88 protein-coding genes and 6 pseudogenes (1 of these 94 only partly in view) are annotated in these 105,437 nt (G+C 69.9%); 38 read left to right on the plus strand and 56 right to left on the minus strand.

Translation table 11 applies throughout. The annotated features are described in order from the left end of the window. A protein-coding gene (locus ACIA8D_RS08645) for a C45 family autoproteolytic acyltransferase/hydolase (RefSeq protein WP_399230027.1) crosses the window boundary here: on the minus strand, positions 1–504 show its start. 558 nt of this gene lie to the left of the window's left edge; 504 of the gene's 1,062 nt are visible here — the first part of the coding sequence; it begins with the start codon at positions 502–504; its stop codon lies beyond the left edge, outside the window. A gap of 138 nt (positions 505–642) precedes the next feature. Here ACIA8D_RS08645 and ACIA8D_RS08650 point away from each other — a divergent pair, with 138 nt between their 5' ends. Both ACIA8D_RS08650 and ACIA8D_RS08655 read left to right on the plus strand, forming a co-directional pair. Further along, the gene (locus tag ACIA8D_RS08650) at positions 643–1,665 is read left to right on the plus strand and encodes a LacI family DNA-binding transcriptional regulator (RefSeq protein ID WP_399230028.1); all 1,023 of its coding nucleotides are present in this window, start codon (positions 643–645) and stop codon (positions 1,663–1,665) included. Positions 1,666–1,780: 115 nt separating this feature from the next. Further along, positions 1,781–2,353, plus strand: coding sequence for a dihydrofolate reductase family protein (locus tag ACIA8D_RS08655; RefSeq protein WP_399230029.1), 573 nt, complete (start codon positions 1,781–1,783; stop codon positions 2,351–2,353). Between the two features lie 21 nt (positions 2,354–2,374). Here ACIA8D_RS08655 and ACIA8D_RS08660 read toward each other — a convergent pair whose 3' ends face one another. Continuing rightward, positions 2,375–3,208, minus strand: a complete 834-nt coding sequence (locus ACIA8D_RS08660) for an oxidoreductase (RefSeq protein WP_399230030.1) — start codon at positions 3,206–3,208, stop codon at positions 2,375–2,377. A gap of 102 nt (positions 3,209–3,310) precedes the next feature. On the opposite strand from ACIA8D_RS08660, the gene ACIA8D_RS08665 reads away from it, so the two are divergent. Continuing rightward, positions 3,311–4,231 (plus strand): LysR substrate-binding domain-containing protein, encoded by a 921-nt coding sequence (locus tag ACIA8D_RS08665; protein ID WP_399230031.1) that lies wholly within the window; start codon positions 3,311–3,313, stop codon positions 4,229–4,231. Between the two features lie 57 nt (positions 4,232–4,288). Here ACIA8D_RS08665 and ACIA8D_RS08670 read toward each other — a convergent pair whose 3' ends face one another. After that, entirely contained in the window at positions 4,289–5,437 is a 1,149-nt protein-coding gene (locus ACIA8D_RS08670; protein WP_399230033.1) for an LCP family protein, read from the minus strand. 200 nt (positions 5,438–5,637) lie between these two features. Here ACIA8D_RS08670 and ACIA8D_RS08675 point away from each other — a divergent pair, with 200 nt between their 5' ends. Next, entirely contained in the window at positions 5,638–6,174 is a 537-nt protein-coding gene (locus ACIA8D_RS08675) for a putative immunity protein (RefSeq protein ID WP_399230035.1), read from the plus strand. 34 nt (positions 6,175–6,208) lie between these two features. Here ACIA8D_RS08675 and ACIA8D_RS08680 read toward each other — a convergent pair whose 3' ends face one another. Then, on the minus strand, positions 6,209–6,682 hold the full coding sequence (locus ACIA8D_RS08680; protein WP_399230036.1) for an SRPBCC family protein: 474 nt from the start codon (positions 6,680–6,682) through the stop codon (positions 6,209–6,211). 111 nt (positions 6,683–6,793) lie between these two features. On the opposite strand from ACIA8D_RS08680, the gene ACIA8D_RS08685 reads away from it, so the two are divergent. After that, positions 6,794–8,380 carry an isocitrate lyase/phosphoenolpyruvate mutase family protein gene (locus tag ACIA8D_RS08685; protein ID WP_399230037.1) on the plus strand — a complete coding sequence of 529 codons (1,587 nt, stop codon included), beginning with the start codon at positions 6,794–6,796 and terminating at the stop codon, positions 8,378–8,380. A gap of 3 nt (positions 8,381–8,383) precedes the next feature. On the opposite strand, the gene ACIA8D_RS08690 is transcribed toward ACIA8D_RS08685, so the two are convergent. Both ACIA8D_RS08690 and ACIA8D_RS08695 read right to left on the minus strand, forming a co-directional pair. Next, entirely contained in the window at positions 8,384–9,220 is an 837-nt protein-coding gene (locus ACIA8D_RS08690) for an acyl-CoA thioesterase domain-containing protein (RefSeq protein ID WP_399230038.1), read from the minus strand. Positions 9,221–9,231: 11 nt separating this feature from the next. After that, the gene (locus tag ACIA8D_RS08695; RefSeq protein WP_399230039.1) at positions 9,232–9,903 is read right to left on the minus strand and encodes a TetR/AcrR family transcriptional regulator; all 672 of its coding nucleotides are present in this window, start codon (positions 9,901–9,903) and stop codon (positions 9,232–9,234) included. Positions 9,904–10,099: 196 nt separating this feature from the next. Between ACIA8D_RS08695 and ACIA8D_RS08700 the strand changes: the two genes are divergently transcribed. Both ACIA8D_RS08700 and ACIA8D_RS08705 read left to right on the plus strand, forming a co-directional pair. After that, positions 10,100–11,272: an acyl-CoA dehydrogenase family protein gene (locus ACIA8D_RS08700; RefSeq protein WP_399230040.1), complete on the plus strand. Its 1,173-nt coding sequence runs from the start codon at positions 10,100–10,102 to the stop codon at positions 11,270–11,272. Then, positions 11,269–12,621 carry an MFS transporter gene (locus ACIA8D_RS08705; RefSeq protein WP_399230041.1) on the plus strand — a complete coding sequence of 451 codons (1,353 nt, stop codon included), beginning with the start codon at positions 11,269–11,271 and terminating at the stop codon, positions 12,619–12,621. The genes ACIA8D_RS08700 and ACIA8D_RS08705 overlap by 4 nt, the downstream gene beginning before the upstream one ends. 6 nt (positions 12,622–12,627) lie before the next feature. Here the strand turns inward: ACIA8D_RS08705 and ACIA8D_RS08710 are convergent, their stop codons facing one another. The 12 genes from ACIA8D_RS08710 to ACIA8D_RS08765 all read right to left on the minus strand — a co-directional run bounded on the left by ACIA8D_RS08710 (position 12,628) and on the right by ACIA8D_RS08765 (position 29,594). Continuing rightward, complete coding sequence (locus tag ACIA8D_RS08710) at positions 12,628–13,611, minus strand: hypothetical protein (protein ID WP_399230043.1); 984 nt, start codon at positions 13,609–13,611, stop codon at positions 12,628–12,630. Between the two features lie 25 nt (positions 13,612–13,636). Further along, complete coding sequence (locus ACIA8D_RS08715) at positions 13,637–14,920, minus strand: transporter (protein WP_399230044.1); 1,284 nt, start codon at positions 14,918–14,920, stop codon at positions 13,637–13,639. Position 14,921: 1 nt separating this feature from the next. Beyond that, a complete protein-coding gene (locus tag ACIA8D_RS08720) occupies positions 14,922–15,512 on the minus strand; it encodes a hypothetical protein (RefSeq protein WP_399230045.1) in 591 nt (196 codons plus the stop codon). Next, positions 15,509–17,635, minus strand: coding sequence for a hydantoinase/oxoprolinase family protein (locus tag ACIA8D_RS08725; RefSeq protein WP_399230047.1), 2,127 nt, complete (start codon positions 17,633–17,635; stop codon positions 15,509–15,511). The genes ACIA8D_RS08720 and ACIA8D_RS08725 overlap by 4 nt, the downstream gene beginning before the upstream one ends. Before the next feature lie 42 nt (positions 17,636–17,677). Further along, on the minus strand, positions 17,678–19,276 hold the full coding sequence (locus tag ACIA8D_RS08730; protein WP_399230049.1) for an FAD-dependent oxidoreductase: 1,599 nt from the start codon (positions 19,274–19,276) through the stop codon (positions 17,678–17,680). A gap of 100 nt (positions 19,277–19,376) precedes the next feature. Next, a complete protein-coding gene (locus ACIA8D_RS08735; RefSeq protein WP_399230050.1) occupies positions 19,377–20,465 on the minus strand; it encodes a LacI family DNA-binding transcriptional regulator in 1,089 nt (362 codons plus the stop codon). Positions 20,466–20,675: 210 nt separating this feature from the next. After that, the gene (locus ACIA8D_RS08740) at positions 20,676–23,801 is read right to left on the minus strand and encodes a discoidin domain-containing protein (RefSeq protein ID WP_399230052.1); all 3,126 of its coding nucleotides are present in this window, start codon (positions 23,799–23,801) and stop codon (positions 20,676–20,678) included. A gap of 170 nt (positions 23,802–23,971) precedes the next feature. Next, positions 23,972–25,768 carry a sugar-binding domain-containing protein gene (locus tag ACIA8D_RS08745; RefSeq protein ID WP_399230054.1) on the minus strand — a complete coding sequence of 599 codons (1,797 nt, stop codon included), beginning with the start codon at positions 25,766–25,768 and terminating at the stop codon, positions 23,972–23,974. 48 nt (positions 25,769–25,816) lie between these two features. Continuing rightward, positions 25,817–26,440: a hypothetical protein gene (locus ACIA8D_RS08750; RefSeq protein ID WP_399230056.1), complete on the minus strand. Its 624-nt coding sequence runs from the start codon at positions 26,438–26,440 to the stop codon at positions 25,817–25,819. 6 nt (positions 26,441–26,446) lie between these two features. Next, positions 26,447–27,283 carry a carbohydrate ABC transporter permease gene (locus ACIA8D_RS08755; protein WP_399230058.1) on the minus strand — a complete coding sequence of 279 codons (837 nt, stop codon included), beginning with the start codon at positions 27,281–27,283 and terminating at the stop codon, positions 26,447–26,449. Next, positions 27,280–28,260 carry a carbohydrate ABC transporter permease gene (locus tag ACIA8D_RS08760; RefSeq protein WP_399230060.1) on the minus strand — a complete coding sequence of 327 codons (981 nt, stop codon included), beginning with the start codon at positions 28,258–28,260 and terminating at the stop codon, positions 27,280–27,282. Before ACIA8D_RS08760 ends, ACIA8D_RS08755 begins: the two co-directional genes overlap by 4 nt. After that, a complete protein-coding gene (locus ACIA8D_RS08765) occupies positions 28,257–29,594 on the minus strand; it encodes an ABC transporter substrate-binding protein (RefSeq protein WP_399230061.1) in 1,338 nt (445 codons plus the stop codon). The genes ACIA8D_RS08760 and ACIA8D_RS08765 overlap by 4 nt, the downstream gene beginning before the upstream one ends. A 213-nt stretch (positions 29,595–29,807) precedes the next feature. Here ACIA8D_RS08765 and ACIA8D_RS08770 point away from each other — a divergent pair, with 213 nt between their 5' ends. Next, positions 29,808–30,851 (plus strand): LacI family DNA-binding transcriptional regulator, encoded by a 1,044-nt coding sequence (locus ACIA8D_RS08770; RefSeq protein WP_399230063.1) that lies wholly within the window; start codon positions 29,808–29,810, stop codon positions 30,849–30,851. Between the two features lie 22 nt (positions 30,852–30,873). Here ACIA8D_RS08770 and ACIA8D_RS08775 read toward each other — a convergent pair whose 3' ends face one another. Further along, positions 30,874–31,551, minus strand: coding sequence for a GntR family transcriptional regulator (locus ACIA8D_RS08775; RefSeq protein WP_399230065.1), 678 nt, complete (start codon positions 31,549–31,551; stop codon positions 30,874–30,876). A gap of 134 nt (positions 31,552–31,685) precedes the next feature. On the opposite strand from ACIA8D_RS08775, the gene ACIA8D_RS08780 reads away from it, so the two are divergent. Genes ACIA8D_RS08780 through ACIA8D_RS08790 form a run of 3 tightly spaced genes read left to right on the plus strand, consistent with a single transcriptional unit; the run spans position 31,686 to position 35,877 of the window. After that, positions 31,686–33,101, plus strand: coding sequence for an amino acid permease (locus ACIA8D_RS08780; RefSeq protein WP_399230068.1), 1,416 nt, complete (start codon positions 31,686–31,688; stop codon positions 33,099–33,101). Positions 33,102–33,128: 27 nt separating this feature from the next. Then, the gene (locus ACIA8D_RS08785; protein WP_399230069.1) at positions 33,129–34,403 is read left to right on the plus strand and encodes an aspartate aminotransferase family protein; all 1,275 of its coding nucleotides are present in this window, start codon (positions 33,129–33,131) and stop codon (positions 34,401–34,403) included. Positions 34,404–34,407: 4 nt separating this feature from the next. Then, the gene (locus tag ACIA8D_RS08790; RefSeq protein ID WP_399230071.1) at positions 34,408–35,877 is read left to right on the plus strand and encodes a purine-cytosine permease family protein; all 1,470 of its coding nucleotides are present in this window, start codon (positions 34,408–34,410) and stop codon (positions 35,875–35,877) included. On the opposite strand, the gene ACIA8D_RS08795 is transcribed toward ACIA8D_RS08790, so the two are convergent. The 9 genes from ACIA8D_RS08795 to ACIA8D_RS08835 all read right to left on the minus strand — a co-directional run bounded on the left by ACIA8D_RS08795 (position 35,867) and on the right by ACIA8D_RS08835 (position 46,620). Beyond that, a complete protein-coding gene (locus tag ACIA8D_RS08795) occupies positions 35,867–37,306 on the minus strand; it encodes an FGGY-family carbohydrate kinase (protein ID WP_399230073.1) in 1,440 nt (479 codons plus the stop codon). The genes ACIA8D_RS08790 and ACIA8D_RS08795 overlap by 11 nt on opposite strands. A gap of 84 nt (positions 37,307–37,390) precedes the next feature. Further along, on the minus strand, positions 37,391–38,854 hold the full coding sequence (locus ACIA8D_RS08800) for an FAD-binding oxidoreductase (protein WP_399230074.1): 1,464 nt from the start codon (positions 38,852–38,854) through the stop codon (positions 37,391–37,393). 66 nt (positions 38,855–38,920) lie between these two features. Further along, a complete protein-coding gene (locus ACIA8D_RS08805) occupies positions 38,921–39,697 on the minus strand; it encodes an SDR family NAD(P)-dependent oxidoreductase (RefSeq protein ID WP_399230076.1) in 777 nt (258 codons plus the stop codon). A 17-nt stretch (positions 39,698–39,714) separates the two neighbouring features. After that, positions 39,715–41,031: a nitrate/nitrite transporter gene (locus ACIA8D_RS08810; protein WP_399230078.1), complete on the minus strand. Its 1,317-nt coding sequence runs from the start codon at positions 41,029–41,031 to the stop codon at positions 39,715–39,717. 241 nt (positions 41,032–41,272) lie between these two features. Continuing rightward, positions 41,273–41,839 (minus strand): glycerol-3-phosphate responsive antiterminator, encoded by a 567-nt coding sequence (locus ACIA8D_RS08815; protein WP_399230080.1) that lies wholly within the window; start codon positions 41,837–41,839, stop codon positions 41,273–41,275. A 43-nt stretch (positions 41,840–41,882) separates the two neighbouring features. Then, positions 41,883–42,698 carry an acetate--CoA ligase family protein gene (locus ACIA8D_RS08820; protein WP_399230081.1) on the minus strand — a complete coding sequence of 272 codons (816 nt, stop codon included), beginning with the start codon at positions 42,696–42,698 and terminating at the stop codon, positions 41,883–41,885. Continuing rightward, positions 42,677–43,816, minus strand: a complete 1,140-nt coding sequence (locus ACIA8D_RS08825) for a CoA-binding protein (protein WP_399230082.1) — start codon at positions 43,814–43,816, stop codon at positions 42,677–42,679. The genes ACIA8D_RS08820 and ACIA8D_RS08825 overlap by 22 nt, the downstream gene beginning before the upstream one ends. Then, a complete protein-coding gene (locus ACIA8D_RS08830) occupies positions 43,813–44,979 on the minus strand; it encodes an acyl-CoA dehydrogenase family protein (RefSeq protein WP_399230083.1) in 1,167 nt (388 codons plus the stop codon). Before ACIA8D_RS08830 ends, ACIA8D_RS08825 begins: the two co-directional genes overlap by 4 nt. Before the next feature lie 60 nt (positions 44,980–45,039). Further along, the gene (locus ACIA8D_RS08835; RefSeq protein ID WP_399230084.1) at positions 45,040–46,620 is read right to left on the minus strand and encodes an APC family permease; all 1,581 of its coding nucleotides are present in this window, start codon (positions 46,618–46,620) and stop codon (positions 45,040–45,042) included. A 144-nt stretch (positions 46,621–46,764) separates the two neighbouring features. Here ACIA8D_RS08835 and ACIA8D_RS08840 point away from each other — a divergent pair, with 144 nt between their 5' ends. From ACIA8D_RS08840 to ACIA8D_RS08855, 4 genes are all read left to right on the plus strand, one after another. Then, a complete protein-coding gene (locus tag ACIA8D_RS08840) occupies positions 46,765–48,159 on the plus strand; it encodes a flavin monoamine oxidase family protein (RefSeq protein ID WP_399230086.1) in 1,395 nt (464 codons plus the stop codon). 6 nt (positions 48,160–48,165) lie between these two features. Next, entirely contained in the window at positions 48,166–49,044 is an 879-nt protein-coding gene (locus ACIA8D_RS08845; protein ID WP_399230088.1) for a TetR family transcriptional regulator C-terminal domain-containing protein, read from the plus strand. 163 nt (positions 49,045–49,207) lie between these two features. Then, positions 49,208–50,596, plus strand: a complete 1,389-nt coding sequence (locus ACIA8D_RS08850; protein ID WP_399230090.1) for a cation:dicarboxylate symporter family transporter — start codon at positions 49,208–49,210, stop codon at positions 50,594–50,596. Positions 50,597–50,824: 228 nt separating this feature from the next. Then, positions 50,825–52,435 carry an APC family permease gene (locus ACIA8D_RS08855; RefSeq protein WP_399230092.1) on the plus strand — a complete coding sequence of 537 codons (1,611 nt, stop codon included), beginning with the start codon at positions 50,825–50,827 and terminating at the stop codon, positions 52,433–52,435. A gap of 410 nt (positions 52,436–52,845) precedes the next feature. Here ACIA8D_RS08855 and ACIA8D_RS08860 read toward each other — a convergent pair whose 3' ends face one another. The 5 genes from ACIA8D_RS08860 to ACIA8D_RS08880 form a co-directional block, all read right to left on the minus strand. Further along, the gene (locus tag ACIA8D_RS08860; RefSeq protein ID WP_399230094.1) at positions 52,846–53,922 is read right to left on the minus strand and encodes a glycoside hydrolase family 130 protein; all 1,077 of its coding nucleotides are present in this window, start codon (positions 53,920–53,922) and stop codon (positions 52,846–52,848) included. A 128-nt stretch (positions 53,923–54,050) separates the two neighbouring features. After that, positions 54,051–57,113: an alpha-mannosidase gene (locus ACIA8D_RS08865; RefSeq protein ID WP_399230096.1), complete on the minus strand. Its 3,063-nt coding sequence runs from the start codon at positions 57,111–57,113 to the stop codon at positions 54,051–54,053. Between the two features lie 74 nt (positions 57,114–57,187). Further along, the gene (locus ACIA8D_RS08870; RefSeq protein ID WP_399230098.1) at positions 57,188–58,096 is read right to left on the minus strand and encodes a carbohydrate ABC transporter permease; all 909 of its coding nucleotides are present in this window, start codon (positions 58,094–58,096) and stop codon (positions 57,188–57,190) included. Next, entirely contained in the window at positions 58,096–59,013 is a 918-nt protein-coding gene (locus ACIA8D_RS08875) for a carbohydrate ABC transporter permease (protein WP_399230099.1), read from the minus strand. The genes ACIA8D_RS08870 and ACIA8D_RS08875 overlap by 1 nt, the downstream gene beginning before the upstream one ends. Beyond that, complete coding sequence (locus tag ACIA8D_RS08880) at positions 59,010–60,386, minus strand: extracellular solute-binding protein (protein WP_399230101.1); 1,377 nt, start codon at positions 60,384–60,386, stop codon at positions 59,010–59,012. The genes ACIA8D_RS08875 and ACIA8D_RS08880 overlap by 4 nt, the downstream gene beginning before the upstream one ends. A gap of 275 nt (positions 60,387–60,661) precedes the next feature. Here ACIA8D_RS08880 and ACIA8D_RS08885 point away from each other — a divergent pair, with 275 nt between their 5' ends. Continuing rightward, positions 60,662–61,903: an ROK family protein gene (locus tag ACIA8D_RS08885; protein ID WP_399230102.1), complete on the plus strand. Its 1,242-nt coding sequence runs from the start codon at positions 60,662–60,664 to the stop codon at positions 61,901–61,903. Between the two features lie 128 nt (positions 61,904–62,031). Here ACIA8D_RS08885 and ACIA8D_RS08890 read toward each other — a convergent pair whose 3' ends face one another. The 3 genes from ACIA8D_RS08890 to ACIA8D_RS08900 all read right to left on the minus strand — a co-directional run bounded on the left by ACIA8D_RS08890 (position 62,032) and on the right by ACIA8D_RS08900 (position 64,847). Further along, positions 62,032–62,502, minus strand: a complete 471-nt coding sequence (locus tag ACIA8D_RS08890; RefSeq protein WP_399230104.1) for a DUF3291 domain-containing protein — start codon at positions 62,500–62,502, stop codon at positions 62,032–62,034. Positions 62,503–62,580: 78 nt separating this feature from the next. Next, positions 62,581–63,216 carry a helix-turn-helix transcriptional regulator gene (locus ACIA8D_RS08895; RefSeq protein WP_399230106.1) on the minus strand — a complete coding sequence of 212 codons (636 nt, stop codon included), beginning with the start codon at positions 63,214–63,216 and terminating at the stop codon, positions 62,581–62,583. A 65-nt stretch (positions 63,217–63,281) separates the two neighbouring features. Continuing rightward, positions 63,282–64,847: a protein kinase gene (locus ACIA8D_RS08900; RefSeq protein WP_399230108.1), complete on the minus strand. Its 1,566-nt coding sequence runs from the start codon at positions 64,845–64,847 to the stop codon at positions 63,282–63,284. Positions 64,848–65,109: 262 nt separating this feature from the next. Here ACIA8D_RS08900 and ACIA8D_RS08905 point away from each other — a divergent pair, with 262 nt between their 5' ends. The 3 genes from ACIA8D_RS08905 (at position 65,110) to ACIA8D_RS08915 (ending at position 72,454) form a co-directional block, all read left to right on the plus strand. Further along, the gene (locus ACIA8D_RS08905) at positions 65,110–67,377 is read left to right on the plus strand and encodes a CDP-glycerol glycerophosphotransferase family protein (RefSeq protein ID WP_399230110.1); all 2,268 of its coding nucleotides are present in this window, start codon (positions 65,110–65,112) and stop codon (positions 67,375–67,377) included. Beyond that, complete coding sequence (locus tag ACIA8D_RS08910; RefSeq protein WP_399230112.1) at positions 67,374–70,937, plus strand: CDP-glycerol glycerophosphotransferase family protein; 3,564 nt, start codon at positions 67,374–67,376, stop codon at positions 70,935–70,937. Before ACIA8D_RS08905 ends, ACIA8D_RS08910 begins: the two co-directional genes overlap by 4 nt. Before the next feature lie 176 nt (positions 70,938–71,113). After that, complete coding sequence (locus ACIA8D_RS08915) at positions 71,114–72,454, plus strand: capsule biosynthesis protein CapZ (protein ID WP_399230114.1); 1,341 nt, start codon at positions 71,114–71,116, stop codon at positions 72,452–72,454. Positions 72,455–72,556: 102 nt separating this feature from the next. Here the strand turns inward: ACIA8D_RS08915 and ACIA8D_RS08920 are convergent, their stop codons facing one another. The 4 genes from ACIA8D_RS08920 to ACIA8D_RS08935 form a co-directional block, all read right to left on the minus strand. Then, positions 72,557–73,894, minus strand: coding sequence for a UDP-glucose dehydrogenase family protein (locus ACIA8D_RS08920; RefSeq protein WP_399230116.1), 1,338 nt, complete (start codon positions 73,892–73,894; stop codon positions 72,557–72,559). Between the two features lie 99 nt (positions 73,895–73,993). Then, positions 73,994–74,800 carry a class I SAM-dependent methyltransferase gene (locus ACIA8D_RS08925; protein WP_399230119.1) on the minus strand — a complete coding sequence of 269 codons (807 nt, stop codon included), beginning with the start codon at positions 74,798–74,800 and terminating at the stop codon, positions 73,994–73,996. An 85-nt stretch (positions 74,801–74,885) separates the two neighbouring features. Then, positions 74,886–77,123 (minus strand): CDP-glycerol glycerophosphotransferase family protein, encoded by a 2,238-nt coding sequence (locus tag ACIA8D_RS08930; RefSeq protein ID WP_399230120.1) that lies wholly within the window; start codon positions 77,121–77,123, stop codon positions 74,886–74,888. A 207-nt stretch (positions 77,124–77,330) separates the two neighbouring features. Continuing rightward, entirely contained in the window at positions 77,331–77,627 is a 297-nt protein-coding gene (locus tag ACIA8D_RS08935; RefSeq protein WP_399230122.1) for a hypothetical protein, read from the minus strand. 146 nt (positions 77,628–77,773) lie between these two features. Between ACIA8D_RS08935 and ACIA8D_RS08940 the strand changes: the two are divergent. Both ACIA8D_RS08940 and ACIA8D_RS08945 read left to right on the plus strand, forming a co-directional pair. Next, a pseudogene (locus tag ACIA8D_RS08940) lies at positions 77,774–77,950 on the plus strand (LacI family DNA-binding transcriptional regulator); the annotation flags it as partial. A 190-nt stretch (positions 77,951–78,140) separates the two neighbouring features. After that, a pseudogene (locus ACIA8D_RS08945) lies at positions 78,141–78,373 on the plus strand (beta-galactosidase); the annotation flags it as partial. A 161-nt stretch (positions 78,374–78,534) separates the two neighbouring features. Here ACIA8D_RS08945 and ACIA8D_RS08950 read toward each other — a convergent pair. Together ACIA8D_RS08950 and ACIA8D_RS08955 are read right to left on the minus strand one after the other, a co-directional pair. Further along, positions 78,535–78,999, minus strand: coding sequence for a GNAT family N-acetyltransferase (locus ACIA8D_RS08950; protein WP_399230189.1), 465 nt, complete (start codon positions 78,997–78,999; stop codon positions 78,535–78,537). Positions 79,000–79,260: 261 nt separating this feature from the next. Then, positions 79,261–79,656: pseudogene (locus tag ACIA8D_RS08955) on the minus strand (GNAT family N-acetyltransferase); the annotation flags it as partial. Between the two features lie 109 nt (positions 79,657–79,765). On the opposite strand from ACIA8D_RS08955, the gene ACIA8D_RS08960 reads away from it, so the two are divergent. Then, positions 79,766–80,557 carry an SDR family NAD(P)-dependent oxidoreductase gene (locus ACIA8D_RS08960; protein WP_399230124.1) on the plus strand — a complete coding sequence of 264 codons (792 nt, stop codon included), beginning with the start codon at positions 79,766–79,768 and terminating at the stop codon, positions 80,555–80,557. Positions 80,558–80,585: 28 nt separating this feature from the next. On the opposite strand, the gene ACIA8D_RS08965 is transcribed toward ACIA8D_RS08960, so the two are convergent. Continuing rightward, positions 80,586–81,461 carry a LysR family transcriptional regulator gene (locus tag ACIA8D_RS08965; protein ID WP_399230127.1) on the minus strand — a complete coding sequence of 292 codons (876 nt, stop codon included), beginning with the start codon at positions 81,459–81,461 and terminating at the stop codon, positions 80,586–80,588. A 79-nt stretch (positions 81,462–81,540) separates the two neighbouring features. On the opposite strand from ACIA8D_RS08965, the gene ACIA8D_RS08970 reads away from it, so the two are divergent. Together ACIA8D_RS08970 and ACIA8D_RS08975 are read left to right on the plus strand one after the other, a co-directional pair. Beyond that, on the plus strand, positions 81,541–82,473 hold the full coding sequence (locus tag ACIA8D_RS08970) for an EamA family transporter (protein WP_399230129.1): 933 nt from the start codon (positions 81,541–81,543) through the stop codon (positions 82,471–82,473). Next, positions 82,470–83,279, plus strand: coding sequence for an NAD(P)-dependent oxidoreductase (locus ACIA8D_RS08975; protein WP_399230131.1), 810 nt, complete (start codon positions 82,470–82,472; stop codon positions 83,277–83,279). The genes ACIA8D_RS08970 and ACIA8D_RS08975 overlap by 4 nt, the downstream gene beginning before the upstream one ends. On the opposite strand, the gene ACIA8D_RS08980 is transcribed toward ACIA8D_RS08975, so the two are convergent. After that, the gene (locus ACIA8D_RS08980) at positions 83,193–84,773 is read right to left on the minus strand and encodes an amidase family protein (protein WP_399230133.1); all 1,581 of its coding nucleotides are present in this window, start codon (positions 84,771–84,773) and stop codon (positions 83,193–83,195) included. The genes ACIA8D_RS08975 and ACIA8D_RS08980 overlap by 87 nt on opposite strands. Before the next feature lie 1,202 nt (positions 84,774–85,975). Between ACIA8D_RS08980 and ACIA8D_RS08985 the strand changes: the two are divergent. Together ACIA8D_RS08985 and ACIA8D_RS08990 are read left to right on the plus strand one after the other, a co-directional pair. Beyond that, a pseudogene (locus ACIA8D_RS08985) lies at positions 85,976–86,448 on the plus strand (nitroreductase family protein); the annotation flags it as partial. A gap of 606 nt (positions 86,449–87,054) precedes the next feature. Then, positions 87,055–87,678 (plus strand): hypothetical protein, encoded by a 624-nt coding sequence (locus ACIA8D_RS08990; RefSeq protein WP_399230136.1) that lies wholly within the window; start codon positions 87,055–87,057, stop codon positions 87,676–87,678. A 212-nt stretch (positions 87,679–87,890) separates the two neighbouring features. Here the strand turns inward: ACIA8D_RS08990 and ACIA8D_RS08995 are convergent, their stop codons facing one another. Continuing rightward, positions 87,891–88,658, minus strand: a complete 768-nt coding sequence (locus ACIA8D_RS08995; RefSeq protein WP_399230138.1) for an alpha/beta hydrolase family protein — start codon at positions 88,656–88,658, stop codon at positions 87,891–87,893. Positions 88,659–89,201: 543 nt separating this feature from the next. Further along, positions 89,202–89,384, minus strand: a complete 183-nt coding sequence (locus tag ACIA8D_RS09000) for a hypothetical protein (RefSeq protein WP_399230140.1) — start codon at positions 89,382–89,384, stop codon at positions 89,202–89,204. A gap of 436 nt (positions 89,385–89,820) precedes the next feature. Here ACIA8D_RS09000 and ACIA8D_RS09005 point away from each other — a divergent pair, with 436 nt between their 5' ends. Then, complete coding sequence (locus ACIA8D_RS09005) at positions 89,821–90,564, plus strand: hypothetical protein (protein WP_399230143.1); 744 nt, start codon at positions 89,821–89,823, stop codon at positions 90,562–90,564. Positions 90,565–90,614: 50 nt separating this feature from the next. Here the strand turns inward: ACIA8D_RS09005 and ACIA8D_RS09010 are convergent, their stop codons facing one another. Both ACIA8D_RS09010 and ACIA8D_RS09015 read right to left on the minus strand, forming a co-directional pair. Next, positions 90,615–91,043 (minus strand): DUF3159 domain-containing protein, encoded by a 429-nt coding sequence (locus tag ACIA8D_RS09010; protein ID WP_399230144.1) that lies wholly within the window; start codon positions 91,041–91,043, stop codon positions 90,615–90,617. 210 nt (positions 91,044–91,253) lie between these two features. Further along, positions 91,254–91,886 carry a TetR/AcrR family transcriptional regulator gene (locus tag ACIA8D_RS09015; RefSeq protein ID WP_399230146.1) on the minus strand — a complete coding sequence of 211 codons (633 nt, stop codon included), beginning with the start codon at positions 91,884–91,886 and terminating at the stop codon, positions 91,254–91,256. A gap of 387 nt (positions 91,887–92,273) precedes the next feature. Here ACIA8D_RS09015 and ACIA8D_RS09020 point away from each other — a divergent pair, with 387 nt between their 5' ends. Next, entirely contained in the window at positions 92,274–92,465 is a 192-nt protein-coding gene (locus ACIA8D_RS09020) for a hypothetical protein (protein ID WP_399230148.1), read from the plus strand. A gap of 320 nt (positions 92,466–92,785) precedes the next feature. Here ACIA8D_RS09020 and ACIA8D_RS09025 read toward each other — a convergent pair whose 3' ends face one another. Together ACIA8D_RS09025 and ACIA8D_RS09030 are read right to left on the minus strand one after the other, a co-directional pair. Further along, positions 92,786–93,031 (minus strand): hypothetical protein, encoded by a 246-nt coding sequence (locus ACIA8D_RS09025; protein WP_399230150.1) that lies wholly within the window; start codon positions 93,029–93,031, stop codon positions 92,786–92,788. A gap of 182 nt (positions 93,032–93,213) precedes the next feature. Beyond that, entirely contained in the window at positions 93,214–94,224 is a 1,011-nt protein-coding gene (locus ACIA8D_RS09030; RefSeq protein ID WP_399230151.1) for a GntR family transcriptional regulator, read from the minus strand. A gap of 131 nt (positions 94,225–94,355) precedes the next feature. Between ACIA8D_RS09030 and ACIA8D_RS09035 the strand changes: the two genes are divergently transcribed. The 5 genes from ACIA8D_RS09035 to ACIA8D_RS09055 all read left to right on the plus strand — a co-directional run bounded on the left by ACIA8D_RS09035 (position 94,356) and on the right by ACIA8D_RS09055 (position 97,859). Beyond that, entirely contained in the window at positions 94,356–95,207 is an 852-nt protein-coding gene (locus ACIA8D_RS09035) for an FAD-dependent monooxygenase (RefSeq protein WP_399230153.1), read from the plus strand. Continuing rightward, positions 95,198–95,584 carry an FAD-dependent monooxygenase gene (locus tag ACIA8D_RS09040; protein ID WP_399230155.1) on the plus strand — a complete coding sequence of 129 codons (387 nt, stop codon included), beginning with the start codon at positions 95,198–95,200 and terminating at the stop codon, positions 95,582–95,584. The genes ACIA8D_RS09035 and ACIA8D_RS09040 overlap by 10 nt, the downstream gene beginning before the upstream one ends. Before the next feature lie 24 nt (positions 95,585–95,608). After that, positions 95,609–96,061, plus strand: a complete 453-nt coding sequence (locus ACIA8D_RS09045) for a VOC family protein (protein ID WP_399230157.1) — start codon at positions 95,609–95,611, stop codon at positions 96,059–96,061. Positions 96,062–96,173: 112 nt separating this feature from the next. Then, positions 96,174–97,145 (plus strand): hypothetical protein, encoded by a 972-nt coding sequence (locus tag ACIA8D_RS09050; protein WP_399230158.1) that lies wholly within the window; start codon positions 96,174–96,176, stop codon positions 97,143–97,145. 249 nt (positions 97,146–97,394) lie between these two features. Beyond that, positions 97,395–97,859, plus strand: coding sequence for a hypothetical protein (locus tag ACIA8D_RS09055; RefSeq protein WP_399230160.1), 465 nt, complete (start codon positions 97,395–97,397; stop codon positions 97,857–97,859). Positions 97,860–98,056: 197 nt separating this feature from the next. Here the strand turns inward: ACIA8D_RS09055 and ACIA8D_RS09060 are convergent. Next, positions 98,057–98,374, minus strand: a pseudogene (locus tag ACIA8D_RS09060) (TetR family transcriptional regulator C-terminal domain-containing protein); the annotation flags it as partial. On the opposite strand from ACIA8D_RS09060, the pseudogene ACIA8D_RS09065 reads away from it, so the two are divergent. Further along, a pseudogene (locus tag ACIA8D_RS09065) lies at positions 98,374–98,613 on the plus strand (hypothetical protein); the annotation flags it as partial. The pseudogenes ACIA8D_RS09060 and ACIA8D_RS09065 overlap by 1 nt on opposite strands. Before the next feature lie 494 nt (positions 98,614–99,107). On the opposite strand, the gene ACIA8D_RS09070 reads toward ACIA8D_RS09065, so the two are convergent. The 4 genes from ACIA8D_RS09070 to ACIA8D_RS09085 all read right to left on the minus strand — a co-directional run bounded on the left by ACIA8D_RS09070 (position 99,108) and on the right by ACIA8D_RS09085 (position 101,480). After that, on the minus strand, positions 99,108–100,019 hold the full coding sequence (locus ACIA8D_RS09070) for an IS3 family transposase (protein ID WP_399230191.1): 912 nt from the start codon (positions 100,017–100,019) through the stop codon (positions 99,108–99,110). Next, positions 100,016–100,321, minus strand: coding sequence for a transposase (locus ACIA8D_RS09075; protein WP_399230161.1), 306 nt, complete (start codon positions 100,319–100,321; stop codon positions 100,016–100,018). The genes ACIA8D_RS09070 and ACIA8D_RS09075 overlap by 4 nt, the downstream gene beginning before the upstream one ends. A 38-nt stretch (positions 100,322–100,359) precedes the next feature. Beyond that, positions 100,360–100,758 (minus strand): hypothetical protein, encoded by a 399-nt coding sequence (locus tag ACIA8D_RS09080; RefSeq protein WP_399230162.1) that lies wholly within the window; start codon positions 100,756–100,758, stop codon positions 100,360–100,362. A gap of 227 nt (positions 100,759–100,985) precedes the next feature. Next, positions 100,986–101,480 carry a hypothetical protein gene (locus ACIA8D_RS09085; protein WP_399230164.1) on the minus strand — a complete coding sequence of 165 codons (495 nt, stop codon included), beginning with the start codon at positions 101,478–101,480 and terminating at the stop codon, positions 100,986–100,988. A gap of 928 nt (positions 101,481–102,408) precedes the next feature. On the opposite strand from ACIA8D_RS09085, the gene ACIA8D_RS09090 reads away from it, so the two are divergent. The 3 genes from ACIA8D_RS09090 to ACIA8D_RS09100 all read left to right on the plus strand — a co-directional run bounded on the left by ACIA8D_RS09090 (position 102,409) and on the right by ACIA8D_RS09100 (position 104,376). Continuing rightward, on the plus strand, positions 102,409–102,627 hold the full coding sequence (locus ACIA8D_RS09090; protein WP_399230167.1) for a hypothetical protein: 219 nt from the start codon (positions 102,409–102,411) through the stop codon (positions 102,625–102,627). A 116-nt stretch (positions 102,628–102,743) separates the two neighbouring features. Next, entirely contained in the window at positions 102,744–103,403 is a 660-nt protein-coding gene (locus ACIA8D_RS09095) for a hypothetical protein (protein WP_399230169.1), read from the plus strand. A gap of 124 nt (positions 103,404–103,527) precedes the next feature. Beyond that, positions 103,528–104,376 (plus strand): hypothetical protein, encoded by an 849-nt coding sequence (locus tag ACIA8D_RS09100; protein WP_399230170.1) that lies wholly within the window; start codon positions 103,528–103,530, stop codon positions 104,374–104,376. Positions 104,377–104,569: 193 nt separating this feature from the next. On the opposite strand, the gene ACIA8D_RS09105 is transcribed toward ACIA8D_RS09100, so the two are convergent. Then, the gene (locus ACIA8D_RS09105; RefSeq protein WP_399230171.1) at positions 104,570–104,710 is read right to left on the minus strand and encodes a hypothetical protein; all 141 of its coding nucleotides are present in this window, start codon (positions 104,708–104,710) and stop codon (positions 104,570–104,572) included. 179 nt (positions 104,711–104,889) lie between these two features. Here ACIA8D_RS09105 and ACIA8D_RS09110 point away from each other — a divergent pair, with 179 nt between their 5' ends. Further along, the gene (locus tag ACIA8D_RS09110; RefSeq protein ID WP_399230173.1) at positions 104,890–105,345 is read left to right on the plus strand and encodes a hypothetical protein; all 456 of its coding nucleotides are present in this window, start codon (positions 104,890–104,892) and stop codon (positions 105,343–105,345) included. The last annotated feature ends 92 nt before the right edge of the window (positions 105,346–105,437 follow it).

The raw sequence follows: 105,437 nt of genomic DNA on the forward strand, positions 1-105,437 counted from the left end.
CACGCCGAGGCCCGCGCCGTTCACCCCGATCTTGGCGGGGGCGCCGAACTCGGTGAACAGCTTCACCGTGCGGCCCTCGGCAGGCGTCAGCTCGTGCAACAGGGCGTCGGGGACGAGGAGTTCGTGCCAGTCCCACGTCTGCACGGTCTGCGGGGCCGCACCCCCGGGCGCGTATACGGCCGTCGAGCACTCACCCTCACCGGCCGGTGGGCACAGCGCGAGGATCTCCGTGCGGGCGCCGACGGCGGCGACCTGCCAGTGTTCGACGCCCGCCGCGTCGGCGCACGCGTCCGACTCCTCGGCGAGCCCTGGAGCCCACTGACGCAGCGCCTCGTGGCTGCGCTCGGCGAGTTCGCGCACGTGCGTCGCGGGCAGGCCGAGCGCCGCGAAGTGCTCCAGGTACAGCGCGCTCACGCGGCGGACCTCGCCGCCGAACCGGCCGCCGAGCAGCGCGCCGCGCTCGCGCGGGTCGACGGTGTCGGTGGTCAGGGTGTGCAGATCCACGAATGTTCCTTCCGGGCCCACGGGGTGATGTGTCGTCCACGGGGCCATGTGTCGGTGCGGCGCCGATCACGCTAGGAACGTAAAACGTTTTATACAATGCCTCGCCGAAACCGATCGGCCACCATGAGAGGCGGCGGCATGGCACGCGCCCAAGGCATCACCATCAAGGACGTGGCGCGCCGGGCCGGTGTGTCGATCACCGCCGTCTCGCACGCCCTCAACGGCAAGGGCACGCTCAGCGCCGCCACCCGCGAGCGCATCCGCGAGGTCGCCGACGAGATGGGCTACGCGGCCGACGCGCTCGCTCGGGGCATGCGCAGCTCCACGATGGGCGCGGTCGGCCTCGTGCTCCGCTCGCTCGACGCGCTCGGCGACTACAAGCCCGAAGGCGTCGACGTCTTCGAGAAGTTCGTCGGCGCCGCCGCCTCCCAGGCGCTCGCCCGCGGCCTGAGCCTGATGCTGGTGCCCGACCTGACCCGGGCGCCGGTGCCACCCCTGACGTTCTCCATGGACGGTTACATCGTCACCAACCCGCACCGCGACGACCCGGTCCTCGCCCTCCTCGACCAGCGCGGCATCCCCTACGTCACCTACGGCAGCGCCCCCGGCCGCCCCGACTTCCCGTACTGGGCGTCGGAGGACGACGCGGCCTCGGCCCGCCTGGTTCTCGACCACCTGGAGGCCAGGGGTGCCCGCGGCGTCGCCCTCGTCCGCGGGACCGACGCGAATGCCTGGAACGACGAGCACGAAGCGGCGTACAGGGCGTGGTGCGCGCAGCGGAGCATGCCCGCCCGCCTCTACGAACTGGCCGAGCGGGCGGGCGTCGAGGGCGGCGTCGACCTCGCGCGCCGGATCGCGGCCGATGGCCTGCCCGACGCCGTCTTCTGCCTGACGGGCCGGCACGCGGCGGGCGTCCAGGAGGGACTCGTCGCCCAGGGGGTCGCGGTGCCCGGCCGGGTGATGGTGGCCGCGGGCTCCGACTCCGAGCACTCCCGCAACGCCCGTCCCACCATCTCCGCGCTCGAACTGGACCCGGTCGGCAGCTCGGGCGCGCTCCTGGACATCCTTCAGGCCCTGATCGCCGGTACGCGGCCGGTCGCGCCACGCATCACACGGGCGCATTTGAGGGAGCGGGAGTCGACGCGGAGACGCCCCGGGTGACCGATTGAGGTCCGCGACCCGCCGTATACCGATGAGTTCTGCCACATCCGCCGGTCCATGAGTGTTGGTTGGTGCACAGCCGACCGACAAGAGTGAAAAACCAGGGAGATCCGACATGCGTACGCTGATCAGCACGGCCTTCGTGTCCCTCGACGGAGTCGTGGAGGCACCGGGCGGCGAGCCCGGCTACCGCAACTCCGGGTGGACCTTCAAGGGCGTCGACTTCGTGCCCGAGGCGTTCGAGATCAAGGGCCGGGAGCAGACCGAGGCCACCGCGATGCTGTTCGGCCGGGTCAGCTACGAGGCGTTCAGCCCCGTGTGGCCCGGCATGGAGGAGTTCGCCGAGTACAAGCCGATGCCCAAGTACGTCGTGTCCACCACCCTCAAGTCCGGTGACCTGGTCTCCGGTTGGGGCGAGACGACGATCCTGCGCTCGCTCGACGAGGTCGCCGCGCTGAAGGAGACCGAGGGCGGCCCGATCATCATGCACGGCAGCGCCACCCTCAACCAGAACCTCTCGGACGCGGGCCTCATCGACCGCTACCACCTGCTGGTCTTCCCGCTGCTGCTCGGCGCGGGCAAGCGACTGTTCAGCGCCACCGACAAGGACACCCAGCACCTGAAGCTCGTCGAGCACGAGGCGTACGCGAACGGGCTGCAGAAGAACGTCTTCGACGTCGTGCGCTGAGGTCCTGTCGGGGGCGCCGCGTCACGACTCGAAGTCGGTGGAGCGGGCGAGCTTCTCCCAGGCGGCCAACTCGGCGCGGAAACCGTCGGCTTGGGCGGTGATCGCGTCGACCGCGTCATTGCCGAGCGGCAGGCGCAGCGGCGGCTCGTCGGCGTCCACGGCGGTCAGGATCGCGGCCGCGGCCCGTGCCGGGTCGCCCGGCTCCTGGCCGCTGCCGCCCGGCAGTGCGGACAGGACGGGACCCACGGTGTCCTGGTACGCCTCCAGCGTCGCTACAGGCGTCAGGTCTGCGGAGCCCGCGAAGCCCGTCCGGAACGCGCCGGGCTCGACGATCAGCACCCGGATGCCGAGCGGCGCGACCTCGGCGGCCAGCGCCTCGGAGAGTCCTTCCAGGGCGAACTTCGTGGCGCAGTAGGCGCCGACCCCGGCGAACGCGAACCGCCCGCCCATGCTGGTGAGTTGGACGATCGTGCCGGAGCCGCGCCGGCGCATGTGCGGCAGCACGGCCCGGGTGAGCGCGGCCGGTCCGAAGAAGTGCAGGTCCATCAGGTCCCGCAGCTCCGCGTCCGTGGCCTCCTCGACCGCGCCGACCATGCCGCGGCCGGCGTTGTTGACCAGCACGTCGATCCGGCCGTGCCGGGCGGCCACGCCGTCGACCGCGGCCTGCACGTCGTCGATCGCGGTGACATCCAGCGCCAGCGTCTCCACCTGGTCCGGGTGTGCGGCGACCAGGTCGTCGAGCGGCGCGGTACGCCGCGCGGCGGCCACCACGACATCGCCCGCGGCCACCGCCGCCTCGGTGATGGCCCGGCCGAACCCGCTGCTCGCTCCCGTGACCAGCCAAACCCTGTTCATGGTGTTCCCCCTCGGCCCGCGGGCCGCCGCTGTCGGCGGCCCGTCCGTGAACTACCTTGCGGTGCAATCCAGTTGCCCGTCCAAGATTTGCTGTGATAGCCGATGGTTATGGACGTTCACGGGCGGGACCTGAGGTACTTCACGGCGGTGGCCGAAGAGCTCCACTTCACGCGTGCGGCGGAGCGCCTGTACGTCTCGCAGCCCGCGCTGAGCAAGCAGATCAGGGTGCTGGAGAAGCAGGTGGGGGCCGCACTGTTCGAGCGCGACCGGCGTGCCGTGCGGCTGACCGAGGTCGGCGCCGCGCTGCTGCCGCACGCCCTGCGGATGGTCGCCGAGTGGGAGGCGGCCGAGGCGACGGTCGCCCAGGTGGTGGCCGAGCGGGCGAAGGACCTCGTGGTGGGGATGAGCACGAGCCCGGGGCGCGGTGGCATGCTGCCGGCGATCCGCTCCCGCTTCACCGCCGAGCATCCCGGCACCCGGTTGAGGGTCCGGCAGGTGACCTGGGACGACTCGACCGCGGGGCTCGCCGATGGCACGAGCGACGTCGCGTTCGTCTGGCTGCCGCTGCCCGACCAGGAGCGCTACCGATGGGTGCCGGTCGCAGAGGAACCCCGCCTGGTCGCCATGGCCGAGACGCATCCGCTGGCCGGCCGCGACACGGTCGACTTCACCGACCTCCTCGACGAGCCGTTCCTCGCGCTGCCCGACAGCGCCGGGCCGCTGCGGGACTACTGGCTCGCCACCGAGTCCCGCGGCGGGCGACCCGCAGTCGTCGGCGCGGAGGTGGCCAGTACCGAGGAGACGTACGAGGCGCTCGCCGCGGAACTCGGCGTCGTGCTGCTCGCGGCGGGCAATGTGCCGCTGGTCACCCTCGGCGGCGTCGTCACCCGCCCCGTCCAGGGCGTCCCACCCAGCCGCTTCGTCCTGGCCCTGCGCGCCGACGACCGCCGCCCCTTGGTGCACGCGTACGCGCGCGCGGCCGAGTCCCTCAGGGACGGAATCCGTACGCCGTCCACGTTGTGATGTTACGGAGAGTGACCTTGTGTCGGCAGACGCTTTGAGACGTGACGTTGGCACGCGTCACTTCGACGTCGAGGAGTTGGCCGGGTTCTCGCGCTGGTCGTGCACGACCGAGGAGGGGATGGGTCGGTCGTTCTTGAGTGCGTTCCAGACCTGGCCCGCCTCCGGTTCCTCGGGGGCGACGCGGTTGGGGTCGCTGGGGGCGGTCTCGGTCGGCAGGGTCACCTGGGTGACGTCGTCCGCGCCGATGCCGGTCAAGCTCTTGCCGAGGCCCAGCAGGGAGCTCACGGAGTCCAGGCCCGTGTCCGTGGTCAGGGACTTCGTCAGGTCGGACGCGAGGTCGTAGGCCTGCTTGGGGTGGGTGACCAGATCGAGGCCCTTCACCTGGTCGATCACGGCCGTGGCCATCTGCTGTTCCAGGGTGATGCGGTCCAGGTCCGAGCCGTCGCCGACACCGTGCCGGGTGCGGACGAAGGCGAGGGCCTCGTCGCCGTCGAGGTGATGGGTGCCGGCCGGCTCGTCGAAGCCGCTGTCGGGGTCGTCGATGTCCTCGGTCGTGGTGATGGTGACACCGCCGATGTCGTCGATGAAATCCACGAAACCGGAGAAGTCGAGCTCCACGTAGTGATTCAGCTCGAGGCCGGACATCTGCTCCACGGTCTTCACCGTGCACTCCGGGCCGCCCTCGCCGTACGCGGAGTTGAACATGGCGTCCTGCTGAGCGGGGACCGTGTCGCCGTCGCTGTCGGTGCACGCGGGGATGTCGACGAGGGTGTCCCGCGGGATCCACACGGTCTCGGCCCTGGTGTGGTCCTCGTTGATGTGTACGACGGCCGTGGTGTCCGAGCGCGAGGTGCCGCCGGTGTCGCCGCCGGCGTGGTCGCCGTTGTCACCGGAGCGCGAGTCCGAGCCCATCACGAGGATGTTCAGCTCGCCGGAGTCGTCGGCGTCGGTCAGTACCTTGGACAGGTCGATGCCGGACACGTTGTGGTCCAGGTGCCAGTACGCGCAGCCGGCCGTGCCGACACAGACGACGAGGAGGAGCGCGATGCCCCAGACGCACCGGCGGATGATGCGCTGCTTGCGGGTGCGTTCGTCCTTGCGGCGCCGCTTGTCGGGGTTCGGCCCGGCTGGGGTCGGTCCCTCCGGGTGCGGCCCGTCCGGGTTCCGCCTGGGCAGGGAGAAGCGTCGTCCTTCGCGCGTGGCCATCTGAGGGGAACCTTTCCGTGGATGCCAGGCGTGACGTCGCCGGGCGGCCTCGGGAAGGGCGGGCGCGCTGCGGTGCACGCGGACACTCCACTCCCGACCCTCCCTACGGTCGCCCGGGCAGCCGGGCGCCGAACAGAGGCGAAGGGCCCGACCCCGTCAGGGCTTGCGGACCCGCCGCGGCGCGGTGAGAGGATCGGGACATGGCGACGACGACCGTGACCGGGGACTTCGACCTGACCATGGACGAGCTGCGCGCGGTCGCACGGTACGCCGTGGAGAGCGCCGAGCAGGTGCTCCCCGTGTTCGAGGCGGCGGTACCGGACGACACCCGGCCGCGCGCGGCCGTCGACGCCGCCCGGGAGTTCGTCGACGGCGCGAAGCGGTCGCGGCTGCAACGGGTGACCGCGCTCGACGCGCACCGCGCCGCCGCGGAGGCGGACACCGAAGCCGTACGGCTCGCCGCACGCGCCGCGGGCGACGCCGCCTCAGCCGCGTATCTGCACCCGATCGCGAAGGCCACCCAGGTCGGCCACATCCTGCGGGCTGCGGCCTGCGCGGCCCGCGTGGCGGAACTGGCCGCGGGCGGCGACCCGGAGGCGGGGGAGCGGTCCGTCGAACAAGCCCGGCGGCGCGCCACCCCGGTCCTCGTGGACCTGCTGAGCCGGTATCCCGCGGCGCCACGGGGGAAGGCGCGCGTGGCGCACCTGATGAGCAGCCTCGACGATGCCTTGCGCTGACGGCGTCAGGAGTAACGCCGGACCCATCGCAGGCTCAGCCGCCGAAGCGCGGGTCCGTCTCCACGAGCCGGGCGAGGTTCTCCAGCGCCATCCGCGTGCCCAACTCGTTCTGGTCGGCGGGCACGACGTCGGGGATCCCCTCGTGTCGCATCCGGACCTCGGTGCCGCCGTTCGCCTCGATGAGCGTGGTGGTCATCGTCATCGTGTCCCGCAGCGCCGGATCGGCGGACTCGAAGGCGAGCACCTCGACCACCTGCTCGTCGGGCACGAGCCGCGCGAAATGGCCGTGGTACGTGTCGGTGTGCGAGGCCGACTTGCCGCTCTCGGACGGCGCGTCGTAGGTGAGCGAGACGCGGAACCTTCCGCCCTCGCGGGACTCGAACTCGTGCACCTGACTGGTCATCCCGGCGGGCACCCGCCAGTGCGCGACGGCGTCCGCGTCGATGAGCGCCCGGTAGACGGCGGCACGTGGGGCGTTCACGTGCTGGGACAGCTCGGTCGAGTACATCGGCCGAGCGTAGCGGCCGGGGCCTCGGTCGGCCCGGGGAACACGTGGTGCCGCCGATGTGCGGTGACGCTTCGGCCGGGCCCGAAGTGTTCCGCGCCTAGCGTCGGTGGCATGAACCGAACCGTGCATGAGATCTCCCGTTACGAGGACGTGCGTGCGGCGCTGGCCGACCCGGGCCTGGTGCCGGAGGTGCCTGACGTGCCGTCCGACGCCGAGGAGAAGGTGGGCGCGTCCCTGGCCTGGCTGCGGGCCCAGGTGCCCCGGTTCAGCTGGGGCGCGGCGCACGCCCGACGTCGCGCGCTCGTGGAGGCCGAACTGGCCCGCCTCGACGTGGCGCGGCTGCGGGCGGCGGCCACCCGTTGGCCCGCGGCCGAGGATGTGGCGCCGTACGTGGTGAGCACGCTTGCCGAGGCACTGGGTTACCGCGAACCCGCCGCCGTGGCGAAGGCGGTCGGAGCCGTGGAGCCCGGCTACTTCGGCGGCGAGGCCCCGGAGGCCGACGCGGCGGTGGCGCGCCTCGTCGAGCTGCTGGCGTCGTCCGGGCAGCCGCAGGACCCCCAGGAACACGATTCCCAAGAAGAAGTGGCCGCCGCCCGCATCTGCCTCCTCGTCCAGGCCCACGACGCGACCGCCGCCCTCGTACGGCACGCCAACGCTGGTGACCACGCCGACGCCCACCCCATCGAGCGCCTGCTCCGCGACACCCTGCGTGACGACCCGCCCGTCCGCACCCTGCGTCGTGTCGCGGCCCGCGACACCCGCGTCGCCGGTACGGACGTCGCCGCAGGGGACCTCGTCCTCCTCGACACCACGGCCGCCGCCCCCACGGAATCCGACGCGCCGCTCGCCTTCGGAGCGCCGCCGCGCGTCTGCCCCGGCCGGGACCTTGCCATGGCGCTGGCCTCCGGCGCCCTCGCGCACCGGCGCCCCTCGGTCACCCCCTTCGCCCGCCTGCACCGCGGGGACGCGCCGTTGCTGCTGCCGAACGCCTGGGACTCGGCTTCCGCCGCCGCGCTCGTGGCCGCCGGGTTCGAGGCCGTCGGGACGACCAGCCTCGGTGTGGCCGCCGCGGCCGGGCTCCCGGACGGCGCGGGCGTCACCGCCGACGACACGCTCGCCCTGGCCCGCCGACTCGGGCGCGGCTCGTTCCTGTTCACCGTCGACATGGAGGGCGGGTTCAGCGACGACCCTGAGGAAGTCGCCTCGCTCGCCCGGGAGTTGAGCGCCGCGGGCGCCGCCGGGATCAACCTGGAGGACGGGCGCGCGGACGGCGGCCTCACCCCGGTCGACCGGCACGCCGCGAAGATCGCGGCGGTCAAGGCGGCCGTCCCCGAACTGTTCGTCAACGCCCGCGCCGACACTTACTGGCTGGGTCAGGGATCCGACCACGAAGACACCGAGCGGCGCCTCACCGCCTACCAACAGGCGGGAGCCGACGGCCTGTTCGTGCCGGGGCTCGCCGAACCCGACCGGATCCGCGCCATCGCCTCCCGTTTCGAACTCCCCCTCAACATCCTCTACTCACCCACCGGTCCGACCCTCGACGAACTCGCCGCGCTCGGCGTCCGCCGCGTCAGCCTCGGATCGCTGCTCTACCGCAGGGCGCTCGGCGCGGCGGTGGCCACCGCGCGGGCCGTCCGCGAAGGACGACGGCCCACCGGCGACACCCTCTCGTACGCTCAGGTGCAGGGACTGTAGGGGTCAGTGCTCCGGCGCGGGATTCGCGAGCGCCGTCGTCGTGCAGTAACCGATCGGGCCCGCCGCGTCGTACAGCGTGCAGTGCCCGACGGCGATGCCGTCCTCGGCCGTGTGTCCCGTGGCCTCCAGGCCGATCTCGTCGCTGAGCGGGAGCCGGCTCAGGGACAGGGTGTAGTCGGCGTTGATGTAGCGCAGACCATCGTCGCCCGCGTGCGCGAGCGGGCTTGCCGTGTCGGCGGCGAGCGCGGCGCGGACCAGCGGCGACAGGGCCTCCCCGCCCACCAGCGGCCGGGCGTCGCGCATCCAGGAGCGCCGCCGCTGATCGCCGCTCCACTCCCGTACCGGCCGCAGCTCCTCGTCGAACCGCAGGAACTGGGTGCGCCCGTGCGGGGCAAGGAGTTCCTGGGCCGGCGGCGCGTCCCACGGGCCCGTCGCGGGAATGTGTCCCGGCGGCGGTGCGGCCGTGCGCAGCAGTACGGCGCTCGCCCGCGCCAGTGGCCTCCCGTCGCCGCCGTGCACGACGGCGTCGGCGACGCGGATCCGCCGCCCGTCGCGCACTCGCTGCGTGGTGACACCGACTGGGGCGAAGGGCGCGGTGCGGAACAGATCGACGGTGAGCCGGGCGAAGTGCAGCCCCTCCTCGGCGTGTTCGCGTTCAAGGGCCCGCGCCGCGAGCGCGCCGAGGAGCCGGCCGTGCACCGTGTCGGGCGCCCACCAGCCGCGCGCGTGCGACTCGGGCACGAAGATTTCCGCGGAGTCGGCGGAGGCGACGGAGTCCGCGATGTCCGCGGTCGCCGTCGTGCGCGTGAAGTAGGGCGCCTCGTCCTCGGTCTGTGCCACGTGTGTTCCCTTCAGTGCGTCGTACGTCGGTGCATACGGGGGTCGGTGATCCGGAGCGGATCGATGTGCAGTGGGTCGAGGCGGCGGATCAGCGCGAGCGTGGCGTGACAGATCGCGTCCGCGTCCCGCTTGCGCGTACACGTGCCGATCTCCCGGCCCGCCTCCCCGATGACGGAGGTGAGGACGCCCACCACCAGCCGGTCCACGGGTTCGCTGCCCGCTTCGAGCAGCACCGAGTTCTGCCGGATCCACTCGCGTCCGCGCGCCCGGCGCATCAGCTCGAAACCGGGCGGCCCGTCGCCGTCCATCCACAGCTCGATCAGATCGCGCCGCCGCCAGCAGCCCTCCAGGAAGCTGCGGGTGCCGACGAGGAACAGCTCCAGCGGATCGCACTCGCCCGCCGCCCGCGCCGCGGCCACCGCCTCGGCTGCCTCCCGTTCGCGGGAGTTCTCGTAGTCCTCCCACAAGGCGACGAACAGCTCCGTCTTGCCGCCGAAGTGGTGGTAGAGACTGCCGACGCTGGAACCGGCCCTGCGGACCACCGCGACGATCGCCGTGTCGGTGAACCCCTGCTCGCAGAAGACCTCGCGGGCGGCGTCGAGCAGGTTGCGGCGGGTCTGCTCCGTGCGGCTCCACTGCCAGGCATTGTCCTTGGCCGCGATCCGCTCCGCCTTGCGTGTCATCCGGTCGTCACCCCCTGCGCACCCATTGTCGTACCGAACCAAATTTTAGAATCAGGCAATTGTGAGCGCCAGAAGGCCGGTTGAACTCGTTCCGACCTCTTGACCCACCGCCGGGGCGCGGGCAACTTGAACTCATTCCTAGATTCCCGTTCCAGGATTCCCGGGCTTCCCGTTCCGCGATTGAGGGGGCACTTCCATGGTCGACTTCTCGCTGTCCACCGAGGAACGTCAGATCAGGGACACCGTGCGCGCGTTCATCACCAAGGAGGTGATGCCGCTGGAACAGGACGTGCTGCGCAACGAACGGGCCGGTCAGCGGGGCGTCGAACCCGACGTCGTCGACGAACTGCGCGCCAAGGCCCGCAGGGCGGGCTTCTGGGGGGTCAACACCCCGGAGGAGTACGGCGGGATGAACCTCGGCGCCGTCATGTCCGCGATCATCGCGATGGAGACGGGCCGGACCTTCGTCCCCTTCGGCTTCGGCGGCAGCGCCGACAACATCCTCTACGCCTGCGACGAGGAGCAGAAGCGGGAGTACCTGATGCCCACCATCGAGGGCGAGCGCCGCTCCTGCTTCGCCATCACCGAGCCCGGTGCGGGCTCCGACGCCCGCAACATCCGCAGCCGCGCCGTGCGCGACGGCGACGACTGGCTGATCACCGGCGAGAAGACCTTCATCACCGGCGGCAACGAGGCCGACTTCGTGATGGTGTTCGCCGTCACCGACCCCGACAAGGGCGCCGACGGCGGTGTCACCTGCTTCCTCGTCGACCGCGACATGGGCTGGAAGTCCGAACCGATCGAGACCATGGGCCAGTGGGGCCCGGCCTCCCTCGTCTTCGACGAGGTGCGCGTCCCCGGCCGCAACGTTCTCGGCGAGGTCGGCAAGGGCTTCCAGCTCGCCATGCAGTGGATCGGCCAGGGCCGCTACCTCATCCCCGCCCGCGCCATCGGCTCCGCCGAGCGCATGCTCCAGATGGGCGTCGACTACGCCCGCCAGCGGCACTCCATGGGCCGTCCCATCGCCGACTACCAGGCCATCCAGTGGCACATCGCCGACTCCCAGGTCGAGATCGAGTCCGCGAAGTGGCTCACCCTGTACGCGGCCTGGCGCGCTCAGCAGGGCATGGATGCCCGGCACGCCTCCTCCATCGCCAAGCTGAACGGCGCCGTGATGGCCAACCAGGTCGTCGACCGCGTCCTGCAGATCCACGGCGGCATGGGCTACACGAAGGAACTCCCCATCGAACGCTGGTACCGCGAGCTGCGGCTGCTGCGCATCTTCGAGGGCACCGACGAGATCCAGAAGCGCACCATCGCCCGAAACCTCATCAAGGGGCACGTACGACTCGGTGGGATCGGCGAGTGACCGGGCGGCGCCCGCGCCCCGGGCTCTTCCGGGTGCGCGAGCTCGATCAGTACCCGGACGCAGGACAGCGGATGCGCATCCTGTCGATGGCGGTCCTCGCGGTCCTCATCGCCTCCTACGAGGGCCAGATCGCGCCCGTGGTGCCGCTGCTCCTCGACGACCTCGACATCTCCCTGACCACCTACGGCGGTGTCTCCGCCCTGGCGCTCGTCGCCGGCGCCGTCGCGTCGATGGTCGGCGGGCGGCTCACCGACACCGTGGGCCGGGTGCGGCTCATCGTGCCGCTCCTGATGCTCACCGCGGGCTGCTGCTTCCTGATGACGACCGTCCACTCGGCGGGCCAACTCCTCGCCGTCAGAGCCGTGTTGTCGGTCGTCGACGGCATGGCCATGGCGGGCACCGCGCCGCTGGTGCGGGACTTCTCGCCGCGGATGGGCCGCGCCCAGGCCTTCGGCTTCTGGACCTGGGGCCCGGTCGGCGCGAGCTTCCTGGCCGCCGCGGTCGCCAGCCTCACGCTGCCGCTGTTCGACGACTCGTGGCGCTCGCAGTTCGTCATCATGGGCGCGGTGTCCCTCGTCCTCTCCGTGGTGATCGCCTTCAACATCGCGGACCTCTCACCCGAACTGCGCGCCCGCATCGTGCAGTCCGAACGGGAGACCCTCGGCCGCGCCGACCACACCAAGCCCACCCGCGCCTGGGACCTGTTCGCGCACCGGAACATCTGGGCCCACGTCGTCGGCATCGCGTGCTGGCTGGTGCTGTACGTGACGCTGGTCGTGTACGGGCAGACGATGCTCGCGGAGAGCTTCCATCTCGACGCCGCGACCGCCTCGAAGATCATGGCGGCGTTCTGGACGCTGAACATCGTCACGCTCGTCGCCACCGGACGGCTCTCCGACCGACTGCAACTGCGGAAGCCCTTCTGCGTGGGAGGCACCGTGGGCAGCGTGCTGCTCACCGCGTACCTGGCGGGCCTGGTCGGCCGCGACGACGTCTCGCACCTGCACATCGCCCTCACCGGGGCGCTCCTCGGCGGGGTGATGGGCTGCGCCTACGGACCGTGGATGGCGAACTTCTCGGAGAACGCCGAGGACGTCGACCCACGCCTCCAGGGCACCGCCTGGGGTGTGTTCACCTTCCTCACCAAGGCGATGGGCGTGGTGGTGCTGCTCGTCGTGCCCCGCGTCGTCGAGTCCAGCGGCTGGCGCGCCTGGCTGATCGTCTGCGGGTGCTGCATGGCCGTGTTCGTCCCGGCGTCCCTGTTCTTCCGCGGCCCGTGGCGCCGACCGAACGCGGCACCGGCGGCATCCGCGCAGGACACCCCGGCCGCCGCCCCCGCGAGCGACTGACGGGCGTCAGCCGCGGGCCACCGCGATCGCCCCGGCGAGCCGCTCCCCGGCCTCGTACACCATGTACGGCACCCCGCTCTGGGTGCCGAACGAGGGAGCGGCCGCCCGGCCGTTCTCCGGGGCCGAGGCATGGGAGTCGTAGAAGACACCGAGGTGTTTACGGAGGGAGAAGTCGGCGCCGACCTCCGTGATCATGAGGTCGCCGCCGCTCTCCTTGTCCTTGTTGTAGACGACGAAGGCGGAGCCACCGCGCGTGAGCAGGTGCGGGCCGCCCACGTTGACCGCGCCGACGTCCGAGTGCCGTACGAGCGGCGTCTGGTCGAAGGTCCAGTTCCGGCCGTCGGCGGACCAACCCCAGCAGATGTCGCGGTGGTTGGTCGTGTTGTTCAGCATGAACAGCATCACGTAGTGCGCGCCGCGCGCGGGAAGCTCGTGCGCGAACACCCGGGCGTACGAGGTCTCGGTGGTGCCCGTCGGCATCATCGACGTCGACAGGACCACCTTGTCGTACGTGAAGTGGACACCGTCCTTCGAGCGGGCGAGCCGCGTCGTGGTGTTCTCGCCGTGGAAGTACAGCCAGAACTCACGGTGTTGGGGCATCCACAGGACGTGCGGAGAGGAGACGTGGCTGACCGAGTAGTGCGGCGACCAGTCGTTCGACACGATCGGGTTGTCCGGGTACTCGGTGAAGGGGCCCTCCAGCGAGTCCCCGTACGCGAGGCAGATCCCGCCGGGCGCGTCGTGCGGGGCGTAGTACAGGTAGTAGCGGCCCAGCGGCTTCGCCAGCTTGTCGTAGACACCGCGCACGGTCGGGAAGATGATCTCGCCCGTCGGGTTGTACGTCAGGTCGGCGGGGGAGAGCAGCGTGCGGACGTAGGTGTAGTCGGGGAATCCGCCCGGCGCGGCCGAGGCGGGAAGGGTCGGGAGCCCGCCGAGGGCCACGGCGGGGCCCGTGACGGCGGCGGCGCGCAGGAACGTACGACGGTGCATGGTCAGCTCCTCGGTTGCGTTGATGTCAGAGGTAGGTCGCGGCCGTGACGCACAGTCCGCCGAGCGCCACCGCCCACACGTAGGGCAGGGTCCGGACCATCACCTGCTGCGGCGAGACACCGGCGTACTGGGCGCTCCACACCGTCTGGGTGCTGGTCGGGTCGGCGACGCCGAAGACCTGGTTGTACGAGGTCGCCATGCCGAGGACGGCGACCGCCGGGTAGATGCCGGTGGCGATGAGGACACCCGCGATGCCGGCGCCGAGGCCGAACACATTGAGCGGCCCGCGGTACAGGCACAGCGGCACGAGCACGGTGAAGACGAGCACGAACAACACCGCGTTCTGCGGGCTGACCGACTTCAGCAGCGGTTCGAGCGCGTCGACCGCGCCCGGCAGGTTCACCGCCGCGAGCAGGATGCCGATCGCCACGAACAGCGTGATCGGCGGGGCGGCCACCTCGAAGCCGCCGTACAGGGTGCGCAGCAGCCGACGGTTCATCTCGCGCGGCCGCGTCGTCGTCACCAGCGCGTACAGCACACCCGCCAACAGCGAGGGAATGATGGCCAGTTCGAAGCCGAGCGCGAGAACCAGCGGGACGGCCGGTGTCAGCAGCGCGTACCAGGGGGCGTCGCCCAGCGGCTTGCGCGCGCGGGCCCGCGGCTTGTCCTGCACCGAGCGCAGCGACCACGTGTGCTCCACGCCGCGCCGCCGCGACTCGATCAGTACGTAGGCGAGGGCCGCCACCAGGGCGAACGGGAACAACTTCACCATGAAGCCGCGCACCGTCGGGATCGGCAGATCGAGGGCGGTGGAGAAGAACTGCCACACCGGCAGCTCGAACGGGATGCCCACGGCGATCCCCATCAGGATCGTCCCGGCGGCCGTCACCTTCGGGACACCCACCGCGATCATCGCCGGGATCCCGATGAGTCCGGCGAGCATCGCCGCGGGCGCGGACCCGGTCACCGTGCCCACGAGCGCCGACACGGCGAGCACCCCGAGCGCCACGAACACCGGCCGGTCACCGCCGAATTCGACGATCTTGCGGACCAGGGTGCCCGCGATGCCGGTCTCCTCCAGGAGCTTGCCGAGCCACGAGCCGAGCAGGATCGCGATCATCGTCGAGGCGAGCGCCGGGGCGCCCTCCTGGAGGACGGTGTCCAGAACGCTGTTCTTGCCTGTCAACGGCGCGCCCGCGAGGAAGGCGATCACCACGGCGAGCAGCACGAGCGCGAACGCGGTGGGGAGCTTGCGGCTCAGCATGGCGGCGACTCCGGCCGCCATGACGAGCAGGATGACGACACCCATGTCACTTCTCGCTTCTGTCGGGGCGTACGGCTCTGTCGGGAGGTGTCACGGCGGCGCCCAGGGCCTCCGTGAGCAGCAGGGGACTGCGGCCCAGGCCACAGGTGACGCGGGCGTACGCGTGCGCGGCCAGTTCGTCGGCGCCCGCGACGTGTGCGAACACGCGGCGCCGCCCGATCCGCAGCGCCGTGTGGCCGAGCGCCCGCTTGAACTCGGCTCGCACGCGCGCGTGGTGGAGATGTTCATGGGCCCGCTCGTGGGCGAGCGCCGCCGCCCGCACCGAACCCTCGGGGAACCAGGCGCGCCAGCCCCGCTCGTCGACGAGCCGTTCGGCGCGCTCGATGGTGTCGACGTACAGCTCGATCTGCGCGGGCCGCGACCGGTAGCGGGCGAGGAGCCCTTCGCCGAGCCCGCCGTCCTGGTGCTCGACGACCCGCGCGCTCATCGCGCCGGGGGACAGTCGCGCCCCGAACTCCTCGGCGGCGAGCGCCCATTGACGTAGGACGAGCGGGTCCCGGCCCTCGTGCGTCGGGGTGCCGGCGAGTAGCCGTACCGCCAGATCCAGGTCGTGGCCCCGGCCGGCGTCGCCGCTCATGCGCGGGACTCCACGACCGCCACCACCGGCTCGTCGGCCGCCCGCGCCCGCAACTCGCTGCGCGCCAGGGCAAGCAGCGCGTCCGGTTCGAGCACTCCCGACAGATCGGCGATCCGGCCGCCGACGAGCAACCGCACCGCGGGCGACCGCGTCCCGCCGTCGCCGTAGGAGGTGGCGTCCCGCACCAGCGCCGCGAGGGCCTCGCCGGCCGCGCCCACCGTCGTCGTCTCCACCCGCGCGTCCGGCGCCCCGAGCCGCACGACACCGTCCGCGTCCACGACCCGTACAGGGCGCCGCGCGGACCGAAGGCGGCGCTTCACCTCGGTGCCGTACACGGTGTACGCCTCGGTGCCCGCGAGCACACTGACCCGCTCGCCGGGTGCCTTGAGGCTGGTGGCGGCCGCCCGCAGCCGCTCCGTGTCGTCGGCCCGGTGCGCCCGGTCCTGCGTGCGCAGTTCGGTGGCGCCGGTGGCGACGGCCCGCACGGTGCTGGTCTGCGGGTCGACCGTCACCTCGACCTCGACACCGTCGGCCGCGGCGCCCTGCGCGACGACCGCCCGCTCGGCCTCGGCGCGCACGGCCAGGATCTGCTCCTGCGTTGCGCCGGGCACGATCCGCTCGACCTGCTCGCGCACCAGCGCGAGGGCCACGCCGATCGGGCTGATCACCTCGTTGTGCCGGGCGATGCGCCCCTCCATGTCGCACATCGACGCGAGGTGCGGGGTGACGGACGCGGCGCCGCCGCCCCCGCCGACCAGCACGGCGGTGTCGCGGTCGAGCCGGTAGTCCTTGACCATCGCGTCCACGACCGTCCGCACCTGCGCCGCCCCCGCGTCGAGCACGGCGCGCGCCGCGCCCGCCACATCGGTGCCGAGCCGGGTGGCCAGCGGGGCGAGCGCGGCCCGCGCCACCTCCTGGTCGCAGCGCGCGAAGTCGCCCTCGGGGACCCGGCCGAGCGCGTTCGCCGCACACGTCATCGTGAGCGCGAACCGGCCGCCCGCCGCGTCGAGCACCACATGGTCGTCCGGGTCGCCGGACATCGGCGCCACGGTGGCGACCTCGGCATCCCGCAGCTCGTCGAGCGTCGCGTAGCACGCGTACGGCAGGCCCGCGATGTGCGCGCTGCGCGGTCCGACACCGGTCACCTTCCCGTCGCCGATCCGCACCATCGACCCGCCGCCGACACCGACCGTGCGTACATCAAGAGCGTTCAGATACGAGGTCTTGCCGAGGATCGTGGCGTGCCGCACCGCGACCTTGCCGCGCCGCACGATACTGATGTCCGTCGAGGTGCCGCCCGTCTCCAGGAACACCCCCTCGCTGATCCGCTCCTGCATCAGCGCGCCCGCGACCCCGGCCGCAGGACCCGACAGCACGGTGAGCAGCGGCCTGCGCCGCATCTCGGCCAGCGACATGACACCGCCGTCGCAGCGCATCACCATCAGCGGCTCGCTCACCCCCGCCTTGGTGATCGAGGAGTCGACGAGTTCCGCGGTCGCCAGCATGCGCGGCAGGATCGCCGCGTTCACCACGGCCGTACGGGTCCGCTTGTGCAGCCCGTACAGCGACGTGATCTCGTGCGCCGCCGCCATCGGCAGGCCCGAGGACCGTGCCGTGTCGAGCACGGCCTGCTCCCCGTCGGGCCGGTCGACGCCGAACGGCTCGGTGGCGACGAGGACTTCGGCGCCCTCCTCCCGTACGCGGGCCACGGCGGCCCGCACCGCGTCGGCGTCGAACGGGTCCGTGACGTGCGCGTACGCGAGCGGCAGCTTCTTGCCGGGGGTGAGGTCGAGCTTGCCGAGCGCGGCGAGCCGCCGGGTCAGCACCGCGCCCGCGCCGGTGCCGATGCCGACGAGCCCGACCGTCGCCACGTCGCCCTCCAGGAGCGCGTTCGTGGCCTGTGTCGTGCCGTGCGCCAGGAACGTCACATCGGCAGGGGTGCGGTCGACCTGCGCGAGGAGCCGGTCGAGCGCCTGCACGATGCCGTGCGCGACACCGTCCTCATGATGGTGACTCGTGGGCACCTTCACCTGGCCCACCAGGTCGAGCGTCGCCCCGTCGACCGCGACGGCGTCCGTGAACGTGCCGCCCACGTCGATCCCGACGCGTATCTGTGTGCTCATGTCGTACGCACCTCCTCGTGCGTTCGCGTACCGGATGGAAAGTCAGTAGCCGCGCACATCGGGCCAGTGGCGCTGCACGCCCGACCGGTCGAGCAGCCGCCCGAACTCGTCGAACCGCTTGTCCTCCGCCTGCACCTGATGCGGCGTGACGTCTTCGGCCAGGCAGTGCGCGGCCAGCGCGCCCGCGACCTCGCCGATGTTCCACTCCACCGGGTGCAGCCGGTAACAGCCGTTGGTGATGTGGGTGGTGCCGATGTTCTTGCCGGCCGGCAGCAGATTGCGCACCCGCCGAGGCACCAGCGCGCCCAGCGGGATCTCGAACGGCACAGAGCCGACGTCGATGTAGTTGTCGCCACCGGTCGAGGGGTGCAGGTCGATGCGGTAGCCGCCGACACCGACCGAGTCCCGGTAGCGCGTCCTGCCGTGCGGGCCGACGGAGTCGATGGCGACGTCCTGCTCCACGACCGTCGTCACCGCCTTGATACGGCGGGACTCGCGCACGTACGGCGCCTTCGCGAGGCCGTCCGTCGTGCCCGTCACATCGGGGCGGATGCGCAGACCCCGAAAGCCGGTGCCGCCGTCGGCGCGCGGGGCCTCGGTCTGCAGCCAGTACAGGACGGACAGCGACAACTGCCGTGCCTCGCGCAGCGCTTCGGCCTCCTGCCCGATGTACGGCTTCAACCAGTAGTCGTTCAAAGGCCAGTTGACGAGCGTGATGTCCGAGTCGAAGACGCCCGGCCGGTGCAGCTTGCGCGCGAGGATCCGGCGAAAGCCCCACAGTTCCTTGTCTCCCGCGTCCGCGCTCTGGTCGGCGCTCACGGCGAGCGGGTCTTGCTCGGGGTTCGGCTCGAAGGTGCGGGGGACCGGCTCCAGGCTGCGCGGATCGGGGGCCTCGAAGCCGAGCAGGGGGCCCGGCCAGAAGTCGGGCCGGTACGAGCGCCAGAAGTCGTAGTCCTCGGGCCGCTCGATGGTGTGGTCCTCGCCCTCGTGGTGCGAGAGCGCGAAGCACACGGTGATGCCCTGCTGGTTTTCCGGCTGTGCTGCGGCGGGCGCGTGCGGTTCGCCGAACTCCGCCTGTGCCTCCGCCCCGTTGGCGTGCTCGACGTCCGCCGGCGCCAGCAGTTCACCGGTCTCGGTGGCGTCGATGACGTAGGGAGGGGTGAACCCGCGGACGATGCCGGTGCGCAGATCCCGCACGGATACCGCTGTGATGACATCGTTGTTGGACTCGGCGGACACCGCCTTGTGCTCCGTCAGTACGGTCAGCAGTCCGCTCGCCCGGTGCGGCGCGAGCATGCCCTCCAGGACGGCGAGCGCGATCCGCGGCTCGTGACACAGCTTGCTGACCCGGCCCGCGCCCGGATTGAACTCGGGCAGCGCGAACGCCTCGCCGCGCAGCGGATACCACTGCCGGTAGTACGCGCGGATGCCCTCGCGCAGCGCCCGGTACGAGGCCGTCGTGCCGAACTGCTCCACCCACGGGTGCTCGTCCGGTGGCACGGCCTGCGCGGTGAGCTGCCCGCCTATCCAGTCGGTCTCCTCGGTGAGTACGACGCGGCGCCCGGCGCGGCAGGCGGCAAGCGCCGCGGCGACACCGCCGAGGCCGCCGCCGACGATGAGGATCTCCGGTTCGGGAAACACGTGACTCCTTCGTGCTGTTCGGGTCGCTCTGTATGTGTGTGCTCTGGGGGGGGGTGCGCTGTTGGGCGTGTGCTGTTGGTGTGTGCCGTACGTGTGTGGCTCAGCGGCGGGGCGCGGGCCCGGCCGTCAGACCGGTCCGGAACTCGCAGGCCACCAACGGCTCGTCCGTCTCCTCGCCGGCCACCTGGGCGGACAGCAGACGCACCGCCGCCGCGCCCAACTCGTGCCGGGGCACGTCGAATCCGGTCGGAACGGGCCCCTGGGCCAGCTCCGGCGGCGGGCTGCCGAGCAGCGCCAGGGAGACATCCCCCGGGCACGACAGCCCGGCCTCCGCCACCGCCCCGCTCAGCGCCTGCCACGCCGCACCGGTGTCCGTCTCCTCCGCCACGAACGCGGTGACACCGTCCGCGACCAGGGCGCGGACCCGCTCGACCGTCACCTCGGCCACCGGGTCGGCGCACCGCAGCACGGCATCGGGGCCGCCCGCGAGCCCCGCCGCGTCGAGCCCGTCGAGGAAGCCCTGCTGACGGTCCGTGGAGGCGGGCGCGTCGTCGTCCTCGCGCACGAGCACGATGCGGCGGTGCCCCAACCCGGCGAGATGCGCGACCACGTCACGGCTCGCGCTCACGTAGTCGGCGCCCACCCAGGCGAGCCCTTCCAGCTCCTCCCTGCGCCCGAGGTGCACGACGGGGAATCCGTCGGCGACGAGCCGCTTCAGCTCGGCGCGCGGCACGTGTCGTCCGAGGAAGAGGCAGCCGTCGGCGAGCCGCACCCTGCTGAGCGCGTCGGGGCCGCCACCGCTGGACGCGGTGAACAGGACCAGGTCGTAGCCGCGCGCGGCGGCCTCCTGCTCGACGCCCACCAGGAACGGGTAGTACGAGTGCTGCACATCCGTCGGGAACGTCGACGTGAAGCTGAAGACACCGAGCAGGTTGTTGCGGGCGGCCGCCAGACGGCGGGCGGCGGGGTCGGGAACGTAACCGAGGCTGCGCGCCGCGTCGAGGACCCGTTGCCGCGTCTCCTCGGAGATCGTCGCGCCCTTGCCGTCGCGGCGGGCGTTCAGGACCAGCGAGACGGTCGCCTGCGAGACACCGGCGAGCCGCGCCACCTCGGCCTGCCGGGGACGGGACTTCCGGCCGGCCGGTGCGGGGGCACGCCCCGGCTTCGCCCGCTTCCTGGGTTGCTCCACGCCTGCCGCTCCTCGGGGTGTCCGTGGTTGGTAATGCGTATTAGGTAATGCGCATTAACGAGAACTGTGGGGGCGGCGCCCGAGTGAGGTCAAGGGGTCGTACGGAGATTTCCGAGGTTCAACGGGGTTGCTGCGCACGCGTATTGAGCACGCCGAGGAACCCGGCCGCACATGGGCGGCCGGGTTTCTCAGGAGAAGGTGCTACGCAGGTCAGCGCACGGACAACCGGACCAGCCGCGCGTCCGTGGCCCGGTCGCCGGTCACCTTGAAGGCGACGTAGCGGGCCGTGGCCGAGGTGAGGGACAGCGTCCGGTCCGGGCGCTTTCCGGAGAGCCGGCCCGCGACCCGGTAGTCGATACCGTCGGCGCTGAGTTCCACCTCGGCGGCGGGCGCGCCGCCGACCGTCCACTCCGCCTCCACGCTGCGCAGCGCGACTTCCTCGCCGAGGTCGACGACCAGACGCCCGCCGGGCCCCGGCCGCCACGACGTTCCGCGGTCGCCGTCCACCGCGGCGGCCGGATCGGACATGCCCTCGGGCAGTGGGCTCGTCGGGAAGACGGTCCGGCCGAGGGCCCGGTCGTCCAGCGGGAAGGCGGTGGCGCCGGGGAGGTGCAGCGTCGTCTCGCGCGCTCGGGACACCGTGGCCACGGCGGTGCGCCCCTGCGCCTCGACGCGGACCCGGCACGCGGCGCCGGACAGGCGGAGGGTGGCGCCGTCGACCACGCGGACACGCAGACCTGCGGGCAGCCGGTCGCCCGGCAGTGGGGCGAGCGTGAACCGGGGCGCGAGCAGCACCGCCTCGGCCGCGGCGAGGTCCGCCCGGTAGGTGACACCGTCGTCGGTGACGCTCTGGTCGCCTTGGAAGACCGTGCGACGGCCACCGGACTGCGGAACGTGGACCGTGGTCGTGATCCGTCCGCCCGACAGGTTGAAGAGGGCCAAGTGGTCGTCGGTGACGGCCACTTGCGCGTCGGCGGCCTTCGCGGTGGGGGAGGGGGTGCGGGCACGGTCGCGCAGAGTGCTCGCCGACGCGGCCGCGAAGCCCTCGACCACGAGGGGCGCCGCCGGGCCGTCCGCCGCCATGATGGTGTCGCCGTACACCGCGAGCGGATGTGTGCCACCACGGACGACGAGCCCGGCCCGGCCGTCGATGTCGAGCCAGCCGCCGCGACTGCTCACCTCAGGCTTCGGCCAGGTGGCGAGGTCCTCCCACGTCGCGCCGTCCGTCGAGCCCTGGACGCGGTAGGCGCGGCCCGCCGCGGCCTCCCAGCGCAGTGTCACCCGGTCGACGTCGTGCGTCGCGCCGAGGTCCACCGCGAGCCAGCTGTCGGCGCGCGGGCGGTCGGCCTTGGAGACGGCCCACCGGGTCGCCGGATCACCGTCGACGGCCAGTCCCGGCCCCTTGCCCGTCTCGCTCGACGACGCGGACGCCGTCCCGCCGCGCGCCAGGTCCGCCCCGTCCGCGCCGTCGCGCACCTCCAGGGCGAACAGCGAGTATCCGTACGCCGGGTCGGGCCGCACACCGAGCATCCGGATGTGCCGCACCGCCGTGCGCGGGACCTCGACCGTGTCGACGCGTGCCGTCGGGCCCGAATCGTCCTGGGCCCGCACGGTGGCGCTGCCCTCCTCGAAGCGGTACGTGCGCGACCCGTCGAGCCCCGCCATGCCCGGCATCGTGAGGTTGTGGATCTCCAGGTGGCCCTCGCCCGCGCCGGTCCCGCTCGTCGCGTAGACGACCGAGCCCGTCGGCAGCGTCGCGAACCCCGCGTAGCCGCCGTCGAGTTGGAGGACGCTCGCGCTGCCGTCGAAGCCGTCGCGCAGCGACTCGTAGAGCCGCACCGCCCGGTGAGCGACCTTGCCCTTGGACGAGGGGAGGAACATCGGGGTCGCGCCGCTCAGCTTGAACAGCCAGTCGTCGTGCGCCGGTTGCCAGGCGAACTTCACGAAACCCGGCTTGCTGACGGCGCCCGCCCACGCGGACCGTGTCTGGTGCGAGACGAGGCCGGGCCCGGTGCCGAAGTCCGTGACACCCGAGGCATGGGCGAACAGCTCCTCCTTGGTGTAGGGCCGGACCGGGTGGCGCCCCTCCTCGGCCGCCCACACGTGCAGCAGGTAGCTGATGGCCAGCTCGGCGCGCGCCTCCGGCTCGTACTTCGGCTCACCGGAGAACTTGGCCAGGCGGTGCTCCGGCGGATACTTCTGGTACGCCTCAAGGCGTTCGGCCAGTGCCTGTTCGGCGCGTGCGGCCGCCCGGTCGCCCACCACCTGCGCGAAGAACGCGAGCGGGATGACATCCCGGCCGTACAGGTGCTCGCGGTCGTTCACCATCGGCATCAGCGGTTCGCCGGCGTCGCTCATGACACCAAGGAGCGTGCGCCACAGCGGCTCGGCGTTCGGCTGCTTCGTCAGCACTTCGGGCAGCGGTCGGCCCGCCGCGAGGAAGTGTGCGGCGTTCCGGCCCGAGGTGCGCCACAACTCCTCCTGGTAGTGCGGGCCGAAGGAACCGTGGTTCTCGACGATGAACGTGTCGTACAGGTTCCGCGCGGTATTGCGCGAGACACGCACGCCGTCCACGAGCGCCGGGTTGGCCAGGTCGGCGGGCGGCAGTCCGGCCTCGTTGCGCGACCATGTGCCGTAGCCGGACTCCCAGTCGCCGTGACGGGGGTCGTCGGGGGCCCAGGCCAGGGCGGGCGCGAGGGTCTGGGCGTACAGACCCATCTCCTCCAGCTTGGTGTCGCCGACGTGGCCGCCCTTGAGGCCGTTCGGTGTCCAGTCGCCCGAGTCGGGGTCGTCGCCGGTTCCCAAGGACGTGGTGTACGCGGCCTGTTCGCGCGTGATGGTGTCGATCCGGTCGCGCGTGGTGGCGTCGAGGTCGCCCCACAGGAGGCGCGCGGCGAGCACGAAGTACGACTGGAATGTGGTGTCGAAGAACAGCTTGCGGCCCCATTCGGTGCCGCCCGTGAGCCGGTTTGACGCCGCGAAGTGCCGGATGGTGGCGAGCGTGCGCGCCTTGAGGGTGTCCCGGTCGATGCCGGCCCGGTCCGCGTCGTACGTGCCCTGCGTCAGCAGGACCGCGTTGCCGAGGACGACGGCGAACCCGAAGTCCTTGGCCGTGTAGTGGCCGAGCGCGGCGTCCCACTGGGTCTCGGACCAGCGGGTGTGGTCGAGCAGCACCCGGTGGTAGGTGGCCGCGATGTCGTCCGGGAGAGCGGACGAACGGCCCGCGGCCCGCGCCGGGTTCGCCCCGATGATGGCCGGAAGGGCGGCCATGGCACCGGTGAGGCCGACGGCCTGGAGGAATCTGCGGCGATGGAGCCGCGGGAGGTGGTGCGGCATGGGCAGGACCTCTTTCGCGAATCACGAGACAACGTTGTCAAGTGGCAGGGGCTCAGTATTCGATCTCTGGTCTGCGGGCGTCAACGGTCGGGCGTCAACGGTCGGGTGGGAACGGTGGGGTGTCCTCGGACGATACGTCGTCCGAGGACACCCCACCGGCCGTGACCGGGTCAGCCGCGCGTGCGGGTGAGGATCGCCCGGAGCTCGGGCAGGGGCAGCTTCGGCGTGCGGTCCGCCGTCAGCAGGCCGTTGACCTCCTGCTCGGTGTCGGTGAACTGCGTGTAGCAGAAACCGGCGAGCCCCGAGTCCACCGCGGCCGCCACCAGGGAGGACAGCCGCTCGGCGAACTCCTTGTCGTTGGCGACCGTGTCGTAGCCGAACCACTCGGCACCCTCGGCCGGTTCGAAGGTGGCACCGCCGAACTCGCTGAGGACCACGGGCTGCCCCTCGTGGCGCACCCCGTCCAGCGTGAGACGCCGGACGCCGGGCCACCGCTCGGTGAAATCGCCCTGGCGCAGCGACGCATGGCCGTACCGCTCACGCAGCACGTCGGCGCGCTGCGTGTAGTCGTGCACGCCCCACATGTCGGCGGCGGAGATCTCCCAGCCGTCGTTGGAGACCGCGGGCCGCGACGGGTCGATGGCCTTGGTCAGGTGGTACAGGGCGTCCATGAAGTGGCGCTGCTCGGGCACCAGCGCCGGATGGGGTACGGACCAGGACTCGTTGAGGGGGACCCAGGCGACGATCGACGGGTGGCTCAGATCGCGGGACACCGCCTCGGTCCACTCGGCGACCACCCGCTCGACGGTGGTCGTGCCGAACGCGTACGCCGATGGCATCTCGCCCCACAGTACGAGGCCGAGCCGGTCCGCCCAGTACAGGAAGCGCGGATCCTCGATCTTCTGGTGGATGCGCAGCCCGTTGAGGCCGATCTCCTTGGCCAGTTCGGCCTCCCGGCGCAGCTCGTCCGCCGACGCTGCGAGGTGCGAGCCCGGCCAGTAGCCCTGCTGGAGTGCGAGCCGCAGGAAGTACGGCTTGTGGTTGAGCAGGAAGAGCCCGTCGTCCCAGCCGATGTCCCGCAGCCCGAGGTACGAGGAGACCTGGTCGACGACCGCACCGTCCGCCGCCTCGGTGACGTCGACGGCCGCGTCCACGAGGTGCGGGTGCTCCGGGCTCCACAGCACGCCCTCCAGGTCCTGACCGTTGCGCAGCGCCGGCACCGCGATGTCGAACGTCGTCTCCTGTCCTTCGGCGAGGGTCCGCTGGTCGGCGAGGACGCGCTCGCCAAGCGTGAGACACACCGACACGTGCACGGGCGACGCGGGCCACCGGCTGAGGCGCACCCGGCACCGTACGCGGGCGTTCGCGACGTCGGGTGTCCAGTGCAGCGTCGACACATGCAGCTCGGGCACCTCCTCCAGCCACACGGGCTGCCAGATGCCCGAGGTGCGGTGGTACCAGATGACGTGCGGGTCGCGGTGCCAGTCCTGCTTGCCGCGCGGCTGCGTGACGTCGAGCGGCTGGTCCTCCGCGCGCACCACGACGACGTGCTCGCCGTCCGCGTCGAGCACGTCGGTGACGTCGCAGGAGAAGCCGGTGTGACCGCCCTCGTGGCGGCCGACCAGGCGGCCGTCCACCCAGACTTCGGCGCGGTGGTCGACCGCGCCGAAGTGCAGCAGCAGGCGGCGGCCCGCGGCGGGCCGGGGCACGTCGACGGTGCGCCGGTACCAGAGCACGGGGTGGAAACCGGCGTCGCGCACCCCGGACGCCTCGGACTCGGGCGGGTAGGGCACGGTCACCACGTCGGCGTACGGCGACGTCACAGCCGGATCCATCCAGCGCTCCGAGCGGCCGCGGTCGGCGTCGTCCCGGGCGAACCGCCACGGACCGGAGAGGTCGTGCCAGTCGGGGTCCCGGACGAGCTGCGGCCGGGGGTGTCCTGTGACGTCGAGGTGGGTGTGGGACAAGGAGAACTCCGTGGGTGTGGGGAGCTGTTGAGGACGGGAACGGGGTTGTCAGGGCGCCGGTCGGCCCGTGGGGGAGCGGAGGTCGACGGCCGTCGCGGCGAACGCCAGCGGTCCCGGCAGCAGCGGGACGAGCACCGGCATCGCCCACGCGAGGAGCAGGGCCAGGACCACGGCGCCCGCGAGGAGCAGGCTGCCGCGCGGATCGGCGAGCGAGCGGATGAGCCCCTCCCGCGCGGTCAGCCGATGCGGCGCCTCCAGGGCCGTCGCCCGCAGCCCGACGACGGCCGCGCCCAGGGCGAGCACCAGCAGGACGGGCGCCAGGACCCGTGCTCCCGGCAGGCCGGTGCCGACCAGTCGGCTGTCGAGGAACAGGAGCAGGGCGACGAGAGGCGGGACGAACCCGGCGAGCAGGGAGCGCGCGCCGAGGCGTGCGCGCAGCTCACCGGCGTATCCGCGGACACTGATCTGGACGCCGCCGTGTGCCGTGCCCCGCAGCGTCGCCGACGCCGCCGAGAAGGCGGCCGGCGCGGTCACGACGGGCAGGCAGGCGACGCTGGTCAGCAGCCCGACGAGCAGCATGTCCGCGAAGAGCGCGAAGCCGCCGCCGAACACCTCACCGGGCTCGCGGCGTTGCCGCCCCGAGCCGCGTGGCGCGACAGGTGTGTGGGTCATGGTGTCTCAGCCCTTCAGCCCGGAGGTCGCCATGCCCTGCACGAGATAGCGCTGGAAGACGAAGAAGAACAGCACGATCGGCAGCACGGAGATCACCGACATCGCGAACATCGGCCCGTACGCGGAGGTGCTGCCCTGGTCGACGAAGCTGCGCAGGGCGAGCGTGATGGTCGACTTCTCCGGCGAGAACAGATAGATCATCTGCGTGAAGAAGTCGTTCCACGTCCAGATGAACGTGAAGATGGCCGTGGTGATCAGCGCCGGCCGGCTGAGCGGCAGCGTGATCGCCCAGTAGGTGCGGAACGGGCCGCAGCCGTCGATCCGCGCCGACTCCTCCAGTTCCCGCGGAATCCCGCGCATGAACTGCACGATGAGGAACACGAAGAACGCCTCGGTGGCCAGGAACTTCGGCAGGATCAGCGGCCAGAACGTGTCCGTGAGGCCGAGCCGGTTGAAGATGATGTACTGCGGGATCAGCACGACGTGGTGCGGCAGCATCAGCGTCGCCACCATGAAGCCGAACATCGGCCTGCTCATCCGGAACCGCAGCCGGGCGAACGCGTAAGCGGCCAGCGAGCACGACAGCACATTGCCGAGGACCGCGCCCCCGGCGATCATCAGGGTGTTGCCGAGCAGCCGGCTCACCGGCACGCCCGACACCCCGTCGAGCGCGGTCGTGTAGTTGCCCCACTCCAGATGGCTCGGCCACAGGTCGAGGCTGGCGATGACCTCGTCGGCGGGCTTCAGCGACGTGGCGAGCAGCCAGGCCAGCGGGTACAGCAGCACCAACAGGCACACGGCGGCGATGGTGTGCGGCACCCACCGCTTCGCGGCGATGTTCATCGGGAGGCCCCCTCGGTGTCATCCGCGTAGAAGACCCAGGACCGGGACGTCCGGAACAGGATCAGGGTGACCACGCCGATCGCGATCAGCAGCAGCCAGGCCATCGCCGAGGCGTAGCCCATGTGCGAGGCCGTGAAGCCGCGCTCGTACAGGTACAGCGTGTAGAACAGCGTCGAGTCCGCCGGGCCGCCCTCGCCGCCGCTGACGGCGAACGCGGGGGTGAACACCTGGAAGGAGTTGATGACTTCGAGGACCAGGTTGAAGAAGACGACCGGGGACAGCATCGGCACGGTCACCGAGACGAACTGCCGCCAGCGGCCCGCCCCGTCGAGCGCCGCGGCCTCGTACAGATCGGGCGAGATCTGCTGCAGCCCCGCCAGGAAGATCACCATCGGCGCGCCGAACTGCCACACCGTCAGCAGGACGATCACGTACACCGACAGATCGGCGTTGCCGACCCAGCCGCCCGTGTGGATGCCGATCGCGCCGAGGCCGCGCGAGATGGTCCCGCCGTCGTTGAACAGCGCCCGCCACACCAGCGCGATGGACATGCTCGCCCCGAGCAGCGACGGGGCGTAGAACGCCGAGCGGTAGAAGGCCCGGCCCCGGCTGAGGTTCTTCAGCAGCATGGCCACACCGAGGGCGAGCCCCAGCTTCAACGGGACGGCCACGACGACGTACAGCATCGTGGTGCCGACCGAGCGCCAGTAGCGCGGGTCGTCGGTGAGCATGTCGGTGTAGTTGCGCAGGCCGATCCACTTCGGCGGATCGAACAGGTTGTAGTCCGTGAACGACAGGTACAGCGACACCGCCATCGGGACGAGCGTCAGCACGACCGCGCCGATCATCCACGGCGAGAGGAACACATAGGCGGGCCACTGCTTCTCGCGCGTCCGGCGGCGGATCCGCTTCCCGGCGGTCGGCTGCTCGGGACCCTGGTGCGCGGGGGCGGGCGCCTTGGTGGTGAGTGCGCTCATGACCTCAGCTCCTTGTTGGCCTCGTCGATGAGTTCGCGCGCGGCCTGCCGGGGCGTGGCCCTGCCGTAGATCATCCGCTGGTGCACGCGGGTGAAGGTGGGCTGGATCGCCAGGTCGGCGGGTGGCGGGGCGGTCGGCGGTGCGTCGAGGCCGTACTTCTCCATCGTCTGCGCGTACCGGAAGATCTCCAGCTCGGCGCCCTTGAGTGTGCGGCCGACGCGCGCCGCGATCGTGCGGTTGGGCGGGGTGGACCGGGAGAACCCGAGGATGTCGCCCGCCCGGGTGTCGTTGAGCAGGAAGTCCACCAACTGGGCGGCCTCCTTGGGGTGTGGGGAGTGTGCGCCGATGCCGAGGAGCATGCTCGGCTTGAAGTAGGCGCCCTGCCGGCCGTCGGTCGTGGGCACGGGCGCGTAGTGCACCTGGTCGCCGAGCAGGTCGACATAGCCGGGGAAGGGCGCGTCCCAGGTGAAGTCGGAGGCGGCGAGATGGCGGCCCATCGGGGACATCTCGGTGTTCGTGGCCTGCACGGTGTCCCGGGGCTCGGCGACGGCGCCGTCCTTGCGGAGGCGGTCGTAGAGCGTCCAGAACTCGGTGAGGTCGTCCTCGGTGAAGGCGAGTTCGGTCTGGCTCCTGTAGAGCCGCCCGCCGCGGCTGCGCAGCCAGTCCTCGAAGATGTCCTCGTTGCCGCCGCCGTCGTTGGCGCCGCGCAGCGGACGCCCGTCGGGGGACTTGAGGCCGAGCGCGGTGACCTTCTTGTTGGCCTCGGCCCACTCCTGCCAGGTCCAGTCGGGGCGGGGTGTGCCGATCCCGGCCCGCTTGAAGATCTTCGCGTCGTAGGCGAACCCGGTGATGCCGCGGCCCATCGGCAGGGCGTACTGGCCGCCCCGGTACGTGCCGGTGCGCAGGAAGCTGTGGTCCATGTCGGACGTTTCGATGGTGCCGCGCTTGATGGCGTCGTCCAGGGACATCAGCGCGTCACCACCGGCGTACTGGGAGACCTGGCGGTAGTCGAGCTGCACCACGTCGGGGATGCCGCCGCCGGCGGCCTGCGTGGCCAACTTCTGGAGGTACGCGCCGAATTCGCCGTTCGACGTGCGGACGGTGACGCCGGGGTGCTCCTTCTCGAAGAGGCGCACCGCCTTCTCGGTGCGCGCGGCCCGGTCGTCGTTGCCCCACCAGGAGAACCTGAGGGTGACACCGCGCGACGTGCCGCCGCTCGCGGTGGAACAGCCGGACAGCGTGCCGGTCAGCGCGGCACCGACCCCGGCGGCCGCGGTGGTCAGGACGGCCCGGCGGCTGGGGCGGGGGCGCGGGCCGCATCGGGGCTCGGGCATGAGAGACCTCTCGGTGAGGCAGGCGTGTGGGGCACCGCGGGCCACGCGCAGCAGCTGCGACGCACCTCGACGGCGACGGATTCCAACGTTGTAACCAGTGGGTGTCGTCGCGGTCAACCCTCTGGCGCGGATGAACTCGGTCCGGATTCAGGGCTGTCAATGGCGGTCGGCACGTGCATAATTCAGCGATAACCAGGTGAGGGGAGTCGGGCGGTGGCAGCAGTGACGCTCAAGGACGTCGCCGAGCGGGCGGGGGTGTCGATCAAAACGGTTTCCAACGTTGTACGCGATGCGCCTCGGGTGTCGGAGGCCACGCGGACCCGCGTGATGTGCGCCGTGCAGGAGCTGGGATACCGGCCGAACCCCTCGGCCCGCCGGCTGCGGACCGGGCGCAGCGGACTGATCGCCCTCGCCGTCCCCGATCTGGCGACGCCCTACTTCGCGGAACTCGCCCACCACGTACGCACGGAGGCCGCGGCCCTCGGCTTCACCGTCCTCATCGAGGAGACCCTCGGTGACACCAAGGAGGAACTCCGCCTCGCGACCGGCGTCGGCGCCTCGCTCCTGGACGGCGTGATCCTCTCGCCCTTGCGCGTCTCACCGGACGAACTCGCCCCCGTCACCGACCAGTTCCCCCTCGTCCTCCTCGGCGAGCGCAGCTACGAAGGCGACCGGGTGGTGGCGGACCACGTCCTCATCGACAATGTGGCGGCGGCCCGCGAGGCCACCGCACACCTGGCGCGCCTCGGCCGCACCCGCATCGCGGCGATCGGCGTCGACAAGTTGGGCTCCGCGACCAGCCGCCAGCGCCTGGAGGGCTTCCAGCAGGCGCTGCACGACGCGGGCCTGACGTACGACCCGCGCCTCGCACCCCAGATCAAGGATTTCGACCGGCGCAACGGCCTCCGGGCGATGCGCGTCCTGGCCGAACTCCCGGCCGACCAGCGTCCGGACGCCGTCTTCTGCTTCAGCGACCTGCTGGCCGTCGGCGCCCGGCGCGCCCTGCACGAGGCGGGCCTGAGCATCCCCGGCGACGTGGCGCTGGCCGGTGTCGACGGCTCGGAGGAGGCCCGCTACGGCACCCCGTCGCTGACCTCGGTGGTCCCCGACAAGTCGGCGATCGCCGCGCTGGCGGTGAAGTGTCTCGTCGACCGGGTCCGCGCGCAGGAGCCCCCGCCGTTCGAGGTGCATGTGGCGCCGCACTGGCTGGAGGTGCGGGAGTCCAGCGGGGGCGAGCGGGAGCCGTTGGAGCCCTGAGTGCGCGGCCCCGCCCGGTGGCTCACCCCTCGAAGGACGCCGCCAGGATCTCCTGAACCCGCGCGCCGTTGGACGCGATGTGATGTCGTGCCTCCCGCTGCGCGCGCTCCGCGTCGCCCGCGCGGATCGCCGCCATCAGCGGCTCGTGCTCGCCGAGCAGCCTGCGCGGGTTCTCGTTCTCGCGTTCGTGGGCGGACAACGCCATGAGATAGAAGCGCAGTTCACGCGTGAGCCCGGCGTAGAACGCGTCGAGGCGCGCGTTGCCCAGCGTCGCCACGATCGCGCCGTGGAACGCCAGGTCGGCGGCCACGATGTCCGCGCGCCGCAGTGACGCGGTGACCGCGACGAGGTGGTCGTACGCCGCCTCCACAGCGGCGAGTTGGGCCGCGTCGAGAGGCGCCGCGAGGGCCGCCGCCTCCAGGTGCTCGCGCGCGGTGTAGAGCTCGTCGACACCTCGCGGCGTGGGGGAGATGACCACCGCCCCGCGGTTGGCCTGGAACCGGATCAGGCCGCCGTGCTCGAGAAGTCGGACGGCCTCGCGCACCGTATTGCGGGCGATGCCGAGCTCGGCGGCGATGGCGCTCTCGCGCAGCCGCTCGCCCGGCCGGAAGGACCCGCCGAGGATCCGCTCCGACAGGCCGTCGGCGATCTGCTGGGCGGTCGTGGTCCGCTGGGCCACCAGCCCGTCAAGTGCCGTCATGGCGTCATCGTAGCCACCCCGCGACCTCTGGTGCCGAACAGTAGAACTGTTCTACAGTTGCGCACTGCTTCGGCCGATCACGGCCCGTCGCCTGCGTGACCCACTGAACCGATGTTGCAGGAGGGCCCTCAACAGTGCGGACAACTCACGAGAACGACAGGATCGATCCGGGCGACGGAACGGCCCCGGAGCAGCCGCCCTCCGACGCACCCCGCACCCTCAGGCAGCGGCACGTCCGGATGATCGCCCTCGGCGGCATCGTCGGCGCCAGCCTCTTCGTCGGCAGCGGCGCCGTCATCCACACCGTCGGCCCGGCCAGCATCCTGTCCTACGCGCTCGGCGGCCTCCTGGTCATCCTCGTCATGCGGATGCTGGGCGAGATGGCGACCGCCTCACCGACCCTCGGCTCGTTCATGGAGTACGCCAGGACATCGCTCGGCGGCTGGGCCGGCTACACCATCGGCTGGCTGTACTGGTACTTCTGGGTCGGTGTCGTCGCCTTCGAGGGAGTCGCGGGCGCCAAGCTCCTGATGCTCTGGATACCCGGCGTACCGCAATGGGTCTTCTCTCTGGTCCTGATGACACTGCTGACGGCCACGAACCTGGTGTCGACCCGCTCCTTCGGGGAGACCGAGTTCTGGCTGGCCTCCATCAAGGTCGTCACGATCGTCGTGTTCCTCGTCGCGGGCACTCTCTTCGCCCTCGGACTGTGGCCGGACGCCGAGCTGTCGGTGGGCAACGTCGCCCTCGACGGCTTCGCCCCCAACGGCCTGTCCGCCATCCTGCACGGCGTCGTCCTCGTGATCTTCTCCTACGTCGGCACCGAGATCGTCACCATCGCCGCCGCCGAGTCCGACGACCCGGTGAAGTCGGTCGTGAAGGCGACCTCCTCCACGGTGTGGCGCGTCATCATCTTCTACGTCGGGTCCGTCACGCTGCTGGTGATGATGACGCCGTGGGACCGGATCCCGGTCGAGACCAGCCCGTACGCGGCGGCCTTCGGCAAGATGGGCGTCCCGGCGGCGACGACCGTCATCAACGTCGTGGTCCTCACCTCCGTCCTCTCCGTGCTCAACTCCGGTCTCTACACAGCCTCCCGGATGCTCTTCGCCCTCCAGCGCAACCACTGGGCGCCCCGCTGGGTCGCCCACCGCAGCCGCCGGGGTACCCCCTGGAAGGCCATCCTGGCCTGCACGGTCGTCGGATACATCGCCGTCGCCATGAGCTATGTCGCGCCCGACACCATCTTCAACTTCATCATCAACTCGGCAGGCGCCGTCGGTCTGTTCGTCTATGCGATCATCGCCGGCTCGCAACTGCGCATGCGGCGACAGCTGGAACGCGAGGCCCCGGACCGGCTCAAGCTGCGCATGTGGGGCTACCCGTACCTGAGTTGGGCCACCCTGGCCGCCATCGTCGTCGTCCTCAGCTCCATGCTCCTCGTCCCGGACGCGCGCTCCCAGCTCTATCTGAGCGTCCTGAGCCTGGCCGCGATCCTCGTCACCTACGTGCTCGTACGCTCCCGGCGACGCGGCAGCACCACACACTGATCCCCCCCCACCCTTACGGAGAAACCCATGGCCCAGGAGAACCCGCCCGTCCTGTCCGGCCCCGCACTGTGGAGCGCCCAGGCGCACCTCCCCTCCGTCCTCGGACGCCAGTTGACCATCGAGCGCGCCGAGGGCAGCTACCTGTACGCCACGGACGGCCGCCGTCTCTTCGACGGCACCGCCGGCCTGTGGCACGCCAACGTCGGCCACTCCCGCCCCGAACTCGCCGACGCCGCCCACGACCAGATGCGACGCCTGGAGACGTACCACGTCTTCGGCCGGTACCTGAACGACCGCGCCGTCGCCCTCGCCGAACGCCTCGCCGCCCTGTCACCCATCGACGACCCCAAGGTCATCCTCAACAGCGGCGGCAGCGACGCCATCGACGTCGCCTGCAAACTCGCCCGCAGGCACTGGCAGCGCGAGGGCCGCGCGGGCAAGACCATGATCCTCAGCCGCGAGTTCGCCTACCACGGCCTGCACGCCTACGGCACGAGCATCGCGGGCCTCGACTTCAACCGGACCGGATACGGCACCGAGTCCCTGGTCCCGGAGACCGCACGCGTCGACACGTACGACATCGACGCCGTCGAACGCACCGTCATGGAGATCGGCCCGGAACACATCGCGGCGCTCGTCGCCGAACCCGTCCAGGGCACCGGCGGTGTCGTCCCACCCGCGCCCGGCTACCTCGAAGGCCTGCAACGCATCTGCCGCGAGCACGACATCCTGCTGATCATCGACGAGGTGATCACCGGATTCGGCCGCACGGGCCACATGTTCGCCACCGAACGCTACGGGCTCACACCCGACCTGATCACCTTCGCCAAGGGTGTCACTTCCGGCTACGCGCCGCTCGGCGGTGTCCTCGTCGCCCCGCACATCTGGCAGCCGTTCTACCGGGACGCCGACGACACACCCATGTTCCGGCACGGCGCCACCTACTCCGGGCACGCCACCGCCTGCGCCGTGGCCCTGCGCAACCTCGACATCCTCGACGAGGAGAAGCTGGTGCCCCGGGTGGCCGAGCTCGAACAGGTCCTCGCCGACGAACTGCGGGTCCTGGGCACACGGGTGTCCGTCGTCGAGACGCGGGTCGCGGGACTGCTCGGCGGTGTCTCCCTCGTCGACGACATCAGCGCGGAGGCGGTCACCGACGAACTCGTCGAGCACGGCTTCGTCACCCGCCCGCTGCGCGGCAACACCGTGCAGATCAGCCCGCCGTTCATCACCACCGACGAGGAACTGCGCGCGCTCGTCGCCGCCATCGGCACGGTGCTCGCGACACACGAAGGCCGGTGACACGATGCCGACAACGGGGGAGCAGTCCTCGGGCGGCCTGGTCGAGTCGCGCTCGATCGACGTGGTGCCCGACGAGGAACGCCACGGCACCGCGTTCAGCCAGTTCACGCTGTGGGTGGGCGCGAACCTGCAGATCACGGCCGTGGTTACCGGAGCCCTCGCGGTGGTGCTCGGCGCCACCGCCTTCTGGGCGGTGATCGGCCTGCTCGTCGGGAATCTGCTCGGCGGCTCGGTGATGGCCCTGCACTCGGCGCAGGGCCCCCGGCTCGGCCTGCCGCAAATGATCTCCTCGCGGGCCCAGTTCGGGGTCCGCGGCGCCGTGGTGCCCCTGGTCCTCGCGGTGTTCATGTTCATCGGCTGCACCGCGAGCGGCACCGTCCTCGCCGGCGAGGCGGTCGGCGAACTGACCCACCTCGGGCCCGTCGCGGGCATCCTCATCTTCACGGTGGTCACCGCGGTGGCCGCCGCCGTCGGCTACCGCCTGATCCACTTCCTGGGGCGCCTCGCCGGAGTGGTGTGCGGGGTGGCGTTCGTCTACCTCGGCGTACGTCTCCTCCAGCACGACGACATGGGCACGGTTCTCGCCGACCACAGCTTCGCCCTGCCCGCGTTCCTGCTCGCGGTGTCGCTGTCGGCGTCCTGGCAGCTGTCGTTCGGCCCGTACGTCGCCGACTACTCGCGCTATCTGCCGCGTACGACCTCGGCCCGCGCGACGTTCGCCTGGACGTTGGCCGGGACGGCGCTCGGCGCCCAGTGGTCGATGGCCTTCGGGGCGCTCGCCGCGGCGGCCGCGGGCGGGGCCTTCGTCGGGCACGAGGTGACCTATGTGGTGTCACTCGGCGGCGCCGGCCTCACGGCGGCCCTGCTCTACTTCGTCATCGCCCTCGGTAAACTGACCGTCACCGTCCTCAACACGTACGGCGCGTTCATGTCGACCGTGACGAGTGTGACCGGGATGCGGCGGCGCGGCGCGGTGCCCCACCGGCTCTCGCCGCGCGGGCGGGTCGGCTACATCGCCGCGATCATCGTGGTGGGCGCCGCCCTCGCCCTCGCCGGGCGGGGCGACTTCCTCAACACCTTCTCGACGTTCCTGCTCATCGTGCTGGCCTTCTTCACCCCGTGGAGCGCGGTGAACCTCGCGGACTACTACCTGGTCGCGAAGGAGCGCTACGACATTCCGGCCCTGAACGACCCCGACGGCCGCTACGGCTCCTGGCGGGTGCCCGCCCTGGTGTCGTACGCGGTGGGCCTGGTCGTCCAACTCCCGTTCATGGCGACGGACCTGTTCACCGGCCCCTTCGTCGCCCGCCTGGGAGGCGCGGACATCTCGTGGATCGTGGGACTGACACTGCCGGGCGTCCTCTATTGGTTCCTGGCCCGGCGCGAACGGCACCGTATCCCGGACCGCATGATCTATCCGCAGGACGTGCGGACGCGCCCGGCGGCGGAGCCGTCGACCCAGCTCACCCCGTGATGTCCCGCAGCCGCCGGTAGATGCCGTCCGTGTGCCCGCGCACATCCCGGTGCACCTGCGCCAACCGCTGGTACAGCGCATGGTGTGCCGGGTCCGGGACGAACTCCTCGCCCGGCCGCACCATCGCCGCGACCGCGCTGTCGAAGTCGGGGTGCACCCCCAGGCCGACCGCCGCACAGACGGCCGCACCGAGCCCCGCCGCGCTGTCCGCCTCCGAACGGCGGGCCGGGACACCGAAGACATCGGCGAAGATCTGCATCATCAGATCCGAGTGCGAGCCGCCGCCCGACACGATCAACTGGCGGTATTCCGTGCCCAGTTCGGCCGACATCCGCTCGCCCGCCTCGCACACGGTCAGCGCGAGCGCCTCCAGGATCGAGCGGTAGATGTGGTACCTGCCCTGGCGTCCGTCGAACCCGAGGATGCCGCCCTTGCGGTACGGGGCGTCGGTGGGCGCGAGCCAGTCGAGGACGGTGAGCAGCCCCTCGCTGCCCGCCGGTACCTTCGCGGCCTCCGCGTTGAGGTGGTCCTCCACGGAAACGCCCGCGGCGCGCGCCTTGGCGATGGCCTCCTCGCCCAGCAGGTCGCGGTACCAGCTCACCGTCCACATGCCGCGCCGCACACCGTCGCTCTCGTACAGGTACGCGTGCGGGGTGGCGGCGTAGTTGGTCCAGAATCCGCTCGCGTCGGGAACGTTGCGCGGTCCCGTCGTCATGCCGGCGACGTACGTGCCGAGCGAGACCAGCAGGGTGTCCGAGCCGCGCAGTCCGCAGCCCAGCGCCTCCACGGCCTTGTCGTTGGCGGTCGCGACCACCGGCAACCCGGCGGGGATCCCGGTGCGGGCCGAGGCCTCGGGGGTCACCTGCCCGAGCACCTCGCCCGGCAGCACCAGGTCGAACAGCATCGCCCGCGGAATCCCGTACGTGGCGAGCTCCGTCTCGTCGTCCGTCCACCGCCAGGTGTCCGGGTCCAGCGGCCACATGCCCGCGTAGTTCGCCGCCGTGTCACGCCGCTGTCCGGTGAGCCGGTGCGTGAGGTAGCCGGACGACGTGGTGACATGCGTGGCGACCGGGTCCGTGTGCTCGTACGGGCGCGAGACCCGCTCGTCCATCCAGCTCATCACCGGCTGGGCGAGGCTGCCGTCCGCCCTGAGGACCGCCCGGCAGAACCGGATCGTGCACAGACCCACGCCCACGATGTCCGCCGTGTCACCCGGAAACGCGGCGAGCGCCCGGCGGCTCGCCGCGGCGATCGACGTCCACAGGTCGTCCTCGGGATGCTCGACCGCCCCGGGGCGCGGCGTCGCGTAGGGGCGCAGGCTCTGGCGGCCCTCGCTCACGGCGCGGCCGTGCTGGTCGAAGACGGTCACCTTCGTCGACTGCGATCCGTTGTCGATCGCCACGAAGTAGCGCGGTCGGGTGCTGGGCATGCCCACTCCGTTGAGGGTTGCGGCCGGTCGGGGGAGATGACGCGCGGGGCGGGCCGGAGCCCGCCCCGCGCCGAGGGGGTGTGCTCAGGCGTCCAACGGGAAGATGGTGCCCTTGTTCATGATCCCGTTGGGGTCGAAGGTCTCCTTGAGCTTGGCCAGGATCGGGTACGCGCTGCCGTGCTCCCGCGTCGTCCACGGCGCGCGGTACTTGCCGACACCGTGGTGGTGGACCATTGAGCCGCCCACCTTCAGGGCCTCCTCCACGATGATCGCGTTGAGCGGGATGTGGTACTTCCCGATCTCCTCGCGCGGCTCGCAGTTGATGACGTAGTCGTAGACGAAGTACAGGTTCGTGCCCGTCTGGTAGCTGTGCGAGGAGTGCGCGCCGAGCATCACGAGGTCGTCGGCGGCCGGGAACTCGCCCTGGATGCGGGCGATGACGTTCTCGTACAGCTCGACCGTGCGCGACCAGTCCACCGACACCTCGGTGGTGTAGCCGAGTTCGGCCTTCGCCAGCATGACCTGCTTCTCGGCCTCGATCTTGTCGGGGCCCCAGTTGAGGTTGTCGAACCAGTTCTCGATCAGCTGCGGGTCGACCCGGGTGTGTTCGTGCTGCGCCATGACCCGCTCGATCTCCTCGCTGGTGGCCCGGACCAGGCCGCGGGGGCCCTCGGCGACGAACACCACGACGACCTTGCCGTCGTAGAAGTGCGAGAAGTGCTGGCGGGCGTCCTCGGGGGAGTAGACGCGGACCACGGACGGGCTGAAGCCGTTCGTGACGACCTCGCGGATCGCGGCGATGCCCGTGGCCATGTCGTCGACGAGGAAGCCGTGGAACTCGTTGTTCTCCGGCTGGTACTTGAAGACCTTGACGGTGACCTCGGTGATGTAGCACAGGGCGCCCTCGTTGCCGATGACGATGTGCCGGATGTCCGGGCCTGCCGCACGCCGCGGCACGTTCTTGATGCGCGCCACCGAGCCGTCGGGGAACACCGCCTCCAGGCCGACGACCATGTCCTCGATCGCCCCGTACAGGGTCGAGAACTGGCCGATGGAGCGCGTCGAGACGAGGCCGCCGTACTGCGCGAGGGGCTTCGACTGCGGCGAGTGTCCCGTGGTCAGGCCGCGCTCGCGCAGCTTGTCCTCGAGTACCTGGAGCGGCACCCCGCACTGGACGGTGGCCCGCATGTTCTCGGCGTCGATCGAGACGATGCCGTCGAGGCCCGAGCCGTCGAGCACGATGGTGTCCTCGACCGCCGTCTCCAGTCCGCCCTCGGTGCCGGTGCGGCCCGTGCGGGCGACGACGTTGACGCGGTGCTCGTCGGCGAAGGCGAGCACCTTCGAGACGTCCTCGGTGGAGCGGGCGTTGACGATCGCGGCGGGGATCGGGCCGTCGTAGATGCCGTGCACGGACTGGTACTTCTTGAACCGGTCGACGCTCGCCTCCTTGAGCTGCTGCTCGTCGGTGACGATCCGTCCGGCGTCGAGGAGCGCGGTCAGCCGGTCGACGATGTCCTGACGGCTGAGCTTCGAGAGCGACTTGGCCATGGGAGATACCTCTGTCTCGGGTGGTGCGTGGAGCGATGTGCGTGGGGAGGGGGTGCGGGCGTCGGCTCAGCGGACCAAATAGCCTCCGTCGACGGGCAGCACATGGCCGTTCACGTAGTCCGACGCGCGGGACGCGAGGAAGACCGTCGTCCCCATCAGGTCGGCCACGTCGCCCCAGCGGCCCGCCGGAATGTGGTCGAGGACCCGCTGGTTGGTCTCGGGGTTCGCCCGCGTCCGCTCGGTGATCTTGGTGGCGAAGTAGCCGGGCGCGATGGCGTTGACCTGGATGTTGTGCTGGGCCAGCTCGTCGCAGTACGCCTTGGTGAAGCCGGCGATGCCGTGCTTGGTGGCCGCGTACGCGGGGGACATCTGCCCGCCGAGGAAGGAGAACATCGACGCGATGTTGATGATCTTCCCGGAACGTTGCGGGACCATGAAGCGGGTCGCCTCGCGGCTCAGCTCGAACGGGGCCGTGAGATTGACGTCGATCATCGGGTCCCACTCGTCGCGGCCGAACTCCTCGACATCCGCGAGACGGCAGATGCCGGCCGAGTTCACCAGGATGTCGACCGAGCCGAAGGCCTCCGCACACCCCTCGATCACGCGGCGGGGCACCCCCGGCGCGGTCAGGTCCGCCTCCAGGAACTCCATCCGCCGGCCCTCGCCCTCGATGAGCTTGCGGGTCGTGCCGTCGTCGTCGGCGACGGACGGCACGAAGACATTGGCGCCCGCCTTGGCGAGGGCCAGCGAGAACGCCTGGCCGAGGCCGGTGTTGCCCCCGGTGACGATCGCGTTCTTGCCGTCGAGGGAGAAGAAGTCGCGGTGGAAGTCGGTGATGTCCATGAAGTCGAGGGCCTTCCTCAGAGTGCGGGGGCGGGGGCGTCGGTGGCCGTCCGCGGGGCGGTCGGCCGCGGGGTGCGGGCGGCGAGTTCGCGGCGGCGGGTGCGGGTGGTGAGGGTGGTGAACAGCAGGCCGAGCAGCGCCGCGGCCAGCAGGAAGCCGAACATCGTGGTGTAGCCGCCGCCGCGCTCGGGCACCGATGGGCTCGCGGCCGGGTCGCCGATCCACCAGGCGCACAGCGACGGCAGGAACGCGTCGGGCAGGAACGCGATGCCGGAGACCAGGCCGATGACACCACCGCGCTCGTTCTCGGGAATCTCCACTTCGCCGACGGTCGCGAGGTACACACCACGGCTGGCGAAGACGAACAGGCACAGCAGGAACATCAGGGCCACCGCGACCCACCCGAAGGCGGCCTCGTGCGGCAGGACGAGGAAGACCGCGGCGACGACCGCGCAGCCCACGAACATCCAGCGCAGGAAGCGCGGCGACGACTTGGTGACCTTGTCGACGACGACCCCGCCCGCGGGACCCGCCACGAACTGGAACACGTACGTGCGCACGACACCGATGACGCCGATGAGACCGGCCGCGATGCCGAAGCGGTATTCGAGCAGCGGCGAGAAATAGCCGAGTGTCGTGTAGAAGCAGTACATCAGCATGACGGTGATGCCGATGAGCCAGGTGTATTTGTTCCTTGCGGCCCGCCACAGCTGCTTCAACGTGACGGTGCTGGAGCCGAGCGCGGCGAGTTTCTCCTTGTCGTCCCGGACCAGGAACCACACGAGCGTCGCGAACACGAAGGCGAGAATTCCGTAGATCCGAATGACCCATATGACGCCCGCCGCCTCGCTCACCGCGCCCGTCACGAGCGCGGTGCCGACGAATCCGACGACGGTCGACGTGATGCCGCGCATGCCTTCCAGGAATCCGAAGAGACGCCCCTGCTCGGAGGTCTCGCCGAGCATGCCGATGGCCTTGACGAGAGCGGGCCAGTAGAGCCCCATTCCCATCACCGCCATGAGAACGTGCGCGACGAGCGTGCCGCCGTACCCCGGGGCCTGCGCCAGATACAGATCGAGCACGCCGGTCCCCGCGAGACCCACCGCGACCAGCAGCTTCGGCGAGAACTTGTCGGCGAACCAGCCGCCCACGAAGTACATCACCATCGCCACGAAACCGAACACGGAGATGATGTTGCCGTAGTCCTGCGACGAAAGGTGGAGCGCCTCGGCGGTGGCACCGAGAAAGACGAACCGAATGTATGCGACTTGGAAGATGATGCCGCACGACATCGACAGGATCAGAAATCCCGTCCATTTGCGCGCTCTGGTCACGGTCCACCTCGTTGTGGCAGGTATTCGTACAGGGAATGGTTCGCGGGCGAAAAACGGCACAAAAAAAGAACAGCAACCCTCAATCGCTGAGGAGTTACTGTTCTCTGGTCTCTAGTAACTGCTTCCGCCGTGCGGCGGGAGCCGATATGTGATTGTGGGAGCCCTTTCCGGGGCTCGGAAGGCAAACCTAGATCGACCCGAGCGAGGGTGTCAAGGGTTGTTCACTTCCGCTTCGGGCCCGCTACATCTCCCAGACGTCGGCATTGGACGACGCGATGGCGGTGGCGCCCGCCTTCAGCGCCGCGAACACGTCGTCGCGGTCGCAGACGAGACCGCCGGCGATGAGCGGCACCTCGATGTCGTCAACGACCCACGAGATGACCCGCGGCACGCAGCCGGGCAGGATCTCGACGCAGTCCGCCTTCGAGGACCGCAGCTGCGGCACGAGGTTGCGGTACGACATCGAGTCGATGAGGAAGAACCGGTGCACGGCGAACAGCCCCGCCTCGCGGGCGGCACGCACCATGAACGCCTTCGAGCTGAGGATCCCGTCCGCCGCCGTCCGCTCCTTCACGTACCGCACGACGACGTCCTTGCCGGAGAAGCCCTCCACCAGGTCGACATTGACGAGCACGGTCCTCCCGTCGTCCTTGAGCGTGGCGACGATCTCCGGCAGGTCCAGCAGCGAGCCGTACAGCAGGAAGACGACCTTGCAGTCCGAGCGCAGCACCGCCTTGAGCCCTGCCTCGTCCTTCACGCTCGCGATGACAGGCGCGTCTTCCAACAGGTCGGTGAGCGAAGCGGGCAAGGGGGACTCCTGCGGATGCCGTGCGGTCGAAACGCGGCTCACCCTACGCTGTCCCGGACCGGGCGGCCCCGGCGGCAAGGACCACGGCGTCCACGGCGAGCGCGCCGTCCGGAGCGACCCGTACCGGGTTGAGCTCGACCTCCTCGATGTCGTCACGGCCGGCGATCACCTCGGACACGGTGACGACGAGGTCCACCAGGGACTCCACGTCGACGGGACGGCCACCGCGCCACCCGTGCAGCAGCGGCGCCGTCCGCAGGCCGCTCACCATGGCGAGCGCGGTGGCCCGCGAGCAGGGCGCGAGCTCGAGGGCCAGGTCGCGGGAGAGTTCGGCGCGGACCCCGCCCGCGCCGACCACCACGACCGGGCCGAACGACGCGTCCCGCCGGGCGGCGACGAGCACCTCCACCACGTCCGGGCGCCGGTCCATCTCCTCGACCACGTAGCGGTGCGGTCCGAGGCGCTCGACCATGTCGAGGTACGCGGCCCGCAGCGCGCCGGGATCCCACAGCCCGGTCGCCACACCCCCGTGCTCGGTCTTGTGCTCGAGCCAGTCGGCCTTGAGGACGACGGGCGCCGAGAGGGAGGCCGCCGCGGCCACCGGGTCACGGGTGCCCGGCGGGATGTCGGCGGCCCAGGGGAACGGCACACCTGCCACGCCCAGCAGGCGCCGCGCGGCCAGGTATCCCGTACCGACAGGAGCACCACCCGGCGCCGGGTGTCGCGGTGTGCGGCGGTGTCGAGGCGGCCCGGTCAGACGGTGTGCCGTGGCGACGGCCCGCAGCGCCCGCTCGACGTCGGTGAACGTCGGCACACCGGATGCCTCCAACTCGCGGGTCAGCGGGGTGTGTTCGGCCATGGAGTGCACGACGACGGGCAGCGCCCTGTCCACGGCGAGGCGGCCGAGGGCACGCGCCGCGGCGGACTCAGCCGCCGCTTGCGCGGGGATGTCCCGGCCGTAGCTGCCGAAGTATCCGCTGAGCACGATCGTGTCGGCGACCTCCGCCTCCGCCAGGCACGCGGGGACCGAGGCGTACGTCGACAGGTCCCGCTCGCCCGCGCCGTCGAGGTCCACGGGGTTCGTCCGTCCGGCGTGCGGCGGCAGATGACGCCCGAGGTCACGGCGGACGGCGGTCGGGAACCGCGTGACCTCCAGGCCGAGTCGCGCGGCGGTGTCCGCCGCCACGGCACCCTGCCCGCCGCTGTCCGCAGCGAGGAACCCATGGCGCCGGTGTGCGAGCGGGCGGCCCGGCGCGCCGCCGTACTGGCGCCGACGGTGAGCAGCAGCACCGGTTTGCCCGCCTCGCGCAGTGCGGCGAGGGCGTCGAGGAGTGACCCGCCGTCGCCGTAGCTCTCCAGGTAGAGGGCGACGGCACGGGTGGCGTCGTGGTCGACGAGATCGGCGAGCACCTCGGCGGCGTCCACGTCGAGCTGGCTGCCCACGCTGACGAACCGGGAGACACCGACGCCGGCCGCCGCGGCCAACTGGGCGATCTCGAGTCCGACCTGGCCGCTCTGCGAGACGACCGCGAGCGAGCCCGCGGTGAACCGGCCCCAGGCCAGCTCCAGTTCGGCCGACGCGTCGTACAGGCCCAGGCAGTTCGGCCCCACCAGTCGGGAGCCGCCGGCCCGTACGGTCCGGGTGAGCGCGGCGGGGTCCTCGATGCCGGAGGTGACGGCGAGCAGCCCCGGGGTCCCGAGGGCGACCGCGTGCCCGACCCCGGTGGCGAGCGCGGCGGCGGGCACCGCGAAGGCGACCAGATCGGGCACCTCGGGCAGGGAGTCGAGGGACGGGTGGCTCGGCTGTCCGAGCACCCTCGCGCCCCGCGCGTTGACGAGATGCACGCGGCGCCGGTGCCGCCCGGCCAGGGCGCCGCGCGCGAGCCAGTGGCCCCACTTGGCGGGGTTGTCGGTGGCGCCGACCACGGCGACGGAGCGCGGGGTGCGGAACACGTCGAGCGTCCGACGGGTCGTCATGACGCGGCGAGCGCACGGGAGATGATGAGCCGCTGGATGTCGGACGTGCCTTCCTCGATCTCCTCCAGCTTGGCGTCCCGCAGCCACTTCTCGGCGAGGAACTCCTGCGAATAGCCGTTGCCGCCCAGCGTCTGCACGGCGGCCCACGTGGCGAACATGGCGTTCTCCGAGCCGACCAGCTTCGCCGTCGCCGCCTCGGAGGTCACCGTGAGGCCCCGGTCGTGCAGGCGCGCGGCACGCATCGTCACGAGGTGTGCGGTGTCCGCGCGGGTGGCCATGTCCGCGAGGCGGAAGGCGACCGACTGGTGCTCGATGATCGGCACACCGAACTGCACCCGCTCGCGCGCGTACTGCACCGCGAGGTCGAGCGCCGCCCGGCACAGTCCGGTGCACGAGGCGCCGATCAGGATCCGGGAGGCGTCGAAGGTCCGCATGAGCCCGGAGAAACCCTGCCCCTCCTCGCCGAGCCGGTCGGCGACCGGGACCCGTACGCCGTCGAGGAACACCTCGGCGTTGACGATGGCCCGCTGTCCCATCTTGCGCATCGGTCGGCCGACGGAGAGCCCGGGTGCGCCCCGGTCGACGACGAAGGCCGTGACACCATGAGAGCGCAGCCCCGGATCGACCGTGGCGAACACCACGAACCGGTCGGCGTAGGGGGCGTTGGAGATCCATGTCTTCTGACCGCTGAGCACATACTGGTCGCCCTCGCGCACGGCACGGGTGCGGATGCCCGCGGCGTCCGAGCCGTGGTCGGGCTCCGTGACGGCGAGCGCGGTCAGCGGCGGGGCGGGGGTGGTGAGCGGGCGCAGCCACCGTTCCTTCTGCGCGTCGGTGCCGAGCGCGAGGACCGGGGCCGCGAAGAAGCCGTTGGACGTCAGCAGATTGCCGATGCCGATGTCACCGTGGCACAGCTCCTCCTGGACGAGCGCCTGCGTGGCCAGATCGGTGACACCGCCCCCGCCGTACCCGGCCGGGATCATGAAGTCGGTCAGGCCGGCCGCGGCCGCCTTCTTCCACAGGTCGAGAGGTGACTCGACGGCGGCGTCGTCGACCGCGCGGGCGAGCGGCCGGATCTCGGTGGCGGCGAAGTCGCGGGCCAGCCGGACGAACTCCTGCTGCTCTGCGGTCAGTTCCGAGGGGTCGGGCACGGGGAGGGGCATGGCGGACTCCTGCGTCGTCGGTCGTTCGGCGGACGATGGTGCGACGGCTCGGGTGCGGTGTCAGCGCGTGACGGCCTCCCGCGGGTCCGGCGTCGGCGCCGGCGCGTCCCGGTCGGCCGTGCGCTCGAAGAACTCCGGGGCCACCCGTGCGTAGCCGAGCATCAGCAGCCAGCCCAGGAGCAGCGTGCCGACGCCGATGAGGAAGACACCACCGATGTGCCAGTGCGGCGCGAAGGGGAGTGTCCAGGAGGTGTAGCTGTTCGCCGGGTCCCAGTCGTTGCGCAGGCTCCACAGCCCGGCGGCGATCAGCACCAGGCCGCCGATCGCGGGCAGCACGACCCGCAGCCACAGGTCCCCGGCGCTGCGCCGCCACTGATCCCGGTACGCCCAGGCCGAGGTGAGCCCGGTGAGCCCGTAGTAGAACGCGATCATCAAGCCGCAGGAGGACACGGCGTCGCCGATCACCTGACCGTCGCTGAGGAAGTTCATGACGATGTAGCAGACCGCGCCCGCGATGCCTACGGCGACGGTGCCGACCTGCGGGATCGCGTACCGCGGATGCACCTTCGCGAGCGCCCGTGGGGCGGCGCCGCGCCGTCCCATCGCCAGCATCGTGCGGCCCAGCGTGAGGACGGTCGTCTCGGTGGAGGCCGCAGCCGACGACAGCACCATCAGGACCAGCAGATGCCAAAGGAAGGTCCCGAGGCCGCTGTCGCCGAAGACGGCGCGGCCGATGCCGGAGAACACGTCGCCGAAGTTGTCGGGGTTGCCGAGGCCGATCCCCGTCGTGCCGATGCCGGCGAACGCCAGCGTCGCGACGGTGGCCACCAGGTACAGCCCGAGGAGTGTGAGCGTGGACCAGGCGGCGGCCCGGCCCGGTGTGCGGTGCCGGTCGGTGGTCTCCTCGTTGACGGTGAGCGCCGTCTCCCACCCCCAGTAGATGAACAGCATCAGCACGAGACCGCTGACGAAGGCGCTCGGCGAGGGGATCTCGAAGGGGTTCAGCCACGACAGCCGGGGACGGTGCGCCCCCGGCCCGGCGCTCCCGCTGTAGACACGCACCAGCGCGACCACCGAGAGCACGGCCAGCATCCCGAACTCCAGGAACAGCAGGGCGCGTTGGACGGCCGCCGCCACCTCGATGCCGCGATAGCAGACGGCGCCCATCAGGCCGATCCAGCCGAGCCCCACAAGCAGCACCCAGGGGCTCGACGGGTCCGCGCCGATGCCCTCGGCGCCGCAGAGGATGAACACGTACTGGCCCGCGACCTGCGCCAGGCTGGCGAGCACCAGCACGAACGAGGTGATGATGGCCCAGCCGCCCATGAAGCCGACGCGCGGGCCGAGCACCCGGCTCGCCCAGGTGAAGATCGTGCCGCAGTCCGGCTCCTGACGGTTCAGCGCCGCGTAGCCGAAGGACACGAACAGGATCGGCACGAAGGCGAGCACGACGATCGACGGCGCCTGGAAGCCGACGAACGCCACGATGAACGCGAGCGTCGCCGCGAGGCTGTACGCGGGGGCGGCCGACGCGACCGACAGGATCAGACTCGTCGTCATGCCGAGCGCGTTGGCGCGCAAGCCCTGCCGAGGTATGTCGCCGGAAGCTTCGTCGGCGGTGGTGCGTGGGATGTCCGGCACGGTCGAACTCCCTGTCCGGGGTCGGGGATCGCAATACTGACGCGATGGTCAATGATGCGCTCGACGCCCGGCATGTCAAGGGTCCCGGACCGCTTGGACCGCAACATTGACTGAATGATCAGTGTTGCGACATGCTCTCCTGTCATGTGGGAACAGACCGAAATGAACCTGGTCGAGACCGAGGTCGTCATCGTCGGCGGCGGCTACGCCGGTCTCGCCGCGGCCCTCCAACTCCACGACCACGGCACGGACTTCGCCGTCATCGAGGCGGCGGACCGGGTCGGCGGCCGGGTTCTCACCGAGTCCCGTGCCGACGGCCTGCGCATCGACCACGGCGGACAGTGGATCGGCCCCACCCAGACCCGACTGCACACTCTCGCCGCCCGCTTCGGCTGCGCCACCTTCCCGACCTGGGAGACCGGAAAGCACATCGAGGTGTGGCAGGACGGCAGCACCGTCCCCTACCTCGGGGTGGCCCCCGCCGACGGGCCCGGAATCCCCTCGTACACACGCGTCACCGAGGCCCTCGACGCACTCGCCCGGACCGTGGACACCGTTGAGCCCTGGCGCACCCCCGGCTTCGCCGAATGGGACGCGCAGACCGCACAGTCCTACTTCCGCGCGCACACCGACGACCCGGCCGCGCTGCGCCGGCTCGCGCTCGCCGTCCAGGGTGTGTGGTGCGCGGAGCCGTACGAGATCTCGCTGTTCCACGTGCTGTTCTACGTCGCCGCGGCCGGCGGCTGGGAGCAGCTCATGGAGACCGGCGGCTGCGCCCAGGACAGCCGCTTCGCCACCGGCGCCGCCGGACCGGCCCGTGCGATCGCCGAACTGCTCGGCGACCGGATCCGCCTCGGCTCCCCGGCCCGCCGGATCGAGCACGACGCGGGCGGCGTGCGCGTGCACACCGTGGACACCGTGTACGAGGCCCGCCGGGCGGTCGTCGCGCTCCCGCCGCCCGCGGTCCGCGCCGTCTCCTTCAGCCCGGCGCTGCCGGTGAGCAGGGAGGGCTGGCTCGCGCACAGCCCGATGGGCCGGGTCGCCAAGGTGCACGCGGTGTACGACACCCCGTTCTGGCGCGCGGCGGGCCTGTCCGGAATCGCCACGCTCTACGACGACGGGCCGCTCGGCGTCGTCTTCGACAACTCGCCGGCGGACGCCGCGCGGGGGGTGCTCGTCGGCTTCGTCTACGGCGACCGGCTCACCGACTTCAGCCGCCTCGACGCCGCCGCCCGCCGGGAGGCCGCCCTCGCGAGCCTCGCCCGTGTCGTCGGGGACGCGGCGGCGGAACCCCTCGACTACACCGAGAAGAACTGGTCTCAGGACCCGTACGCACGTGGCGGATACGAGGCGTACGCGACCCCCGGGGCCTGGACCGGCTACGCACGTCACGGCTGGCGCACACCGACCGGGACGCTGCACTGGGCCGGCACGGAGACGGCTAGTGTGTGGAACGGCTACATCGATGGCGCCCTCTCCTCGGGGGTGCGCGCCGCCGACGAAGTCATCGCATCACTCCCGGCGCAAGCGGAAGGCTGATCCGGCATGGGCCCCGACAGCGAGGGCGAGGAGACGCTCGTCGAGCGGGCCCGCCAGGTCGTCCTGTGCGCACCCATGAGCCAGCGGGAGTTCGCGGGCCGCGTCGGCATGGACCCCACCGCCCTGTCCAAGGCGCTGCGCGGCAACCGCCGGCTGCGGGACACCGAGATCGCCGCCATCGCCCAGGTCGGCAAGGTGTCACAGCGTTATCTGCGGACCGGCGTCGGACGGCCGCCCGCGCCGCGCAACGGGGCGAACGGAACGCATGGCCCCCGCAGGCGCGCCGACATCGTGGACGCCGAGCTGCGCCGCACGCAGATCCTGGAGGCGACGGCCCGGCTCATCGCCCGCCGCGGCTTCCACAGGGTGCGTGTCGCCGACATCGCCGAGGCCTGCGGCACGAGCACCGGCACCGTGCACAACTACTTCCCGACGAAGGACGACGCGCTGCGCTCCGCGCTCGTCTTCTACGCGGACCGCTTCCACACCCGCCTGGAAGCCGAGTTCGCGACCGCCGACAGCACCGTCGAGAAGCTGCGCCGCCTGATCGAGGTGCAATTGACGACCACCGAGGAGGACACCGACGAGTGGTCGGTGTGGGTGCAGTCGTGGAACGAGGCGATCCTCGACCCGAGCCTGCGGGAGGGTCAGCGCGGCGTCCATGCCCGCTGGCGCGGCGTCGTCCTTGACCTGGTGCGCACCTGCCAGCGCGAGGGCATGGCCGCGGGCGTCGACGCGCAGGCCCTGGCCGCGCGCTTCACGGGCCTCGTCGACGGCCTGGCCATCCAGGCACTCGCCGGGACGGGCGACATGGACGCGGCGCGGATGCGGGAACTGCTCCTGGACGCCTTCGAGCCCTACATCGGCCTGCGAAAGGGCAGTTGAGCGGCGGTCGAGCGCGCCGTTCGCACGTGGGTTCGGGAGCAATCTCCAAGATCTCCATCGGGTCGATCCGAGGTCTTCCGCGCCGGTGGGGCGTCAACGATAGTGATGCATCGCGGAATTGATCTTCCGCCATGCAGAATGTCCGCCCATGTAGGAGTGCCCCATGGCGCACGCCAACGGAAACATCGCACGCCGCGCAGGCCGTCTCCTGCGCACCAGTCTCTTCGCTCAAGTCCTGCTCGCCCTGCTGCTCGGTGTCCTCGTGGGACGCCTGTGGCCGGACGCCGGATCGGCCCTGCAGCCCCTCGGCGACGGCTTCGTCCGGCTCATCAAGGCGATGATCGCGCCCCTGGTGTTCTGCGTCGTCGTCGCGGGCATCACCAAGGCCGGTGACCTCAAGGCCTTCGGCCGGATCGGTGTCAAGGCGCTGATCTGGTTCGAGGTCGCCACCACCGTCGCTCTCGTCATCGGGCTGCTCGCCGGCAACCTCCTGGCGCCCGGCGCCGGCATGAACGTCGACCCCGCCACCCTCGACAAGGGTGCCGTCGACGAGCAGACCGGCGGCGGACACCTGCCGTCCACCGCCCAGTTCATCCTGGAATCCCTGCCGGACAGCGCCGTCGGCGCCTTCGCGGAGAACTCCCTGCTCCAAGTCCTCGTCCTGGCCTGCCTGGTGGGCGCCGCGCTGCTCCACCTCGGCCAGAGCAAGGTCCCGCAGATCCTGCCCTTCATCGAGCAGGCCCAGGACGTCGTGTTCACCATCGTCGGCTACATCATGAAGCTCGCCCCGCTCGCGGTCTTCGGTGCCACCGCCCACCTCGTCGGCGAGTACGGCGTGGGCGCGATGTCGACGTACGGAAAGCTGATCGCCGTCTGCTACGGCGTCGCCCTGCTCTTCCTCGTGTTCCTCGGCCTCGCGCTCAAGGCGGTCACCGGCCTCAGCCTGTGGAAGTTCGTCCGCTACACCCGCGAGGAACTGCTGCTCGCCCTCGGCACCGGGTCCAGCGAGACCGTGATGCCGCGCATGATGCAGAAGCTGCGCGCGGCGGGCTGCCGGGACGACGCGGTCGGGCTCGTGCTGCCCACGGGGTACTCCTTCAACCTCGACGGCGCCTCCATCTACCTCTCCATCGGCACTCTCTTCATCGCCCAGGCCGTCGGAGTCGACCTCACCCTCGGGCAGCAGGTCACGGTCGTCCTCGTGCTCATGCTGACCAGCAAGGGCATGGCGGGTGTGCCCGGTTCGGCGTTCCTCGCGCTGTCCGCGACCGCCTCCGCGCTCGGGGTCATCCCGGCCGCCGCGGTCGCGCTGCTGCTCGGCGTCGACCGGATCATGGACTCGATGCGGGTCGCCACCAACCTGCTGGGCAACTGCGTGGCGGTGTTCGCGGTGTCCCGCTGGGAGGGCGCCCTGGACCGCGTCACCGCGAAGCGGGTGATGAACGGCGAGGAGCCCGGAGCGGCGCCCGTGAACATGACGAAGGACATGGCCAAGGACGAGGCGAACAGCGTGGCACCAACCAAGGAGGCGGCGCCGGTCAAGGACAGCTGACGCCGGTCCGTCACCACATCAATCAACACCCTTGTCCCGCCCATCATTTGGCAAAACAAGATTCATGCTGCATGGATCTCGGTGGGCGGGGCAGACGGCCGCCCAGTAGCAGATCAAGCGAGCGACCTCGTAAGAGCGGGCCGCGGATCAGGGACGGATGTGGTGATGGCCACGCTGACTGAGTCTTCGGGGCAGTCCTCGGAGCAACGAACAGCGCTACGCAGAGACATGGGTCGCATCAGCCTGCTTTTCGCGGGCGTGGGATCCATCATCGGGTCCGGCTGGCTCTTCGGCGCGTTGAACGCGGCGAAGATAGCCGGGCCCGCTTCCATTTTCTCGTGGGCGATAGCCGCCGTGATGATTCTCCTCATCGGGCTGTGCTTCGCCGAACTGGGAACCATGTTCCCGGTTTCCGGGGGAGTGGTGCGCTTCCCGCACCTCTCCTTCGGCTCATTCGCCAGCTACACCATGGGCTGGATCACCTGGATCGCCGCCGCGACGGTGGCACCGATCGAGGTCGAGGGCGCCCTCCAATACGCCACGAAGTGGGCGCACTTCACCGATTTCCACGAGGCCAACGGCGCCTACACCCTGACCACGCTCGGCTATGCCGTCGCGGTCGTCGCCATGGCGTTCTTCGTGTTGCTGAACTACTACGGCATCCGCTGGTTCGCCCGCGTCAACAACGTCCTCGTCTGGTGGAAACTGCTGGCCATCGCGCTGGTGATCGTGGCGTTCTTCGTGACCGCGTTCCACGGGCACAACCTCGGAGCCAGTGAGTACGGAGGCTTCGCCCCCGGCGGCGCCAAGGGCATCTTCACGGCGATCTCCACCGCGGGCATCACCTTCTCCTTCCTCGGCTTTCGCCAGGGAGTCGAACTCGCGGGGGAGACCGACAACCCGCGACGCAACGTCCCGTTCGCCGTCATCGGCTCCGTCCTGCTCACCGGCGTGATCTACGTACTCCTCGAAGTCGCCTTCCTCGGCGCGGTCCCGAAGAGCGACCTCCAGCACTCGCACGGCTGGCTCAACCTGGCCTTCGCCAACGACTTCGGCCCGCTCGCCGCCATCTCCAGCGCCATCGGCCTCGGCTGGCTCGCGTACATCCTCTACGTGGACGCGGTGATCTCACCGGCCGACACCGGTCTCATCTACACCACCGTCACGGCCCGCATCTCCTACGCCATGGCCCGCAACCGCAACGCCCCCGCGGGCCTCGCCAAGACCACGCCCAAGGGTGCGCCGCTGGTCAGCCTGGCCGTGACGTTCGTTCTCGGGCTGATCGTCTTCCTGCCCTTCCCGAGCTGGCAGGAACTGGTCGGCTTCATCACCTCGGCCACCGTCCTGTCCTTCGGCTCGGGGCCGCTCGTCCTGGCCGTGATGCGCCGTCAGATCCCGGAACACGAACGCCCGTACCGGATCCCCGGCGGTGACATCATCCCGTTCCTCGGCCTCTACTCGGCGAACCTGATCGTGTACTGGGCGGGCTGGAACACCAACTACAAGCTGTTCCTCACCATCTGCATCGGCTTCGTCCTCCTCGCGGTCTTCCAGGCGCTCGACAAGGGACACGCCCCGAGCATGGACTGGAAGTCGGGCGCGACCTGGGTACTGCCGTGGCTGGTCGGCCTCGCCGTGATCAGCCGGATCGGTGACTACGACGGCGGCCTCGGCTGGATCGGCCTCGGCTGGGGCTTCGTCGCCAACCTCGCGCTCACCGCGCTCGTCTACCTGCTGGCGCTGCGCGTGAAACTCCCGCGCGAGCGCGTGCTGGAGAACATCGAGGAGGCCCGCGAGGAGTCCCGCATGGAGGACGCGGAACTCGGTGCGACCCACTGACGGGCCCCGACCCACACTCCGGCCCGCGCACCACAGGTGGTGCGCGGGCCGGAGTGTCGGTCCACCCATCCCGGAGAATCGCCCAGATAGCGATATCAACGGCAATCCATAGCGTTACGGAATCATCACATCATCGCGCTCATGGAGGTCCGTGCGCAGGGCAGGCGAAAAGTGAGAAGTCGAGGAAAGGAAGCCACCGATGCTGATCGTGGCTCTTTTGCTCCTGCCGGCCATGGCACTGCTCCTGCTCGGCATGGACCGCATAGAAGACCGTATGGGCGGCGTGAGCCGCCCGGGATCCGGACACCTTCGGAGTCATCTCCGTCTCGTCCATGGTGACGAGCGGAGCGGCCGAGAAGCGAACACCACCAGAGAATCCGACCGCAAGGCCGCATGACAGGTGTGACCGTTCAGCCCGTGCGGACGGGGCGCCACACCGCGACCCCTAGCACCGAGTCCGCCATGCCGTAGTACAGGAACCAGGCGTCGCGGAATCTCACCAACCCCTCGGTGAACACCACATGATTGACCTGGCCGTCCTGTTCGTCCGCCGAGGTCGGCACCAGGAACGGCCGCTCCAGCCTGGCCACCGCCTTGGTCGGGTCGGCCGGGTCGATGAGGAGCTGCCCGGTCGAGTACTGGCCCTTGGTGTACCCGCCCTTGCCGTCCGACCGGGCGTTGTAGACGAGCAGGATGTGCCCGTCGTCCGTGCGCAGCGGTGGCGGACCGGGCTCGATCAGGGACCCCTCCCAGGGGTGCACGGGCTTCGCCACCGGATCGTCGTTCCCGACGGTCTCCCAGTGGATCAGGTCCTTCGACCGCGCCCAGAAGACATTGGACTCACCGAAGTACATCCAGTACGTGCCGTCGATGGGGGTGCTGAGGATGGCACCCGACTTGTTCCACGGCTTGTCACCGTGGATCGGGTCGTGCAACTCGGGGAACAGCGGCCCGTGCTTCTTCCAGTGCACCAGGTCGTTCGACGTCGCCAGGCACAACAGCGCGCTCGTCCCGTCGTACCCCGTGTACGTCATGTAGAAGGTGTCTCCGATGTGCACCACCCGCGGATCCTCGCACCCGCCGGGCAACTCGTACGGCTCGCTCGGTGTCAGTACCGGCTCCGCCCTGCGCTCGAACGTGACGCCGTCCTTGCTCCAGGCGAGCCCGATGCTGGACCTCTTCGCCTTGTTCTGCGCCCGGTAGAGCAACGCGATCCTGCCGCCCACCACGAGGGCACAGGGGTTGTAGAGATACGCCGACTCCCATTCGTGCGAGGGCTCGGGCCGCAGAATCGGGTTCGCCCCGCTCTTGTTGAACGGACCCATAGGGAAGGTCGCGGGGCCGCGCGGAAACCGCTCGGGCGCCGCCCCGGCCGCGGCGGCACTGCCCGCACCGGCGGCCGTCCCGCCGAGCGCCGCACCGACCACGGTGACCGAGGCCTTGAGCATGCCGCGACGGCTGTGTGCCTGACGGTCGTTGTCCTCCATGTCGAGTGACCTCCTGGTCGTCGAGTGTTTCGGAAGAAAGTCGAGTGCTCGGAAGAAAGCCGAGTGTTTCGGAAGAAAGGGGCCCCGCAGTCACGTCCGCGGGGCCCCGTCACGCATGTGCGGCGTCCTCAGTCCCGCCCGGCCGCCATCCGCACCGTCAGGATCTGGAACGGCCGCAGGCGCAGCCGCACCCCGGCGTCCGTGACGTCGCACGCGGGCTCATCGGCGGCCCGCGGGCGCTCCAGCAGGTCGGTGGCTGTCGCCGACGCGAGGCGGAAGCCGGGGGAGAGGAGGGCGGTGGCGCGGGCGCCCCGGGACTCGTACAGGCGGACCACGACGTCGCCCGAACGGTCGTCGGCGAGCTTGACCGTCTCGACCACCACCGCGGGGTTGTCGACGGCGACCAGCGGCGCCACCTCCGTGGAGCCGGACACCGAACGCTCCGGCAGGTTGAGGTGGTAGCCCTCACGGACCGCGTCGTCGACGTCCGCACCGATCAGCAGGGCGTAGCGCAGCCGGTGCGTGCCCTGGTCGGTGTCGGGGTCCGGGAAGCGCGGCGCACGGGCCAGGGACAGCCGGACCGTCGTGGTGGTGCCACCGTCCTCGCGCACATCACGCGTGACGTCGTGCCCGTACGTCGAGTCGTTGACGAGGGCCGCGCCCCAGTCCCGCTCGCCGACGTGCAGGAAGCGGTGCGCGCACACCTCGAACTTCGCGGCGTCCCAACTGGTGTTGGTGTGCGTGGGCCGCTCGACGTGCCCGAACGGCACCTGCGCCGTCGAGTGCCCGGCCCGCACATCCAGCGGGAACGCGGCCTTGAGCAGCTTCTCCGTCTCGTGCCAGTCGAGGACCGTGTCGACGTCCAGCCGACGGGCGCCCGGCGCCAGCGCGAGGGTCTGCTCGATGCGCGAGTCACCAAAGGCACGCACGACCCGCACACCGCCGTCCACGACGGTCACCGACTCCGCCGCCGTCAGGTCCGTGACGGTGTTGCGGTAGAAGGCGTCCAGATCCCACGCGTCCCACTGGTTCGGGAAGTCCTGGTGCAGCTGGAGCAGGTTCGCCACCGCGCCCGGCGGCAGCGCCTCGCGCTCGCCCTCGATGTCGTACGCCGAGGTGACCAGACCCCGGTCGTCGATCACGATCCGGACCAGGCCGTTGTCCAGGACGTACCCGCCGTCCCGGGGCTGCGCCTCGACCGTGACCGCCGCCGGCTCACGGCTCACCGTCGCCCCCAGGGCGGCGGCTCCCGCGCGGGCGTGCGGAGCGGCGTTGAAGACGACCCGCGAGCCGTCGTCGGAGGCGGGGCCCGCCAGCGCGGTCTGCGCCGACTCGATCAACTCGCCGAGCTCCGCCGCGACCTGACGGTACGTCTCCTCCGCCTCGCGGTGCACCCAGGCGATCGACGTACCCGGCAGGATGTCGTGGAACTGGTGCAGCAGCACCGTCTTCCACAGCCGGTCGATCGCCTCGTACGGGTACGCCGCCCCCGTGCGCAGCGTCGCCGTCGCCGCCCACAACTCCGCTTCGCGCAGCAGGTGTTCACTGCGCCGGTTGCCCTGCTTGGTCGCGATCTGGCTCGTCAGCGTGCCCCGGTGGAACTCCAGGTACAGCTCGCCCACCCACACCGGCGCGTCCGAGTACTCCTCGAGCGCCTTGGCGAAGAAGTCGCCCGGCTTCTCGATCTCGACCCGCGCCGAACCCTCCAGGTCCGCAAGCCGCTCGGCGCGCGCCAGCATCTCCCGGGTCGGACCGCCGCCGCCGTCGCCGTAGCCGAACGGGGCGAGCGAACGGTTGGCCGCGCCCTTGTCCTGGAAGTTGCGCACACTGTGCGCGACCTCGGCCCCCGACAGGTCACTGTTGTACGTGTCGACCGGCGGGAAGTGGCTGAAGATACGGGTGCCGTCGATGCCCTCCCACCAGAACGTGTGGTGGGGGAACTTGTTCGTGGTGTTCCACGAGATCTTCTGCGTGAGGAACCAGCGCACCCCGGCCAGCTTCATCAGCTGCGGCATCGCCGCGTTGTAGCCGAAGGTGTCCGGCAGCCACATGTCCTCGGTCTCGACGCCGAACTCGTCGAGATAGAACCGCTTGCCGTGGATGAACTGCCGGGCCAGCGCCTCACCACCGGTGATGTTCGTGTCCGGCTCGACCCACAGGCTGCCCGTCGGCACGAACTGCCCCGTCTTCGCCTTCTCCTGCGCCCGCTCGTACACGTCGGGCCGGTGCTCCTTGAGCCAGGCGAGCTGCTGGGCCTGGGACATCACGAAACGGAACTCGGGGTGCTCGTCCATGAGTTGGGTGACATTGGAGACGGTGCGCGCGACCTTGCGCACCGTCTCGCGCAGCGGCCACAACCACGCCGTGTCGATGTGGGCGTGCCCGATCGCCGAGATGCGGTGCTCACCGTTGGCGGCGGAGGCGGCGAGCGCGGGGGCGAGGATCTCGCGGGCGGCGGCCGCGGTGCCGCTGATGTCCTGGAGGTCCACGGCGTCGAGCGCCGACGACAGCGCCCGCAGGATCTGCCAGCGGCGCGGCGACTGCTCGGGCAGCTCCCGCATCAGCTGGTCGAGGACCTCCATGTCATGGACGAGGTCGTAGACCTCCGCGTCGAAGACGGCCAGGTCGAGGCGGCGCAGCCGGTAGATCGGCTCACCGTTGGAGGCACCCTCCTCGTCCAGCCACGGGGCACGGCCGCCGAGCGGGGTGATCGCGAAGGTGCGGTCCTCGGGCCCGGAGTGCATGACGAGCGGGTTCGCGGCCGCCTCGACGTAACACACGAACTCCTCGCCACCGACGGCCGTTTCGGCCACCGGGAGCCATGTGTTGCGCGGGTTGAGCGCCTTCACGGCCGTGCCGTCGGGCCGGTACGCCAGGCCCTCGGCGGAGAAGCCCGGCTCGGTGGTGCCGAAGCCGAGGTCGACGACGGCCTCCACACGGCGGCCGGCCCACTCCTCGGGGACGCGGCCGCTGACCTTGAACCAGCTCGTGGTCCAGGCGGGACCCCAGGCGGCGCCCACGTCCACGGGCCGGTAGTCGGCGGCCAGGCCCTCGGCCACCGGCACCGGCTCGCCCGGCACCTGCCAGATCCCGATCTCCAGGGGGACGGAGGTGGCGTGGACGGCGGGCCGGATGCGTTCGTCGAGGACGCGCCGGAGGCGGTGCTGGACGATGTCGCGGTCGGAGTGCACAGAACACCTTTCGAAGAGCGTTGAACAGGACTGGCTGCACGGGAGATGAGTTGGCTCGTCCCGCGAATGCGAACTCAGCCCTTGAGGGCACCGCCGAGGGCGAACCCGCCGCCCAGCTTGCGGGTCAGCAGCAGGTACAGCATCACCACGGGCAGCGTGTAGACGAGGGAGAACGCCGCCAACTGCCCGTACTGCGTCTGGTCGTGGGCACTGAGGAACGTGAACACACTCACCGACGCCGGCAGCTTCTCCGGCGACAGGAGCAGCACGAACGGCACGAAGAAGTTGCCCCACATGCTGATGAAGGTGAACACGGTGACGACGGTGACACCCGGCCACATCAGCGGCAGCACCACACGGGCAAGCGACTGCATGGCGTTCGCGCCGTCGATCCGGGCGGCCTCCTCCAGGACGATGGGCACACCGTCCATGAAGTTCTTCATCAGCCAGATCCCGATGGGCAGTGCGGACGCCGCCAGGAACAGCGTCGTCGCGAACATCGAGTCGATCAGCTCGACCTGCACGAACATGCTGTAGACGGGGATCATCACGGCGGTGATGGGCAGCCCGGTGGTGAACAGCACCGTGTAGAGGAACGGGCGGCGCAGCCGGGAGCGGTAGCGCGACAGCGGATACGCGGCCAGGATCGACGCGACCACGCACAGCAGGGTCGCCCCGCCGCACAGCAGTAACCCGTTGAGCAGCGGACGGTACGTCGTCTCGGCGTTCAGGATCGCGTGGAAGTTGTCGAGCGTCGGCGGCGCGGGCACGTTCAGCTCGAAGCTGGCCGTCGAGCTGAACGCCGCGAACACCATCCACACCAGCGGCAGCACGAACAGCAGGCTGATCACCAGCAGGACGACATGGACGACGATGCGCCCGGGGCGGATCCGGCGACGCGCCGTACCCGTGGCGGGGGTGGGGCGGGCGCCGCCGTCAGCGCGGCCGGCCTCGGCGGCGGGCAGCAGATCGGTGGTGGCCATCAGTCCTCCTCCACCTTGAGCAGCTTCAGATACACGACGGAGAACAGCGCGCCGACGACCAGCAGCACCAGTGCGATCGCCGTGCCGTAGCCGATCATGCTGTTCTGGAAGGCCTGCTGGTACATGAAGACCGGCAGGGTCTGGCTCTTGTTGCCGGGGCCGCCGCGCGTCATGGCGTAGATCAGCCCGAAGACGGAGAGCGTCTGCAGGGTGATCAGCATGAGGTTGGTCATGATGGTGCGGCGGATGACCGGCAGCGTCACGTGCCACAGCCGGTGCCACACACCAGCGCCGTCCATCTCGGCGGCCTCGACCAGTTCGCGCGGCACCTCGTTGAGCGCGGCGGAGTACACCATCATCGAGAAGGCGGTGCCGCGCCACACATTGGCGAGGCACACCGCGAGAATCGGCAGCGTGTACAGCCAGTTCTGCTGCGGCAGTCCCAGGAAGCCGAGGACGTCGTTGAGCGAGCCCTGCTTGTAGAAGAACGCGTACATCAGGTAGCCGGCGACGACCTCGGGCAGCACCCAGGCGGCGATCACGACACCGTTGGTGAGCGTGCGCAGCGGCTTGGTCGCCTTCTCGGCCAGCACGGCGAGGCTCAGTCCGAGGGTGTTCTGCCCGATGACGGCGGAGCCGACGACGAACACCAGGGTCAGCCACAGGGCGTTGAGGAAGTTCGGATCGTCGAGCGCCCGCGTGAAGTTGTCCAGGCCGACGAAGTTCGTCTCGGCGGCGCCGGTCAACTGGGCGTCGGTGAAAGCGTCGTAGACGCAGTACAGGATCGGTCCCGCGAGGAACACGGCGAGCAGGACGACCGACGGCAGCAGGGGCATGCCGCGCAGCAGTGAGCGACCGGCGGGGGCGCGGGCGGCCGCGCGCTCCCCGGGACCGGCGGTGGCGACGGCGGATTTCATCGCGCGCCCTTGACGGTGGCGTCGGGACCGACGGCCGTGCCCAGGTCCTGGTCATAGGTCTTGGCGGCCTCGTCCACCGAGGCCTGCCCGGTGGTCACGGACTCCATGGCCTTGGTGACGGCGTTGGACACCTGCGGGTACTTCGGCAGCGCCGGGCGGAAGTGGGTGTACTTCACGAGGTCGGTGAAGAACTTGTTGGTCGGGGTGGCGTTGAGGTACTTCGGGTCGGCGGCGACGTCCGTGCGCACGGCGGTCGTGGACTCGATGATGTTCCACTTCACCGAGTTGTCCTTGTTCTTGATCGCCTTGACGAACTGCCAGGCCAGATCGGGGTTCTTGGCCTTCGCCGGGATCGACCAGGCCCAGCCGCCCGACATGCTGACCTTGCCGGGCGCCTGGCCGTGCTGCGTCGGCATGGCGGCGGACTTCATCGACTTCGACCAGTCGGGCCACGGGGCAGGACCGGTCTTCAGCCAGTTGTTGGCCATCCACGAACCGTCGATGTTCATGGCGAGCTTGTCCTTCGGCAGCAGCTTCGTGCCGACCTCGGTGCCCGCGTTGGGGCCGAGCGCGGTGGACTTGTCCAGGCCCAGATCCTCGTCGTACACGGTGTGCACGAACTTCAGCGCGTCCTTGAAGCCCTGCGAGCCGACGATCCACTTCTTCTTCTTGGCGTCGTACAGGGAGTCACCGGCGGCATCGGTGCCGTAGAGCAGCATCTCGAAGCCCTGCATGGTGGACTGCTCGCCACCGGCCTGGCCGGTGTACAGGTTCATCGGAATGACACCCGGCAGCTTCCTCTTCAGCGTCCGCGCCGTGTCCAGAAGGTCCTGCCAACTCTTCGGCTGCCAAGGCGTCTTGATGCCCGCCTTCTTCAGCAGCTTCTGGTTGTACCAGATGCCGCGGGTGTCGGTGTCGTCCGGGACGCCGTAGGTCTTGCCGTCGGTGGGGGAGGAGACGGCGGACTTGGCGGCCTTCGCGAACTTGCCCCAGTCGGCCCACTTCCCGACGTACTCGTCGAGTGGCTTGAGGTAACCGCTGGCGATGTCGGAGTTGATGAGCGCGGTGTCCTCGTAGACCAGGTCGGGCGCCGTCGAGGGCGAGCGCATCATGAGCTGGATCTTTGTGTAGTAGTCGTTCTCCGAGGCCGTGACCGGAACGATCTGCACCTTCTTGCCCGGGTGGGCCTTCTCGAACGACGTCTTCATCGAGGCGAGGAACTTCTGCTGCTTGTGGTCGTTCTGGTCCAGGTGCTGCCAGTAGACGACCTTGATCGAGTCGCCGCCCGCGGAGGATCCGGAGCCCCCGCAAGCGGTTGCAGACAACGTTGTCGCGATGGTGACCGCGAGGGCGGCGAAGAGTTTCTTGCGCAAGGGATTCCTCCAGGATGTGGCGGCTCGGCGCCCGGCGTGGGGCGCTCAACTGCAGGCGGTACCAGAGGTGTTGCGGTGCACCGGTCGAGCGACGATGCGGAAGTCGCCGACGGTGCGGGCGTGGTGCGCGGTGCTGTGTGATGCGTTGTGGATTACCTAAATCCAATGGATGGACTAAGTCAACGCCTGTTGCATAATCTCGACGCCGAAACCCGGTGCGTCGGCCACGAGTTGGCGAGGCCGCCGGGGCGGACCTGCTCGAAGGAGGGGACCTCATGGCGCGCGGCGGCACCAACCTGCCCAGGGTCGGCGGCTACAACCAGGCCGTCGTCCTGGCCGCCATCCGGACCAAAGGGCCGGTGAGCCGCGTCGAGTTGGGCCCGCTGACCGGCCTCACCAACCAGACCGTGTCGAACGTCGTGCGCCGCCTGCTCGACGAGGGCCTGATCGCCGAGTCCGGACACGCACCCTCCAGTGGAGGCAAACGCCGTACGCTGCTGACCGCGCGCGCCGACGGCGCCTACGCCCTCGGGGTGCACCTCGACCCGGACGCCGCCGTGATCGTCCTGGTCGACCTCGCCGGATCGGTGCTGCTCAGCCGCCGTTTCGCGCTGCCGCGCCCCAGCGATCCCGCCGAGGTGGTCGACCGGGTGGCGCGCGCGGCGCTGCGCCTGCCCGAGCGCGCCGCGATCGACCGCGGTCGGTTGCTGGGCCTCGGGATCGCGGCGCCGGGCCCCATCGACGCCCAGGCGGGCGCGGTGGTGGACCCGCCGAACTTCGACGGCTGGCGGCGCGTACCCCTGCTTGACATGTTCGCGCAGGAAACCGGCATGTCGGTGGCGATGGACAACGACGCGACGGCCGCGGCCATCGGCGAACGCTGGATCGGCGGCGAGGACCGTGCGGACGGCTTCCTGTATCTGTACATGGGCGCGGGGATCGGCGCGGGCATCATGCTCAACAGTCAAGTGCTGCGCGGAGATTCGGGGAACGCGGGCGAGATCGGCCACGCCCAGGCCGAACCCGGAAACCGCCGCTGCGACTGCGGAAGCAACGGCTGCCTCGGCCCCTACTGCAACCCCGCCGCCCTGGTCGAAGACCTGTACGCCCGACACGGCGCCTCCGCCGCACGCCGCATCGGCCTCACCGGCAATCCCGCCGCGGTGCGCGCCGACTGGAAACTGCTGCGCCGCGCGGCACGCGCCGGGGACGCGGCAGCCTGCGACGTGGTGCGGCTCGCGGGCCGCCGGATGGGGCAAGCGGTGCGCGGCGCCGTGGCGCTCCTCGACGTGAGCCGGGTGGTGCTGGGCGGCGAGGCGCTGGTCGGCGTGGAACAGCTGCTCGGCGAGGAGATCGACAAGGTCGTCAACACGACGTCGGTGGTCCGCGCGCTCGGCGGTGTGACGGTCGAACCCAGCCTCATCGGGGAGACGGCGGGCGCGGTGGGCGCCGCGTCATTGGTCCTGCATGGGCGCTATGCGCCGGGGTGGCGGATGTTGACGGAGGTGTCGAGTTGAACGGAAGGCTTGAGGGGCGCGTACGCAGGGGGTGCGGGCGTTGCGGTCAGGGCTTTGGTGTGGCCGACCGGCACCTCACGTGGAGCGACCGCGCATCGGCGGTGACGATCACTCTCTGACCCGCGCCGTCACCTCCCGGCCGTCGCGGCCGGAGCCGGGTAGGGGGCACGGAAGGTGAACGCGTCCGGCCCCGGGCCGTGTTGACAGATCAGCGCGACCCGCTCCATCGCCTCCGCGACGCTCGGACGATGGCCGGCCGGCACCCACCACAGCGCCTGGTGCGCCTCGGCCATGCGCTGGAACCACTCGCGGCGCCGGCTCAGCACCCGCAGGTGATCGCTGTGGTACGTGAACGCCCGCAGCGTTTCGATCGACTCCCACACCGAGCAGTTGATCAGGATCATGTCGTCGGCGCCGTCGGGACGGAAGCCGGTCGCGTCCTCCCCGGCGTCGTCGACCATGCGCCAGACGAATCCGGGGCTGCCGTCGGCGAGTGCGTTGATCTCGGGAAGCTGCGCGACGAAGTCGGCGAGCTCGGGTCCGGTGAGCGGGGCGACGAGGCGGCCGATGTTGACCTGCGCCAAATGAAAGCCAGTCATGGGCTCAGCATGGCCGAGCCCTCTTCTATAGTCAACGAGTATTTGTTTTAGAAGCAGGCCGGGGTGCCGACGGACGGGTCAGTCGGAACTTCGCGAGAGTGCCACGCAACATCCGCCGGGACACGGGTCCATGACGGGTCGCCAGGTCTCGGGTGCGATCCCCTCCAGCAGTGCGAGGTTCATCCCGCAGATCAAGGCAGGGAATCCCTCGGCCAGGGCATGGAAGGGGCAGTTGCGCAGGCGCAGCGTTCCCTCGTCCCAGAAGGGCTGGTAACCACGCTCGGCCAGCACGTCGACCAGATCGTTGGAGTCGATGTCCGGCTGCGCCGCAGCCGCGGCCCGGGCCGCATCCTGCAACTCCCGGTCCAGGCCCGCGTTCTCCACGGTCGAGGCCAGCAGATGGCCCACGGAGTCGTAGGACCGGGGCGGAACGGACATCGAGTGCTCGCCCTCGGCGCGCCGGTACACCTTCGCGGGCCTCCCGGCACCCGGCCCCGTACGCCCGGACAGCCGCCGCGACGACGCGGCCAACAGCCCCGCCTCGACCAGCTTGTCCAGATGGAACGCGGCCAACGACCGTGAGACCCCGACCGCCTCGGCGGCCGCGTCACGCCCTACGTCGTCCGGTTGGGCGGCGACGTAGCGATAGAGGCGACGGCGTACGGGATCACCCAGCGCGCCCAGTGCTGCGAATGCGGAATCGTCGTTCGTCACACGTCGATTCTATGACCAATGGGGATGCCTCATAGAGGTGTGCCGGTGGGGCTCTCGCCGGCGGCTCAGCAGACCGCGAGCCCCGGCACGGGCCGGTCGTTCCGCCCGCCGGTGAGGTAGACGTCGCTGACGAACACCCCGGCGTTGCCGGTGTCGTCGTCCGTCTTCGCCCACCAGACATTGGTCCACTTGCCGTACGTCTCGCGCTGCGTGAGCTTGGCCTGGCAGTAGAAGTAGTTGGTGCCCGGGTGGATGGTGCCGACGGGGCGGTGCCGGGAATCGTACGAGGTGGCGGACCGCCACACGCGGCAGTTGGACTTGCCGCCGTCGATGTGGGTGCAGGCGGGGGAAGGGGCGTCGCTCGGGGAGGCGCTGGGGGAGCCGTCGGCGGGGTCCGAGGCCGAAGGGCCGCCGGACGGTGAGTTGGACGCCGCATCGGACGGTTCATCGGACGGGGTGCGCGCCGGCGAAGTCGCCGACGTGGTGCCGTGGGCGGCGGGCCCCGCCGCGCTACTCCCCCGACTGGTCACCAGGTACGTCACCGCGCCACCGACGAGCAGCACAGCTGCCACCGCGGCGGCGACGGCCCCACGACGGCGCGTGGTGCCGCGCTGCTGAGCGGTGACGGTCGGCGCGCCGCCCGGCCCGGGGCGCGCCGGGGAGTCGTACGCGGGGTACGCCCCGGCGACGAGGCCATCGGGACCGGCCCCCGAAATCTGCTGCTCACCCCGCTGGCGACGCAGACGCACGGTGTCGGGCGACGGGGGCGGCAACGGCTGGCCCGCGGCGGTGGCCCGCAACAGCTGCGCGGCACGCACGGCATCGGCCCGCAACTCCGGTTCCTTGTCGAGCAGTTCGGCAAGTGCGGGCGCCAGCGGCCCGGCCTGCCGGGGCTCGGGCAGCGGCTCGGTGACGATCGCGGCGATGGTCGACCAGGTGGAGGCGCGGCGGAACGGCGGCGCCCCCTCGACGGCCGAGTACAGCGAGGCGCCCAGCGCCCACACATCCGCGGCGGGCCCCACCTCACCCCCGCGAGCCTGCTCGGGCGCGAGGTAGTCCAGCGAGCCGACGAGCTCACCACTGCGCGTGATGCGGGTGGCAGCACCGTCACCCGGCTCCTGGAGCGCGGCGATCCCGAAGTCGGTGAGCGCGACCCGGCCACCGCGCTCGAGCAGGATGTTGCTGGGCTTGACGTCCCGGTGCCACACCCCGGCGCGGTGCGCGGCCGCGAGCGCGTCCATCACCTGGACACCGATCCGAGCCGCCTCAAGGGGGTCGACAGAGCCCCGCCGCTGCAACAGCCCCTGCAACGACTCACCGTCGACGAACTCCATCACGATCACCGGACGGCCCTCGTGCTCGGTGACATCGTGCACGGCGACCACCCCGTGATGCCGCACCCGCGCGGCGGCCCGCGCCTCGCGCTGCATCCGCAACCGCTGCTCGGCCGGATCCAGCCCGTCGACACCGTCGAACGACCGAAGCTCCTTGACGGCGACCTCGCGCCCCAACCGCTCGTCGACGGCCCGCCACACGGTGCCCATCCCGCCACTGCCGAGCCGCCCGACGACGCGATACCGCCCGGCGATCACCCGCCCATGCCCGGCGCCGCTCGCCCGCTCGTCCCCCATGGCCCGCACTCCGCCCGTCTCCTGTCGGCCCTTCAGGTTCCTGTCGTTTCCCGAGGCCTGGCACTCCCAGCACCACCGTAGACATCGCGGGACGCGGTGGATACACCGGGCCGGACGGAGGGGGCGCCCACGAGGAACCCTCCTGTGCCCCTCTTCAATCGGCGAAGCCGGCCTCAAATACAGCTTGATGGCCTAATGCGCCATTTTGCCCGTGATAGAGCTATATAGTCACCGGTCAGTAGACAGATAGGAGCCGTTGTCCATGCCGCGTTTCAGCATCGTGGTCCCCGTCTACCGCGTGCAGGGGTACCTGCGGGAATGTCTGGACTCGGTGTTGGCGCAGCAGTACGGGGACTTCGAGTTGATCGCCGTCGACGACTGTTCGCCCGATGGCTGCGGCGCCGTACTCGATGCATGCGCGGCGGCCGACCCCCGCGTCCGTGCCGTGCACCTCGACGAGAACGTGGGTCTGGGCCGGGCCCGCAACGCCGGTCTCGAACGGGCCGTCGGTGACTACGTCGTCTTCCTCGACGGCGACGACACCCTCGCCCCGGGCGCCCTGGCGGCGATGGCCGCCCGTCTCGACGCCACAGCCGATCCCGACCTCCTCGTCTTCGACTACACGCGCGCCTACTGGGACGACAGCCGACGGCCCAGCAGCGTCGCCCACCTCCTTGCCGAGGAGGGCGCCGACGTGTTCGCGCTCGCGGACCGCCCCAGCCTGCTCGAACTGCTCCAGGTCGTCTGGAACAAGGCCTACCGGCGCGCCTTCCTCGACGAGCACGGCTTCACCTTTACCGCCGGGTACTACGAGGACGTCCCGTGGACGTTCACCGCGCTGATCACGGCCGAGCGGATCGCGGTCCTGGACCGGGTGTGCATCGAGTACCGCCAGCGCCGTCAGGGCGGCAATATCCTCGGCACCACCAGCCGCAAGCACTTCGACGTCTTCGGCCAGTACGACCGCCTCTTCGCGCACCTCGACGCCCACCCGGGACTCGAGCCCTGGAGAGGGCGGCTGTTCGAGAAGATGGTCGACCACTACCTCACCATCTACAGCAAGCCCGGCCGGCTGCCCGAGCGGGACAAGGCGGAGTTCTTCCACGAGGCCGCCCGGCACTACCGCAGGCGCCGGCCCGACGGCCACCGCAGGCCCGGCGGCGGACGCGGCTACCGCTATGCACTGCTCGAGCGGGACGTCCACCCGGTGATGCGCGGCCTGCACGAGACGGTGCGGGCGACCCGGGCCGCCCGGCGCCGGGCCGGGGGAGCGGTCCACGGCGCCAAGCGCGCCGCGATGGCCGCCCACTACAGGGCCGAGCTGTGTCGGCCCATCGAGGACGATCTCGCGGTCTTCTCCTCGTACTGGAGCCGCGGCGTCACCGGAAACCCGGCCGCGATCGCCGATCGGCTCGCCGAACTCGCCCCGCACGTCCGCCGCGTCTGGCTGGTCCGGCCGGACTGCGTGAGCCGGATCCCGGACGGCACCGAGTACGTCCTGGTCGGCTCGCGCGCCTACTGGACGGCGATGGCTCGGGCGAAGTACTTCGTCAACGACGTCAACTTCGCCGGTTCCGTCGTGAAACGGGCGGGCCAGATCCACGTCCAGACGCACCACGGGACCCCGCTGAAGACGATGGGGCTTGACCAGCGACGCTACCCGGCCTCCACCGACATGGACTTCGAGGCACTGCTCAGGCGCTGCGACCGCTGGGATTTCGGTGTCTCGTCCAACACCTTCTCCACGGCCGTGTGGGAGCGGGTCTACCCTTCGGCCCACACCATCCTGGAGACCGGATACCCGCGCAATGACGTGCTGGCCCGCGCCACCGCCACCGACGTGGACTGGGCTCGCCGGGAGTTGGGCCTCGCCGAAGGAGTCACCGCACTCCTCTACATGCCGACACACCGCGAGTACGAGGGCTCCTTCGTGCCCCGGCTCGACCTTGCCCGGCTCGCGGACACCCTCGGCCCCGACACGGTCCTGCTCGTCCGCGGCCACTACTTCTACAACTCCGCAGCGCAGTACGGCGATGCGGGACCCGTCGCCGGGATCAGGGACGTCAGCGGACACCCCAGGGTCGAGACCCTCTACCTGGCCGCCGACGGTCTGATCACCGACTACTCCTCCGCGATGTTCGACTACGCGGTCCTGGACCGGCCGATCGTGATCTACGCGGACGACTGGGACACGTACTCCGCCGTCCGCGGCACCTACTTCGACCTGCTGCACGAACCGCCCGGTGCCGTCGCCCGCACCCAGGACGACCTGGAGGGGCTGCTCACCGACGGGGTCTGGAACAGCCGTGAGGCCTCCGCGCTGCGGGCCGGATTCCGGCACCGCTTCTGCGAGTTCGACGACGGCCGCGCCGCCGAACGCGTCGTGCGCCGCGTGTTCCTCGACGACACCACCCCGGTGCCGGTGACGCCGCTCGAACTGCGCCCCGCCGCACCTGCCCCGACCCGGCCCGCACGTGTGGCCACCGGTACCCCGCACCCGCCGGCAGCAAAGGAAGAACGCGCCCGATGAACACCCGCCTCAGTGTCATCGTCCCCATCTACGACGTGGAGGAGTACCTGCCCGCCTGCCTGGACTCCTTGGCCGGGCAGAGCATGAAGGACCTCGAGGTCGTCATGGTCGACGACGGCTCGCCCGACGGCTCCGCCGCCATCGCCGCCGCGTACGCGGCCCGTGACGGGCGCTTCCGCCTCGTGCGCAAGGAGAACGCCGGACTGGGCGCGGCGCGCAACACCGGCCTCGCGAACGCCGCGCCGTCCAGCGAGTACATCGCCTTCGTCGACAGCGACGACGTCGTACCGCCCGACGCCTACCGGACCATGGTCGGGAGCCTCGACGAGTCCCGCTCCGACTTCGCCACGGGGAACGTGCATCATCTGCGAGGCGAGAAGACGTGGCAGGTGCCGCTGTTGGGGATGCTGTCCGGCGACCTGCGCCGCCGGGTGCACATCGCCGACGACTCGCGGTTGATCGCCGACCGGATCGCCTGCAACAAGGTCTATCGGCGCAGCTTCTGGGAGAAGCACGGATTTAGCTTCCCGGAGGGTGTACTGCACGAGGACATCCCCGTCGTGCTGCCTGCCTACTACCGGGCCAAGGCCGTCGACATCGTCGGCGACCCCGTCTACTACTGGCGGCTGCGCGAGGGGGAGGCCGCCCCCTCGATCACCCAGCGCCGTACAGAGCCGCAGGCCATCCGAGACCGGGTCACCGCGGTCCTTGCTGTTTCCTCCTTCCTGGCCACGCTGCCCGACCGACGCGCCCGGAAGTTCAAAAGGGCCTACGACGAGCGGGTGCTGCGCGACGACCTCCGGCTCTTCCTGCGCGTCCTGCCCGACGGTGACGCGGAGTTCCGCAAGGCCTTTCTGCAGGAGGCAAACCGGTTCCTCGGTCAGATCGATCCCAAACTGGTGCTCGGCCTGCCCGCCGTCCTGCGAGTGCAGTGGGTCCTGGTACGCAAGCACGCCATGGAGGAACTCCTCGCGCTGCTCGCCTCCCGGCGGCGCAAGGACCCGCTGACCGTCACCGGACTGCGCCACAAGTACGCCGAGTTCACCCCGCTTACGGACCGCGGTGTCACGCTGCCCAAGGCGGCCCTGCGTATCGACAAGGAGCTGGTGTTGCGCTCCCCGCTGCGCGACGTCGAGTGGAGTGGCGGCAAGCTCGTCCTGGAGGGTGACGCCTGGATCAGCAGGATCGACGTGCCCACCCGCCGCCAAAGCGTCAAGGCGATCCAGCTCAAGCGGGAGGGCAGCAGGCGCCGTGCTCTGCTGCCCGCTGCCGGCGTCCACCACCCGCAGGCCACCACCGATTCCGGCCAGAAGTCCAACAACTACGACTGGGCCGGCTGGCGCGTAGAGATCGACCCCGAGCGGTTCCGGAGACGCGGTGTCTGGCAGGAGGGACTGTGGCACGTCGGTATCCACGTGTACGCAGCCGGCCTGCTGCGCCGCGGCGCGGTGTGGACGCGCGGCGCCGCCGCCGCCAACTACCCGCCGGTGCGCTGGGTGGACGCCGACCACCGGATCGTGCCCCAAAGCGTCAGAGGTGCCTTGAAGATCCGCGTCGAGCGGGTCCGCGCCCTGATCACGGACCACTGGTTTGACGGCGACGTTTTGCGGGTGAAGGGAGAACTGCGGACCGAACTGCGCCCAGAGGAGGGTATGTCGCTGCGGCTGACCAATCGTGCCACAGGCGACCGCTTGGACTATCCGGCCGAGGTGGCCGGACGCTGCCGGGGTGGCGCGATCGCCGTCACCGTCCCACTCGCGGAGGTCGCGCTGCTCGCCGACCCGGACGCGGGCGGTACCCGCCTGGGCAGGCGCCGTTGGAGCACCGAATGGGTTGCCACGAATGAGCACGGTGCAGAGCGCCGCTTCTCCACGGTGATTCGCGAAGGTCTGGCGGATCTGGGCACTGACCTGGCCGAGGAGTTCGGCGCGGCCGGCGAGGGAGCCGAGATCGCCGTCACGGCGGGAGCCAACGGCTATCTGAAGATCACCAGCAGGAAGCGGCGTGCGATCATCGACCGCGTCGCCGAACTCGATGGAAAGATTGTCTTCTCTGGCCGGGCGCGGCAGCAGGACATCGGCAAAGAGCTGGTCCTGCGCGCTCGTGGACGTGCGGACGAGCGCCTGGGGTGTATCGACTGGCGTCCCGACAGCACCTTCACCGCTGCCTTCGATCCATCCGTCATGGGCGGGGCAAGCGGCGGCCTGCCGCTGAAGGCAGGGCGCTGGAACCTCTTCCTCGTTGGTGAGGAAGGCGAACCGCGGACACCTTTCGTCATCGACCGCCTCGCCTTGCCACAGTTTCCCCTGCACAGCGAACTGAAGGGTCGCCGCTACTGGCTGGAAAGCCGATGGGAAGACTTCCCTCAGCTCAACTGCCGCTCCGAGCTGGGCGACGACGAGCGCGGCCCCTACCGTCAGCTGCAGCTTCGCCGTGAGGTCTACGGGCCGATGCGCGCGAACGAGCCCTTGCGCGACCAGGTCTTCTACCTCAGTTACAACGGCAAGCAATTCTCCGACAGCCCCCGCGCCATGTACGAGGAACTGATGCGGCGTGACACGGGGCTGCAGCATCTGTGGGCGGTCCGCGACGGCCAGGTCGAACTGCCCGACAGGGCCGTGAAGATCCGAATGTGGGGCCGCGAATGGTTCGAAGCCCTGGCGACCAGTCGCTACATCGTCACCAACGGGCACCTGCCTGAGTGGATCGAACGCCGGCCCGGCCAAGTGATCGTCCAGACTTGGCACGGCACGATGCTGAAAAAGATCGGCCACGACATCGAGACCCTGCACTTCGACCGCGAGTACCAGAACCGACTCGCCCTCGAGGCGGACAACTGGAGCCTGCTTGTCTCCTCCAACCGCTTCTCCACCCCGATCCTGCGCCGTGCCTTCTCCTACCGGGGCGAGATTCTCGAGGCAGGCTACCCCCGCAACGACCGTCTCTACGCGCCCGACCAGGAGGAGATCGCCGCTCGGGTGCGCCGCGAACTCGGCCTGCCTGACGGCAAGAAGGTCGTGCTGTACGCCCCGACGTGGCGTGACGACAAGGCGCACAGTCTCGGCCAGTTCCGATTCGACCTCAAGATCGACCTTGCCGAGGCTCGGGAACAGCTCGGCGTGGATCATGTCCTGCTGATTCGCCGCCACTCCAACATTGTCGACGTCGTCCCCCAGGCCGGTGATGGCTTTGTGTGGGATGTCTCGGAGTACCCGGACATCGCCGACCTCTACCTGGTCGCCGACCTTCTGGTCACCGATTACTCCTCGGTGATGTTCGACTATGCGCACCTCAAGCGGCCGATGTTGTTCTTCACCTACGACTTGGACCATTACCGCGACACCCTTCGCGGCTTCTACTTCGACTTCGAGGTCGATTCTCCAGGGCCGCTGCTACGGACCTCGCAGGAGCTGATCGAGGCGATCCGTGACATTGAGAAGGTGCACAACGCACACCAGGACCGGTTCGCCCGATTCCAGCGCCAGTTCTGCGACCTGGATGACGGCAAGGCCGCGGCCCGGGTCGTCGACCGGATGCTGGAGCAGACCCAGGAAGTCTGACCCGAACCGCCCATGTCCGACCGTGGTAAATGTGAATATCCCATGCCGCAGCGTCGCCAAGGAGAAGGGTTCGCCCGGAGATATGCTGTTTGGTCAAACATGCGGAATTCTTCGGGACCTGTCGGTCCGGTGAGATGGGGCGCACCGAGAGGGCGCACCGTGAACGGGAGTGGAAGATGGCGACTGAGGCCGTCGAACATGCCAGTGCATTTCGCGCAGCGGACCCTGCCGACACCTTGCGGTCGGAGATTTCGGAACTCAAGCATCGGGTCGCTCAACTGGAGTCGGAGCGTGGTCGGCTGACGCGGGGTACGGGTCCGTTCACCCTCGAGGAATTCCTCGGGCCGATCCGCAGTGCCCGGGAGGCGTGGGACCTGCGGCGTTCGGCGTCGCGGGCGGAGGAGAAGACCGTCAAGGTCGTGCAGCCGACCGGAATGACACTGCCGGCCGATGGCGCGCTCCGCCGCGAGCCGCCGCGCAAACCCGAGGACCGGCAGCCCGACTACCTGGAGAAGTTCGACAGCCGGACCTTGTTCTACGACGCGTTCCGGCAGGGGGACGACGTATGGCTCTCCGGGCCGCCCATGCACAACCTGCGGACCGAACTCGAGCGTGCCGACTGGCGCGTGGACGGCAGCGACGTCTCCGAAAGGCTCTCGCTCAGCGACTGGGGGCGCACCCAACGATCCAGAATCGTCGGCGCCCCTCCTGGTCGGCATCTGACGCTCGACCTCGGCGGGGCGAAATTCAGTTCGGTGATTGCGCCGGACGAGTCCGACCTGTTCGCCGGGCAGCGGACGATCATTACGAAATCCAAGGACAACGATCTCGTCTGGATCCGGGATTTCCTCCAGTACTACCACATCGTGCACGGCGTGACCGGGGTTGTTTTCTACGACAACAATTCCACCAAGTACTCGACCCGCGACATCGCCGACGTCATCGCATCGGTGGACGGGATCACGACCGCGGTGGTCGTCGACTGGAATTTCCCCTGGGGGCCGAATGCGGGACCGAACAATGTCTGGGATTCCGACTACTGCCAGTACTCGCTGTTGGAGCACGGCAGGTTCCGGTATCTGACCAGGGCGGCCGGCGTCATCAATGCCGACATCGACGAACTGGTCCTCACCAACGACGCGCGACCGGTCTTCGACCACGTCGCGGAGTCGGAGATCGGTGGCGTGACCTACGAGGGTTACTGGATCGCCAAGGCGACGCGGGAGCCCATGAACCCCCTGCGGCAGCGACGTTTCGTCGACTACCGGCATCGCGCTCGTGGCGGGACGACCGTGAAGTGGACCGTGCTGCCGCACATGGTGGACTGGCAGACCACGCAATGGCGCGTGCACAGCGTGGTGGGCGCGGGCATCGAGCGCAACGAGCAGATTCACCACCGCCACTACCAGGGCGTGAACAACGGCTGGAAGTACAACCGCGCCGAAGGCGTCGCCAAGGCGGGGCACACCTACGACGTTCGGATGTCCCACGTCCTGGACATCGTCTTCGGGAAGTGACCCGCTGAGGCCGGTCCGGTGTCACGATGCGGAGCGCGTCGTGACACCGGAAGGGCCATGGCTACACCGAGCCCTTTACGTCGACAGCCCCGCCGTGGTGACTCACGGGCGGGGACGCCGCACCGGTCGGCCGAGCTGCCACACCGTCCAGCCCGCCCCGACCCAGTCGAGCGGGTCGACACACGTGCGGACGTCCACCAGCCGCCGCGCCGCCACCGTCGCGGCGGCCGATGCCGGCAGGGTGGCGTCCTCGCTGAACTGGGGCCACTCGGTCGCCAGGACGGTGACCTCGGCCCCGTCCAGGGCTTCGGCGAGGGTGTCGGCATAGGTGTGCTCGGGGTGCACCCGCCGGGCTGTCTCCAGGGCCTCCGGGTCATGGATGACCGGATGGGCGCCTGCCCGGACCAGCCGACGGGCCAGTTCGAGCGCCGGCGAATTGCGGATGTCACTCGTTCCCGCCTTGAAAGCGGCGCCGAGGAACGCGACGCGCACACCGGCCAGACCGCGGCCCCCGACGGCCTCCTGCACAAGGTCGACCGCGGCGTCCACGCGACCGCGGTTGACGTCCTCGACGGCCTGGAGCAGTGCGACGGCGGTCGTGGCGCCGATCTCGGTCAGGCGGTGGGTGAAGGCCCGCAGGTCCTTCGGCAGGCAGCCGCCGCCGTAGCCGATTCCGGGACGCATGCCGGCGTGCCCGATCCGATGGTCGATACCGATGCCATGGGCCACGGTCTTCACGTCCGCTCCGGCGAGCGAGCACACCTCGGCCATCGCGTTGATGAAGGAAATCTTCGTGGCCAGGAAGGAGTTGGCCGCCGACTTGATGACCTCGGCCGTCTCCGGCTCGGTCACGATCAGCTCCACCTCGCCGCGGGCCAGGATCGGCGCGTACACCGACTCGATGGCCTTCTGGGCCTCGGCGCTGGTGACCCCGGCGACGATGCGGTCGGGACAGAGCGTGTCCTCGATGGCGTGCCCCTCGCGAAGGAACTCCGGGTTCCACACCAGGTCGACGCCGTCCACGGCACGTTCCGCGATGATCTGCTGAATGCGCGCCACGGTACCGACCGTGACAGTCGACTTGCCGACGATGGTGCAGGGCCGGGTGAGGAGCGGCGCCAGCGCGCTGACGGCGCCGAACACCTGCTCCATGTCGTAGCTCTGGCCGTCCTCGCTCAGCGGGGTGCCGACCGCGATGAAGTGCAGGTCGGCGAACTCGGCGGCCTCCATGAGGTCGCTGGTGAACCGGAGCCGGCCGGTGGGCACGTACTTCTGGAGCAGGTCGTCGAGCCCCTTCTCGAAGAAGGCGCCACGTCCGCTCTGGAGGACCCGGCACGTGGCCGGATCGAGTTCGACGCCGATCACGTCGTGCCCGAGCTCCGCCATGGCGGCGGCGTGAGGGGCTCCGAGGTGGCCACAGCCGATCACCGAGATACGCATTGCTGTCCTGTCTTTGACGTTCGGGACTCTTTGACGTTCGGGGCGCCGTGTCGCGCCGACGTGATCAGCGAGGTCGACCCGTCCGGATCTCGTGTCCGGTCAGTCGAGCTGGAGGACGGTGGAACGGGCCACGTCCTTGACGAAGGTGACGGGCCGGTCGAAGGCGCCGTCGGCCGCCCACATCTTCGTGATGTCGCGCTCGACCTTGCGGTTGGTGTCGTCCAGGACGACGAGTGCGCCCTTCGCCATGCGCGGCAGCAGCTGCGGCATCGCGGGGTAGCGGGCGAGCGGCGCCGTCGGGCGCGGCGGCCCGTCGATGAAGAGCAGGTCGACTTCGGCCAGGTCACCGAGGCCGGACAGGTCGTACCACGGCTGAGTGCCGAGGCCCGGCACCTCCGTGTCGACCAGGGGAGCGTCGACGACCGTCGCCCAGGACTCCAGCCCGTGGTCCACGAGCCGTTGCCGGGTCACCTCGGCGAACTCCTGGTCGTGCTCGATGGAGGTCACGTGCCCCTCGCCGCACTTGCGGAGCGCCGCCGCCGTCCACAGCGTCGACGCGCCGGATCCGCACTCCAGCATGGTGCGCCGGGCCGGCCGGCCCATCACCTCGTCGACGATGAACAGGACCGTCGGCGCGATCGCGGCCCAATTGGCGCCGAGCACCGGCATGGGCATGTCGCCGTCGATGAGGTGGTTGTAGCGGCGCATCAACTCGGCGATCACATATGGCTGGTGCTCGAGTTGCTTGCGAAGGCCCGTGAGCGCGGCGGTCAGCGTTTTGGTCTGCTGTTGGAGCGCACGCAGGACCTGTTCGGTGTCGGCGGCGCCGGCAGCCGGCTCCGCGGGCTTCGCCGGCTCCGCCGGCTTGACGGCTTGTGGCCTGGCGAGTGCTTTGAAGAGTTTCACGTGTACTTCCCATGACGATGTCTGTGGCATCACTGAGCGGAGGGCAGGAGACTGCTCGACGGCGGCGCGGCTATGTGCACGGGCATCAGGACTCCTGGGGCTGGGGGCGGTTAGAACGCACCTCGGCTGGAGCGTCGCGCCGGAGCTCGCCCTGTACGGGATGCGGTGACGGCGGCTCCACCGGCTCTCCGAGGAACACCCTGCGCACCACCCGCTCCGTGGCCTGCCCGTCGTCGTGCGGGCAGAAGCGTTCGCGGAAGGCGCTGCGGAGCCGGGCGGCGCGTGAGCCTTTCCAGTGGCCGGTGGCCAGGATGTCGATCAGTCCCTCCTGGGACTGGGCGACCGGCCCCGGCGGGAAGGCGCGGATGTCGAAGTAGGTGCCACGGGCGGCCTCGTAGGCCATGCGGTCGTCGGTGAACAGGACGATCGGACGGTCCAGGGCCGCGTAGTCGAACATCAAGGACGAGTAGTCGGTGATCAGGGCGTCGGAGGCCAGGCAGAGTTCTTCGACGGCGGGGTGCTCCGACACATCGATGACACGCGGGTGGGGGTCCGTGTCGTTCTCGTCCGTCGTCGCCAGATAGTGGGTGCGGGACAGGAAGACGTACGACGGCCCCAGGTGGCGCGCCAGAAGGGCGAGATTCAGGCGGGGCCGCTGGGTGCGCTGGTAGTCGCGGTGGGTCGGTGTGTAGAGGAAGACGGTCGCGTCCGCGGGGAGGCCGAGGAGCTCGCGGGCACGTTCACGGTCGGCCGCGGTCGCCTTTGCCAGGACGTCGTTGCGCGGGTTGCCGTACTCAAGGGTGGTGTACCCGGCCGGATAGACGCGTTGCCAGGTGAGGGTGGAGTGCCGGTTCGCCGACAGGCTGTAGTCCCATTTGTCGGCGTTCTCCAGGAGGGTCGCGAAGTCCATGCTGCCGCCCGCCGCCGGGTGTTCCTGGAGGTCGAGGCCCATCTTCTTCAGCGGTGTGCCGTGGTGGGTCTGGACAAGGACCTGGTCCGCGCGCTTGCGCAGCCTGCGGTCGAAGTTGACGTTGTTGACCAGGTACTTGGCGCGGGCGAGCGCCGACCAGTAGCCGAACGTGCCAGGGACCAGCAGGTGGGTGGCCTCGGGCACGGTGTGGGTGAAGGCGGGATGCGCGATCCAGGCCGTACGGATCGAGGGGACCAAGTCGCGCACCGTGGACTCGATCGCCGCAGGGCTGCAGGAGTAGCCGCGGTTCCAGTAGGCCGAGAAGACGGCGAGATCGTGCTTGACGGGCAGCCGGCACTGGATGCGGTAGTGGGTCTGCAGCGCCGCGCCGCGGGTGGCGTGGGCCACGCGTCTGAGATGGCGCATGGCGTGTGCTCGGGCCCCGCGTGTGCCGGTGATGACGCGATACGAGCGGTGCGCGCCCAGCCGGACGAGACCGTGCCGTAGCCGGGTCGAGGTCTTCACCGGACCACCCGGCGTGCGGTAACGGGCGTAGTGGGCGCGGGCCCGCCGGAGGAACTCCGCGCGGCTGCCGCGCGGCAGCCGGCCGCGGGTGGTGAAAATCGTGCAGAAGTGGTCGATCATCCGACGGAACAGCACCCGCCGCCACTGGGCGTCGAGTTCGGGGCGCTCGTCGAGAAAGGCGAAGACCCGGTCGTACTGGTCGAAGACATCGAAGTGTCTCGTGCTGATCGTGGACAGGATGTTGCCCTGACGCCGCTGCCGGTACTGGACGCAGACCCGGTCGAGGGTGGCGACCGAGTCCGCTGTCATCAGCGCCGGATACGTCCAGGCGGTGTCCTCGTAGTAGCCGGGAGGAAAGGTCAGCCCGCTCTTGGAGAGGAACTCGCGGCGGTACGCCTTGTTCCAGACGACCATCAACAGGCGCATGAGCGAGGGGCGGTCGGTCAGCGAGAAGGTCTGCGGGCCCGACTCGTCGAGCAGGCGCGCGTACTGGTTGCGAACGAGACTGCCGTCCCAGTACGCACGGGCGTAGTCGTAGATCAGGATGTCCGGCCCGCTCGTCGCCTTGATGCGGTCGGCGATGGCGGCGAGCGCTCCAGGGGCGAGGGTGTCGTCACTGTCGAGGAAGACGACGTAGTCGCCGCTCGCCTGCTTGAGACCGGCGTTGCGCGCTTCGCCGAGGCCGACGTTCTGCGGGAGGTGGACGACCGTGACACGCGGGTCGTGTGCCGCGTAGGCGTCCAGGATCTCGCCACAGGCGTCTGGCGAGGCGTCGTCGACCGCGATGAGTTCCAGGTCGGTGTAGGACTGGCCGAGCACCGAATCGAGGCAGGCGTGAAGGTACGCCTGTACGAGATACACGGGAACGATCACGCTGAAACGAGGCAAAGGCGTGTCCAGTAGTCGACTACGAAAACGGGGCATGCGTCTATGGAACGACAAAAGGGACTTGTAGTTACGTTTTGTGCCTTATTCGGCGGTTCGCGGTGACGGCGTGGCGGCAACGCGCGAACCGCTCCTGGGCGGCCGTGTGGGGAGCGTCGTCTGCGTCGGAAGGCGGGCAAGACGGTGAAGCGTGGCAGTGCCTCGCCGGTGTCAGGGGCGGTCCCATAGGCCTTCGTCGGTCTCGACGATGTCGATGTCGCAGCCCGCGCACATCCCGGTCGACCGGCCCTGGCCGAGAAGGACGACGTCCATGACGTCCTCGTGCGGGCAGGCGTCGTTGTCGAGGGGCAGCGACAGGGCGGCGGCGTACGCCGCGGGCGTTCCCGGTTCGGGTTCGATCCCCAGGATGTCGTGCTCGAGGACTGCGGTGTGGTGCAGGTCGGGGTGCTCGACCTGCTGGGTGTCCGGTGTGTGGGGCCGGCGGTGTCTTCGGTACCAGAGGGGCATGGTTCCACGATCGCGCCGTATGCGTGTGGTGGTCTCTTTGGTTAGCCGATCCAGGTGAACGCGCGTGGTGTGGCCCGCGATGGCCTGAGGGCCACCGGTTGGACTAAGGGTTCCGGCCCGCGAGCCGGCGTGAAAAGGTGGCAGGCATGGCGGAGGGGGTGCCGGCGTCGCGCGCGGGTCGGGAGAAGAAGCGGCCGACGATCCGGGAGGTCGCGCAGTTGGCCGGGGTCTCGCACCAGACGGTCTCGCGTTTCCTGCGCAAGGATCCGACGGTGCGGTCGGAGGTGGTGCGCAAGGTCGAGGCCGCCGTCGAGGAACTGGGGTACCGGCCCAATCAGGCGGCCCGGACGATGCGCACGCGCCGATCGAACCGGGTGGAGTCGCTGCTCGAAGCCGAGGGTACGGATGGAGTGCTGTCGTTCACCTCCCTCGGCGAGACCGAAGGCCCGGGGGAGGGGCGGCGAGTCGGGGTTCCCCTCGTGATCGACGGGGTCTACGACGACGAGATGCGCCTTCAGCAACCCGCAGGACGAGTCACCGACACCACCTGGTCCGTCCCGTACGCCGGACAGCCCTATTTCTGCAGCGAGTTCGGCGGCATTTGGTGGAACCCAGACGAAGCCGAGGCCATCGGCCAGGACCGCAATGTCTCCTGGGGGTACGGCCAACACCCCCGCGACGAGGCGAAGTTGCACGAGCGCTTCGCGGACCTGACCCGCGTACTGCTCGACGACCCCGACATCTTCGAAGTTGCTGCGGGGGAGGCGGGGGCCTGACCGGAGGCGCGTGTTCCCGAGCGGGACACTCGGGCGAGTCGACCAGGCACCAGATCTCCGCGGAACCCTTGGCTGGGAGAATCGCAGGGCCCAGCCTCGGGCAGATCGTTGCCATACCAATGGCGCGTGCTTCAGGAGATGAGCCGGCGATAGATCTGCCGTGACCCACCTTCCGGCCCTGGTGCTGCCGTCTCAGCGGGTGTGAAGCCCAGTGACTCGTAGAAAACGCGAGCACCGCTGGAGACGGCGCCTGGATGGTCGGCTCCGAAGGTGACCACTTCGATGGTGCCTGGCCCCCGCACGAATTTGCGTGATGCCGCGTCCATCAGCGCGCGACCGACCCCGTTGCCACGTCCCTCTTCCGAAACAACCAACCAATTGACGTGAAAGACAGGCGCCTTCGCGCCGAACAACAAGCCGCCGAGGATGCCTGGACCTGCGGAAACGGCGACGAGCGCCATGGACCGACGAATGTGATCCTTAACCGCGTCATGGAAGCCGGGTTCCTCGACCATCGGGCCGAACCAGTGCTCGACCTGGGCAGCGAGGGCAAGGAAGCTCGGGAAGTCACGCTCCTGCGCGAGTCTGACGATCACCCGAGCAGTCTGACAGACGATGCCTGGGGCCCGGGCCCGGCCTGGGCTCCTGGGGAATTGCGCGACGCCAGCCGCGGGCAACTGGCCAGCAGTGACGTCGTGTCGGTTCACGTGCAGGCGTCCGCCGAGACGAAAGGGCCCCGTTCCCCAGCACTCGCGGAGAGCCCAACACGGAGTCTGGGTCGGCCCGCGGCTCCCGAAGGCCGCCGCGGCCACACCTGGAGCGGAAGTGGCGCAAGTGGGGCCCCAGGAGTCCGGGGCCGGCACCGTCGTCGGCCGCCACTCGCGCCTGAGTAGCCCGAACATCCACGAGTCGGAGACCTCGCCGTTCACGACGCAGTCTTCCCGCAGCGTCCCTTCCCGCACGAACCCGATCTTCTCCAGGACCCGGGCAGATCCCACGTTGCGCGTATCGGCCTCGGCTTGAACCCGGTTGAGATCCAGTGCCTCGAATGCCCATCGCAGCAAGGCATGGGCAGCTTCCCAGGTATAACCGTGGCCCCACATCGCGTCGTTGAGGCAGTAGCCCAGCGACGCACTGCGGTTGCCCGGGTCCCACGGGGTCAGACCGCACCAGCCGACGAACGCACCGTCGGAAGCACGGCCGATGGCAAACAGGGCGCATACGGCGCGCTCGACTTCGGTCCGGTCCGCCGCTGTGGAGGCGCCGCCGGTTGCCACCTTGCGGGCGCCAACTTCCCCGTTGTGTCTGGTTGTTGTCTCATTGTGGTGGTGTGGCAGGTCATCTTTCGGTTTACTCGGCGCCATGAGCGATCGAATATCTCCGGCGGATGGCGCCGGCCTGCTGACCGGCAGGACTGTGATGATTACCGGCGCATCGAGTGGAATCGGAGCCGCTGCGGCACGGCTGTTCGCAGACGAGGGCGCAGCGGTTGTCCTCATGGCGCGCCGCGAGGACCAGCTCGCAAGCCTCACCAAGGAGATCGAGGCGTCCGGTGGGCGGGCGGCCCGCAGTGTGGGTGACGTGACGCGGGCCGAGGACGTCGAGCGCGCGGTGGCCATGGCGGTGGATCGCTTCGGCGGCCTGGACGGCGCCTTCAACAACGCGGGGTATGCCGGTTCCGTCTTCGGACCGTTGCATGAACTACCGGAGGACGACTTCGACCGGATCATGGATGTCAATGTCCGGGGGACGTGGAACTGCCTGCGCCGCCAGATCCCCGTCATGTTGGCCGCAGGTGAGGGCTCGATCGTGAACACCTCCAGTTCGGCGGGCCTGATCGCCACGGGCGCGCCGTCGCCCTACGTCGCGGCGAAGCACGCTGTCCTCGGGCTGACGAAGGCGGCCGCCGCGGAGTACGGCGCGCACGGCATCCGCGTCAACTCCCTTGTGGTGGGCACGACGCGCACAGAAATGATCACCGCGGCGGTGGAGGCCGAGCCGGCGTTGGAAGAGGCGTTCGTGGCGCGCCAGATCCAGACGCGGATGGCGGAGCCGAAGGAGGTGGCACAGGCGGCGTTGTGGCTGCTGAGCGATCGTTCCTCGTTCGCCACTGGGAGTCATGTGGCGGTGGACGGCGGCATTCTCGCGGTGTGATGGGCTGGGTGATGGGCCGGCCCGGCTGTCAGGTCCGGTAGGAGTGCAGGACGGTCATCAGCGCGGTGGCGGCCGGCGTGGGGTTGAAGTTGTTCCAGGCCAGGTACTCGCTGCGGGTCGGGCCGCCTGTCACGGCGATGGCGGTCACGGGGGTGTCCCGCCGCAGGGTGCCCGGCGGCAGGAGGGCGACCGCGAGGTTCTGCTCGACGAGGTCGAGGATCAGGTGGGTGGACATCGCCTCGAAGGTCACGTCGCGGGGGATGCCCGCAGCCTGAAAGGCGAGGTCTGTCTGCGTGCGCCCGGGGGTGCCGGCCGGGAAGTCGACGAACGTCTCCCGCGCAAGGTCGGCCAGGCGCAGCCTCTTCCGTCCGGCCAGCCGGTGCCGGGTGGAAACGACCGCGACGTGCTGCTGCCTGGACAGCCTCAACGCCTGCACACCGGTGGGGGTTTCCGTCTCGGGCAGCCCGAGGACCCCGATGTCCACGGTGCCCGCCTCGATGGCGGAGACGAGTTCGTCGCTGGCGGCCGTGCGCAGCGAGATGCGGGTCTTGGGATGGGCCTCGTGGAAGGCCCGCAGTGCCCGCGGAATGTCGAGAGCGGTGACCGTGGGGATGACGCCGAGGGTGACCGGTCCCCGGAGCTCACCGGCGGTCGCCGCTGCATCGGCGGCGGCGCGTTCGGCACACTCCAGGCTGGCCCGCGCCGACGGCAGGAACACCTCACCCGCGGCCGTGAGTTCGACTCTTCTGCTGGTGCGCGCGAACAGGCGCACGCCGATCTCGGCCTCGAGCGCCTTGATCTGGTGACTCAGCGCGGACTGGACCACATGGCACTGGGCGGCCGCACGCGTGAAGTTGCGGGTCTCGGCCACGGCCAGGACGTAGCGCAGTTGTCGCAGTTCCATGCATTCATCATGCTGCACGATTGATGCCATGAAAACCATTCGTTGGACTCATGGATAGGGTGCGGCCCACAGTGGCGTGGTGACCACGACGACAAGCCCGCAGGCACCATCGCTGCCGGCGCACACGCCCGCAGCCGGCCGAGCCGGACTGACACTTGCCACAGCGTTCGCGCCCGCGGTGTGGGGCACGACATACATCGTCACCACCGAACTGCTGCCGCCCGACGCCCCGTTGTTCGCGGCGCTCCTACGGGCCCTGCCGGCCGGCCTGCTGGGGCTGCTCCTCGCGCGCACCCTGCCGCACGGCAGTTGGTGGTGGAAGGCCGCAGTCCTGGGCACCCTGAACGTCGGCGCGTTCTTTGCGCTGCTCTTCATCGCCGCGGAACGCCTCCCCGGCGGGGTGGCCGCAACCCTCGGGGCGAGCCAGCCCATCCTGGTGGCCCTGCTCGCCGCGCTGCTCCTCCCCGAACGGCTGTCGCCCTGGCGCCTTGTCTGGGGCATCGTCGGCGTCGTCGGGGTCGGGCTCGTGGTCCTGGGCCCCGACGCCGCCTTCGACCCGCTCGGCATCCTCGCCGGCCTCGCCGGGGCCGCGACCATGGGTACCGGCGTCGTACTCACCAAGCGGTGGGGCCGACCCGAAGGCGTCAGCGCGGTCGGGTTCGCCGGATGGCAACTCACCACGGGCGGCCTGGTGCTGCTCGCCCCGGCCCTGCTGATCGAGGGCATTCCCGGGGGCATCGGCGTTCGGGCCGTGGCCGGATACCTGTGGCTGGGCGGCGTGGGCGGACTGCTCGCGTACACCCTGTGGTTCAGGGGCCTGCGCTCCTTGCCGGTCACGGCGACCGCCCTGCTCGGACTGCTCTCACCCCTGGTCGCGACAGCCCTCGGCGTGCTTGTCGCCGGCGAAAGCCTCGAGCCGCTCCAGCTCCTCGGTTTCGCCCTCGCCCTCGTGGCACTGGCGGCCGGGCAGATCACCCCCGGATCCCGCGCACCGAAAGGCCCTCTCGCATGAACATCACCGTTCTCGGCGCCACCGGAATGGTCGGCTCACGCCTGGTCACCGAAGCTGTCCTGCGCACACACCGCGTCACTGCCGCGTCCCGGCGCCCGCTCGCAACCACCACGCCCGGCGTCACTGCCGTCACGCTGGACGCCAATGCCCCCGAACAGCACGCCAACGCCCCCGAACGGCACGCCAAAGCCCGCGAACAGCACAGCGAGATCCTCGACGCGGCACTCGACAAGGCCGACGCCGCCGTCCTCGCGATCCGGCCCGCCCCGGGCCGGGAGGCCTCGATTGCGCCCCTGACCTCGGCCGTTCTGGACGCAACGGCCCGGGCCGGCATCCGGCTGCTGGTCGTCGGCGGGGCAGGCCCCCTGGAGTCACCCAAGCGCCCCGGCCTGTTGGTGATCGACGACCCGGACCATGTCCCCGCCGGGTGGCGTGCCATCGCGGGCGCCAGCACGACGCAGCTGCGGACCTGCAACGAGCACGAGAACGTGGACTGGACCTACCTCAGCCCGGCGGCCGTCCTGGAACCGGGCACCCGCACCGGCGGCTACCGCCGCGGCACGACCACCCTGCTCACCGACCCCGACGGGACCTCGCGGATCAGCGTCGAGGACCTCGCCGTAGCGGTGCTCGACGAACTCGAACGGCCCGGTGGAGACCGGCACTTCACCATCGCGCAGAGCCACGCGAGCCGCCCGGGCGGGTGTGCGTGTTGCGGGTCATGGGGTGGTGTGAGTGCCCACCGTTGGCAGGTAGTGGGGTGCCCGCCACGCGGCGAGGCGGGATTCCACCGACGCGCCGAGTGAGAGCAGGTTGTCGTCCTGGTGGTTTCCGGCCATCAGGAGGATGCCGACGGGCAGTTCGCCCACGAAGCCGGCGGGCACGGAGAGGGAGGGGTATCCGGAGACGGCAGCGGGGGTGGAGGAGGGGATGACGTCGTTGTCGCCGCGGGCGCAGTCGGTGGTCCAGGCGGGCGGGCTGGTGGGCGAGGCGATGGCGTCGAGGTGGTGGGCGGTCATGGTCTCGTCGATGGAGCGCCGGGACAGGTCCTTCAGCTCGGCCCGCATGGCCCGGTACTTCGGGTCGGTGGTCGATGGTGCGGTGAGGGCCTGTTCGAACAGTTCCTGTCCGGCAAAACAGGTCTGCTCTTGGGGGTGCGTGCGGTTGAAGTCGATGAGCGCGGCGAGGTCCTGCGGTCCGTCGCGGGTGGAGAGGTAGGCGTCGATGTCGCGGTGGAACTCGCTGAGCAGCGCCGGGAATTCGAGTTCGGCGAGCCGTTTCTGGTACGGCGGTGTCACCTCGACGACGTGGGCGCCCGCCGCGCGCAGCTTCTTGGCGGTGCGGGTCATCAGGGCGTCCACGTCGGACCCGAGGGGGGGGGGCAGCCGCCACAGGCCGATCCGTTTGCCGTGCAGGCCGGCCGGGCCGGGCAGCGCGTCGGTGCGGCCGCCCGTGCTGCCGGAGGGGGCGGGGGCGTCGTGGCGGATGGCGGACAGGGTGAGGGCGGTGTCGGTGACATTGCGGGCCATGGGGCCCGCGGTGTCCTGCTCCGCGGAGATGGGGGCGATGCCGTCCTGGCTGACCAGCCCGAGGCTGGGCTTGTGGCCGACCACGCCGTTCATTCCGGCGGGGCAAACGACGGAGCCGTCCGTCTCGGTGCCGATGGCCACTTGCGCCAGTGATGCGGCGAGGGCTGCGGCCGAACCGGAGGAGGAGCCGCAGGGGTTGCGGTCCAGTACGTAGGGGTTGTGGGTCTGCCCGCCCACCGCCGACCACCCCGAGGTCGGCTTCTCGGCACGGAAGTTGGCCCACTCGGAGAGGTTGGTCTTGCCGAGGACGACCGCCCCGGCCTTGCGCAGCCGGGTCACCACCTCGGCGTCGGTGGCGGGCGGCTTCCCGGCCAGTGCCAGAGATCCGGCCGTGGAGGACAGGCCGCGGGTGTTCACGTTGTCCTTGATCAGGACCGGGATGCCGTCGAGCGGGCCGCGGACGGCGCCGTGCCGGTGTCGGGCGTCGCTGGCGGCGGCCTGGCGCAGCGCCGTCGGGTCGGTACGCAGCACCGCGTGGATTTTGGGGTCGATGGTTCTGATCCGTTGCAGGTAGGCGGCTGTCAGCGCCGACGAGGTCAGCGCGCCCTTCGCCATGCGCGCCTGCAGTTGCGGGATCGTCACCGTGTCGAGGTCGACGCCCAGCGGGGTGTGCGGGCGGGCCGCCGACTCGGACGGCGTGCTGCCGAGAAGGGACGTCGCGATCAGGACGACGCCGAGCGCGGTAACGCCTTTCTTCCTCACGTTCCTCATGGGGCGTAGCGCACTACAGGCAGCTGCCGCACCGCAAGACCACTGCACCGGCCACACGCCTTTGGCCGCGGCCGGCACCCGGCCCGTGACGGGCGCTCAGCCTGGTGGTGGAGTGGTTTGTGCGTGCCTCTGGAAATGGGTACGGGACCCCATCGAAGTGGCGGGCCGGGTGGGGCAGGCTGGGTGGACGCCTGCGTCGAGGGGTGGCGAACGGGCCCAGTCGCGCGCTCCGCACACCGTGAAGCACGCAGTACGGGAGGGAAGGGTAGGCGGTGCATGCGCCCCGCTGCCCGCGCCGTCCGTGCCGCTCGTTCCGCCGCCCGTTCCGTCCGTGCTGTCGGTGTGGGTGTTTGTGGCCGGTTTGCGGGGCTGGTCGTGGTGTTGCTGGCTGTTTTGCTGCCGCTACTGCCTTCGGTGCCTGTGTCCGGTGCGTACGTCGGGTCGGCTGACACCCGCTCAACGTCCGGTGTTCCCGGTGTGGTTGCCGAGGCGGCTGTACCTCGTGCGGGTTCGGGCCCGGACGTGGTTCCCGGCCCCGTCCGGACAGCCGAGGTCTCCGCGTCTGCCGGGAGCCTCCCGGATGGTGACGCCGCCCCGGTTCGTAATGCCGCCCCGGTCTCTGGCGGGGTCTCAGCTGTCGCGGGCTCTGCGGCGGTTGCCCTGAACGCGGACGACGGCTGCACGCTGTGCGCCGTCCAGCCCCCGGGTCCGGTACGACTGTGGGGCCGAGCGCCCGGCGGGGCCGGATGCGCAGGCGGCTGTCACGGGATCGGGCGGGCCTGCCGTCCGGGCTGTCTTCGCACGTAACGTCCTGCTTGGGTTCCTGGTGGTGGCGTCACCGGGCCGTACGGGCCAGGACGGCACCCGGGCGCCTCCTGCCTTCTCCGGCATCTGACATCCCGTCCTGCATCACCCCCTTTCGTTCCTTGTACTGCGGCCGCGTTCGGCTGCCGCGCGGCTCCGCTGAGCCTGGAACTGCAGTCCCGCCGCCGCGTCCCGGGCGGCGAAGGCCGGGCCGGCAAGCTCTGAAGGAGCGGAATGCCGGCGGTATGGGGGAGGGGGCGGGCTCGGCGGGGTGCGGGCGAGGAAGGGCACCGTGCCTGCAGGCACGGTGAGGTGGTGCTGTTTGGCGGCGGTCGGGGACGGGTGAAGGATGTTGCCGGCCGGTAGGTCGAGCCATGGAGTGAGAGGGCGGGGTTGACGTGGATGTGTATGAAGCGGTGGACGGCCGGTGGTCGGTGCGGGCGTTCAGTGACCAGCCGGTGTCCCGAGAGGTGCTGGAACGCGTGCTGGCCGCGGCGACGCGGGCACCGTCGAGCGGGAACCTCCAGCCGTGGCATGTCTACGTTGTGGCCGGCGAGCCGTTGGTCGAGTTGAAGAGGCGTACGAGGGCCCGGGCGCTGGCGGGTGATCCGGGTGATGAGCGGCAGTACCCGATGTATCCGGCGGAGCTGGCTGCGCCGTACCGGGACTGCTTCTCGGCCGCGGCCGCCCAGCGGTATGAGGCGTTGGGTTCGAGCGTGACGACCCGGACCGGCCCATGAAGGTCGCCGCGTTGAACGCGGAGGCGTTCGGCGCGCCGCTCGTGCTGTTCTGCTACCTCGATGAGGCGATGGGGCCCGGGCAGTGGGCGGACGCGGGGATGTATGTGCAGACGGTCATGCTGTTGAATCGGTGAACTTCGCCGGAGCCTGACCGTCAGGCGGTCGGGGCGTCGGCATGGGTGGGCGCAATCGCCCGTATATCCGCGCACTCGCCGACCAGATGGATCGCGGGCCCGTCCTGCCACGGTCCGGAGCAATGACAATTCCCCTCGCCAATAGCGCCTTCGGCTCACTCCACCGCGACGCCATTCCCGACCAGGAGACTCTGCGTCAGCCCTACGGACTCGCCCGGCGGGCGGGGGGCGACTGGGGAGCGTCGTCGTCCTGGCGTGGCTCAGTGTTCTGCAGGTGGTGAACCCGGGCGGGCAGGTCCGTCTCATCGATGAGCGGGGGACTGGGGTGGCCGGCGTGGCCGGGCAGGGGGCGTGCTCAATGAGCGGCCGTCGGACTTTGGTTGTGTTGGTGGTGCGGGACGGTGTGGTCGGTGTGGCGGGGTGGGTGTGCTCTTTTGGCTGCATCGGTGACACGCCCGGGCCGTACGGAGAAGTGTGAGGTCAGGGCCGTTTTGCTGCGCCGGTCGGGCGCGGCTGTTCGTGTTGTTCCGATTGCGTACGGTATTCACTCCTCGCACGGTTGCCGGTGTGCAGTTCTCGTCAACCGCGACAAAGGATTGATTCATGCGCATTTCCCGGAAAGCCGGCCTGGTTGTCTCCACCGCGCTGTGCGGTGCCCTCGCGTTGGGTGCGGCGGGCCCGGCCTTCTCCTCCGTGATGGACGCCCCGGCCCACAGCGAGTCGAGCGAAGCCGTGGCCCCGTTGCCGGGCGCGGACGCGCTGGCCAAGCAGAACACGGCGCTGGCCGGGGCGGGCGACGTCCTGCAGCCGGTGACCGGTCTGGTGGCCGGGGTGCTGAAGGCTCCGGACGGCAAGCTGCCCAAGGACGAGGCCACCAAGCACGCGGCCGACGTCAAGAAGGCGCTGGACGGCCTGGCTTCCGGCGCGAAGGCCGCCACCGACAAGGCGGGTGCGCCGGGTGCCGGCGTACAGGCGGCACCGGGGCCTGAGCTGGTCGCCAAGGCGGCCGCGGACCTGCAGACCAAGGTGGACGCCCTGGTGAAGGCCTCCACGGCGGGGGACGCGAAGGCGACCGCCGCCGCTCTGCAGGCGACGCTGACCGGTGCGGTCAACGTGGTGGTCGCGATCGTGCTCGGCGGTGACCTGCCGGCGCCGGACCTGAAGGGCCTGCCGAAACTGCCGACGCTACCGGGCGTGGACCCGGTGGCGACGCTGCCGTCGCTGTAGGCACCCGGCACGACGCGGGGTGAAGAGTGGAGGGGCCGGCCTGTTGAGGGCCGGCCCCTCCCTTTTGGCGTGGTGTTTTCCGTGTGGCTCTGTCCGTGTGTCCCGGTGTCCTCGTGTCCTGGTGTGTCGGTCCGGGTGGGTTGGTCTGCACGGCCCGGTTTTTTCGTCGGTGGCTGCCGAGGGCGGCGGGCTGGTGGCGCGGGGCGGTGTGGTTAGGGGTGTGGTGTGTCGAGGTATTGGTCGGCCCAGGCGCTGATGATGTGTGCGGCGCGTTGGGCCTGCCCCCGCGTGGTCAGCAGATGATCCGCGCCTTCGAGGGAGATGAAGCTGCGGGGGTGGCGGGCTTCTTGGAAGATTTCGGCGGCGTTGTCGATGTCGACGGTGGTGTCGGTGGGGGAGTGGGCGACCAGCAGTGGAAGGTCCAGCTCACTGATCCGGTCGCGGAGGTGGGCTTTGCGGACGTCTTCGACGAAGGCGCGTTTGAGGATGAGAGTGCGTCCGCCGACGAACCATTCGTGCGAGCCTTCGTTGAGGACGCGGTCGAGGACGGTGTCGTATTGGCGTTCGACGTGGCTGGGGTCGACGGGTGCGGCGATGGTGGCCAGGGCGCGCAGACCGGGGATCTCGAGGGCGGCGGCGAGGGCGGCGGCCCCGCCCCAGGAGTGCCCCACCAGCAGGTCCACAGGAGTGCCGCGTTCGGCCATGAAGCCCGCCGCGCGGAGCGTATCCCTGACCTTGACGGTGAACGATCCGTCGCCCCAGTCGCCGTTGGAGTCGCCGATGCCGAGGTTGTCGAAGCGGAGCATGCCGATGCCTTCGCGGGCCAGTTGTTTGCACACGCGGGAGGCGGCCGGTGAGTCCTTGCCGAGGGTGAAGCCGTGGGCGAAGAGTCCCCAGCCGCGGACCTCGCCCTCCGGCAGGTCGATCACGCCGGCGAGTTCGGGGCCGACGACGCTCGGAAAGCTGACTTTTTCTCTCATGTGTGGTGTTCACCTAGGCAGAACTGTTCGGGGGACGGGTGGGCGCGTGTGGCACCGGCCGGTGCCGGTGCGGGCCGGTGAGCAGCATGCCATGTACGGATCACCTCTTTCGACAGACCGGACCCGCTCGGAGCGGTCCCCGGCAGTCTCCGCCGGCGGGCACCGGCCCGGGGGCTTCGCTGGGGGCGGCTCTGCTGTGTCTTCTCACGGATGGTGGGACGCGGGGGAGTGAGAGGGCCGCCCGTGGGAGAGCGAGCAGAGCGCGGCCCGTCTCGCCGCCCGTACGCGCCCGGGTCCTGGCCTTCCTCGTCAACGCCGGGGACGGCGTCGAGGAGCGGCAGGTCCTGCTGCCCGGGCCGCGGCCCGGGGTACGCGGCCCGGGGTACGCGGCCCGGCGCGAACGTCACGTACAGCCGGGGCATGCCGAACTCGCCCGCCGTCCCCCGCGCCGGAGGGAAGATGTTCTACCGGCCGTGCTTCTGACACCCCGCCCCTGGTAGTGCGTGCGGGCAGGGCCGTGATGGGACCGGGCTCCGGGTGGTGTTACCGGGCGATCGGTACGCCTCCGCCGAGCAGGGTGTCGACGATCGATGTCGCGGCTTCGAGGCCGGCCTGCTCTCTGGGGGTGAGTTCCTGGGGGTCGTCGTCGGCTGCGGCCATGGCGGCGCCGCCGAGGACGGCGCAGGTGGCCAGCAGGGTGGACACGAACAGGGTGCGGATGCGCATGGAGTTCTCCCGTCTCTGCTCGCCCCGTGTCTCCGGTCCGCTGGCGGGGGGAGTGGTGCGGGGCGGGCACGTTGCCGGTCAGTGGCTTTGGCACGGTCATTGAACCGGGGCGGCCCGGGGTGGCTGGTGACGACACGGCCGGGGCGCCATCAGAACCCCACGGCCGGGGGCTACGAGGCTTCCGGATACGGCCGGTGAACGGCGTTCGTCCTGGCTGGCAGCGGCGTGCACGGCACCGCTGTTGAGTCCGTGCCGACCGGGTGCACTGCCCGCCGGCGCCGCCGGTGGGAGCAGCCCTGCGGCCTCGGGGCCTGCGCGGGCTGCGGGGCCTGGGCGACAGCCGGGGCCGGCTGTGTGCGCAGGCTGTCGATCGTGGCGTGACCACGCGGGGGTTGCGGGATGCCGCGGACGAAGGCTGGTGGTGGAGGAGGGTGTCATGTGGGTGCAGCGGGTGATGGAAGTGGCCGGGTGGGTGCCGCTGGGGATTGGTGTCGACTGGGCGGCGGTCGAGGGGGAGTTGGGGGTTGTGCTGCCTGTCGACTGCAAGGAGTTCTGTGAGGCGTTCGGTGGCGGTGTCTTTGGTGAGGGCGTGTATTTCCTGGGGCGCGACGGGGGGCGTCGCGTTCGATGTGCTGGCGCGGTGGCGAGCCTCGCTGGCCGCCGACCGGGACGGCCGGCCGGGAAGCGTTTCCGCCGTCGCCCCGTATGCGACGGCGGGATCGAGCAGGTTCAGCGTGCTGGCGGCGGGACCGTCGAGGGCTACATGGGCGGCGCGAGTGCCAGGCCGCCCGCTCGGGGCGACCGGGTCCTCCACAGCGGCGGCCGGATCGTGCACCCTGGCGTCGGCGAGCCGATAGCTGAATCCAAGGGCCAGTGTGGTGGCGTCGAGTTGCCCGGCGGCGCACGGTCACATCCGAAGCCCTCCACGGGAACGCGTAGATCGCACCGGATCCCGCCCTGCGCGCGGGGTTCCGGTGGGATCCGCGAAGAACCTGTGGGGGAGGGAGTCAGCATGGGGCTCACGAACGCGATTCCGATCTCGATCGACCAGCTGCTCAGAGCACTGGCAGTGCTGGAGAGCCTCTGCTGCAGTGGGACAGCCTCGACCCGCGCGAGCGGAACTGACGGCATGCACTACGGGATGGGGTTGCTGGCCATGATGACCGCGCTCGTAACGTAGGTGCAGAAGGCTCAGAGTCGACCTGCTGACCCGGGGGGGGGGGCGTTCGGTCAGGCGGGAGGTTTGCGGTGGTTCTCGTCGTGGAGACCGGCGGCGTATCCCGCTGCCAGGACGATGAGTGTGACGGGCAGCCCCAGCGTGATCTTGACGGTCAGCAGCCAGGCCACTGGCTCGTCGTTGAGGTAGACGACGGCCAGCGCAAGTGCCCGGGCGGAGAGGGCTGTTGCACCGAGTGCGGTGGCGAGGTCGTAGGCGCGGCGCGCGGAGCGGTCGGTGCGCCAGAGGAGCGGTTCGCGGCGCGCGGCGCTCCACAGGACGCCGGCCAGGGGGCGCCGCACAGCGATGGAGATCGCCAGGACGGTGGTGATCGCGAGGTCGACGCAGATGTCGGAGAGCAGGCCGGCGGCGGCCGAACCGGTCTGGTGGGCGATGGCCGCCGCCACCGCCAGGCCGATGGTCCCGCCGAGGACGGGGCGCATCGGCCTGGCGGTGGCGGATCCGCGAGGCCAGTACCACGGCGACGGTGAGCACGCCGGTGCCCAGGCCCCACCAGAAACCGGTGCCGGAGGCCGCCGCGACGAACATGATCGCCGGAAGTTCGGGTGCAATGGCTCCCGAGCGCCGTATCTGCTGCCATGCCTCACGTGCTGCCTGGCGTGCGGTGTCCTGCCGTGCCGTGCCGGTCGGCCTCATTGGGGGGACCCCGGGGGCGGGAGGGCGTGGCGCAGTGATCGTCTGGCGGCGGCCGGGTCGTCGCCGTAGCCGATCAGCAGGCGCAGGGTCATGTCCTCCAGGACGAGGCGTGCCTGTGGCTCGGGCAGGGCGCCGGACAGGACCATGGTGACGATGCCGTGCCGCATGCTCCACAACTGCGCGGCCCAAATCAGCGCCATGGACGGTTCGACGCACGACAGTCGCTGCTCGTCGATGCAGCGGCGCACGGTGTCAACGATCCGGTCGAAGGCGGCCGCGCCGGCGTCGTCGTCCTGCACCGGCCGGTCGATGAACATCGCCCGGTACAGGTGCGGTTGGCTGAGCCCGAAGATGAAGTAGGCGTCGCTGATGCGGGCCAGATCCGCCACCGGGTCCTGTGAGGAGGGGATGGTATCGGCGGCGGCCAGGCGGGCGAAGCCCTCCACCCGCACCGCGTGCTGGACCTGCTCCATGCTGCCGAGGTGGGTGTAGATCGCCATCGTCGAACGTGACGTCTCCGCTGCTAGTCGCCGGGTCGTCAGGGCGGCCATGCCGCTCTCGGCCAGGATGCGTGCGGCTGCGTCGATGAGCAGTGCACGGATGGCGGGATCGCGTCGCTGAGGGCTCACCCCTTCACCATTGCATAACGCTGATATACATTCAAGGTGAGCCTTCCGCCGACAACCGCGATTTGCGTTCCGGGGCGTCAGGCACGCACCACCCTCGTCAACGCTGGTGGGGACGCAGCACCACACGAGGCCAGGGAGGCGACGTGAACACCGCGGACACGCTGGCCGCCCTGGGCGTGGACCCCGCAGGCCTCGACGTGGCGCCGGGGATGTGGCCGGCGGCCCGGGCCGCCCGGACGCGGCTCGCCCGGCCCGACGCGGTGCCGTGTTCGGCGTGCGGCGCGATGACGGTTGCTACCCGGATCATTGACCACATCCGCTCTGGCCCTCGCTGGCTCGACACCTGCCGCACTCACCTCCTGGCCGCTCATGGGAAGGGCCGGGTCAGTGACGGTGCCGCCCGGCCGCTACCACCTGCGCCTCATCATCGACGGCTGGCCGACCCTGGACGGCTGGTGGGACGACGCCGACGTCGCCGAGGTGAAGTTCGCCGGCCTCCGCACCGAGCACGAAGAGCGCCACGGTGCCCGGCTGCTGCTGACCGAGTTCGATGAGTGGAAGGAGTGGCCCCTCGATTAGTGGCCTACTCCTGTGAGGTCGGAGGATGCCGCGAGTTCCGTCTGATTTTTTGCTTTCCCTCTCCGGTTGGTGCGCGGGCCGGGACACTGGCCTTCGTGGAGAGCGGCTCATGCCTCGGCTGATGAAGGGCGGCGAGAAGGTGGGTGGAGGCGGCAGTCAGTCTCGTGAACTGGTGCGCATGTCTTGGGAGGCCGTCGAGCAGAGCCGTCTTCTGGTCAGCCGTAGCCGTCGGCGGATTGGGGTGAGCAGACTGCGGCTTGATGAAAGCAGACGTCTGCTGCGTAACGATCGTAGGTTGGGCGCTGACCTTGATGAAGGGGCTACTCCTGCAGGGCCGGGGGGTTCCGGACGTCCTGCCGGGGCTGCTTTTCGACGTCGTACCGGTTGAGCTCGTGTTCTGAGGCGTATGCGGTGACCGCCGACTGAATCCTCGCGGCCGCCTCGAACGAGACCTCGTGCTGCTTGTCCCGCTCGCTGGCGTCGAGGTGTTCGAGCTTGCGGCCTTCTTCGTCGGCCGTGCACGGCAAGTCCAGCAGGTCGTCGGGTAGTTCGAAGCTGTCTACCACGGCCGGATCCTAGGCGCAGGAGCGGGTATGCAGAGTCATTCGCTTTCCCTCGCGCAGTCCTGCTCCCTCGTCGAAGCTGCTCCTGGATCTATCTGTCTCCTCAGCGGACGATCAGTAGGGCTCGGTGGCATGAGAACTGCAGTGTGCCCCTGCACGCGAGCGCAGGCGGCAGGCATGGCCGCCTACGCTCGCGTGCAGGGGCCTGGATCATGGCCCGCCACCAACACGGCAAAGCCGTCGAGGTGGCGGGCCAGGCCGTACTCGAACAGGAGGTCCAGGTCGGGTGCGGTGTCGTCGGAGAAGGTGGCCAGGAGTGGGAATCTGCCGCTCTCGAGGAGTTCTCGGCGGCGGGAGCGCTGGCTGTCGGACCAGCGGTTCAGTGTCATGCCGGTGTTCCGCTCGGCTTGGACCTCGTCGGCCTTGGACAGTGCGATGGTGATGACGAGTGCATGGAGGGTGAGCGTTTCCTGCAGGCGGACGTCCATGGGGAGGTCGAGTCCGTCCAGGGCGCGCAGGGTCCATTCGGTATGGGTCATCATGTTGGGCACCAGGGCGGGGCGCGTGAAGGAAACGACGTGGGGCAGCCACAGGTGGCGTCGGCACAGGCGCCATTGCTGGCGGGCGACGAGTTCGAGCTTGGCGCGCCATCCCGGTGGGCCCTCGTCGGGGAGGCTGAGATCGCCGGACACCAGGTTGGCCATCTCTGTCAGCAGTTCTTCCTTGCTGGCGACGAACCGGTAGAGGGACATCGGGCCGAGGTCGAGGTGGGCCGCGAGCCGGCGCATCGTCAGGGCCTGCAGCCCACCGGTGTCTGCCAGTTCGACAGCTGCCCGCAGGATGCGCAGCTGTAGCTCCTGATCAGGTGTCGGCCCCTTCTGTGCAGACGGCGGGGCGCTGGCGGTCGCGGGCGTACTGCGGCGGCCCGCCGGTGTGCTGACCACCGTGCCGGATCCGACTTGCGCCTCGACGATGCCCTCTGCGCGCAGGTGGGCCGTCACCTTGGTCGCGGTCGCGATGGCGACGCCCCACCGCTGGGCAATGGCCCGGATGGACGGCACCCGGTCTCCGGGGCGCAGTTCTCCGCTGTCGATCCGCGCGCGGATCTCTGCGGCGATCACTCGGTAGGGCGGCTCGGGTTTCGGGGTTGGTGGCACGTGCTCCTCCGCTGGCTGGAATTCCAGGATGCCAGACACATTGAACTAGTTCACTTCACGCACCGAACTAGTTCACTTAACTCCATTTCGCTTTCTTTGCAGAGCTATTGCGTCGATACATTGGTTTCTAGACGACCTTTTGGACAATGTATTGATGAACGGAAGGGCTCATGAAGAATCGGGACATCCTCGTGTCCGGCGGTGGCATCGCGGGGGCGGCCCTGGCCTACTGGCTGCGCCGGTACGGGTTCAGGCCCACCGTGGTGGAGCGCGCACCTGCCGCGCGCATCGGCGGCCACGCCATCGACATCCGTGGCACCGCGCGCGAAGTGATCGAGCGTATGGATCTCGTCCAGCAGGTCCTCGACGCCCGCACTGGCGCCCGCGGCATGGCCTTCATCAACGAGAACGGCAGGCAGGTCGCCCGCCTGGGCACCGATGTGTTCGGCCCTTCCGGCGGACCCGTCGCAGAGTGGGCGCTGTTGCGTACCGACCTGGCCCGGATCCTCTACGACGCGATTCGCGACGACGTCGAGTACGTCTTCGACGACTCGATCACCCGCGTTCAGCAGAACGAGGACGGTGTCAGCGTCGCATTCGACAGGGGTGAGGACCGGCGGTTCGACCTCCTGGTGGGTGCTGATGGCGTGCATTCCGGCGTGCGCAGGCTGGCCTTCGGGCCCGACGAGCGCTACGTGCGCGACCTGAACTCCTTCATCGCTCTGTACTCGATCGAGACCGAAGTCGAGCTCGACGGCTGGCAGTTGATGTTCACCGTGCCCGGTCGCGCCGGCCGCGCCGGCCGGACCGCGGCGTTGCGCCCGCTGGCCGAACCGGGCAAGGCTCTCGCGGCCTTCTTCTTTCGCGAGAACGCGATCGGCTTCGACCGCCGGGATCCCACTGCACAAAAGCACGTCGTGGTCCGCCACTTCGAGGACGTCGGCTGGGAAGTGCCCGGTTTCCTGCCGAGATCTGGGACGCGTCCGACTTCTACTTCGACCGTGTCGAGCAGGTGCACCTAGAGACCTGGTCGAACAACCGGACCGTGCTGCTCGGCGACGCCGCCTACTGCGCCTCTCCCATGTCCGGGATCGGCACCAGCCTCGCCCTGGTCGGCGCCTACATGCTGGCCGGCGAACTCTCCCGGGCAGACGGCGACCACCGAACGGCCCTCGCCGCATACGAGACGGGCATGCGCCCGTTCGTCAACCGGGCCCAGGAGTTCGCCCGAACGTCCGGCGACGGCGGGCTCATGCCCCACTCACCCGCACAGATGTGGCTGCGCAACCAGTCGGTGCGGGCCCTGCCCCTCCTGCCCAGGCGCATCGTCGGCCGGGGCCTGGAGAAAGTGGCCGACACCGTGGTCCTGCAGGACTACACCACGCACGCACGTCACTGAACCCCTCTCCCAAGGAGCATCCTCATGAGCGTCAGCACTTTCCTGTGGGTCGACGGCCAGGCCGAAGCGCTTGCCACCCGCTACACGGCCCTGTTCCCCAACTCCGGGATCCGCGACACCCAGCGCGATGCGGCAGGCCGCGTCACCACCGTCGACTTCACCCTGGACGGACAGCACTACACCGCCTACAACGGCGGCCCGCAGTACCCCCTCACCCCTGCCATCTCCCTGTACACGGAGTGCGAGACCCAGACGGAGCTCGATGCCCTCTGGGTGGACCTCACCGACGGCGGCACGGAAGGGCCCGGCGGCTCACTTGTCGACCGCTTCGGAATGACCTGGCAGGTCATGCCCATGTGCCTGTGCGACCTCCTGCGCACCGCCGAGCCGGAGGCCGCCGGCCGCGTCCTGAGTGCCCTGCACGCCATGACCAAGATCGACATCCAAAGTCTGATCGACGCCCACGCCCAGGCGTGACACCCCTCAGAAGGCGCTCATCATGAATCCCACTCCCCCCACAACCCACCGCGCCCGCTCTGCGCACGTCCCTTCCCGGACCCGCCGCGTACGCGCTGCCTGGACGCTGGCAGTGTTGACGACGCTGTGTGCAGAACTGACATTCACCGCCGTGGCCGTACCCAGTACCTGGATCGTGCTGCCGCTACTGCTGGTGATGTACGGCGCCGGCGTCCTGCTGATCCGCGAGGCGGTGGTCCGCTTCGGCGGCGGATGGCCGAGCCTCGTCGCACTCGGCCTCGCCTACCAGCTGGCCGAGGACGGCCTTGGGCTGCAGGCACTGAACAGCCCGGACATGTACGGCGCCGCCGACTGGGGCCTGCGCGCCTTCGGCATCAACTGGACCTACTGGGAATCCCAGATCGGGATCCATGTCGTGCTCAGCGTGCTGCTTCCCGTCATGATCGCCGATCTGCTCTTCCCTCACCTGCGCGACCGGCCCTACCTGCGGGGCGGCGGCCTCACCGTCACTTGCGTAATGGCAGTCATCGGCGTACTCGGCCTGCGGCTGGGCATCTCGGCCACCGAAGACCCCGGTTACCGAACTCCGATGGGCTGGACGGTCCTCTACCTCGCCGCGATCGCCGCGTTGGCCTGGTTGGCCCTGCGCGTTCTGCCGCGGCGCCGGACGCGGGACGTGATCCACCCCAGCCGAAAGGCGCCGCGTCCGCTGATGGTCGGGATTGTGTCCGTCTATCTGACCATGGCTTTCCTGACCACACTGCTGCCGCTCGGCCTCGACGGGGACCTGCTCCTCGGTGACGCGATGTCGAAACCGTTCATGCTGGTAGCCGCCGCCATGACCGCGCTCCCGTTCGCCTGGCTTGCCGCCCGCTGGCGCACAGCAGGGAACTGGACCGATAGGCACCGACTCTGGTTGATCGGGGGGATTCTGGTCTCCCACACCGCATTCATGATGCTCGGCTCCCTCACCAGCGCACTCATCGGACTGATCACCCTCGGCCTGGAAGCACTGGCACTCAGAGCCCTCGGACACCGCCTTGAGCGATCCGACGCCGCACGGATGCAGATCCAAGCGCGGTGAGACCCGTGACGCTCCGCCGGCTTCGGCCTCACGAGCTGGCCCCGGTTCGGGACCCGGCAATCTGTCTACTGCTGACGTCGTTCACGGCGCCGAGTACCGAAGTCCCCGCCCCGGATGGCATTGCCATGGGTACCGAACTCGGTGCGCGCGGCACTGCCGTATCCGTCCCGAGTCTCTGCAGGCTTTCTATGGGAAGGCGACGTCGACCCGCCCGGGGAATCGCACCCATCCGTCATTCAGGAGTGCCTCATGCTGGAGATCGAACGCGAACGCGTCTTTGGACGCACCTACCGGATCCGGTCGGAGGGCGCACCGGTCGGACGATGGAACGCGCAAACGTGGAAGTCGGGCGGCCGCGTGGAGCTGGCAGGTGAGATCTTCGAGTTGCGTTCCTCCCGCTGGGGTCGATCCTTCGAAATGCTCGAGGGAGGGCCGGGAGGACCTGTCCGGGCCCAAGCACACCGATCGGGACGGCGGTGGCACATCACCGACGCGGAGGACGAGTACGAGCTGATCCGCCCGTCAGCACTGCGTGGGAAGCGCCGGCTGGTAAAGGGCGTCAGCATCCTCGGCGAACTCCGGCTCGGCCGGTTTGGCAGCGGACTGACCGCCGACCTCGCTGACGTGCCCCTGTCTCTTCAGGTCTTTGCGGGCCTGGTGGTCATCTCTGTGCAACAGCGCCAAGCCAGAGCCGCCGCAGCTTCCAGCGGCTGACAGGCGGCCAGGTCACCTACTGACTTTTTCTCAGCGAAATGAGCTGCGTGAAGCTGCGTGCGTGAGTAAGCCGCATCGGTCACCCTCGGTTGCGGGTTGCCACGCTCGATGTTCCGCGCCACGTCGTGGTGTACCTGTCCCGCCTGCTGGCCGTCCCCGCGACACCGCGGCCTGGCTGACGCCCTTGTGACGTCCCGTCAACTCGTGATGGAATCCCCGCCGTCGCCGCGGAAGATGCGGTCCAGGTGGTGGACGAGGACGGCTGCGGCGGACGCGGGTGTGCGCTGGCCGACCAGGGCGCTGGGCCCGAGGCCGGCGGACATGGCGAGCAGGCCGACGGCCTCGGCCCGTGCGTCGATGCCGGGCCCCACCAGGCCGTCGGCCTGCGCCTTGCCGAGCAGGGCGGTGATGGCCTCCTCCGCGGCGTCGGGGTTCTCGATGAAGGGCTGGGCGGCGAGGGCGTCGTCCGTCACGGACAGCACCGCGTACGAGGTGTAGACGAAGTGGAAGGTGCGCCAAGGGGCGCGAATGGGCCTGCGTCAGGATCGCCGACGACTTCGCACCGCCAACCCCCCTGGCGGACAACCCGCAGCCCACCCCACCGCCTCCGGTCGATGACGCCGAAGCGCGCCTCGCCTACGTCGCCGTCACCCGCGCCCGCGCACGCCTGGACCGCGGGGGACTCTCCTGGGTCGACGACTTCCCGGCAGACCTGAGTAGATCCCCACTCACCGAAGCCACGCCCACGAGCTGACAACTCGTGGACAGGATCGACAGGTACCGATCCTCGCATCGTCCGGCTCCAGCGGTCCGCCCACTGAGCGGAGGGCATCAATGCTGTCTGCATGTGTGCGCTGGGTCAGTCCGAACACTTGAACGCGCCGTGCCTCCGGCGCGACTGCAGACGTTGATGAGGACCTGAACGGCACCATGAGTGCGCATCGGTGTACGGGCAACCTTGAGCGCGCGACGTGTCGTCCATGACATGGCCGAAGCGCGCCATTTGATCGACGGAACTGCCCTCGGTACCGGCCCGCAGCCCCTTAACTCGTGTACTGGTCCAGGTCGACGTTTAGCTGCTTCAGTTCAGAGATGCCCAGGGCGAGTTGGGTGTTTGCCTCAACGTCGTCGCCCGAGGTGCACGCCGCGAGCTCTGTTCCCAAGTGCTCCAGCATCGAGTTCCACAGTTCCGGGTTGGGCGGGTATGGAGGGATCTGAAGTTCCACCCTGATCGTGGACAGCGGTTTTCTACGCTGCAGGGGTGAAGTCCTGTTGCAGGCGGGCTCGTGTTTCGCGTGGAGTGATGTATCCGAACTCGGGGTGTCTGCGAAGGCGGGTGCCGTTGTACTCGACCTCGATGAAGCGGAACACGTCGGCGCGGGCCTGGGCCCGTGTGGCCCATGCGGTGGCGCCGATCTCCGCTTTGAGCAGGGCGAACCAGCTCTCCGCTGCCGCGTTATCGTAACAGGAACCCACACGGCCCATGCTCTGCCGCATTCCCAACTCCCGTATGAGAGTGCGGAATTCGACACTCGTGTACTCGCTGCCGCGATCGGTGTGCATGATGCAGCCGTCCGCCAGCCCTCCGCGGCCAGCGGCCATCCGGAGGGCGGCGACGGGCAGCTCAGCCCGGTGGTGATCCGCCATCGCCCAGCCGATCACCTCCCTGGTCGCCAGGTCGATGCACGTGGCCAGGTACGCCTTTCCTTCCAGGGTGGCCAGTTCGGTCATGTCGCCGACCAGCCGCATGCCTGGCCGGGGCGCGGTGAAGTCGCGGCCGATCAAGTCGGTGGCGAACACCGCCCGTCGTGCCTGCTGGGTCAGTCCCCGTCGACGGCGCCGGGTGACTCCGGCGATGCCGTGTTCGCCCATCAGCCGCTCAACGCGCTTACGGTTGACCGTCCGTCCGGCCCGCATCAGGGCGGCATGGATCCGCGGCGAGCCGTAGGCACCCCGCGAGCCGGCGTGCAGCACCCGGATCTCGCCGACGAGTTCCGCTTCTTCCTGCGCTCTCGCCTCGGCCGCCGGGCGGGTGGCGTGCCAGGCGTAGTAGTCGGAGCGGGACACGCCCAGCACCCGGCACAGCGCGGTGATGCTGTGCCCGCCGGGGGTGTTCTCGGTGGCCTTCTCCGCGTCGATGAACGCGTAGCGCGCGGCTATTTCGTCGACTCCGTCACGAAGAAGGCCGCGGCTTTTTTCAGGATCTCGATGGTCTGCTGCTGTTCCCGGTTCTCTCGTCGCAGACGGCGAAGCTCGTCCTTCTCGTCGCTGGCCAGCGCTCCCGTAGGCCCCTGGCCGCGGTCGACCTTGTCCTGGTTGACCCAGTTCCGCAGCCCTTCCGGGCTCACGCCCAGGTCCCGGGCGACCTCGGTGACGGTCTTGTCCGAGGACAGCGCCAGCGCGACCGCGTCCCGCTTGAACTCGGCCGTGTACCGCTGACTCGTGTTGCTCTTCTTGCTCACTACCTGTGACTACTTTCTCCGGGACTCCCGTCCCAGTATCAGACTGTCCAGGTCACAGGGGGAACCTCAATCTGCTGAAGGGCGACGACTGCGTCCAGGCCGTTGTTGCAGGCTTCGACGATGGCCTGGTCGGTGGTTGCTGCCTCAAGATCCGAGAACGCGTACTCAAGGTCACTCCAGTGGTACGACGCTTGCGACGCCCACTCGGCGATGGCTTCTTCTTCTGACTGCTCACTCGACTCTTCCGTCGGCTCGCTTGGCGTCTGCTCCTGCTCCTGGGCGGCGCCGACTGCGTCGGCAGGCTCGTCTTCCGTGGCGGTGCCTCCACAGCCCGCCAGGACCAGCGCACCGGCGGCGACTCCGGCCGTGAGCGCGGCCCGTGCGCGATGTCGACGGCGAGGACAGGAGGGCGGCCGCTGTCTTATGGTTCTGGACATCGCTGCTCACGGCTTCCGAACGCTCGCGTGCGAGGGCGAGGGGCGACTGCTCCTCGGTCCTTGTAAGTCCAGTCTCCGCCTATCGCGCCGGAACTGCGCGCGTGCTGGGACGGGTGCCCGACGGCCGACGTGCGCGCATACAAGCCCCGCAACGGTCATCCGGTGCAGCAGGAGATCGAGACGCCGCCCCGGCCGATCTGCAGCTTCTGACCTGATGGAACAAACACTCAGCAGACGTCCCTGGCGTACAGTCGGCCGGACTCGTCAGCCCATACGGAAACTCGACGGTAGAGCGTGGTCGACGCGCTGCCGGCCAGGCCGACAGCGCCGACAGCCGTCCCAGCTGTGCCGGCGGCGGCGCCACCGCAGATCATGGTCACGGCCGCAGCGATCATGGGGATTCCGATGATCGCGCCGATGATCGTGAGGCACAACAGGGCGCCAAAGAGGAAGAGGAAGATCCCTCCGATCATGGAGATGATTCCGATGCCTCCGGCGGCTGCTCCGCCAGCACGTGCCATCCCGGCGCCACTGACAGTCTCGGTCTGGGACTGCAGAAGGGCCGCGCCAGGTTGTCGATGGAGCACGGTCCATCCACGGGCCAGTTCCTGCCCCAGAAAGCGGTCAAGCTCCCGCTCGATCTGCTCGGGATCTGTCTTCGTGCCGAACCCGTCGAAGACGACGCGTATCTCACCGGCCATGCCCCATGTGTTGACGCTCATGATGGGCTTCGCTCTGTGCTCGTCATGCTGTGAGAACGTCAGGCGCGTTTGCGCCCGACTGGCGTGGCTACGCGCCTCGACTGAACCAGTCGCGAAGCGTGACTGACCACAACAGGAATATTTGTCTACACATTTGCTGTATACGTGAATTCTATATCTCTGCCATTTCTCGCAACAGCGCCATGGTGTGACGTCCAGGCATCGGCGACACCTCGGTGTGAACGCCCTGATTGGCGACCGCAGCCCTTGGTGCCGGACGGCCGAACTACTCGCCAGTAAATGACGGGGAAGGCCGGTTTTCGCCGCCCAGCTCCGGCCTGTTCGCACCCAGTCGGTCGCAGCGAGAGAGAGGAGGGAGCGTCGGCTGCTGTCCGGGTGTGGCAGCGCCCGTGGCTGCGCTCATCTACACGGCCGCGCTACGGAGGACACCGGGATGTCTCCTTGCGGCGCGCCCAGTTGGTCCGTTGGGCGGGGGCAGCGCCTTGGCCGCGGGGGAGGGGATTGTCAGTGCCCCGGGATACCGTCCATATGTCCCTTGAGGGTGCCCGCTCCCGCCTGGCTGCTAGGACCGGCCAGGCGGGAGCGGTGGTCCCCGCTCCCACTTTCTTGGCACGGGAGCGGGTTCTTCCGGATGGAAGGCCGACACCGATGGCGTCAGGTTCCATTTGACGAGGGGGTGTGGCCCTATGGCAAGGAGAACCGGGAACTTCCACTCACAGGGCTCTCACTTGCACCGCATTCGGTCATCCGTGCGCCTTCCGTGAAGCTCATTGTTCCGCGATTTCACTATTACGTGGCGTGACAACTCCACTGCGCCCCAAGCTGGTTGACCTCACTACGCGACGGATGGCACCCGAGCGTGGTGAGTCCCCGCGGTGTCCGGATGCGCCGCGGGGCCCTTGTATGCCGACACCCGTGAAGGGGCGCAATGGAGCGCAAACAGTTAGGGGTCATCGCGGCGACAGCTGCGGTTTTCGTGTGGAGCGTCGCCATGGTGGCGCTGGGGCAAGTAGCCATGATCGCCACCCTCGCGCCGGCTCTCGGACTCACCGTGCAGCAGATCATGCGTGCCGCGCGGACGGACCGGCAGGGCGGGCCAGACCGCCGCCAGCTGCCGGCCGCCGACAAGGAGGGCCACGCTCCGTGACGCTCCCTATCGGCCCGGCACTTCCGCCGGGCAGACCATCCCTGCCACGCCCCGGGTGCAAGCTCGGACCGATCAACGACAACGTCGGAAGCACCCATCGAGCCTGGCTGGACCCTATGCGGGAGGCCTATCTCGGCAGCGGACTGACGCTGAACGAACTCAGCGGGAACATCCGCCTCGCCAAGTCCAAACTCTCCGAACTCCTGCGCGGCCTGGGCCTGTACCCGCGCTGGGAAATTGTCCTGAGCCTGTCCACGGAACTCCAACTGCCCGACTGGCCGCTCTACCGGCTGTGGCGCCTGGCCGCAGTGGAGGAGGCCCACAAGACCTGCCAGTGGATCGAGCGCTCCAGCCAGAAGGCGGCCCTGAGTACGGCCTCCACACCACCCCTCGACCACGTCGCCTTCCGTCAACTCGTCGAGGAGTACTACAGCGGCTACGCCCAGTGCTTCCTCAGCGACGACCAGCGCGACGTTGCCGTCGACCACTGCTTCGACATCCTGTGGCTGCGCTGGAATCAGGCGCTTTCCAGCCCCGACACGCGGCGCTTCGCCTGGACCGTCATGCGCGCCACCGTCATGGCACGCACCCCCCCCACATCGACGGCCGCCCCAACCTCGCCGACGCCGCCTTCGACACGGTCGCCCTGCACTCCAGCAGCACACCGGCCGACCACATGCATCAACTCACCGAAAGCCTGCACCTGTTCAAGGCCATCAGCCGCCTGCCCGACAACCAACTCGACGTCACCGTCCTGCGCCACCTGTGCGGCATGAACGACAGAGCCGTCTCCGCCCTGCTCGGCGTCCCACTGGCTTCGGTGCGGTCCGATGAGCGTCATGCCCTCCGCTTCCTGGAGAGCCTCATCTGCCCGTCCCCCACGACCGAAGGGAACACAGCATGACCCTCATCGAAGACCTCCTGTCCCGGGCCCTGCTCGTCCGCGAACGAACCGTGCCCCGCGACCTTGTCCCCACCGCCATCCGCGACCACCCACTCACCAGTCCTCCCGGCAACGAACCGGACTCCAACGAGGCCGCCGAAGACCTGCGGACACTGTGCGAAACCCTCGTCACCCACACCCCCGCCTCGGCCGTCGCGGACTTCGTCACCGAACAAGTCCCCGACCCGCGCAGCGCCCTCATCCTTGCCTGCGTCCTCCAGCTCACTGACACCAATGACGGAGCCCGCTCCTGGTGGCAGTACGCCGCGGGCGCCGGCCAACCCGCCGCCGCCTACTGCCTCTACCTCCACCACCTTGCCCTCGGCGAAGACGAAACCGCCCAGTGGTGGCACCACCAGACCGAAGACGTCCAGCCCCCACACGCATCCGCCGATGAACCAGGCCCTCCACGACCTCAGCCCGGCCCCGAGTGGCAGCCAGGCAGTCATACCCTCGCCGACACCACCACCATCCTGCGGATGCTGCGACACCTTGCCCGCTCCACCACCCGCTCTCGAACAACCGCCATCACCGACCTCATGAGCTACGTGCCCACCGCCGTCGCAACCGGCTACCTACGCGAACCCGACATGGACTTGCCCATGCCCGGTCCCGGCTTCGCCAGCCACGTCCACACCCTCCTTGCCTCCGCAACCACCCGCCGGACAAACCCCGCCCATCCGCTGCCCGCGCGCACCGAACCCAGCGCACCCGTACCGCGCACGAGGCAGGAGGCGCACCACTCCGATCCCGTTGATGCGGCGCAATCGGTGCAATCACAGATGGGAGAGACTGCCCACCGCTAAAAGAGGGGGCGAGCCCACCTTTGCGGGGGCTCGCGGCAGGCGGGCCGTCCCGGCTGGCAGTCGGGACCCTTGTGGTCTTGCGCGCGGCGTTCGGGCCTCGTCCCCACCGGCCGACTCGCGGTCGAGGAAGTTCCGAGATAGCCATGCACACTGCCATTGCAGGTGAACGCAGTCACGTGATCAGAGACTGCATCTACCGCCTGAGGATGCCGGCAATGAGGCGCTGCGCGTCGTGGATCGCGGTGCGAATGGCGGCGATCCTGATGCCCTGCTGGCGGGTCACCTCAAGGGCGGTGTCGATGGTCTTCTTGCCAGCGCGCTTGCGCGCCAGCAACTCCAGGAGCAGGCTCAGGGCTCGCTTCCAGTCCCAACATGAGTCCGGCCTTGCCTCCGTGCGAGGGATGACGTCTGGCCGACGCCCCGTCGTTTGTCCTGCGACAGATCAGCACCAACTGAATGACCTCACCGGGAGATCTGTGCCAGGCTGACCGCGGTTCTGGTGAGTGCACATCCATGGGGGGTGTTGTGGGGCCGCGGAGGCTGCTGTCATTCGGAGACGCACTGGTGCTTCTCGGCGAGGACCCGCCCGCCATGGCGGCGCTGGACCGCGCGATCGCGGGAGCACTCAACCTTGCCACGGGCGGCCTGAGTGGCGGACTGCTCGGAATGGTCGATGCTCGCGGGAGGGTCCTCGGCCTGGGGCGTGACGCGGCGAATGGCGTCGGCGCACGGCTGGGACGCGCTCGTGGTCGACTGGAACGAACCCAGCTCCTCGAGGCTGCCCACACTGTGATCGTCGTACTGGCATTCTTCGAGGTTCTGGAGCAAGTCTTCGAGGGGCAGGTGAGAGAAGACCCACCTCTGTCCTTGAACGATCTGCTGCTCAGCCGCCGTGAACAGATCACCCTCGCGGCAGGCCAGCTGCCCTCCGACGAGGGATTCGCACAGGCCATGATGCAGGTAGGCTGATGGCGCTCTTTGAAAACGGCCACCTGTCGCTCTCTGGTGGGGACAAACATGCTCAGTTGATCTCCCCATCCATCGTGTGACGTTTTCCGGTG

Origin of the sequence: Streptomyces sp. NPDC051684 (assembly GCF_044453445.1) — a bacterium.
Classification (GTDB): domain Bacteria; phylum Actinomycetota; class Actinomycetes; order Streptomycetales; family Streptomycetaceae; genus Streptomyces.

What these genes read in the sequence shown, in the direction of transcription:
- ACIA8D_RS08650 (WP_399230028.1), top strand. Translation starts at nt 643, where the DNA reads ATGGCACGCGCCCAAGGCATCACCATCAAGGACGTGGCGCGCCGGGCC.
- ACIA8D_RS08655 (WP_399230029.1), top strand. Translation starts at nt 1,781, where the DNA reads ATGCGTACGCTGATCAGCACGGCCTTCGTGTCCCTCGACGGAGTCGTG.
- ACIA8D_RS08660 (WP_399230030.1), bottom strand. Translation starts at nt 3,208, where the DNA reads ATGAACAGGGTTTGGCTGGTCACGGGAGCGAGCAGCGGGTTCGGCCGG.
- ACIA8D_RS08665 (WP_399230031.1), top strand. Translation starts at nt 3,311, where the DNA reads ATGGTTATGGACGTTCACGGGCGGGACCTGAGGTACTTCACGGCGGTG.
- ACIA8D_RS08670 (WP_399230033.1), bottom strand. Translation starts at nt 5,437, where the DNA reads ATGGCCACGCGCGAAGGACGACGCTTCTCCCTGCCCAGGCGGAACCCG.
- ACIA8D_RS08675 (WP_399230035.1), top strand. Translation starts at nt 5,638, where the DNA reads ATGGCGACGACGACCGTGACCGGGGACTTCGACCTGACCATGGACGAG.
- ACIA8D_RS08680 (WP_399230036.1), bottom strand. Translation starts at nt 6,682, where the DNA reads ATGTACTCGACCGAGCTGTCCCAGCACGTGAACGCCCCACGTGCCGCC.
- ACIA8D_RS08685 (WP_399230037.1), top strand. Translation starts at nt 6,794, where the DNA reads ATGAACCGAACCGTGCATGAGATCTCCCGTTACGAGGACGTGCGTGCG.
- ACIA8D_RS08695 (WP_399230039.1), bottom strand. Translation starts at nt 9,903, where the DNA reads ATGACACGCAAGGCGGAGCGGATCGCGGCCAAGGACAATGCCTGGCAG.
- ACIA8D_RS08700 (WP_399230040.1), top strand. Translation starts at nt 10,100, where the DNA reads ATGGTCGACTTCTCGCTGTCCACCGAGGAACGTCAGATCAGGGACACC.
- ACIA8D_RS08710 (WP_399230043.1), bottom strand. Translation starts at nt 13,611, where the DNA reads ATGCACCGTCGTACGTTCCTGCGCGCCGCCGCCGTCACGGGCCCCGCC.
- ACIA8D_RS08715 (WP_399230044.1), bottom strand. Translation starts at nt 14,920, where the DNA reads ATGGGTGTCGTCATCCTGCTCGTCATGGCGGCCGGAGTCGCCGCCATG.
- ACIA8D_RS08720 (WP_399230045.1), bottom strand. Translation starts at nt 15,512, where the DNA reads ATGAGCGGCGACGCCGGCCGGGGCCACGACCTGGATCTGGCGGTACGG.
- ACIA8D_RS08725 (WP_399230047.1), bottom strand. Translation starts at nt 17,635, where the DNA reads ATGAGCACACAGATACGCGTCGGGATCGACGTGGGCGGCACGTTCACG.
- ACIA8D_RS08740 (WP_399230052.1), bottom strand. Translation starts at nt 23,801, where the DNA reads ATGCCGCACCACCTCCCGCGGCTCCATCGCCGCAGATTCCTCCAGGCC.
- ACIA8D_RS08750 (WP_399230056.1), bottom strand. Translation starts at nt 26,440, where the DNA reads ATGACCCACACACCTGTCGCGCCACGCGGCTCGGGGCGGCAACGCCGC.
- ACIA8D_RS08755 (WP_399230058.1), bottom strand. Translation starts at nt 27,283, where the DNA reads ATGAACATCGCCGCGAAGCGGTGGGTGCCGCACACCATCGCCGCCGTG.
- ACIA8D_RS08760 (WP_399230060.1), bottom strand. Translation starts at nt 28,260, where the DNA reads ATGAGCGCACTCACCACCAAGGCGCCCGCCCCCGCGCACCAGGGTCCC.
- ACIA8D_RS08765 (WP_399230061.1), bottom strand. Translation starts at nt 29,594, where the DNA reads ATGCCCGAGCCCCGATGCGGCCCGCGCCCCCGCCCCAGCCGCCGGGCC.
- ACIA8D_RS08775 (WP_399230065.1), bottom strand. Translation starts at nt 31,551, where the DNA reads ATGACGGCACTTGACGGGCTGGTGGCCCAGCGGACCACGACCGCCCAG.
- ACIA8D_RS08785 (WP_399230069.1), top strand. Translation starts at nt 33,129, where the DNA reads ATGGCCCAGGAGAACCCGCCCGTCCTGTCCGGCCCCGCACTGTGGAGC.
- ACIA8D_RS08790 (WP_399230071.1), top strand. Translation starts at nt 34,408, where the DNA reads ATGCCGACAACGGGGGAGCAGTCCTCGGGCGGCCTGGTCGAGTCGCGC.
- ACIA8D_RS08795 (WP_399230073.1), bottom strand. Translation starts at nt 37,306, where the DNA reads ATGCCCAGCACCCGACCGCGCTACTTCGTGGCGATCGACAACGGATCG.
- ACIA8D_RS08800 (WP_399230074.1), bottom strand. Translation starts at nt 38,854, where the DNA reads ATGGCCAAGTCGCTCTCGAAGCTCAGCCGTCAGGACATCGTCGACCGG.
- ACIA8D_RS08805 (WP_399230076.1), bottom strand. Translation starts at nt 39,697, where the DNA reads ATGGACATCACCGACTTCCACCGCGACTTCTTCTCCCTCGACGGCAAG.
- ACIA8D_RS08820 (WP_399230081.1), bottom strand. Translation starts at nt 42,698, where the DNA reads ATGGCCGAACACACCCCGCTGACCCGCGAGTTGGAGGCATCCGGTGTG.
- ACIA8D_RS08825 (WP_399230082.1), bottom strand. Translation starts at nt 43,816, where the DNA reads ATGACGACCCGTCGGACGCTCGACGTGTTCCGCACCCCGCGCTCCGTC.
- ACIA8D_RS08830 (WP_399230083.1), bottom strand. Translation starts at nt 44,979, where the DNA reads ATGCCCCTCCCCGTGCCCGACCCCTCGGAACTGACCGCAGAGCAGCAG.
- ACIA8D_RS08840 (WP_399230086.1), top strand. Translation starts at nt 46,765, where the DNA reads ATGTGGGAACAGACCGAAATGAACCTGGTCGAGACCGAGGTCGTCATC.
- ACIA8D_RS08845 (WP_399230088.1), top strand. Translation starts at nt 48,166, where the DNA reads ATGGGCCCCGACAGCGAGGGCGAGGAGACGCTCGTCGAGCGGGCCCGC.
- ACIA8D_RS08850 (WP_399230090.1), top strand. Translation starts at nt 49,208, where the DNA reads ATGGCGCACGCCAACGGAAACATCGCACGCCGCGCAGGCCGTCTCCTG.
- ACIA8D_RS08855 (WP_399230092.1), top strand. Translation starts at nt 50,825, where the DNA reads ATGGGTCGCATCAGCCTGCTTTTCGCGGGCGTGGGATCCATCATCGGG.
- ACIA8D_RS08860 (WP_399230094.1), bottom strand. Translation starts at nt 53,922, where the DNA reads ATGGAGGACAACGACCGTCAGGCACACAGCCGTCGCGGCATGCTCAAG.
- ACIA8D_RS08870 (WP_399230098.1), bottom strand. Translation starts at nt 58,096, where the DNA reads ATGGCCACCACCGATCTGCTGCCCGCCGCCGAGGCCGGCCGCGCTGAC.
- ACIA8D_RS08875 (WP_399230099.1), bottom strand. Translation starts at nt 59,013, where the DNA reads ATGAAATCCGCCGTCGCCACCGCCGGTCCCGGGGAGCGCGCGGCCGCC.
- ACIA8D_RS08885 (WP_399230102.1), top strand. Translation starts at nt 60,662, where the DNA reads ATGGCGCGCGGCGGCACCAACCTGCCCAGGGTCGGCGGCTACAACCAG.
- ACIA8D_RS08890 (WP_399230104.1), bottom strand. Translation starts at nt 62,502, where the DNA reads ATGACTGGCTTTCATTTGGCGCAGGTCAACATCGGCCGCCTCGTCGCC.
- ACIA8D_RS08900 (WP_399230108.1), bottom strand. Translation starts at nt 64,847, where the DNA reads ATGGGGGACGAGCGGGCGAGCGGCGCCGGGCATGGGCGGGTGATCGCC.
- ACIA8D_RS08905 (WP_399230110.1), top strand. Translation starts at nt 65,110, where the DNA reads ATGCCGCGTTTCAGCATCGTGGTCCCCGTCTACCGCGTGCAGGGGTAC.
- ACIA8D_RS08910 (WP_399230112.1), top strand. Translation starts at nt 67,374, where the DNA reads ATGAACACCCGCCTCAGTGTCATCGTCCCCATCTACGACGTGGAGGAG.
- ACIA8D_RS08915 (WP_399230114.1), top strand. Translation starts at nt 71,114, where the DNA reads ATGGCGACTGAGGCCGTCGAACATGCCAGTGCATTTCGCGCAGCGGAC.
- ACIA8D_RS08920 (WP_399230116.1), bottom strand. Translation starts at nt 73,894, where the DNA reads ATGCGTATCTCGGTGATCGGCTGTGGCCACCTCGGAGCCCCTCACGCC.
- ACIA8D_RS08935 (WP_399230122.1), bottom strand. Translation starts at nt 77,627, where the DNA reads ATGCCCCTCTGGTACCGAAGACACCGCCGGCCCCACACACCGGACACC.
- ACIA8D_RS08960 (WP_399230124.1), top strand. Translation starts at nt 79,766, where the DNA reads ATGAGCGATCGAATATCTCCGGCGGATGGCGCCGGCCTGCTGACCGGC.
- ACIA8D_RS08965 (WP_399230127.1), bottom strand. Translation starts at nt 81,461, where the DNA reads ATGGAACTGCGACAACTGCGCTACGTCCTGGCCGTGGCCGAGACCCGC.
- ACIA8D_RS08975 (WP_399230131.1), top strand. Translation starts at nt 82,470, where the DNA reads ATGAACATCACCGTTCTCGGCGCCACCGGAATGGTCGGCTCACGCCTG.
- ACIA8D_RS08980 (WP_399230133.1), bottom strand. Translation starts at nt 84,773, where the DNA reads ATGAGGAACGTGAGGAAGAAAGGCGTTACCGCGCTCGGCGTCGTCCTG.
- ACIA8D_RS08990 (WP_399230136.1), top strand. Translation starts at nt 87,055, where the DNA reads ATGCGCATTTCCCGGAAAGCCGGCCTGGTTGTCTCCACCGCGCTGTGC.
- ACIA8D_RS08995 (WP_399230138.1), bottom strand. Translation starts at nt 88,658, where the DNA reads ATGAGAGAAAAAGTCAGCTTTCCGAGCGTCGTCGGCCCCGAACTCGCC.
- ACIA8D_RS09000 (WP_399230140.1), bottom strand. Translation starts at nt 89,384, where the DNA reads ATGCGCATCCGCACCCTGTTCGTGTCCACCCTGCTGGCCACCTGCGCC.
- ACIA8D_RS09005 (WP_399230143.1), top strand. Translation starts at nt 89,821, where the DNA reads ATGTGGGTGCAGCGGGTGATGGAAGTGGCCGGGTGGGTGCCGCTGGGG.
- ACIA8D_RS09010 (WP_399230144.1), bottom strand. Translation starts at nt 91,043, where the DNA reads ATGCGCCCCGTCCTCGGCGGGACCATCGGCCTGGCGGTGGCGGCGGCC.
- ACIA8D_RS09035 (WP_399230153.1), top strand. Translation starts at nt 94,356, where the DNA reads ATGAAGAATCGGGACATCCTCGTGTCCGGCGGTGGCATCGCGGGGGCG.
- ACIA8D_RS09045 (WP_399230157.1), top strand. Translation starts at nt 95,609, where the DNA reads ATGAGCGTCAGCACTTTCCTGTGGGTCGACGGCCAGGCCGAAGCGCTT.
- ACIA8D_RS09055 (WP_399230160.1), top strand. Translation starts at nt 97,395, where the DNA reads ATGCTGGAGATCGAACGCGAACGCGTCTTTGGACGCACCTACCGGATC.
- ACIA8D_RS09080 (WP_399230162.1), bottom strand. Translation starts at nt 100,758, where the DNA reads ATGTCCAGAACCATAAGACAGCGGCCGCCCTCCTGTCCTCGCCGTCGA.
- ACIA8D_RS09085 (WP_399230164.1), bottom strand. Translation starts at nt 101,480, where the DNA reads ATGAGCGTCAACACATGGGGCATGGCCGGTGAGATACGCGTCGTCTTC.
- ACIA8D_RS09090 (WP_399230167.1), top strand. Translation starts at nt 102,409, where the DNA reads ATGGAGCGCAAACAGTTAGGGGTCATCGCGGCGACAGCTGCGGTTTTC.
- ACIA8D_RS09095 (WP_399230169.1), top strand. Translation starts at nt 102,744, where the DNA reads ATGCGGGAGGCCTATCTCGGCAGCGGACTGACGCTGAACGAACTCAGC.
- ACIA8D_RS09100 (WP_399230170.1), top strand. Translation starts at nt 103,528, where the DNA reads ATGACCCTCATCGAAGACCTCCTGTCCCGGGCCCTGCTCGTCCGCGAA.
- ACIA8D_RS09110 (WP_399230173.1), top strand. Translation starts at nt 104,890, where the DNA reads ATGGGGGGTGTTGTGGGGCCGCGGAGGCTGCTGTCATTCGGAGACGCA.